Origin of the sequence: Halobacillus sp. A5, assembly GCF_024189315.1 — a bacterium.
Lineage (GTDB): Bacteria > Bacillota > Bacilli > Bacillales > Halobacillaceae > Halobacillus_A.
The window spans coordinates 56,983-172,325 of record NZ_JAIZEO010000005.1 but is presented as its reverse complement, the minus strand read 5'-3'; the positions used below and the strand labels follow the sequence as shown (position 1 = coordinate 172,325).

Below are 115,343 nucleotides of genomic sequence, written 5' to 3'. Positions count from 1 at the left end.
CGGAAGGCCGGAAAGACGGTATCGCTTAATCGATTGATATCTCCATGAACAATATGAACAAAATCGACTTTATACAGATAATCTCTTTTATGATTATAACGCTGACATGTGAGAATATTCGTACTAATATGACAATTAAGCAATGAAAGCACTTACAAATTGAAGGGGATGAGATTATTTTGAAAAAGTTATTAGGTATTTTATCTTTATTGTTCGTTATGTTCATCATGGGTTGTTCATCCGACGGTTCTACCGAAGGTTCGGAAGATGAAAGCAACTTCCCGGAGAAAGACATTGAATTTGTAGCTCCTGCCTCACCAGGTGGTGGATGGGATGGAACAGCCCGGGCGATGCAGAAAATCTTAACAGATGAGGAAGTTGTGGATGAAAACATCAATGTAGTTAATAAACCAGGTGGAAGTGGAGAAGTTGGCTGGCAGTACTTAACTAGTAAAGACGCTCATAATATTACAATTAATTCTAGTCTTGTTATTACAAATAATCTACTTGGCCAAAGTGAACTCACTTACAAAGATTTTACTCCATTAGGAGTGCTGACAACTGAGTGGATCTCTATCGCAGTACCACCTGAATCGGAGTATGAAGAAGGTTCTGAAGTGATGGAGCAACTGAAAAAAGACCCTACATCCATGAAGATTGGCGTTGCGCCAGGTTTGGGAAATAATGACCACTTATCATTTATACAAGCTGCTAAAGAATATGGGGTAGATGTCCCTAAGTTGGAATTTCAAATTTATGAAAGTGGCGGTGACGTTGTTTCTGCGCTTTTAGGTGGGCATATCGATGTTGCAAGCATGTCTGTTTCTGAAGCGAAAGAGCAGCACTTAGCTGGTAAATTCAAAATGATTGCTGTTTCATCTGAAGAGCGTATTGAAGGGTTGGAAGAAGTTCCAACTTGGGAGGAGCAGGGCGTCGATATGGTATTTCCTCACTGGAGAGGTATCATGGGGCCACCAGATATGACGGAAGAAGAAATTGCTTATTGGGATGAAAAAATTGAAGAGATGGTTGAGACTGATGCTTGGAAGACCCTGTTAAAAAATAATGAATGGCAGTCATATTATAAGGACAGCCAGGAATCAAAAGAGTTCTTACAACAGCAAACAGAGAACTATGAAGATCTTTTGAATGAGTCAGGATTAACAGAATAGCTTATTCTGGATGGGCTGCTTCTCACTGTTCTCCTACATGATGATGCAGCCTTCTTTTAGCTAAAAACGGGGGGTGGAACAGGTGGTTCGATTATTCACACCTTTATTCTTAAATATTTTATCGATCGTTTATTTGATTCTAGTAAGCCAGGTTCCCGAATCAAGAACCGGAAATCCGAATGGACCGATTTACTTTCCTATGGCCATTGGAATATTTATGCTTCTGTGCAGCATTGTTTATTTCATCCAGGAGTGGAAACACAGGAAGGAAGAAGTGGCGGAATTTAAAAAACTTATGGCTGGACGTACGCCATTTCTCATTGGCTCTACCATTGTTTTAATTTTGATCTACTCCTTTTTATTTGAACGTATCGGGTTTCTATACTCTACGATTTTATTTCTGGGTGGCCTGCTTTTCACCGTCAATGGGAAAAAGCACTGGCTGCAAAATATACTGATTGCAGTCATATTTTCATTCATTTCATGGTATTCGTTTGCTGAACTGCTTCAAGTAAGCTTACCGTAGAGAGGGGGGGACGAACATGGGAGTTGATTTTCAGAACGTTATAGAAGGTTTATTAGTATCGATTCAGCCTATAAATTTACTCTGGGTATTAATCGGTGGTTTTTTAGGGACAGTCGTCGGGATGCTGCCAGGTTTGGGTCCTGCAACAGCCGTAGCAGTCCTGATTCCCATTACGTTCGGAATGGATCCGACCAGTGCGCTGATCCTAATGGCAGCCATCTATTATGGGGCCATGTACGGGGGTTCACGAAGTTCGATTCTATTAAATACACCCGGAGATGGTTCTGCGATTGCAGCAACTTTCGACGGCTATCCAATGTCACAAAAAGGGCAGGCAGGACAGGCATTAACACTTTCTGCTATTGCGTCATTGATTGGTGGGATGTTTGCCATTATCGGGTTTATATTATTGGCGAAGCCACTGGCTACGTTTGCTTTACGATTTGGTCCGGCCGAATATTTTATGCTGATGATATTCACCCTATCAGCAATCGTTTCCTTGTCAAAAGGAAATATGGTTAAAGGTTTCATTTCAATGAGCGTGGGATTGATTCTTAGTACAGTAGGAATTGATTTACAGACGGGGGTCCATCGATTTACCTTTGATGTCCCGCAATTAAGTGAAGGGATTGATTTCCTAGTCGTCATTATCGGTATCTATGCCGTTGGGGAAGTCCTATATAATTATCTTGCAATCGATTCTTTGAAAGCAGAAAAGAAAAAAGTCGGTAATAAGTGGATTACGAAAGAACAATGGAAAGTCTCGAAATGGCCAATGATCCGAAGTGGTCCGCTAGGTTTCCTGATTGGGGTCCTTCCTGGTGCTGGAGGCTCGATTGCCTCCATGCTTAGCTATACTACAGAAAGACAGTTATCTAAAAATCCAGAAAACTTTGGTAAAGGGGCACCAGAAGGTCTGGCAGCGCCTGAATCTGCTAATAATGCTGCTTCTGTTGGTGCCTTCATTCCGTTACTTACGATGGGGATTCCAGGTTCCGGTACAACTGCAGTTATTTTAGGGGCGGTTATCATGCTTGGTCTTCGTCCAGGACCATTATTATTTGAAGATAACCCTGAAATGGTTTGGACGCTCGTGAACAGTATGTTCATCGGAAACATCATGCTCGTAATTCTGAACATTCTTTTGGTCGGGTTGTTAGTAAGAATTCTCGATACCCCTCCTAAGATTCTCTATCCGCTTATATTGGTGCTGGCTTTCATTGGTACCTATACACTAAGTTATAGTATGGTAGATTTCTATATACTGATTATCTTCGGTTTCATTGGGCTGTTTATGAAATTGCTTAAATTCCCTATTGCTCCATTGATACTTGCCGTAATAGTAGGTACCGATATGGAGCAGAATTTTCGGAAGAGCCTGGTTGCACATGATAACTATCTTAATATCTTTTTTGCGTCTTCCATTGCAACAACTTTAACAATCTTAACGATACTGTCTGTGATGTATCCATTCATTCTTGGTTGGATTCAAAAAAGAAGGCAAAAACAAGCCTAATATTAGTCCCCAATCCAAGCATGAAACTGGGGGATAAAAATGAATAAAACATGGGTGTTATTATCGTTGGCAGGGGCGATTTATGCAGTGTTCTTCTGGCCGTTTGCCAATTGGGGTGTGACCATTCAATCCGTAGCAGTGCTGGTCATCATCCAGCTGTTATGGATTGGGCGTGTTTTCAAGCTTGCGTATAGTTCCATCATTCTAATATTGTTACTGTCTTTTCATTTTTACACGTACGATGAAACGTTGAGCTATTTCGGTTCCGGTTTGGTTTGGCTGTTATTTTCCACATTTATCTTAGCGTATGCTTTCATCCAGACAGGGCTGGCTGCTAGGGTTTCCCTTTACGTCCTGAGTCTTGCCAAGGGATCGGGCAAACTTTTGATTCTCGTCTCTTTCTTATTAATGTTCGTCCTTACTGTGATGATTCCCTCGAATATTGGAAAAGGGAGCCTGGTCAGTTCGGTGCTTGATGATCTATCCAAAAGCCTGAAGAAGGTATATGAGGTGAACTATATCCCAAAAGCATTATTTATAGGGGTGGCTTATGTCAGTGCTATATCTGCAGCGTTTGTCCCAACCGGGGCAAGTTCGACGATCTATGCTTTTGGAATATTTTCTGAAGTTTCTTCAAGTATTACCTACATGAATTGGCTCTTGTATTTCAGTGTCCCTATGCTTTCATTCGTCATGGTATTGTGGGTGGTTTTTATTTTCTGGTATCCAGAAGAAAAGATCGAACCCATACATGTGAAACAACTGATTGATAGAAAGATGGAGGAAACTGGCCGATTAAACTCAAAAGAAATACGGATGATGGGGATCATGCTGGTGACGTTGGGATTATGGATGACACAACCCGTACATGGCTATTCGATACCTCTGGTCGGACTATTAGGTGCCAGCCTGGTAGTTTTCCCTGGGATAGGTGTAATGAAATGGGAAGAGGCAACCAAGGGAGTAAATTGGGATATGATGATCTTTTTTGCGGCGACGCTTATGCTTGCAAACATGCTGATTGATACAGGCACTGTTGAAGTTTTTGTTTCATTTCTTGTCAGCCATTCTAATGATCTGTCTTCCTGGATGTTTGCCGTTGGACTCCTCATCATTACATCACTGATTCGTGTGGTGTTTGTCAATGTACTGGGATTTATGACGATCATGCTCCCGACGGCTATCACACTAGGGGAAAAGCTTGATAGTATCACTCCGCTGACTCTTGCAATGGGAGTGTATTTGATGGGCATACCGGGATTTCTGTTAGTGACACAATCTCCCGTTCATTTAATTAGTTATTCTTACGGGTATTTTACCACTCGTGATTTATTCTTGGTTGGGTTAATAGCGATGCTCATCTGGATTGTCATTGTCTGTTTAACTATGATCTTTTATTGGAGCTGGATCATTTGAAAAGGAGGTAATTCGTGTTATGACTTGGTTGACATCAAAACAGAAATCACAAGCCGAACTGGCAAATGAATTTCGTGAGTTAATCCGTCAGCAGTCAGTTTTAAAAATCATGGGGGCCCATGATGGGATGTCCGGCTTGATGGCAAAAGAAGCTGGATTCCGTGCGCTTTATTTATCAGGGGCAGCTTATACTGCCAGCAAGGGCCTGCCAGACTTAGGGATTTTGCAGTCTACCGAAGTTGCCGAGCGGGCAAAAGAAATTACCAGAGCCACCAATCTGCCGCTGCTGGTAGATGTAGATACTGGTTTTGGCGGTCCATTAAATGTAGCAAGGACAGTCAAAGAGATGGCCGAAGCCAACGTGGCGGCTATCCAGATGGAAGATCAGAAGCTTTCTAAAAAATGTGGTCATTTAAATGGAAAGCAGCTGATTTCCTTGGAAGAAATGGTAGAGAAAATAGAAATGGTGAAAGAAACCGTACCAGAAGTCGTTCTCGTAGCAAGAACAGATGCCTTTGGAGTTGTGGGAAAAGAACAGGCTCTGGAGAGGGCAAAAGCTTATGAACAGGCAGGCGCAGACGCGATTTTTCCAGAGGCGCTAAGCAAGGTAACAGATTTCAAAGAGTTTTCTGAACAGCTCAATGCTCCTTTGTTAGCAAATATGACTGAATTCGGGATAACCCCATATTATACAGCAGATGAATTCGAATCTATGGGCTACTCTATGGTGATTTATCCAGTAACATCCATACGCCTTGCTGCCAAAGCTTACAAGGATGCTTTTAAGGAAATATTTAATCGAGGAACACAAAAACATCTGCTCGATCGTATGCAGACGCGAGAAGAATTATATGATGCCATTGGTTTAGCTAATTATGAACGTCTCGATCAGAAGATTGCTAGTACCGTTTTGCCGGAATACGGGGAAAGAGAGTGAGTTCATGAGTAACTATCATTTCGATGAAGTCATTGAGAAAATTGCAGACTATGTATGGAGGGAGGAGGTTGGGGATAAGGAATCACTGGAAACAGCCCAATATGTTCTGATGGATAGCTTGGGTTGCGCGATGCTTTCTTTAAATTACGAAGCCTGTAACAAATTGTTAGGCCCCATTGTCCCTGGGGGGACGATCGAAACTGGTGCAAAAATTCCAGGTAGAAAGGAGATGCTTGACCCTGTACAAGCTGCCTTCAATTTAGGAACTATGATTCGCTGGCTCGATTACAATGACTGCTGGCTGGCAAAAGAATGGGGACATCCTTCTGATAATCTAGGTGGAATACTCACGGTGAGTGATTATATCAGCAGGAAGAATGAAGCAAGTGGTAAGGATCCATTAACGGTAAAGGATGTATTAATAGCTACGATTAAAGCACACGAAATTCAAGGAGTGCTTGCGCTTGATAACAGCCTGAACCGTCAAGGACTCGACCATGTTTTATTTGTTAAAATAGCTACAGCTGCAGTAGCTACACAGATGCTTGGCGGGGACAAAACACAAATCATGAACTCAGTATCTAACGCCTGGATCGATAACTCTAGTCTGAGGACGTATCGTCATTACCCGAACGCGGGATCGAGAAAATCCTGGGCAGCAGGGGATGCGACCGGCCGTGGGGTATGGTTAGCTTTTCTTAGTATGAAAGGGGAAATGGGCTATACAACGGCCTTGACTTCTCATGACTGGGGGTTTGAAGAGGTGCTGATGGATGGCCACCCCATCACACTAAACCGCGAATTTGAAGACTATGTAATGAAAAATATCCTATTTAAAATCTCATTCCCTGCGGAATACCACGCCCAGACCGCTGCAGAGTGCGGCCTGGATTTATATGAACAAGTAAAAGGACGTTTTGAGGATATTGATACCATATCAATTCGAACCCATGAATCTGCAGTACGTATCATCGATAAAAAAGGGCCGTTAACTAACCCGGCCGACCGGGACCATTGCCTGCAATATATCACAGCCATTGCGTTGATATTTGGAGAGATAACAGCTGACCATTATGAGGATCACATTGCAGAAAATCCATTGATAGATGAGCTCCGCAGGAAAATGGAAGTAGTGGAACAACCAGAATTTAGTGAAGAGTATCTGGATCCGGAGAAACGCTCGATTACAAATGCCGTTAAAGTTTATTTCAAGGATGGAAGTGCTACCGAAGAGGTGGTTCGAAGGTATCCACTTGGTCATCGTATTCGTCGGGACGAAGCTTTGCCGGAGCTACATAAGAAGTTTCGTTATAATATTTCTACCCAGTTTTCTGAAGAAAAGCAAGCGGAGCTCAACCAGTTATTTGCGACACAGGATCTCATGAACGCTACAGTTCCTGATTTTATGGATGCCTGGGAATAGGAAATATTTGAAGTTACTGCCCTTGATATCAAGGGTTTAGCTTCCCCGCGAAAGTCAGATTGACATACTTTTGACATACCTGGCTAGAAAAACACTATAAATCTAAAGAGCCTCTCATGAGTTCACTGAACTTTTGAGAGGCTTTTTCTTCCATATTGTGATATGCGAATATATATTCATGGTAGTATTATATATCCGGCTGCATCAACGGCATTGCCGCCCTGTTCCAACACCTTCATACCTACTTCCGTCGCAATTTCACTATCCGATGTCACACCATATGAGCCATCTTCTTTCTCCGTTTTCGTATCATTTAATGAAAAGTTTTCTGACTGACGTTTGTCCATCTCATCACGATTCTGTAAAAACAGGATCAGGAATATGGATAGGACGACAATTAAGGTGCTGATGATAATGATACGGTTTCTTCTTAACATTACATTTTCCTATACCATACCGATTACAAAGAGAAGCACCGTAACCGTAAAACCGATCGTGGCATCTTTCGTGGTCCTTCTTTTATGTGTTTTGATCGTTTTCAACATCCATTGGCTAAATGTCAGTTTGAATTCTTTTTTTTCCGCTTTCTTTCTCTTTTTATAATTTAAAGTCGCTTCCATTTTTAAATTCCTCCTCCAATAAAGCTTGATAGAGTTACTACGCCAAAGGTGACAGCACTTAACATCATCGTACTAGCCGTCGTTGGCAGCACGCCCTGTTTCTGAATCGTATTTGCGATCAGACCTGGGATAATGACACCGATAGCCATCATGCCTTCCACAATCGCCGGTGTGGAATACATTGGAACGACCATGTCGAATATGATAGTCAGTGTAATACCGACCGTTAACATCGCGGTAAATTTTCTTCTCCCGTAGAGAATAGTAAACTTCGCAATGACTTTCATCACAATCAAATAAGTTAAGAAACTAATCATAAATACAACTGCAATACTAACCGGAAATGTAAACAGCATTGCGATATAACCCGGCACTACCAGCCCTGCCGGCAGAATGCCTGTTTTCTCTGTGTAAAGCAAGCTGAGAACGATTCCAGCCACCAATGCTAAATATACATCTGAAACTTCAAATATAAACATCGTGCACTCCTCTCTAAGCCGTAGCCTTTTCTATTTTTTTCTGTTCCAGTCGTGTAACAAGTTCTTCGGCTCCGCCGTGAATGTTTCCCATTCCATAAATTGTTTTTCCTGACATGTATGGCCCTAAGACTCGCACAACCTCCTCTGTTTCATATTCTTCTAAATCTAGAAGGTTTTTCACTGGCAAGGCTCCATTTTTATATGCATTGACAATTGGTTCAGTGGTCTCCCCTATTAAAATCAATGTCTCGGCCGGGAGATAAGGAAGGACCTGGCTAGCAAACTGTTCCGTGCGATCCACACGATCCGAGCGGCAGTTCATAATCACCACAGGTTCATCGGTCGGATAACTCAGCTGTTTGACACGTTCCCAAATGTTTAAGGTAGATGTGGGATCATTGGCAGAGAATCCATTGACCAGGAATGTCGGATCTTCCTCATCCCCAATCGGCAGGGTCTGCATCGCTCCTGGATCCGGCCAAGCTTCAAGCATTCCTTGACAAGCTGTTTCATGATCAATTCCCAATATATCGGCCACAGCCAGAGCAAGGGCAGCATTTTCTGGGAAAACCATGTACTCAAATTTCTTCAAAAAGTCTTCGGAGATAAGCGATGTATCGCAGACATGTACCTTTGTGTTGCGCTCGGCCGCAATCTCTCTAAAGTGAGGCACATAAGGACTTTCATTCACAATTAAATCTCCGTCATACGGAATCGCGTTTCCAAAGGATTCGGCTACTTCTTCAAGAGTCGGCCCAAGAACATCCATGTGATCCTCAAGGACGTTGACGATCAGTCCGATGTTCGCCTGTAACAGTTCTTCCTGGAAAATTACCTGGTAGTCCGGCTTAACGGCCATACATTCACTTACAAGCGCATCTGCATTCAGCTGTGCTGTTTTCTCAAGGACTTTCCGCTGTTCCCCGATGTTGGGTCCTTCCAGCCTTCGTTTGATCGGCTCTTCCTGTCCGTCAAACCAATACAGCATTCTTGCGTCGGTTCCTGTCGTTTTCCCCACGGTTTTATAACCTGCTTTCTGTAAAACTCCCGTGATCAAACGGGTCACCGTCGATTTTCCGCGGATGCCGTTGACGTTTACTCGGACGGGAATGCTTTCAACATTCCTCTTGTTCCTCACCTTTTCCCTGGCCCCAAGGAAAAAAGCTGAAAAACCTAGTAGTAATATTAAGGTCAGTACAATTCCCATGTTTCCCCTCCTGTAAGCTTTAGATATTTGTGACCTGTTGACAAATATAATAGAAAATTGGCGTTTATAGGTTACATAAGTGTAAAAAATTATATTCATTACATTAAAATATAAAACGGTACAGATTAGGACTTTAAAACTTTATTTATCGAAAATTCAGACAAGAAATCCCTTGTAAATTATTTGTTTTAGGTACAAAAAATCCTATAATCTGACGATAAACTAGTGATAGAGTATCAATAAATAATCTAATAGTATTACCAGTAAATGTTTGTGTTTCCTATTATTATGTAATATTTTTATAAAATTCTTATATCTGGCTTTACATAATCGATTAACTTTAAAAAAGGGGAACTGCAAAGAAGCTCCACTTTTTCTATTCTTCCGAAACCCAGCTTCCATTCCGACGTGGGTCGCTGGCTCCGTAAATTTTCGTTAGGTATAGGTCTACTCCAGTAAATCTCGAAATCAAGTCTTCCAATATTGGGGAGCATTTGTTCTTTCACTAATGAGCAGTTTAGACTAAAAAAGGAATCTAAATAAATTTTGAAAAATAGGGGCGATTATAAGGTTCTGGAAGCAGTAATCTTGCAAGTGAAGCAAGGTATGGAAGAGGAATTAGAGGAAGCATTTTTAGAGGCATCTAAAATCATATCATCAATGAGAGGTTACATATCTCACGAATTACAACGATGTATGGAGGTTAAGGGGAAATATTTATTGTTGGTGAAATGGGAAGCTTTAGAAGACCATACAGTTGGGTTTAGACAATCGAAAGAGTATCAAGAATGGAAAAGCAAATTACATCATTTCTATGACCCATTTCCAAAAGTTGAACACTTTGAGAAGGTTCCACTTTAATAGGTTATTCAAGTAACGGGGAGCGATTTTGTGACTAGTAGCTTCTGTCGAATGGCCTCAAAACAAAACACAGACCAAAGAAAATTTTTGGTCTGTGTTTTCGCGTTAAGTTTCATCTTTAGAAGTGATATAAGTCTTTACTTTTGGCGGTTCATAGGAATAAAATTGGTCTAATAAACGAGATGGATTCGGGTCTGATAAAGCTATAGACAGATACTTTTCGTTTAGAAATTGCTCTTTTGTCATGTATTTAAATAAAGCTAAAAGTGGATCAAAATAACGATTAACATTCAAAAGGCCGCATGGCTTTTGATGAAGTCCTAATTGCGCCCAAGTAAAAATTTCAAAGTACTCCTCCATAGTTCCTGGACCACCTGGTAAAGCAATAAATCCATCAGCTAGTTCTGACATTTTGGTTTTTCTTTCATGCATAGATCCAACGACAATTAGTTCAGTTAGGTGTTTATGGGCGATTTCCCTCTTTTCTAGAAAATCTGGCATAACACCAATCACGTGTCCGCCTTCCTCTAAAATCGTATCTGCAAGAGCTCCCATCATTCCTACACTTGCCCCGCCATAGACGAGAGTAATCTCTCTTTGAACCATTTCTTTCCCGAGTTTTTTTGCTCCCTCTATGTAAGCTTCAGATGCTCCAGGGCTTGAACCGCAGAATACAGCTATTTTTTTCATTTTATCCCTCCTAAATTCACCATGAGTATTATACAAAACTTAGACTCCTTTGTTAAACTATTGCTAAAGTGAGGAGGGGTAAAAATGGATGTTACCGAATTTCAACAATGGATCAAAGAATATTATGAAACCAGAGGGTGGTCTGAGTTAGATAGCTTTATACGGATTGGCTTTTTAGCTGAGGAAACGGGCGAGGTAGCCCGGTCCATAAGATCCCTTGAGATAGGGAGAGACCGTCCGGATGAAAAGGATGAGTCTTATGAAGAAAATAAACAAGAGTTAACGGAAGAGTTGGGGGACGTATTAGGGAATATCATTATAATTGCTAATAAATATGATATTCCCTTAGAACAAGTGTTCCAAGCCCATAAAGAAAAACTTTCACAACGATATGCTGGTTAATTTAGAAGAACCTCTCATCTAATGGGGGATTAATCAATGGTAGATTTGAATCCTGATTGTTAAGAGGTGCATAAAAGTGGATATAACAGTGGTTTTATCTTATTTAGGAGTTGTAGTTTTTCTTACATTGATGCCAGGTCCGGATATTTTATTTGTTATAGCTCAAAGTATCTCTCAAAACAAAAAGGCTGGAATTGCTACTGCATTGGGACTCTGTTCTGGTTTAATTGTCCACATAAGTGCGGCCGCTTTGGGAATATCTGCGATTATATATCAATCTGCAATTGCTTTTGCCATTGTAAAATACGCTGGAGCTATTTATTTATTATTCCTATCTTTTCAATCATTTAGAGAAAAAGATACGAATCTCAATGGAACTAATAATAAACGATTGTTCAACTATAAGGCATTGTACAAGAAAGGGATTCTGATGAATATTTTGAATCCTAAGGTTTCCCTTTTATTTTTAGCGTTGTTACCGCAATTTGTAAATGAATCCATAGGGAATGTAACAGGGCAAGTATTTATTTTGGGCATGATTACAATGCTTCAGGCACTAGTTATTTTTGTAGGGATTAGTATTTTATCTGACAAAATACGCTATTTATTAGACCACAACTCTTTTATTGCAAAAAGAATAAACGTAATAAAAGGATCAATATTGGGGGCTATAGGGTTACAGATAGCATTTAGTGAGAAATAAACCAAAAGTTATATAGGACTCAGGAAAGACTTTGGTCTAAATATGAGGTAAACCCGAGTAGTTATGTAGAGAGGTTATCTCGAAATCGATTTTTAAACAATCGTAGATCTGATTTGTAATGGCGATATCCATCACGATCTGTGGTGGTATACGTCAGTTCTTCCTCTCGTGGGCAGACGTAAATATCGCGATCTTTATCATATTTGTATTTCCACTTAGCTAGAAACCCTTTTCTCGTTTGAAATCGACGGTGGGCAATAACTCCAAATACATCTCTTTGAGCGAGGCCGTGACAAATGGGGTTGGTCAAGTCTTCCTGCCACCATACGGTGGTCCATAGCCTGAAGCACGATTTCATCGAAGACTTCCTGAAAGATGTCGGTATCTTTAAAACGTGTTCGACGATTCCAACTGATCGTCAAGTGATGAGGCACTGCGTCCGTTAGGTTCAACCCCAAGAACCATCGGTAAGCCACATTGGTTTGGATCTGACGTTCTAACTCACGTTCGGAACGGATGCCATAAAAATAACCGATGAACATCATTTTGAATAATACAAGTGGATCCAGAGATGGGTGTCCATTATCTTCAGAATAGTAGGGACGTACTTTTTCGGGGATAAAGGAGAAATCTATGTATTGGTCAATCTTACGAAGTAAGTGATTTTCCGGCACAAGCTCTTCAATCGTTACGATTTCCATTTCATTTTGTCGTTCTTTTCAGACTGAAACAAAAGATCACCGCCTAAACAGATTTTTATCTATAGGATAACAAATGAAAGCGGTGAAAAACTAAAAGAAATCAGAAAAAAACAGGCTGTCGAGACTTTCTCGACAGCCTGAGACTTATTATTTATTAAATAATAAGTCTTTTTGTTTTGCTGGTTACTTTGCCTTCTCATTAATAAGTTAAGGGTTTGCGAAGAGAAGGTAAGAAAATCAAGTTGACCAGATAATAGGGAAAGTTTCTTTGAGGAAAATCTTTTGATCTGCCCTCACTTTTGCTGAGTAATAAAGCATACCATCAACTTCTATGCGCTTTCCGTTTTGTATAGAGAAATGGCGTTGCCCCGGTCTCACTGTAAAAATCACATCTGCACGCTTATTTCCGTTCTCGTCAAGAATTAACCAAGTTAACGTATGAGAGTTGTCAGTTAGGTTGACCGGCTTAGCTATAAGTTTCGGATCATCATTAAACTTAATCCCTTCAGCTAATATTTTAAAATGCTGTTGAATGTCCTCTCTCCAGTCTATAAAAACTCCAAAGGTTTCTTCGTATGCCATCAATTCATCCCTCTTTCTTCACGTATTTTTTCAAGTGAAAGTATTTTAGCGTAATTATCCAGTTGTATTAATTATTAGCAACAGACTCTTCATTACCCCGTATGTAAGCTTTAACTTCATGTACAGACAGACCTAATCTCTTTGCTTCTTTCATGAGCTCGATCCACTCTGGGTCTAATGACGAAAGTTGTATATCAATCGTAGTACTCACAGACTCCTCTCCCTATTTGGAAAATTATAGTCTGATAATAGCATAGGTAAACAATCATAATTTGTTGCTTTTTGTAATCGATTTAAATTTCCTGTATATATGAAACGGTTATATTACACTTGTTATGATACCAAATATAAAGGAATTAGGATAAGAGCTTTAACTTTAATAGGATAAGCTCTTTTTCTATGCTCTAAGTTAATAGTGTAAAGGTAACTAGAAAATTTGTTATTTTTTTAATAGAGTTAGTTTGGACTTTCTCATTTTCTGTAATAAGGAGAAGAGAGACTATTTATATTGGATTAAGAAGAGGAAGTGATGACTGTGTAGCAATGATACTTATGAGACAATGAAAGGGATGCACGGCGATTCATTTTTTTCACGTTGCTCATCTGTATAGGGTTTTATTTTTGTTGGAATTATAATAATAAATACCTCTCGGGAGGGAATAACATTGAAAATATGGCTCATTTTCTTGTTAAACCTTGTTTTAGCTACAGGCATCACCTATATCATGGATTATTTACAAGGGATACCGGTCAGAAATGCGGTCTTTCAAATTTATAACCCTGTTTACACACTTTTATTTTCACTTGTTCTTCCTATTTTGTTTTTATTGATTTTGTCTTTAATAAAAGCAATAAGAAAATAAAGTACAGGAAACCCCACAGCAAAGAGGGGAAAAATAGAGGTAAGAGCAAATTTTCCTTCATCTAAATGGGCAGGGAAATTATCTGCAATAATAATGGATGTATATAAAATAACGATAGCTGTTGGTATAATCAACCTTTCTTTGTTTTCTACTTTGAATAAATCTGACATTGCAACAATAGCGGCATAATAAAAAACAGCAATTTTAAAAAATGCCCCAATAATTAATGCTAGGACCGCTAATACATCTAGATGTTCAATAAAATCCATGATTTCTACACCTTGAATCGCACTCAACAAAGGAAATTGCGCCGTAGTCATGACATCTACCCCAAGGACAGCTAAATTTATAAAAGTAGAATAGGTAATCAGAACACCGCTTATCAGAATACCGGCAACACCTGTTTTTAAAACTTTTTTTCTGTTATTGATATAAGGAAGCAAGAAAGTAAAAGCCACCATTTCACCAAAGGGAAACATAATGGTGTTGGTGTAAACTGCTTCGACGACAGGATTCCACCCAAACTCTAATATAGGGGAGACTTGCTCCATTTTTACCAATCCAGATAAAAAAAAGGATAAACTTCCAAAGAAACCTAAAATTATGACTAGTTATAGAGGATATAGGCGATTGAAAAGATCATTAACCCACTAATAAACAAGTGGGGGGTTTTATCTAAAACGGAAGTACCAAGAAGTCCTCCTACATCACGCAAGTCCCTTGATGCTGCATAAACAAGGAAAGGGATATAGAGTAACCCTATAAACCCTCCGATATACTTGCCTAATAACTTTTGGGAGTAACCAATTAGAGATAGATTGGGATAGCGAGTATAGAGATAATAGTAAATAAGAAATAGCATGAGCCCTCCAAAAATTCCGATGAATATGGCAAGCCAGGCATCTTTTTTGGCATCTAAACCGCTTCCCACAACCAAATTTGTCCCAAACACAAATAAATTAAGTAAAGCAAAGAATTGAAGCAAGCTTATTTTTTCCTTTACCATTTTCCGCACCTCCCAACTTTCGACTAGTTTATAACGCCTACTGAATTTTCTACTCTTGATTGTATGATTTAGTTTTCATTCCTGTCTTCATTACATAAGCGTCTACTTTAATTTTGACTTCCATTTCAGGAAAGATATCATTATAATCTTTTTTGATTTCTCTCCACAGTTTTGGATTTCCACGATTGATAACCTGTCCAAAGCCAAAAACGTCACTATTCTCCTCTTTAGCTATTTGGATTGCGCGTTCGATCTCCTGTTTTGTATTATCTTCTATTTGTTTTTCAAGTTGTTCTAATTTATCTCGATTAGATATATCCATTTTGCAAAGAACTTCTTCAATTTCCCCTTCTTGCTTCACATGGATATCAATCGATGGGGTCCCATTTGCTTCAGTGGCTCTAAGAGAAGTGCGTGTATCTGTCACATTAAATGAAATAGCATTAGTTTTTTGTTCACAACTTAAGTTAACGATTGTGCTGTCAATTTTGTTGATGACCCATAGAATTCCGCGTGCCTCTTCCCTATCTATCCAGCGCATCAACTTCCCTTTTTTAAAGATAGCTAATCCCTCTGATTTAATTAGAGAATTTGGGGTGGTTTGTTCAATATTTGTCGTACTTTCCCCGTCTTCTGATTGCCCTAAAATACTAACCCCGCTTGCAAGAGGTTCGATTCCATCACTGGTCATTTTCTTGACGAATTCCATAATTTTTACTGGGAGTGTTTCCCCTAACGACTGTCCTGATACTTTACTCGTCTTCACAAGCTTTTGGGCAGGGATCTTTTCTAATGGAGAAAGGATACTTAATATATTTTTGGCGGAATTGTCTTTTGCGATAAGGACTCTTGGAGTAGATCTAAACTCCTGGTTTCTTTCCAATAAATCAAAGATATCTTCAATTCCACTTCTCGCTAATTCTTCACCGAAAATCACCGTTTGGGTATAAGGGAAAAAGATTTCCCTCGGAGTTTGTTGAGATACCCTCCTTATGGCTGATATTAACGTATCTCCTTTAGCTGAATAAATAGTTGTGGTAGAAGCCCGACCAGAAGTAGATTGCTCTCCACCAACGACCTCCGCTGGATTTACAAGTTCAATGGTCACTTCATACCTCCCCTCTTCTTCCGCCTTATCTATGCCTAAAGCCGTGACAATTGAAAAATCATCCATTTCCCTACTATTCCAGCATCCTGAAAGAAGAGATGTAACCACAAGTAACATGATGATAATCAACCCTCGTCTGCTAGCCATTGGTATCACCATCTTTGTTCAATTGGTTAGCTTTTTTTACAGTATTATCCCGTTTCATTATAATCTTTTGTTCTAACTTTTTTGGAAGCCTTATGAATGTATCTGCCTGAGCCGTAAGATTAAAAGGAGATAAGGGTTCTAAATATGGGACTCCAAAAGAGCGTAAACTATTCATATGACCTATAATCAATATGACAAGCAAAGTCATTCCGTAGAAACCCGCCGTTGCCGCTGAAATCATTAGAATAAAACGGAGAATCCGTGCTGGTATACCAATGCTAAATGATGGAACAGCGAAACTAGAAATAGCTGTAATCCCTACCACAATAACCATTGCTGGGGAAATGATTCCTGCTTGGACAGCGGCTTCTCCAATAACAATGGCCCCCACAATAGAGACCGCTTGCCCAACGGCTCTCGGCATACGCACCCCTGCTTCTCGTAATATTTCAAAGGTGATTTCCATAATTAAAGCTTCAAAGAACGCTGGAAAAGGTACCCCTTCTCTCTGAGCAGCAAGGTTAATAAGTAAAGGAAAAGGCAGCATTTCCTGATGAAAGGTCGTCAACGAGATATAAATCGAAGGGGCAAACAACGAAATAAAGAACACAAAGAACCTTAATAATCGTAAAAGACTAGCAATATCTGCTCTTTGGTAGTAATCTTCCGGAGATTGAAAAAACTGAAAAAATGTCGCAGGAGCAATCAGTACAAATGGTGTTCCATCGATTAAAATAACCACTCTTCCTTCAAGAAGATTTCCTACTGCAGCATCTGGACGTTCTGAATTGATTAGCTGTGGAAAGGGGGTGCTCGTCTGATCTTGGATAAACTCTTCAATATTTCCTGACTCAATGATAGAATCTGTCTCTATTTTCTCTAATCTATTTCTAACTTCTTTCACTAATTCATCTGTAGCTATACCCTGGATGTACATAAAGGCAACATTTGTTCTGGAGACTTTTCCTATTTCAATATTTTCAAGCCTTAAATTAGCATTTTTAATTCTCTTTCTTATCAACGTTACGTTTACTCTCAAAGACTCAGTGAACGAATCCTTAGGACCTCGGATAACTGTTTGGGACGTCGGCTCTTGAATCGAGCGTTCTTCCCATCCTTGGGTTTCCCCGTTGAAGACCTCGTTCCAGCCATCAATCATAATCACGGTATTTCCTGAAAGAATGGCTAAAACTAGACTATCCCAGTCATTAATCACCTTTATATTAGATAATGTTAAAGCATTCATTCTTAGATCGTTAAAGACGTCCTCTTTTGGTGTATATTTATCAAACTCAGATTTATTAAGCATTAAAGATTCCATTATGAATTCGTTTACCAAGGTTTGATCAACAAGCCCATCCATATAAATAGAAACGATTCTGATGTCTTTGTTTATCCCCGTGTTCAATTCTCTTATGACTATTTCAGAGCTGTCTTCAAACTCTTCTAGTAGTTTTTTTAAGTTTTGAGAAATATCCTTAGAGATATGGGATACCTTTTGCTTGTCACTTACATGATTCTCTTGCTTCTTTTTATGAAATGGATTCCAATTAAAACTCATGATTTCTGCCCCTAACGATTAATCTGACTCTTTCTACATCCTTTCCATAATAGGGTAACTTTTATACTTTATCTTTAAAGGGTTAGTTTCATCTTCTATCAGATCATAATTGTGTGATTGGAGAGGCTGCACTGAGTTGGACAGTTTCGTTAAGGTCAGATACACTTTACTAAATATCACAGTCGAGGAGAGCGGAACCTTACCAAAAGAAATCGTCGTACGTTTACTGAGGTTTTTAAAAAACAGACGTTCAGCTTTGATAGCTTCATAAAGGTGGACACTTTTTATTATGAGCCAAAGGATATTCAGCCTTCTGTGTGGTTGAAAAATATAAAGATTATTAAAGATCACAACTCGATCATCTCCACCGTTCAAGAACAATCCTTGGAAATGACTTATGAACCCTCGCTTGATGAATTTGAAGCTTGGAGAACTAAATTCTTCGCGAGTTTACATGAGGCATATAGGCGGTTAATGAGAGGAGAGTATTATTACGCTCTTAAATGTATAGATCGTTTAAGAGTTTCTATAAGGTTAATAATATAAGTTTTTAAAAAGTTAAGTTAGAAAATCATATACAATATCTTATACATTGCTGAGTTGGCGGGGTTTTTAGGTGAAGTGTTCGTCTATGACTCGCCTTTTTTTTTGTGAAGTTTTGGAAATGGTAACGGTAAACGATAAGTATTAAAAGGTACACCATCCACCTTCATTATATCTCTCAATTGAGTAACCGGAAAAATCATAATACAATATTTCAATACAGGACTTCCATAATTGGAAGTCCTGTTATTTTTATAAATATCAACACCAAACTTTAATAGAGCCTTTTTATAAGAGAGAAAGAAAAGAAGGAAATATTATTAATGTTTCTTCAGGACCAATGTGAAAGGTTAACCTTTTGCGGCTTAAGGTAAGCGACTCATGTAAGTCTTGTGTTTCCACGTCTTGACCGTCTTCGACCGATTGAAAAGCTAAAACCTCCTTTTAAGCTATCTCCCTTTTATAAGAAAAAATTTAGCTTAGGGACGAAAACGATTTACAGCAATATGTGGCTGATCTGTTCCCTATAGGCAATGTGAAAACATTCCATACGATGAACTTCAGTTCAAAGCTTTCACTATTTACAAATAAAGGAAGAAAACAGATGTACAAAAGTTTCCCTCCAGATATACAGAAAACGTTCAGTTTCCAACTTGCGTATTCTTCACAAAGATGAAAGGTATAGGTACCATAAAGTTTTATCTTAAAAAGGATACCACAGAATCGATTGATTCTAGGTAAAGTCAATCAGCACCGAAAGGTATGTAGAGTGGAAGGGATCGACGCATCCAGCTTTTTATTTACATTCCCCAATTCGATATTGTCCTAATAGCACTTTTAACTTCCCCCAGAGAGAATTCTTTTTTGATTTAAAATATAACCAGCCCTAAAAGCTGTTTCTAAGACATTTACTTATAATATTTAATCTTTTCGAGCAAAATAGTTTAAAGACCATTTAATATCTATTTGATACATAGAACATAATAGCAGTCATAAAAGGGTGAGATTACAATGTGGGAGAAAATTTCTTTTTACCTTCCAGAGTGGGAGGTTTTTTTACAAGCTTTTTCCTTATTTTTCATTCTATATTTAATCTCAAAAATTTCTAGTTGGATGCGTGATTCAAATGAAGATGGAGATGGGTGATAATGAGACGTTGGAAATTAAATAGGAAACGTAGTCTAGAAAAAAACGAAAACCAAAAAACGGAAGAAATTTCAGAATATTTCACTGGAGAGTTTAGCAAAGATTTAGAAGCTATCAAACAAGAAATCGGTCATAACTATGACGTGCGATTTCATGAGTTCAATTTAGGAAGCACAGATACTCGTGCCGCTATCATTTTCATTGAAGGCCTTTCAGACAGACAGTTAATTGATAGGCATATTTTAAAAACATTAATTCAACCCTTTTCAGAAAACACAAAACGATCATCTGCTAGAAATAAAGACTATTTTTCCCAAGATTACATCAAAAACCATATCCTTTCCATTAGTGAAGTAAAAGAAATCGAAACTCTGCAAGAGCTTGTGACAAATGTTTTAATGGGGCAGGTGGCCCTTTTAGTGGATAGGGCTTCAACTGTATTAATTCTTGGTACTACAAAAGGAAAAACACGGAAGCTAACGGAGCCTCCTTCCGAAGAATCGATCAGAGGACCTCGAATTGGTTTCACCGAAAAATTAAGCGATAATAGCGCGTTATTAAGGAGCAGTGGAAAAAATGAAAAATTAACATTAGAAAAATACGAAGTGGGAGAGCGATCAAGGAAAGACCTCGTGGTTGCCTATATCGAGGATATAGTGGATCCTCAATTAGTGAAAGAAGTAGATAAAAGAATTCAAAAAATAGATATTGATAATGTAGTGGAATCAGGGTTTGTCGAGCAGTTAATTGAAGATGATTATCTTAGCCCTTTTCCACAAGTTCAAAACACGGAACGGCCTGATCGAGTTATGAGCGCATTAATGGAAGGACGCGTAGCTATTCTATTGGACGGGACTCCATTTGCCTTAATTGTTCCAGTGACCTTCAGCATGATGTTCCAAGCTCCAGAAGATTATTATGAACGCTGGATACCAGGATCTCTCGTTCGCCTATTACGTTTTTTTGCAGCATTTATTTCTCTTTTTGGTCCATCTTTATATATTGCCTTTATATCCTTCCATCAGGGGTTAATTCCAACCGACCTTGCAATTACTGTGCTAGCGTCCAGGGATGGAGTTCCATTCCCTTCTATTATTGAAGCTTTAATAATGGAAATAGCCATTGAAATTCTACGGGAAGCCGGACTTCGTTTGCCAAGCCCTATTGGACAAACGATCGGGATTGTAGGTGCCTTAATAGTGGGAGAAGCTGCTGTACAAGCAGGAATTGTCAGTCCAATGATGGTCATTGTCGTGGCTATCACAGCCATTTCGTCTTTTACTATCCCCCAATACAGTGTAGGGATTTCTTTACGATTCCTTCGGTTTGGATCTATGATATTCGCCGCAATACTAGGATTATACGGTGTCATCTTATTTTTCCTTTTCCTTTGCAGCCATTTCGTTAAATTGCAAAGTTTCGGTGTGCCTTTTGCCAGTCCCTTTGTCCCTTACCGGATAAGTGATTGGAAGGATTTATTTATTCGCATGCCCCTCAAAATGATGAAACGACGTCCGAAAATGCTGCATCCTAAAGACCAGGTTCGTAAAAAATAAACGTGATAGAAGGATGGTATCCATGATAAGTCTGCAGGCAAAAAATCAATTAACAGCCTCTCAAACAGCAGTTATTTTAACTAATTATACCCTTGCAGTCGGCATTCTGACTCTTCCCAGAGCTGCAGCACAGGAAGTGCAGACACCGGATATCTGGATAACTGTTCTTCTGGGTGGATGCGTCTCATTGGTTGCAGGGGTTATCCATGTGAAATTGAGCCAACAGTATCCTGGAAAGAATTTTTACGAATATAGCCAAAACCTTGTAGGAAAGGTGTTGGGTTCATTACTAAGTATATTTGTGATTGTCTACTTTTTAACTCTTTCTGCATTTGAAGCTCGAACGGTTGCAGAAGTGGCAGGGTTTTTTTTGCTAGATGGAACTCCAACCTGGGCTATTCTTATGCCTTTTATGGCGATAGGTCTTTATCTAATCAACAGTGGGATTAACCCCATTGCTCGTTTATTTGAAATAATTTTCCCTTTGACGATAATATTATTTTTACTGGTCATTTTCATGAGTGTGGGAATATTTGAGTTAAATAATCTGCGCCCTGTTTTAGGATCGGGGATCATGCCTGTATTAAAAGGAATAAAAACCACAGCTCTAGCATTCACAGCAGCAGAAATAATGGTAGTCCTTGTGGCGTTTATGGAAAAGCCTGAAAAAGCAATAAAGGTGGTTCTAGTTGGGGTTGGAATCCCCACGCTCTTTTACTTGATAACGGTAGTTATGGTAGTAGGAGGATTATCCATCGAAGTAGCGCAAACATACACATGGCCAACAATTAGTCTCATTCAAAGTTTTGAAATCACTGGTTTAATTTTTGAAAGGTTTGAGTCCTTTCTATTAATTATATGGATTATGCAAATTTTCGCTACCTTTACGATATCATTCTATGCTGCTTCGCTGGGACTGTCCCATCTGTTTAAAAGAGAAACCAAACCAATGATCTATCTACTAATACCTTTTATTTACATCGTGGCCATGATGCCTAAAAATATTAATGAATTATTTAAGCTTGGAGATATTCTTGGGTATTTTGCATATATATTGTTTGGATTATTTCCATTACTACTCCTTATAGGTTCATGGGTGAAGGAGGGAAGACATGAAACTAAGCAATAATTATAAACGGTTTGTTTTTATTCCTTCTATTCTTTCGCTTCTATTTCTAACCTCTTGTTGGAGTACAAATGAAATTGAGGATTTGGGGCTTATTTTGGGGGTTGCCGTAGATTTAGAAGAAGAGAAAGGACAAGAAGGAGAGAACGTCATCACTCTAACCAACCAGTTGGCCACGTCAAATAGTTCGAATGCTGGTATAGAAGGACAGGGCACCCAACAAAACGCATATAAAAATGTTTCTGAAACTGGCAGTTCGCTGATGGAGGCTACGCGTAATTCATTATTGGAAATTGAGGAAATCCTTCTTGCTCATCATGTAAAGGTCTTAGTTATAGGAGAGGAACTTGCAAGTACAACAAGCTTACAACAAACCCTTGATTATTTCATAAGAGAACATGAAATAAGACAAAGTTGTCAAATATTTATTGCCAAAGAGAGAGCTAGTCATATTCTTGAGACGAGTGAACCATCTGTTGTCCCATCAATGAAACTTGCCCAAATGACCAAAGCACACGATAGAAACTCCAAAATACTAATGCCTATTCATCTTTCTAAATTGAATAGGAAAATACAATCTGATGCTAGCTTTCTTTTGCAAAATGTAATTTCGGATCAGGGTGAAATGAAGTTTGATGGAGCTTCAGTGTTTGATGGGAAAACAAAAAAACTACAGGGTCTTTTAAATAAAGAAGAGGTAGAGGGAGTGAATTGGATAACAGGAGAAGGAAAAGGTGGTTTAGTGAAGAGCTATGTTGAAAAGAAAAGCACCCCCATTATATACGAAATATTGTCAATGAATTCTAATATACAACCACGCGTGAACGGAAACGATATCTCTTTTGATGTAGAAATAGAGTCTGAGGGACGTATTGGGGAACAAAAAGAAGCTACTTCAATAGATCCCTCTTCAAATGAAACTCTAATAAAAGTAGAAGAAAACATTGAAGAAGAAGTACAAAAATTGGTGAAAAGTGTATCAGAAAAGACACAACAGGAATACCAGGTGGATGTTTTAGGATTTGGAGAAAGTTTAAGAATTGAATACCCTAAAGTTTGGGAAAAAGTCAAAAAAGACTGGGATAAAACTTTTAGTGAAGTACCGATCCAGTTCAATGTAAATGTTACTATCAAAGATTATGGAACATTAGGGAATAAATAAAATATTTCAACGCAATGGAATATAAAATTACCAAGCCCTCGAAAGAAAATCATAATTTTACACTTTGGGATAGAGCCTTTCATAGCTTTTGCTCACTATTATTGGTGAGCTATCTTATTTACAAGCTAATGGAATAATACATTAGATACCTCACACCTAAATGTTGAAACCGATTCTTTATTCATTCGTTATATTTACTAGCAGTTCCCGAGTGAAATTATTGATATTACAGATTCTAAAAAAACCTAACGGATAGAAGGACTAAGCAAGCTTTTCTGTCAATACATTCCATTTTGGCTTAATAGCTAACTTTGCAGACGGAAAATATTGCCTCGAGGGGGATCATAGTCAGCAATTCATTATCTTTACTTATGGGGCTGAAAGACTCCCGCTTTATTATATTCGTTGAAAGTTCTGGGGCATCTGGCTCCATCCTACAAATAAGGTCGCTTTTCTTCCTTGAAAGTTTAGCTATAATCGGTCCGCCATTTAACCCGTATGCTCCTCTATGCATAAAATGCTTACGGCTATTTATAAGAGAGTAACTTTTACATTTCAATTGATCTTTTAATTTTTCATATGATGATAATAATTGGAGCTCTCTTTCGGAAATCCAATGCCACCCGCATATAGAGTCTAAGGAAGCAAAGGTTGGAACTACAATAGTAGAAGGGTGGAGGGGATGAACAGGGGTAAGAGTGATATACCTCTGTTCTTTAAGGTGCTTTTCAAATTTAAAAATAATTGTCTCAAAAGTTTGTTTTCTTTTATCGACTCCCACTCCTCGAAAAGGAATCCCGTTTTTAAGTAATAGAATAACATAGGGTTCAGGAGGGACTTGAAATTGTTTATTTAGATGTGTATTCTTCACTATCCAACTTTCCTCCTTCAAGTCATTTTGTTCAAAGTACCATTTTCTTCACTTGTCATTATCGATTCCACCATCGTTTACTTCGTTATGGTCATTGAACAAGACATTCTTATTTTTTACAAGTATTTCTACAAAATTCTCTCCTACAGAACGGACTTCTCCACGTAATTTTTCATTATTTTTTAATGAAAATTCAACTTCCCATCCGATCAACTGTTGTAGCTTGTATTTTAAATCTTGCAAGAGGATAAGTTCATCTTCAGAAGATATGGCACATATTTTTTTTGGATGTTGCACAGGGCAAGGGTTTACACATTCTTTGGAGAAACAGGTAAAACATCCGATCTGACAACCACACATTGGACAAAAACCTTCACTCACACCAGGATCCTCCTCAAGTCACCCTTGTGGGCAATCTAAACGTGTATTGCTGCCTTTTATGCATGATCTACTTTATGTGTTTTAGACTATTTTGAATGGGCGTCTTTACTTAGGCTGTATGCATAGGATCAGTGTCGGAAAAAAATCTTTAAACCTTTTAAATTTGTCCAACTTATGTACATGGGAACCTTTCTATATAGGGCAGTAACCTCTTTTAATTCAATAAATGAACATTAATTTTGTATTCGCATTTAATAGAAATATAATATTTATGCTCATATTGTATGGTGATAAATGATATAGAAAGGAACCAAAGATTCATGCAGACCATGGTTTTTATAGGAACAAATAAATCGGGTTCAAGTCGTGAAGCTATTAAAGCTGCTGAACGATTGGGCTATTTAACTGTACTTTTAACCAATCAAAATAAATTTTTACGTAAACGAACAGATTTTCCGGATGTTCACGTCATGATGCTTAGTGATCTCACTAAGGAACATGTCATTCAGTGTATTTTGGAGCTCCAGCATCAAGGTAAGCAAATTGTAGGTATTTTAAGTTTTATTGAAACTTATGTTCGAATCGCGGCGGAATTATCGGATGAATGGAAGTTGTCTTCCTTTTCGGCAGAAGCTATTAAGAAAATGGAAGATAAGATTGAAACTCACTGTGTTCTTCAAGGAGTTGCTACACCAACATTTGATGTTTTTCATCCTGAAAATTCACTCCCAGCGTTTTTAAACAGGCATAAAGAAGGAAAATGGATTGTTAAACCCCCAAAATCTACGGGGTCTAATGATGTAATGTTAGCCAATAATCAAATGGAGTTAGAAAAAGCTATCAATGAATTATTAAAGAAACGTCGCGGTCGATCTATATTGATAGAGGAATACTTGGAGGGACCTCAATACTTAGTGGAAACGTTAATCCACGAAGGAAAGGTTCTTATTGTCGCTATCATAAAGCAAGAGTTCTCGGAGTATAACCCTTTTGTTATTACAGGTTATTCCGTTCAACCACATTTTTTAGAGTGTTTATATAGACGTTTATATGAAGATATAACATCCATTATCCAACTTTTTAATATCAAAGAGGGGGCGTGTCACTTAGAGTTGAGGCTGGTTAAAGGAAAATGGAAGCTAATCGAAGTCAACCCACGGATCTCCGGAGGAGCGATGAACGAAATGATAAAGAAGGCATATGGTATCGACTTAGTTGAGCAAACTATACGTCTGTATTTAGGACAAACACCTGATTTAACAAGGCAATGGGAAGAACATATTTACACTCATTACGTAACCGTTGAATCGTCAGGAAAATTATTAAAGATAACAGGCCGTAACCGTGCTTCAAGGTGTCCAGGAGTGGAAAAAGTCCATACTAAACCCAGGAAGGGGACCTTTTTGCAGCCCCCCAGTTCAATGGGGAAGAGATATGCTTATGTTATGGCAAAAGGCGATACTACAAAACAAGCTAAAGTGAACGCTCTTAAGGCTGCTAAAGAACTATATTTTCATTTAGAGAAAAAGGAAGAATGATAATGACTAGCATTGGAATGCTCTCCCATCGTGATGATCCAAGAACTGCATTTAAATCATATGCTTATGCAGCATCTGCCAAAATGGAAGGAGCTGACTTTTTCTTTTTTTCCCCCGGGAGGGTAAACTTTAAGGAAGAAACCATCCTTGGATGGGTTTACGAAAGAGGGGAGTGGAAAGAAGTTATGGTCCCTTTTCCAGACGTGATTTACAATTCAAGCTCACCGGTGACCCCAAAACAAGAAGTCATCGTGGAGGAGCTGCGACAACGTATTCCGTTTACAAGTAATCCTATCGGCAACAAAATGAGTGTATACAATCGAATTAAAAAAGATCAAACTTTTTCAAACTATTTGATACCCTCTACACGCCTTACTACATTTAGTGAGATCACAAACCTTTTCAAGGAGTACTCTGATATTATTATTAAACCTTGTGCGGGTTTCCAGGGGAATGATATTTCGTATGTACAAAAAGATAATAAACAATATACGGTTTATCGAAACCAGTTAAAGCAAGTTATGTCAAAAAAAGAATTCAAAGAGTTTATCAATGGATTAATCGAAAACGGAGATTTTTTAATTCAACCCTTTATTAAGTGTAAATTGAAAAACGGATTATCCTACGATTTTAGATTACACACTCAAAAGGACGGAGAAGGCAAATGGAAAGTGACCACCATTTTTCCAAGGATTGCCTCAAAGGGAGTGGTAGCTAATTTAGCGCAAGGAGGTTACTCTACTAAATTTGAAAGTTTACTACACAAAGAATTTGATGAAAAATATTACGATATCAAAAGAACTTTAGAACAATTTTCTCTGCAATTCTCCCATCATTTTGATGGATTGTATGAGGAACCTCTTGATGAATTGGGGATTGATATAGGAATAGATTCAAACCAGAAAATTTGGATTTTCGAAGTTAACTGGCGGCCAGGTGTCCCTGCCTTATTTAGTTTGGAAATGGATGTGGCTAAGAACCTGATCCAGTATGCATGCTATTTGCACAGACAAAATAAAAAGAAGTAGTACACCGGGAGTCGCTAGCCTATATTTAAAGGTCACCCCACTGCCCTTTCGTATGTAAAGTCAAGGAGGTCAGGTTTCTCGGCGAAGACGTAGCTATCTTAAGTATAAGTTACCTATATAATGAAGAAACTGTTTTTATAAAAATTTGGGGCAGAATTATATTATTCCTGTCCCATTTTATTTAACCTATATTCGATGCAATTCCTGAAAATGTTGATTTAACAGGGTTTTGAGCATTTAGGTCCTACCTAATTAGGGTGCCTACAATAGGCTTCTAAGATTTTGAGCATAAACTATTTAGTTAGTGGACAGAAGTGGACCATTTGTGGACCAAACTCATTAAATTACTTATAAAATGGACCGATTCACTCCTATTCATAAAAGTTGATATAACATTAATTATTATCAGAACCAAAAAAAGTAACCTTGAAAACTAAGTTCTCAAGGTTACTTTTTTGGTTTATTCAGGAATGATCAACTCTTGTCCTATCCATAAAGGATCCCGTGAATCCATACCATTAGCTTCTGCAATTACTTCAGAAGTCGTGTCATATTCGTTTGCTATCCCCCATAAATAATCGCCTTCTTTTACTGTATGGACTTGTGTTTCTTCTCTAGTTTGACTCAAGCCGATTTCAGACCATTTAAATAATGATCCAGGGTCCGTTTTAAGGTCGGGTGCATATTCATCATGGCCGACAATGTGATCCCTGTCTCGTTGAATGGCGGGATGGCGCTGTTCAATATCTTCTAACAACTTATCTAATGCTTTGTACTGATCTTCTGTGTATCCAATGTCCGCTGAATCTATTGATTGGTACGTTTCCGGAGACATCATGGAGGACATTTCCTCCTCTGTGCCGAGGGCTAATAATTCAATTCCAATTGAACGTTGGTTCATGTCGTTGTCATACTCGGGAAACCCTGAAAGGCTTCCGTCCCCGGCGTGAAAAGCGGCACGGTCTTCATCGACCAGTTGATAGATCTCTCCATCTCTTCCAATCATGTAATGAGCGGATACGCCATAATCAACAAAATTGTCATATATATCATTCGCACTGTATGGATTCTGTGGTGTCAAAGCCGCGTTTGAAGTGAAGTGCGTCATCACATGAGTGACTTCCTTTGTGCGTTCCTCCGAATTTTCTAATGGAAGAGAAAGATCCAAGATCTCTTCTTCCACAGGGATCACCAGTTCTTGCCCGGCATAAAGATAATCGGTGGTCTCCATATCATTAGCTTCTGCGATTTCCTCCATGGTTACATCGTACTCTAGCGCGATGACCGATAAGTATTCGCCTTCCTCTACCATATGTATGGTCGTCTGTAGATCTTTTTCCTCTGCTGAAACTGATAATGGCACCGTAATTGCTGCTGTTATGAATAATGAGCAAAAAATGATCCAAAAGCTGTTTTTCTTCATCCACTATTCTCCCTTCTAGTACCTTTTCCCTGTTCACAAAAAAAAGCGAACGGGGTCGTGTTATTAAAACGGTGATATCAAGCAAAAAAAGAGCGCCTTTATTAAAAGCGCTGCAATTTTCTCAGTAATTACATCCATGTTTTGGTTAAAAAGTAAAACAAATAGATTAGTCACCAATAGTTCGGTGGAAGTATTGAATCAAAACAGTTAATTCTTATTCAAATCTTCAACTGTTTCTCCTTTAACTAATACAGGTTGATAATAGGTTTGGTTTAATAAATCCCTGGACCCTTTTAGTTTTTTTATGACCCAGTCAGCTGCTTCCCGTCCCATTTGTTCCTGGGGGTGCGTTAGTGTTGTTAGTTTGATATTAGCATTTCTAGCGATATATGAGTTGTCCTGGCCGATTATTGATAACTCATCAGGGATCGAAATTCCTAGTTGTCTGCATACGTTTACTACTTCTAACCCAACTTCGTCATTGTAGCAGACAATTGCCGTTAACTCGTCTCTGTTCTCGGTTAAAAACTTTTTTAAGTTCGCATATAAGTCCAGTTTTGTTTCTGTATCAAAAGAGAGTACATGCTCTGGTTGAAACCGTAATTTTGCTTCTCCGAGCGCTTTGATATAGCCCTTCATTCGATACTTCCCTTGTAAATCATCTTTTTTTGAAATAAGTCCAATTTGTGTGTGCCCTTTGGAAATCAATTCTTTTGTTGCAATATAGCTGGATTTTACGTCATCAAGACAAAAGAAGGGCACTTCTAATTCTTCATAATAAGCATTAATCATTGTGAAAGGCACATCTTGTTCCTTAAACGATAGATAGTAAGCAATATTTGGATTGTATAGATTGCTTTTCGTAGGTTCAACAATTAACCCATCCACTCCGAATGACAACATCATCTCCAGAGCCTTTCTTTCTTGTTCTACGTCATTATTTGTACTGGCTAACAGTAACGAATAATTTTCCTCGTTCAATCTTCCTTCAATCCCGCGAATGATAGAGGGGAATATGTAATCCGAAATATAAGTTGTGATTACTCCTATTGTTTTATTATTGGATTTCCCGCTGGATTTTGACTGATATTGATTACTTACATAAGTCCCGGATCCTTTTTCGCTTTTTAAAAATCCTTCATTTGATAGTTCTAAAATAGCTTTACGAACGGTTTGTCTACTAACACTGTAAATTTCCCGGAGAGCGGATTCCGTTGGGATTCTTTCTCCTATGTCATATTCTCCTGAAAGAATCTTACTTTTTATATCATCAATGAGGACCATATATTTTGGTTTCACTACAATCACCTTTTTCCTAGTTGTTCGCCATTGAATTTGTATAACTCCAATTATTTGTACGTACATATTATATCATGTTTTTAAAAAGATTTATACGTTGCCTTCTGTTGTAACAAATGCTGGTGTTTGCTGTTTTAAAGAATATAAATTAAAAATTCTATACTGCCGTAATGGAAGTAGTAAGAGAAATATAGCGTGTATTTGTAAGTACATATTTTTTAATTATTGACATATGTACGTACAGAAATTATACTGAATTTGTAATTAACCTTAACCAAATACAGAAGGCGTCTTTTTACTATTTAAAAAATTGAAACCGCTGCCAGAAAGGAGATTACCTTGGAAAATAAAGAAAAAATTGCTAAAGGCGAGACATCACTCGGAATCGAATTAGGGTCGACACGTATTAAAACAGTGTTGGTCGATAAAAATTTTAAAACAATTGCATCGGGTAGTTATGGTTGGGAAAACCGGTTGGAAAACGGAATTTGGACGTACAACTTATTGGATTTAATCACTGGATTGCAAACCGCTTATAGTGAAATGAAACGAGAAGTTGAACAAAATTACGGAATTACTATTCGGAAAATCGGTTCGATTGGAATCTCGGCGATGATGCATGGTTATATGGCGTTTGACAACACCGGAGAGCTGCTTGTGCCATTTCGGACCTGGCGGAACGCAACAACCAGTGTTGCAGCAGGTCAATTAACCGATACATTTAAATTCAATATTCCGGAACGGTGGAGTATCGCCCACCTCTATCAAGCGATTCTAGATGAAGAGAGGCATTTACCACGTGTTGATTACATCACTACATTATCTGGATTTATTCACTGGTTACTTACCGGGGAAAAAGTCATTGGCATTGGAGATGCTTCGGGGATGTTCCCAATTGATGAATCGACACAGAACTACAATGAAACGATGGTTAAGCAGTTTGATGCGTTAATCGCGGACAAAGGGTACTCCTGGAAGCTGGAAAATATTCTGCCTGAGGTTTATCTGTCGGGCGAGGGAGCCGGTGAATTGACGGATATCGGCGCAAAAATTCTGGATCGATCAGAAAATTTACAACCAGATATCCCGTTCTGTCCGCCCGAAGGGGACGCAGGGACAGGAATGGTTGCTACAAACAGTGTGAGCAAACGGACAGGAAACGTTTCAGTAGGGACTTCAATTTTTGCCATGACGGTGTTAGAGAAAAAACTTTCAAAAGTGTATCCCGAAATCGATTTGGTAACTACACCAAACGGTAGTCCGGTAGCAATGGTTCACGCGAATAACTGTTCAAGTGATATCAACGCCTGGATCGAATTATTCCGAGAATTTTATGAAGCGATGGGACAAAAGGTTGACACGAATGAATTATTCACAGTGATGTTCAATCAAGCGTTGAAGGCTGATCCGGATGGCGGTGGATTACTTAGCTACGGTTATTACTCAGGTGAGAATATTACGGGATTAGAGGAAGGCCGTCCACTATTTGTTCGTTCGCCTGAGAGCAACTTTAACTTAGCCAACTTTATGCGTACCCACCTTTTTACGGCTTTTGGTGCTTTGAAAATTGGGATGGATATTCTGATGAAGGAAGAAAATGTATCTGTGGACAGCATCCTGGGGCATGGTGGTTTATTTATCACCCCTGTAGTCGGACAGAAAATTGTGGCAGCTGCGATGAATACTCCGATTTCTGTAATGGAAACAGCAGGAGAAGGCGGGGCCTGGGGAATGGCTGTTTTAGCTTCTTACATGACGAACAAAGGTCAAGATGAGAGTTTAGAAGATTTCCTTGATCGAAAAGTTTTTTCCGAGGTTGAGGTAAAAGAAATTCACCCGGATCGATTTGATGTGGAAGGGTTTGAAACTTTTATTAATCGATACAAAGAAGGATTAGTGATTGAGCGGACCGCTGTAGATAATCTAGTGGAGAACTGGAGGGGTTGACGTGTTAGAACAACTAAAAGAAGAAGTGTTTTACGCGAACTTAGAATTACCTAAGCAGGGACTGGTGAAATACACGTGGGGAAACGCAAGTGCGATTGATCGTGAAAGCGGCCTATTCGTGATTAAACCAAGTGGTGTCGATTATGAAACTATGAAAGCCAGTGATATGGTGATAGTCGATTTAAAAGGCAATGTAGTGGAAGGAGAACTAAATCCTTCATCAGATACCCCGACCCATGCCGTACTTTATAAACATTATCCAGAAATCGGCGGTATCGCACACACTCACTCAACCTGGGCGACGATCTGGGCTCAAGCAGGGCTTGATGTCCCAGCCATGGGAACCACTCATGCTGATACATTCTATGGCTCCGTCCCATGTGCACGATTTTTAACACAGGAAGAGATTGATCGTAGTTATGAAACCGAAACCGGCAACGTGATCATCGAAACTTTTGAAGAACGCGGCCTGGATGTTTTAGCTGTTCCGGGTGTCTTACTTCATGGTCATGCACCGTTTACCTGGGGGAAAGATGTAAATTCAGCGGTACTAAACAGTGTGGTGCTGGAGGAAATTTCGAAGATGAATTTATTTGCACGCGAATTAAATCATTTTGCTCAAGAGCTGCCACAGCGCATTTTAGATAAACACTATTTACGAAAACATGGAGAAAATGCCTATTACGGGCAGAAGTAGTCCAAATTTTAAATAAAGAATAGAGGATAACTATGTCAGCAATAGAAAACAAAGAATTTTGGCTTGTCGTAGGATCACAGCATCTTTATGGGGAAGAAGCATTAGCAGAAGTTAAAGCACACGCGCAAACAATGACAGATGCTTTAAATGAAAGCGGTGTTTTACCTTACCCTGTTGTATTGCAGGATTTAGCTGTGAGTGCAGATAAGATTACAAATGTAATGAAGGCAGTCAATTATCGTGACGAGGTGGCGGGTGTTATTACGTGGATGCATACCTTCTCCCCTGCGAAAATGTGGATTCGCGGTACAAAACTATTACAAAAACCACTGCTCCATCTAGCCACCCAATTTAACGAAAGTATTCCATGGGAAACGATAGATATGGATTTCATGAACCTGAACCAATCTGCTCATGGTGATCGTGAATATGGGTTTATCAATGCCCGTTTGAATAAAAATAATAAAGTTGTCGTCGGGTATTGGGAACGTCCGGAAGTCCAAAAGCAAATTGCTGAGTGGATGGACGCAGCCGTTGCTTTTAACGAGAGCTTTAACATTAAAGTTGCTCGCTTCGGTGACAACATGCGTCACGTGGGAGTCACTGAAGGGGACAAAGTGGAAGCGCAGATCCAATTTGGATGGACCGTTGACTACTACGGCATCGGCGATCTTGTTCAATACGTGGATGCGGTTAAAGACGAGGAAGTTGATGCCCTATTCGACGAATATGCAGAACTTTATGAGTTTGATTATGGAACGTATAGTCAAGAAGACTGGGAAGCAAGTGTAAAAGTCCAGGCAAGCTATGAAATTGCGATTAAACGTTTCCTTAATGAAGGCGGTTACAACGCATTCACCACTAACTTTGAAGATTTACATGGGATGAAACAGCTTCCCGGCCTTGCCGTTCAACGTTTAATGGCGCAGGGATATGGATTTGCTGCTGAAGGAGACTGGAAGACGGCAGCGCTCGATCGTTTACTAAAAGTGATGAGCCATAACCAATCCACCGGCTTTATGGAGGATTACACTTATGAGTTAGCAGCTGGTCAAGAATCCATTCTTCAATCCCATATGCTTGAAGTGGATCCAACGCTTGCAAGGAGCAAACCAAAAATCATCGTATCTCCTCTAGGTATCGGTGATAAAGAAGATCCAGCTCGTTTAGTCTTTGACGGCAAAGCAGGTGACGGCGTCGTTGTTTCAATGGCCGATTTTGGTACTCATTACAAACTATTAATCAACGAGGTTTCTGCATTTGAGCCCACTGTTGAAGCTCCAAAGCTTCCGGTAGCCCGCGTGCTCTGGGACGTTAAGCCCAATTTCCAGGACGGGGTGAAAGCCTGGATAGAAAATGGGGGCGGCCATCATACAGTGGTTTCATTAAATCTGACAACAGATCAAATTATTGCTTATGCAAAAATGGTTGACCTGGAGTACGTAACAATCAAGTAAAACTTCTAACCTTCAAGGGGGGTGCTGCACCTTCCCTGGAGGTGAAGAAGCAATCAAAGAATTCATATATCGAAATGAAATCGATCGGAAAACATATAGGTCTTATTTTTTTCAGGAGAATTGAAAACGCTTTATAACTAGATGTGAATCTATGATTTAGTTTTTGCACGGATAATTAATACTATAAGGGTTGAGGAGGAAATCATATTGCTTAATGAGAAGAAAGTTTCAAGTCGCTTCATATATTTTTTCGGTGCTTTCGCAGGCATTCTCTTCGGTTATGATATCGGCGTTATGACAGGTGCTTTACCCTTTTTGCAAAATGACTGGAACCTTGAAAACAGCGCGGGTGCCATTGGCTGGATTACCTCTTCAGTGATGTTGGGAGCAATTTTTGGAGGTTTCCTGGCCGGAAAGCTTTCTGACCGTTTAGGACGACGCAAGATGATTTTAATATCTGCTGTTATTTTTGTTGTTGGGTCTATTTTGTCAGGGATAGCTCCTCATAATGGGATAATTTTTTTAGTTGTTGCACGTGTTTTATTAGGATTGGCCGTTGGGGCTGCTTCTGCATTGGTACCAGCCTATATGTCAGAAATGGCACCAGCCCGTTTACGGGGACGATTGTCAGGAATTAATCAAACCATGATTGTTTCTGGAATGTTACTTTCATATATTGTTGATTATTTATTGAAAGATCTGCCGGTAACAATGGCATGGCGGATGATGCTTGGTATGGCTGCCGTACCTGCTTTGATCTTATACTTTGGTATGTTGAGGTTACCTGAATCACCCCGTTTCTTAATCAAGAACAATAAACTCGATGAAGCCCGTAAAGTGTTGGGCTATCTTCGCTCTAATAAGAAAGAAATTGATTCTGAAATTGTACAAATTCAAAAAACTGCCCGTGAAGAACAAAAGCATAACCAAAAAGTGTCATGGGGTACACTTTTAAGCAATAAATACCGTTATTTAGTCATTGCCGGTCTAGGCGTTGCTGCTTTTCAACAATTCCAGGGTGCAAATGCAATCTTTTATTACATTCCATTGATTGTAGAAAATGCAACAGGGAATGAAGCTAGTTCAGCGTTAATGTGGCCGATTATTCAAGGAGTAATTCTTGTACTTGGTTCCTTACTCTTCCTAGTGATTGCTGATAAGTTTAATCGTCGTACCTTACTAACAGTTGGTGGAACGATTATGGGGCTGTCCTTTATTTTTCCGGCAGTATTGAATTTACTCCTTCCTAATGCCAGTCCTATGATGGTGGTTGTGTTTTTAAGTATCTATGTAGCCCTTTATTCATTTACGTGGGCTCCTTTAACCTGGGTGATCGTTGGAGAAATTTTCCCGCTGGTCATTCGAGGGAGCGCGTCGGGATTAGCTTCATCATTTAACTGGATTGGTTCTTTCTTGGTTGGATTACTATTTCCAATCATGACTGCATCAATGGCTCAAGAAGCCGTTTTTGCAATCTTCGGTGTTATTTGTTTACTTGGCGTATTATTTATTCGGACATGTGTTCCTGAAACTCGCGGTCGTAGTTTAGAGGAAATTGAACAAATTGGGGAAGATAGACAAGTTAATGGAAAGAGGGCTGAAATAGGACTGTAAGGTTTATAATTCGAAGAAATTAACTAAAGAAGATGGAAAGCTCGAATTAAATGATACTTGTTGACTGAGATCGTCAACAAGTATCATTTTTAAGTTCAATCCTTATAGAGTTTTAAAACAATGATTTTCTGCGAGGAGGACTATTTTGTAAGCATTTCCAACTGGGTCTTGTTCCGTATAGACATCTTCCAAAAAAGTGGTAGAATTTAAATAGAGCAGTTGTAAGGGAGTCTTATTCTATGAAACTATGGTTTAGAAAGATATTTGTTGTATTCGTCGCGATCATGACGCTGGGCATGTACATCCCGCCTACAGATATAGAGATGGATGCTTCGGAGAAGAAAGAGGTTTCTTCTAAAGAAGATACCGGCTTGAATTTTGCAGATGAAGAAGCAGCAGAACCCGGGGAACCTGAGGGGCTTTCATCCGAAGATTATATACATAGTTTGACAGCACAGGCTAAAGACCGGATGATTTCTAAAATGGGGCCGAGAATTATTGATAAAGTTGAAGCTGACTTTGAACATGATATTCTTCCAAAGATGGAAGAGGTTATAGACGATATTGTTAGTGATTCAGGAACTGAGGAAGTTTCCTATTATGAGATTACCGAGCAGGTGACATCGGGTTATGGGGAAAAGGTATTTACCATTATTGATGCACGCACAAAGGAAGAAGTTGCAAGATTTGATGTCAGACGTGACAATCGCCCGGGCGATGGATACTGGTTCAATTTTCATTATCATTTAAGTGAAGATCAGTTTGAGGAGCATCACCCGCTTGGTGAAATTTATTGGGATAAAAATACACCGCCTAAATGGATGTCTTAGCAGAAATCACCTTTCTATAGGAAAAGGTGATTTTTATTTTGAATTTTCTGATATAAATAAAGATTTACCATTGACATTTTGGGTTGAACTACATAAACTTATAAATAACAACGTTGTTACATTTCCTTCTTTCCCCCTGTAACTATTTTTTTGATTAAAAATAACAACGTTGTTATTTTTTGTTTATAAGGAGTGTGATGATTTTCATGCCTTCATTAAATAAAGTAACTGCACGAAAATTGACAACCAATACTGATAAATCCTTACTACAGAAAGAGCTTCCTGAAAAAGTTATTCAATTCGGAGAAGGAAATTTTCTAAGAGCTTATATGAACTGGATGCTGCAGCAGATGAACAAGCAGCAGCTGTTCAACGGAAGAGCGGTGGCGATTCAGCCTACGCCTCATGGTAAAGTCGTTCCTAAGCTGAACAAACAGGACGGGCTCTTTACTACGATTCTTCAAGGAATTGAAGATGGTGAAGAGAAGCAGGAGATTGAAGTGAATTCTACAATTTCCAGAAGTATTAACCCTTATGACGACTGGGAGGGGCTGTTGAAGTTAGCTGAGTCTGATTCCATTGAATTTATTTTTTCCAATACAACAGAAGCCGGGCTGGCTTATAAGGAAGAGCCTTATCCTGAGAAGGAATCACCCCTCTCTTTTCCAGGGAAATTAACGGCTTTATTGTATCGTCGCTATACTTACACAAATGGAGGGACGGGATTCACGATAATCCCTTGTGAATTGGTGGAGGAGAACGGAAATCTTCTTAAATCGATTGTGCTTCGTCTGGCAGAAGAATGGGAGCTTCCGGAAGCTTTCACAGAATGGGTGGAGAACCGCAACACTTTTTGTAACACGCTGGTCGACCGTATTGTCCCCGGCTATCCAAAGGACACGGTGAAAGAGTGGGAGAGCAGATTAGGATATGAGGATACGCTGATGGCGGTAGGAGAGCCTTTTCACCTTTTCGTCATTGAAGCCGATCCTTCACTGGAGGAGAAACTCCCTTTTCAAAAAGCCGGTCTCAATGTGAAATGGGATAAGGTGAAACCGTACCGTGACCTGAAAGTCAGCTTATTGAATGCTCCTCATACCCTGCTTTTCAGTGCTGGATTCTTATCAGGACTCAATACGGTAAGGGAAGTGATGGAGGATCAGACGATTTCTTCATATGTCCGCCGGGTTGTTTTCGAGGATATTCTGCCTCATCTTTCCTTTGATTCCCAGGAAAAAGAGGCATTTGCTGAATCCGTCATTGAACGTTTTCAGAATCCGTTTGTGAAGCATCAACTGGCAGATTTAGGATTAAATGCGGTCCAGAAATTAAAAAGCCGTGTGTTCCCTTTATTAAAACAACAGGAATATGTCCCTGCGGCGATCAGCTATTCTCTAGCAGCTTTATTTCATTACTACAAGCCTTATACGATTCATGACGGTCACTTTATGGGACTTCAGAAAGGCAGACAATATAAAGTTCGCGATGATGAAGTTGTGCTGCAGACATTCATTGATTTCTGGAAATACAAACAGCAGACGAAAGACGATATTGCTGATTTGTTAAGTAATCAAAGCCTGTGGGAACAGGACCTGTCGCATCTTACGGAAGATGTGTTTTACTACTTTGAAAGTATTGACCTAAACGGGGCAAAGGGAGCAGCTGAGCTATTGCTGCAAACGGCAGCGCCTATAGAAAATCATAAGTGAAAAGGAAGGGATACAATGAAGAATTTTATGGATGAAACGTTCTTGCTAAACAGTGAAACAGCTGAACGATTGTATAACAATTATGCCAAGGACATGCCGATTATCGATTATCACTGTCACTTAAGTCCGAAAGAAATTTATGAAAACAAGGCGTATAAAACCATAACAGACATTTGGCTGGACGGGGACCACTACAAGTGGCGTTTGATGCGGGCGAATGGCATGGATGAGAACTTAATTACAGGGGATGCCGATCCTTATGATAAATTTCTTGCCTGGGCTCGTACCGTGCCTAAGTCAATTGGAAATCCAGTGTATACGTGGACACACCTTGAGCTCCAGCGATATTTTAATATTTACAATGCGTTAAACGAAGATTCAGCTCCGGAGATTTGGAAGCGGGTTAACGAGCAGTTAAATAAAGAAGATTTCGGTGTACGGGACTTAATTAAAGCCTCAAATGTGAAAGTGATTTGTACGACGGATGACCCTGTGGATACGCTGCAATACCATAAGCAGCTTAAGAATAGTGAGTTTGAAACGACCGTTTTACCAAGCTATCGTCCGGATAAAGGGCTTGAGATTAACCGTGAGGGTTACCTGAGCTGGGTCGAGAAGCTGGAACAGGCCTCAGGGGTTTCGATTAACAGCTACGAGGATTTCCTGGCTGCCCTTGAAGCTCGTGCCCGTTATTTCCATGAAGTCGGAGGAAGAGTGTCTGATCACGCCCTAGATGAAGTTGTTTATGAAGAAGCAACGATGGAGGAAGTTTCGAAGATCTTTAAAAAGGCGAAGAAAGGCGAGAAAGTCAGCAAGGTGGAGGAAGCAAAGTATAAGTCGTTTACGCTTACCTTCTTAGGAAACGCATACGCTGAACTCGGCTGGGTGATGCAGTATCACATTAGTGCCCAGCGTAACAACAATACAAAGATGTTTCATAGATTAGGGCCTGATACAGGTTATGACAGTATGAATGACGGACAGATTGCCAAGCCGCTTTGTAAGTTGCTGGATGCACTTGAGCGAGAGGATGCTCTGCCGAAAACGGTGCTGTATTCTTTAAATCCTAAAGACAATCCAGTGCTTGCTACCATTGCAGGCAGCTTCCAGGAAGGCGGAGTGCCAGGGAAAATGCAGTTCGGTACAGCCTGGTGGTTTAACGATACGAAGGAAGGTATGCTTTCACAAATGAAAACGCTTGCTGATATGGGGCTGCTCAGTCAGTTTATCGGCATGCTGACAGATTCACGCAGCTTTCTGTCGTATACGCGCCATGAGTACTTTAGAAGAATATTGTGTGAGTTACTGGCGACCTGGGTGAACAATGGCGAAGTTCCAAATGATGATGAGCTGCTTGAACCAATAATTCGAGGGATTTCCTATGAAAATGCTGAACAGTTCTTAGGATTGCAGCCTCAGTCTCAGCAGCTAAACGCGTAAGTATTCTGCGAGGAGGATAAACCGTGGAAGATATATTGAAAATTAATGAACAAGATAATGTCGCTGTAGCTTTAAAGGATCTGCCCCGCGGCACAAAAGTGCAGGTGGAAGCTGAAGAAATCGAATTGATTTCTGATGTTCCAAGAGGTCATAAGATTGCATTAAAACCAATGGATAAAGGGACAGATATTTTGAAATACGGTTTCCCAATCGGCCACCTTGAAAAGGCGGTGCAGCCTGGGGACTGGGTGCATACGGATAATACGAAGACCAACCTTGAAGGCGTTCAGGATTATCAATATGAACCGAAGTTTGCAGATAACCCTTTTACGAAGGAAAACTTAACGTTTAATGGCTATAAGCGCGGAGATGGCCGTGTCGGCATCCGTAACGAGCTGTGGATCGTTCCTACAGTAGGGTGTGTTAATGGAATAGCAGAACAGATTATTAAGATATTTCAATCTGAGGTTGGCGACATAGCCCCCTTCGATAATATTCAAGTATTAAAGCATAACTACGGCTGTTCCCAGCTGGGTGATGATCATATGAATACGAGGACGATTCTAGGTAATGCTGTAAAGCACCCAAACGCAGGAGGGGTCCTCGTACTGGGACTGGGCTGTGAAAATAACAGTGTGAATGAATTTGAGCAGTCTCTCGGTGATTATGACCGAAGCAGAATCAAGTTTCTTACCTCTCAGGACGTCATGAATGAAATGGAGGAAGGGGTTAAGCTTCTGCATGAAATCTATCAGGCAGCTAAAGACGATCATCGGGAAGAGGTGCCTCTCTCAGAGCTGAAAGTCGGCCTTAAGTGCGGCGGATCAGACGGGTTCTCTGGCATCACAGCAAACCCGCTGCTTGGCAGACTTTCTGATTACCTCGTTGCTCAAAACGGGACTACTGTACTAACGGAAGTACCAGAAATGTTCGGAGCTGAAAAGCTGTTGATGGAACGAGCAATTAACGAAAAAGTCTTCCACAAGACAGTCGACCTTATTAATGATTTTAAACAATATTTTATTAAGCACGATCAGCCGATCTATGAGAATCCATCTCCAGGGAATAAGGATGGGGGCATTACGACCCTTGAGGATAAATCGCTCGGCTGCACGCAGAAAGCGGGTACGTCTGTCGTTACCGATGTACTGAAATATGGCGAAAGGCTTGAAACGAAAGGTTTAAACCTGCTCAGCTCGCCGGGAAATGATTTAGTCGCATCCACGGCGCTTGCAGCGGCTGGCTGCCAGATTGTTCTTTTTACAACAGGCAGAGGGACCCCGTTTGGATCCTTTGTCCCGACGATGAAAATATCAACGAACACACAAATCTATGAAAATAAAAAACACTGGATCGATTTTAATGCGGGCAGTTTGCTGGAAGGGAATGCTCCCGATGATGTTCTTCAGGATTTTATCACCTACATCGTCAGTGTGGCTAGTGGAGAGCTTGTCAACAACGAGAAAAATGACTTTCGTGAGATTGCCATCTTTAAATCGGGAGTCACGCTCTAATAAAGGAGGAACTTAGTATGGATCAGCTTTTAGACGAGAAAAAAATTATTGCGATTATTCGGGGGATTCCGGCGGGTACAGGGCAGGCGACAGCACAGGCCCTGTATGACGGCGGAGTACGTTTCCTTGAGATTACGTTAAATACAGATGGGGCGCTTGCGATGATTTCGGAATTGAAGGAATCGTTTCAAGGAAGGATGAAAATTGGAGCAGGGACGGTTTTAAGTGTGGAGGATGCTAAAGCTTCCATCGAAGCAGGGGCTGAATATATCGTTTCCCCTCATTTTGATGAAGAAGTGGTCACCTACTGTCTTTCTAAAGGTGTTACGGTGTGGCCGGGAACGATGACGCCGACAGAAATAGTACGCGCCACAAACCTTGGTGCCCCTGCAGTTAAAGTGTTTCCAGTCGGGGCTCTGGGCGTGAAATATATTAAAGACGTACGTGGTCCGCTTAATCATATTAAAATGATCGCTACGGGCGGCGTGAATCTGGATAATATTCAAGACGTGATTCAATACGGTGTCACAGCTGTTGGATTAGGAGGAAATCTAGTAAACAATCAGCTGATAGCGGAAGGAAAATACAGTGAAATTACGAAACTGGCAGAGCAGTACACCGCTAAAGTAGAGGAGGCTGCTGTTCATGGGTAGTTATGCGGATGTCGTAACGATTGGGGAAAGCATGGTCCTTTTTCAACCCTACAATGGCGGAGGGATTAAATACGCTCCGTTATTATCCAAGTCGGTAGGAGGAGCAGAATCTAACCTGTCATTCGGTTTATCCCGACTGGGGAAAAAAGTGAGATGGATCAGCCGGGTAGGCAGTGATCCTTTTGGAGAACTTATTTTATCTACACTTGCCGGTGAAGGAATTGATGTGAGTTACACTGAAAAAGATCCACATGAACCGACGGCCCTGTATTTTAAAGAAGCTACAACACCGGGAGATCCAAGCGTGTATTATTACCGCAGGAACTCTGCTGCCAGTCAATTTTCCAGGCAGAATATTAAGCCGGAATGGTTTGAACAGGCCGGTCATTTGCATGTAACCGGGATTACTCCTGCTTTGGGAGAACATACGGTGGAATTTATGAAGGAAGCGATGCGGCAGGCAAAAGAGCAGGGTCTGACCATTTCCTTTGATCCTAATCTGCGTAGAAAGCTGTGGGATGATCACACTGCCAGAGAAGTGCTTCTTGAATTGATTCCTCTTTGTGATATATTCCTGCCGGGGATGGAGGAGGCTGAATTTCTGTTAGGAGAACAGTCTCCTGCTGCCCACGGTGAGGCTTTTCTTGAAATGGGTCCTTCGATAGTAGCCATGAAGCTCGGTGAAGAGGGGTCTATAGGCTTTACGAAAAATGGTTCCTATGAGGAAAAACCTTATAAAGTGAAACAAGTGGTCGATACGGTAGGTGCGGGAGATGCATACGCTGCTGGCTTTCTGTCAGCATTATTAGAGGAGAAGAATTTTTTAAATGAAGAGAAGTTAGCGGAAATACTTCCAAAAGCATTAAAGCGTGCCAATGTGACAGGAGCATTAGCGACACAGTTCCACGGGGACTGGGAGGGAGCTCCGACACTTCAGGAAGTGAACCAGCTGATGAATGATCAGCAGGCCGTTACGCGATGACAATGGGGAAGCCTTACTCAGCTGAATAACTGATGAGGCTTTTTATACATCAATAAAATTTTAAGGAGGTTTTTGGAATGAGTATAGGGGTGCTGGCCCATTTATTTGGGAGGATGTCGTATAAGGAGCTTGCTTCCAAGGTGGGGGCAAAAGGGTTTCCTCATGTGCAGCTCGCCCTTTGGAAGGCGTTTAATGATTATGATTTTAATAAGCCGGGATTACTAAGTCCGGGGCTGGCGGAAGACATTGCGGAAGAGTTCGACAAGCATGATGTTTCCATTTCTGTATTAGCTTGTTATCTTCACTTCTTTCATGAAGATGTACAGCTGAGAAGGGAGAACATGGAACGCTATAAAGAATTAATTCGTCACGCGAAGTTCTTTGGCGCACCAATGGTCGCCTGTGAAGTAGGAAAACTGCAGTCGAAGGAGCTTACGGGTGATGAGTGGTTAATTTTAAAGACGAATATTGAAGAGCTGGTGGAGGAGGCCGAGAAATGGGGCGTCTATATCGGCATTGAGCCAGCGAATGATCATTTAATCGGCACAGCAGAACAGCTGCGTCATATGCTTGAGGAAGTACCGTCTTCTAACATTGGAGTTGTATTGGATCCAGGGAACTTAGTGCATAATGGGAACTTTCATAAGCAGGATGAAGTAATTAGAGAAGCCTTTGATTTATTAGGAACACGTATTATTGCCGGTCATGCCAAAGATCGTATCATTGGTGCTGACGGTCAGATCAAAACCGTTGTTCCAGGAAAAGGTGACTTGAATTATGAATTGTATATGGAGCTGCTGGAGCAGTATAAGCCGCAGACGCGAATCATAATGGAAGCTGCGAAAGATTATCAAATGCTTGAAGCTAGAAGTTATATAGAGAAGATGCGTGAACAGGCTAAAGTCAAAGCGTCTGTTACACATCCACTAACCAATTAAGGAAGTCTTTTTTAATGGGGGGCATTAAAAAAGGAGAGATGTGAAGAATGAAGAGATGGACAAAACGATGGGCGGTCACAACGATTCTAATATTGTTGTTCACAAGTTTTAATGTAACCGCTTTCGCTGAGGAAGGTCCCGGCGAAAACTCTGAAGACTGGGAGTTTGGAGCTTTTGGTTCCAATACAAGCGAAGGAAGCAATCCACCCCCGTCATTTAACGAGGATGGATCTGTCACACTCGAAGCATCAGGAGGGAAAATAGCCAGCAGTGAAGAAGGGTTATCCTATTACTATACGAAGCTGCCGGCTGATTCTAACTTTGAAATAGAAACAACGGCTTACGCTGATTCCTACAGTCCTGACAGCCAGCGTTCATTCGGCTTGATGCTGAGGAATGGGGTAGGGGAAAACGGAGACAGCGGAAAGCAGGCCTCTGAATATGTGGCAGTCGGGGCATTAGATGATGCAATGAGAGGTTTCTACAGTCAGGGAGGTTTAAGCAAGCTGGATGTCTTCTCTGATAATACAGCTCCAGGTCCTGGCGAAACGTATGATTTATCCATTAAAAAGTCAGGGGACACATTTGTTGTTACCTCTAATGGACAAAGTGAGACAGTTACTTTAGATGAGGCCTTTTCTGAGGATATGTATTTAGGGTTTTATGTAGCACGTAATGGAACTGTGACATTTAGTGATACGAATGTCGAGCAGTCTGCAGAGGTTTCAGATTTAGAAGTAAATGCAGACAATATGAAGACGGAATACTTAATTGATGAACCTTTAGATTTAGAAGGACTTGAGGTTCAGGCTGTACAGGAAGATGGCAGCACGGAAACGTTAACGGAGGAAGAGTATATTGTTACAGGGTTTGACAGTAGTGAGCCTGGTACAAATACCATAACTATCAGTTATAACGGAATTGAAAAAGATATTGACTTAACCATCGCAGAACTGCAGTTAACGGATATGTACATCAATTATTACCCTGCAAAAACAGAGTATTACGTAGACGATCATTTTGACTCTGAGGGGCTGGAAGTGATCGGTGATTATGAAGATGGTTATCAGGAAGAAGTGTTATCAAGTGATCAATACTCCTTTTTCATCGACGGTGAAGAAATAGAAGATGGCGCGCAGTTAACGGAGCCTGGGACTAAATCAGTCACTATTGAATCTTCTCAAAACTCCGACGTGTCCGCTTCATTCGATATCGAAGTGAAGGACGAGGAGGTTTCAGCACTTGAGGTCATTCAGCCGCCTACAAAAACGCAGTATTTTATAGGAGACGAGCTTGACCTGGATGGTCTTTCGGTAGAAGCGGCTTATAGTGATGGAACGACAGAACGGTTAATAAAGGATCAGCTTGATGTTTCTGAACTTGATACAAGTACGGAAGGTGATAAGGAAGTATCCCTGTCCTATAAAGGGCAAGAGACAACTTTTACTGTAAATGTAAAAGAAAAAGAGTCAGAGGGGATAAAGGTTACAGAATTCCCTAAAACGACATATGACCTCGAAGAAGAATTTGACGCTGAAGGCATCGAAATTTCTAAAGTCTATGATAACCGGGATGAAGAACCATTAGAAGAAGATGACTACGAGCTTTCTGCTTCGGAATTTAATTCTTCCAAAGAGGGTGTCTATCCAATTACAGTCACTCCTGCGGATGATTCAATTGATCCCATTACGTTTGACGTAACGGTTAGGGACCAGGGAGAAGTGGGTTGGCAGACGATCCAATTCGGCCAGTCTACCGGAAGTGATACAAATTACATTACAGAAGAAGATGACTCAGTAAGGATTGTAGCCGAGCCCGGGGCTGGAAAAATCACCGGTGACCATGATGGAATTACGTACTATTATACAGAGGTCGATGCGGAAGAGGACAATTTTGAACTTTCCGCTGATATTAAAGTCAATGAATACGCGAAGAGTCCAAATCATGATGGACAGGAATCATTCGGTATTATGGCACGGGACGCAATAGGAGAAGAAGATAATTCCAGCGTCTTTGCGTCTAACATTGCTGCCCTTGGCGGATTTAGCGGCGGCACTCAGGAAGAAAATGGAACACAGCTTTTCATTCGTGATGGAGTAGAGTCTCCAGACGGAGCGGGCAGCCAGGGCATTCAAAAGACGATGCTTAATGATGAGAAACCTGAAGCGGGTAACACTCACCCTGAACAGGATTATCGTTTAACGTTATCCAAAACGAACAGTGGATATACTGGCAGGCTGAACGACGGGGAGGAGGAGATTTTCTTTGAACCGGACATTTTAAATGTACAGGATTCCAAAATCTATGTAGGATTCTATGCCGCTCGTCTTGCTGATATCGAAGTAAGCGATATCGATTATTCAGTCACATCTCAAGATACAGATCCTCCAAAGGAAGAAGCTCCTGAAGAGCCTGTTGAGCCTGAATTCAGTATAGAGTCCAGAAATAAAACGTCAGAATCTGAGTATGACCTGCTGCTTGACTCCAATGTAGATGGCGTTGTCAGCGTTAAGCAGGGGAATGAAGAAATTGTTAGTAATGAAGCAGTTGAGCAGGGAGAATTGACGAGTGTTCCAGCTGAATTAGCAGCGAATGATGATACGAACTTCAGCATTACTTTCCTTCCCGATGATACACAGAACTTGACTTCATATGGGAAGCAAGTGAAGAACTTTACCGTTTCGATGAAAACGTTAAATGAAGAAGGGGATATCCATGTCACCCCTTCAGCAGCAAGTGACGGAGACGGGACAGATGAGAATGCGGTTGATCTCGATACTGCTGTAGAGTATGTACTGCCTGGTCAAAAAATCGTACTGAGCGATGGCGATTATGTCCGGGACTCTGCATTGGAAATCGCAAAGTACAACGATGGAGCAAAAGACAATCTGAAATATTTAACAGCAGAGGATGGAGCACGTCCTGTGATTGATTTTGACAAAAAGTCTGAAGGTGTTGTATTAAGCGGTGATTACTGGCACGTTAAAGGAATCGACTTTGCTCGTTCTGCCGGTAACACAAAAGGATTTACCGTAGGTGGTAGTGATAACATTGTAGAGGACAGCCGTTTCTATGAACATGGTGATACGGGACTGCAGATCAGCCGTACCGACACAGATGCTCCGAAAGAAGAATGGCCGTCAAACAACTTAATTTTAAACAGTGAGTCGTTTGATAACCGTGATCCTTCTGATAACAATGCCGATGGTTTTGCTGCCAAGCTGACATCGGGTGAAAACAATGCTTTCCTTGGCTGTATTGCCCACCATAACATTGATGATGGATGGGATTTATACACCAAAGCCGGAACGGGAGCTATCGGTCCGGTATTAATAGAAGACAGCATTGCTTATGAAAATGGTGCTCTTACAGATGGAACAGTCGGAGACGGTGACAAAAATGGCTTCAAGCTGGGTGGAGAAGGAATCCACGTCCCTCATATTCTGCGCGACAGTATAGCATTTAATAATGGCGCAGATGGTGTCACCAGCAACAGTAATCCGGGCGTTATTACAGAGGATACCATCTCTTATAACAACGCTGGGCGTAACTTAGCATTTACCACGTATTCCAACATCGAAGAAGATTTTACAGTGGATAAGTTTATTTCGTATCAAAGCGATCATTCAGGTGAAGATCAATATCCTGAGGAAGCCGTATCTGATGATAACTTTTTCTTTGATGGCAGTGTAAGTCAAAATGAATCAGGAACGGAGCTTTCAGATGACAATTTTGTCAGCCTGACACCTGATCTGCCATACGAAAGAGATGAGAATGGTAACATTATAAAAGGAGATTTCCTTAAATTCCAGGTTTCTGCAGATGCAGAATGGGAGCCTCCAGTTATTAAGAAAAAGGAAAAAGGGAAAAAGAATGAGGGCCATAAAGGACCGAAAGCCAAGGCGTATCTTAGTCTCCAGGATGGATTTGAACTAGAGGACATTAATATGGAAACCATTCGCGTAAATGGGGAACTTGAACCAATATCGAAACAGAAGAAAAAACAGATAGGTGACTTTGACAAAGATGGATCGAACGAATACGAGGTCCAATTGTCCCGTGATCAGTTAGCTTCTATTCTCGAGAAAGGAGAACAGGAAGTGGTACTCACAGGCGAGTTAGACTCAGGAATTCCATTTAAAGCAGCTTCAGTAATTACAGTGAAATAATAAAGAAGAGGGGATCCCCCTCTTCTTTATCAGACTGTCGAAAAAGTTTTGGTGTATGTGCACATGGTATCTTATTGTTCCTCTAATAGAACCTGAAGAAAAAGGAACATGAAAAAGCGCCACTTTTAAGCGGGGCAGGCGGAAAGACTCCTCGGTCTGCGACCTGTGGGGCCTTTCCAGTCTTCTTATCCCGCAGGAGTCGTCACTTTTTCTGTTCCTTTTAATCAAAAGAGTCTCTCGGAACTATTAGAGCATGAAGACTTGTGGAAATGGACCTCATAAATGCCAGTGGGTCTAGTGATCATTTATCGAAAAAGGGTTTTAGGAAACGGTGAGACTCCTAAGGAGAGACGAATCAGGTGTGACCCCGGAAGGCTGATAAGCCTGAGGAGGCACACCGTTCGCCCTTGGAAAGGGAGCCGTTTCTTAAAACACTTTCCTCTTGATCACGCAAGAAATGTTTACACTTTAGACTGAATTATGTTTTCTCAACAAGCTGGATAAAGAAGAGGGGATCCCCCTCTTCTTATTTTTCATGAAGGTATGAAAATTATTAGAAAGAAGGAAGAATCGTGAATGCTGGAAAAGGTCGTTTAACATACAAGCAGCTTTGTGCATTTTTTATTCCGCTAGGTTTTTCGGCCAGTTTAACGTCCATTACACATGTAATTATTAACGGGACGCTGAGCCGGGGAGAAAACGCTGCCTTTATCATAGCCTGTTATGCTGTAGCCTTTGCCTTGTTTGGCATTATTGAAAGACCAATTATAGTGTTCAGGCAGACATGTTCAGCGCTTGTAAAAGACATGCAGTCCTTTAAAGTGCTATCTGTCTTTATGGTCATTCCTATGGCTGTCATTCTAAGCTTTTGTCTATTAATGGTATATACATCGTTTGGCGGCTGGGTATACATGAACTTATTTAATGCCGATCCGAATATGGTCGAAACAATCTCAGATGCCTTTGCCATTATTTTGTTTGTTATTATTTTTTCAGGGATCAGAGGAATCTACCAGGGGGTAATTATCAATCACCTGGAAACAAAATGGCTGACTATTATGGTTGTCGTCCGTTTATTGATCATGTTTGCTGCTGCCTATTTATTTGTCTATTTTGACTATATTACCAGTGCCACTGGATCGGTTCTATTTTTACTCGGCATGCTGATTGAATGTGTGATCAGCGTGTGGAAAGGACAAACTATCCTGAAGGCTGACTATCAAGAGCAGGTAACAAAATTACGTAAACGGGAAATCGCAAATTTTTATCTGCCGTTAGCCTTTTATTTTGTCATTCAAACCGTACTTATTCCTGTGATTTATGTATTTTTATCAAAAACACATAATATTGAAATGGGCATTGCGTCGTTTGCTTTAGCCTTCAGTATCACACAAATGCTTTTAAGCTTCTTTATGTACACCCACCAGCTCGTCCTTCAGCTTTATGAAGTAAATAAGGAAAAAGTCGTCCGTTTTATTGTCTTTCTCAGCTTGATACCTACACTCGCGCTGGCTGTTCTGTGCTATACCCCTGCAGGGCTTTGGTTTATGGGAGAGGTTATGGGGGCGGATGAAGAGCTGGCCATGACGACAATCGCTGTTCTTAAATTTTTTATGATCAAAACACTCGTGTTTCCATGGGTTGATTTCTTAAATGGCTTTCTAATGCTTCACCGTAAAACGAAACGAATGGCCGCTGCTCAAATTGTGAATCTAATTACAGTCATTGTGACAGTCTCTCTGCTCGTTACCTATTTCCCAGGCTTAAACGGGATTAATGGTTCCATCGCCGCTTCCCTTGGAGAGCTGGCAGGACTTGTCACCGTTCTTATTATTGTTTATAAAATGACTGCAAAGAAAAAAAGAAAACTTTCTCAAACCGCATAATGAAAATTCTTGGAACAAAAGTAAACATTTATAATTTTTCTAATTGTGATATAATTCGATTAAAAACGGCAGGGGGGAGGGAGACATGAAGCTTAAACCTTTTTACAGCAACTTTAAAATTAAAGATAAAATATTTTCTGTTTCTCTCCTTTTATTAATGATATTTGGTTTATTGGGCTTAATTACGTATCATTATTTTACTTCTCTCTATGAGGAAAGAATTTACGAGGAATCAGCGGATATGCTGCAGCTGTCTTCCTCTGTTGTAGATAAAGAATTAAATGTGATTGAAGATTTATCCTTTCAGATAAGCACAGATGCCGTGATACAGAATTATATAGACACCATCAACAGAAATAAGTACACCTTTGAAGGTTACCAAACTGAATCAAGATTGCTGGAACGATTGCTCACCTATGCGTCGACGAGAAAATACATTTCTTCGGTGCAGGTGATTGACCAGATGGGGGAGAAGCATACGACGGGATACAATACACAAATTGAAAATGATTCCCGTAAAATAAGAAGACTTCTTGCCGATACACAGGGTGCTAATATTTGGACGACAATAGACGGGGAGAATGGAATTTCCTCTGCACGGCTTATCCGGAAAAAGGAAAATTTAAGTTTAGAGGACATAGGGACCTTAATTATTTCTATCGATATGAACAATTTCGTGGAAGAAACCCTTAACTTTTCACCAGATAATAAAGACTTTGTTATTACCAGCAATAATGATATTTTCTATCAGAGTAGCGAAGGGGAATGGGAAAGGGACGATTTTTCTCACAAGAAAACTGGAAGCGGTTACAACACAACTGAAATTGATGGGAAAGAATACCTAATTTCCTATTCACACTCCCAATTTTCCCAGCTTACGTACCATCATTTGCTGCCTTACGACAATATAACGAAACAAACCGACGCTATTAAAATAATTATGATTGTCTGTTTTCTGTTAATGCTGACTTTAACCATTTTATTAAGCAGAAGAGCAGCTAAACAAATATCCAAACCATTGGAGTCGTTATCAGCGCGTATGAAGAAGGTGCAGGATGGTGACTTCGAAGAGTCTATTCCTGAGGATTACTACAATGATGAAATTGGCGAGCTGCATGAGAATTTCAGGCTGATGCTTAATCGAATCAATGAGCTGATTAAAGAAAACTATACTAAACAGCTCATGATAAAAGAAACTGAGTATAAGGCACTTCAGGCTCAAATTAACCCTCACTTTTTATACAATACGCTGGATTCAATTAACTGGCTGGCGAAAATTAATAAGCAGGAGAAGATTTCCGTAATGGCCGACGCCCTTGGCAATATGATGAGAAATATCATTAGTAAAAAGGCTCCCATGATTACCATTAAAGAAGAATTGGATATTGTCCGTAATTATATAACGATCCAAAAATACCGTTATGATAAGCGGCTGGACTTTTCCCTGGATATTCCTGAACAATACCACAACAGTCAGATTCCTAAACTGTCCATCCAGCCGATTGTAGAAAATGCGATTCAGCATGGCCTTGAAGAAATGATTGATGAATGCCGGGTCACTGTAAATATTTCTGAAAAAGAGGAAGGGCTTGAAATTTCAGTTTCCGATAATGGTCCGGGGATTGAGGAGGACAAGCTGGAGGGGATCTATCGCGGGGAGATTCGATCGAAGAGCTCGGGAATTGGTCTTAATAATATTAACGAACGTATCAAAATGATGTTTGGCGATGCTTACGGAATAACGATTGAAAGTGAAGCGGGCAAAGGAACAAAGGTTAAGATTCTACTACCTTATATGACGGAGTGAGGCAAGTGTATAAAGTATTACTAGTCGACGACGAAATCAATATTTTAGAAGGTATAGCGGCAATTGTAGATTGGAAGTCCTGCGGAACGGAATTGACGGCCAAAGCTAATCACGGTCAAATGGCGTTAGAGATGATTACTGAAGATCAGCCGGATATTGTAATTACTGATATTAAAATGCCCGGTCTCAATGGAGTGCAGCTTATCCAAAAGGTACACAGCCTTTACCCTGAGATACGGTTTATTGTGTTATCCGGACATGATGAATTTGAATTTGCTAAAACAGCGATGGAATGCAATGTGAAGCATTACCTGCTGAAGCCAAGCAATGAGCAGAAGATTGAAACCGCCCTGAAGCAAGTGGTTGAGGATTTAGATGAAGAGGTGGATAAAGCCCAGTTTCTTGAAAATATGCGTGACCACCTCCAACAGGTGATGCCTAAAGCGAAGGAGCAATTTTTAAAGGATTATATTACAAATAAAAAATACGGTGTACAAGACTGGGAGCATTATCGGGAGTTGTTTGAAATTGATACAAACTCTAAAGAATTCAGGCTTGTTGTAATTAAAATAGACGATCCATACGAGTATGAACACTTATTAGCGCTTAAAAAAATTGTCGTGGAAAAGCTTGGGGAGGAGCAAGTTCCTTTAGAAACGACCATTGGGGATAAGATTGTCGTGCTAGCTGAGATGAGCTCATTAAATGCAATTATTGAAAAAGCTAAAGAAGCAAAGCAGGATTTTACAAGTTTTTATCCGATAGATTATACAGCGGCCATTAGTGATCTTGGAAGTATTAATGACTTAAGAGCTTTATATAATGAAACGTTAAATTGCTTAACTCAGCGGTTTTACGTTTCTGGCGGAAGCATTATTACAATGCAGGATTTAAAAAAAGTTGAGACGAGCATGGAAGAATTGCAATATGATCATGAAGATCTGATTTATGCGATTAGAAGCGGTAACACCGAAGCGGTCCTCCAATATTTGAATGACTTTTTTGAAGAGGTTAAACAGAAAAATTATGAAGTCAGTCTCGTCCAGTCCCACTGCCTTGAGTTGTTTATGTCGATCATCAGACAAGCGGGTAAGGAAGGGATGGATAATTATTTTAAACAGATCTTCATCTTTCAGGAGTACGATAAATTTCATGAAATCAGGCAGTTTATCGAAAAAGCAGCGACTGAAATTTCCGAGCATCACTATGAACGGACGAAGCAGACTCAAAGCAATATTATCAACCGCGTAGTAGAGTTTGTTGAGAGAAATCTGGACGACCCCGAGCTTTCATTATCCAGAATTGCATCCGAAGTCCTCTACATGAATTCAGATTATTTAGGAAAGCTGTTTAAAAAGGAAAAAGGCGAACGGTTTTCTAATTTTCTTATCAACCGGCGAATTGAAAAAGCAATCGAAATGATTGAGCAATCGGAAGAAGTAAAGATTTTTGAGGTTGCTGAAACGGTTGGATTTGGTAATAATCCCCGCTACTTTGGACAGGTTTTCAAAAAATATACAGGAGTAACTCCTACACAATTTATAAATAATAAAATGAGCGAGTAGCTTATAGAAGCTCTCGGAACCATTGGATCACAAAGTGGATAAAGGATCTCTTTGACACCGCTTGGTTTAGTTCTCTTTTATCAAAAAGGGTTTTAGGAAAGGGAGTCGTTTCCTAAAACCTTTCCTCATGTTTAAGCAAGGAATGGTTACATTTACGAGAAAAAGAAGAAAACGATGGTTTTTCAACAAGTTGAGCAGCTTATAGTAAACTCTATAAGCTTTTTTTGATATAAATCTTCCTTATTCGATCGTAATTTCACTAATGTCTGTTTTTTATACATCGATATCTGAAAATTTTATTTATTATAAAAACGAATAACTTTATGATAGATTCATGAAACAGAAAGCGCTTTCAAAATTCATGAGGGAGGTCTTTGAAAAGTGAAGAAAAAGTTCTGGGCTATTAGCTTAGCCGCAATTATGTTGATTAGTATTCTTACAGCTTGTTCAGATTCAGATGGAGCATCAGGAGACAGTGAAGAAGAGGATGGTGTAACCACTCTAAACATGTCATGGTGGGGATCTCAAAGCCGCCACGACCAGACACAGGAAATTATTAAGAAATTTGAAGAAGAAAATCCGGATATCAAAATCGAATCAGAATTCACAGGGTTTGACGGTTACTTTGAAAAAATGGCTGCATCCGCTTCAGGGAACAACCTGCCGGATATCATGCAGCAGAACTTTGGAGAGTACTTAAATCAATACGCGGATAAGGAGCTGCTTGCAGACCTTACAGAGTTTGTTGATGATGGAACAATTGATGTAGAAGGCGTTGACGACACCATCATGGAATCAGGTGTGAAAAACGATAAGCTTCTTGGTATTCCAACCGGAACTAACGCTTTAACCGCTTTTTATAACAAAGACATGACGGATGAAGCCGGGGTAGATATCTCTGATGGAGAGTGGAGCTGGGAAGATTACGAAGAATATACCACTGAGATCAGTGAAGCAACTGGCGAATATGGCGCAAGACTTATGGAACCGCAGAACCTATTTGAATACTACTTGAGAGAAAAAGGTGAAAAGCTGTTTAACGAAGATGGAACAGCTCTAGGATACGATGACGATCAGCTTTTAGTAGATTATTTTGAAAGAAACTTAGAGCTGAAAGAAAGTGAAGCTGTACCTGGTTATGACACTATTCAACAGATCAAAGGCGTTGAAGACGAGTTGATTGCACGTGGTGAAGCAGCATTTGACTTCAGATGGTCCAACCAGGCCACTGCTCTTGATAGTGCAGCAGATGGTAAGCCGCTGGAAATGACTATGCTTCCAGGCTCCAACAATGATCAGGGTATGTACTTAAAACCTGCCATGCTGTGGTCTGTAGCTGAAAATTCTGAGCATAAAGAAGAAGCAGCGAAATTTATTGACTTCTTTGTAAATAACGTTGAGGTTTACGAAATTGGCGGTTCTGACCGTGGTGTTCCAATTAAAGAAGATATTCGTGATGAACTGTCTGCTGACTTAAGTGAAACTGACCAAAAAGTATTTGATTATATTGAAATGGTAACGGAGAATAGCTCTCCAATCGATTCCAACTTCCCTCCTCAGTCTTCTGAAGTATTAGGAGAACTGCAGAAAATTGACGAACGTGTCATGTATGGAGAGCTTTCTGCAGAAGAAGGGGCTGAACAGTTTAGATCGACAGTTGAATCAATTCTTGCTAGATAAATGTAATTTAAGGGAGGGTGGCCCTGGGGATAGCATTCAGGGCCACTTTCTTATAATAAAAGATCGCGAAAGAGGTGAGTGCGATGATACCAAAAAAAGATGGACATGAAAAAGTGGAACCACAGCATCCAGCGAAAAAGCCTAAAGATAAGAAGCAAATTAAAGCAGTGCCGCCTAACAAGAAGATCAAATCAGATAATAAAAATGTAACAGGCTATTTATTCATATCGCCCTTTATAATTGGATTCTTATCTTTGACTCTTTTTCCTATCTTATATTCTTTGTATTTGTCGTTTACTGATTTTGATTTAATGGGTACGCCGAATTGGATAGGTTTTGAGAACTATGAGCGAATGTTTACAAATGACCCAACCTTCTGGCAGGCGATGAAAGTAACATTTTTCTATGCAGGTATTGCCGTACCTGTGCGTCTGGTATTTGCCTTGCTTGTAGCTTTAGCACTTAATAAAGTAGTCGAAATGGTTGGACTATATCGTACGCTGCTCTATCTTCCATCTGTAGTAGGAGGAAGTATCGCCGTTTCCATTATGTGGCGTCAATTGTTCGGGGACGATGGAGCATTTAACTCCATACTTGCGACTCTTGGGCTGCCGACTCATTCCTGGTTAGGGGATCCGGATACAGCGATTTGGACATTGATTGTTTTATACGGCTGGCAGTTCGGATCATCCATGCTGATCTTCTTAGCTGGTCTTCGTAATATTCCGAAGACATTCTATGAAGCGTCAAGTGTAGATGGAGCCGGTCCGCTGCGTCAGTTTTTCATCATTACGATTCCACTGCTGACGCCAGTTATACTGTTCAACACGATTATGCAGGTTATTCAAGGGTTTATGGCCTTTACTCCAAGCTTTGTTGTTACAAACGGCGGTCCTGTCGACAGCACCCTGTTGTACGTTCTTTACATGTATAGACGAGCATTTGAATACTTTGATATGGGATATGCTTCCGCGATGGCGTGGGTCATGCTTATTATCATTGCGATCTTCACGGCTCTAATCTTTAAGAGCTCGGAACACTGGGTGCATTACGAATCAGATGCCAAATAAAGAAAGGAGAAGGCGATATGAAGAACAAAGCAACAAAAAAAATTATTCAACACGTGTTAATGGCAACTTTTGCTTTAATCATGATCTACCCGCTCATTTGGATGATAAGCAGTTCTTTAAAAGAAAGCTCGAGTGTCTTCGTTGATTCGCACTCTCTTATTCCTAAGGGATGGCACTTTGATAACTATATTGAGGGATGGAATGGGTTTGCCGGCATTACTTTCAGCACCTTCTTTTGGAACTCTACAGTAATTACTGTGATTGCAACAGTCGGAAGTATTGCTTCCTCAACACTGATTGCCTTTGGATTTGCCCGTATTAAATTCGCCGGCAAAAAGATCTGGTTCGTGTCGATGATGCTTACCATGATGCTGCCTTTTGAGATGGTTATGATTCCGCAGTACATTATGTTTAACGGATTTGGCTGGATTGACACCTATTTACCGTTAATTTTACCAACTTTCTTTGGGATACCATTTTTCATCTTTCTCATTATGCAGTTTATCCGCACAATTCCTATGGAGCTCGATGAAGCGGCTAAAATCGATGGGTGTAATACGTTTGATATCTTTTTCCGTATTATCGTTCCGTTGATCGTCCCGGCCATGATGACTTCAGCGATTTTCTCTTTCTACTGGAGATGGGATGACTTTATGGGGCCGCTGATTTATCTTTCTACACCTGAGAAATACCCTGTTTCACTAGCATTGAAATTATTCTCCGACCCTAACTCTGTTACAAACTGGGGTGCAATGTTTGCGATGTCCACATTAAGTATACTGCCGATTTTCATCATTTTCTTTGTTTTCCAACGGTATATTGTGGACGGCATCAGTTCAACAGGTATGAAAGCCTAAATCAATTTATAAGGGGAAGAAGCGTATGAGTATAAATCAACAAACGAATGTAAAAGAAAATTTAAAAACACCTCTTGATTGGGGTAAAGCAGCCTGTGATTCACTAATGGCTTTCTTTGAGCCTTCTGAACTGCCTCCTGATGGAAGATGGCACTATCACCAGGGGGTCTTCCTCGAAAGTATGCGTCAATTAAGAGAGATTGTCGGGGGAGAAGACTATTTAAACTACATTAAAGCTTACGTTGACCATAACATCGATGAACATGGTAACTTCCTGTGGAACCGTAAAGAACTTGATGCGATTCAAGCAGGCCTGCTTCTGTTTGAGCTCGATGATAAGTTCGAAGATACACGTTATCGTAAAGCAGCAAAAAAACTTAGGAATATGTTTCCTACGTTAAACACGACTTCAGATGGAGGGTTCTGGCATAAAGACGGCTACCCCTATCAAATGTGGCTGGATGGTTTATATATGGGCGGAGTCTTTTCGATGAACTATGCGAAAGCTTACAACGAGCCGGAACTGATTGAGATGGTTCTGGAGCAGGAACGTTTGATGCGAAAGCACACGCTGGATGAAGAAACTGGTTTGTATCATCACGCCTGGGATGAAAGCCGTGTCCAGGGGTGGGCAGATTCAGAAACAGGAAAATCCCCTGAATTTTGGGGGAGAGCAATTGGATGGTATGGCATTACGTATAATGAAATATTAGACTTTCTTCCTGACAATCATGAATCACGGGAAGAAATAGCCGAAGCACTTAGAAACCTTGCTGAGAGTCTCGTCAAGTATCAGGATCCAGAGAATGGAATGTGGTATCAGGTGGTTGATAAACGTGAAAGAAGTGACAACTGGGTTGAAACCTCTTGTTCTGCATTGTTCATTTATACTATCGCCAGAGCGATCCGCGGCGGCGTCCTGGATGAAAGTTACAAGGAACATGCCATTAAAGGTTACCGCGGTCTGTTAGACAGGATGCAGTTTGATGAAGAGGGTCATTTCATTATGCCGGAAATTTGTATTGGAACTGGAGTGGGCGATTATGAACATTATATTAATCGACCGAAAACAGCTAACGATTTACACGGAGTAGGCTCTTTTGTCTTAGCAAGCATGGAAATGCAGCACCTCCTGCCTGAACTCTAAATATTAAATAACTATTAGAAACTGGAGTTGGAATCATGAGGAAATTTGCGGTTTGTGGAGTAAGTAAGCGTGCCAATGACATGTTTATTCGTCCAATGGTTGATACATTTCGGGCTACAAGCAAGCTTGTCGGGCTTCTCGATCATGATTCAAAGCGTTTTGCAGTGTGTAAATCTGCTTTCCCAGAGATCGAGCATGTACCTGAATTTAGTGCAGCTGAATTTGAAAAAATGGTAAATGAAACAAACCCTGATGTTATTATTGTCGCCAGCCGGGATGACACTCATGTGGAATACATTATTAAGGCACTTGAACATGATCTTGACGTTATTACAGAGAAGCCGATGACAACAACAGCATACGACAGCCGGCGGGTGATGGAAGCAGAGCAGAACAGCAGAGGAAAAGTAACCGTAACATTTAACTATCGTTATAGTCCTTATCACATGAAAATTAAAGAGCTTGTGGCCTCTGGAAAAGTTGGCCGGGTCACGTCGGTGGATTTGAACTGGTATATCGACACTTATCACGGTTCCAGTTACTTTCAGCGCTGGAATCGAATGAGAGAATTCTCAGGCGGTCTATCCATTCATAAATCCTCCCACCATTTTGATTTAATTAATTGGTGGTTAGATCAGAAGCCAGTGCAGGTATTTGCCTTTGGAGCTTTGAACTATTACGGCTCTGAAAGCGAGCTTAACCCTGCGAAGGTTGATGGACGCCATTGTAAGACTTGTCATGTTAAGCATAACTGTTCGTACTATACGAGGTGGAATTCGAGAAGCAACAGTGCAGTTGTTAAAGATGATCATATTGATTCTGACGAAGCAAGGAAAGATGGATATACAAACTATCGTCCTGATCAATGTGTATTTGACTCTGAAATTGAGATTGAAGATACGTACACGGCAACAATTCAATACAATAAAGGGGCTTTGTTAAGTTATTCGATTAATTTCTCGCTCCCTTACGAAGGTTACAGGCTGGCGATTAATGGTACAAAAGGAAGAATAGAAACAACCGAATTTCATGCCCCTTCACGGGTTCCATTTCCAGTACCTGAACAGACCGTTGAATACTTTCCTTTATTTGGTTCAAAGGAAACCATTCACGTGTTGAAGCAGGAAGGAGGACACGGAGGCGGAGACCCGATTATACAGGAGGATCTCTTTATGGGGGAAGATCCTTCAAGGCCGTACCGTGTGCTATCCGGTAGTGAAGATGGAGCTTATGCAGTTACAACTGGAGAAGCCGTCTGGAGGTCCGTGAAAGAAAAGCAGCCGATTAATATTGAACAATTACTGCATGAGCCGTCATACAGCAGCTGATTTTGCCGGCTTTGCCTAGGAGGTATTATGATGAACGCAGGACGTTTACTAACAGGGGTTCTCGCCTTATGTAACTGGATCACACACTTTGCTCTGCTTAATTTAATGTGGATCGGATGTACATTACTGGGAGGAGTGGTTTTTGGAATTGCTCCAAGTACGATCGCTTTATACACGGTGTCAAGAAAAGCAGCCAGAGGTGAATCAGAGTTCCCTTTAGTCAAAACATTTTTCAAAACGTTCAAAAAAGAATTCTTCCGAGCTAATGGTCTGGTACTCATCTTAACTCTGATCGGTGTAGTGTGCTTTTATGATCTGCATTTCTTTAGACAATTTGAAGGTGGATTCTATGACTTTATGTCTACCGTGGCGTTAGTTTGCTGTTTAACGTTTCTAATTGTCCTTACGTATATCCTTCCCGTATATGTTCATTATGATTTGAAGGTCACACAAGCGATCAAGCAAGCCTTATTTATCGGATTCTTAAAGCCCAGCAGTCTGCTTCTTATGATCATTACGAGCGTTTCCACGTATTACTTCTTTATCTCGTTTCCCGGGTTTATTCCGATCTTTGGATTTACGATCTTTGCGCACTTAAATATGTGGATGGCCTTAAAGTGTTTTGAGAACATCGAAGAAGTGAATGTGACGGCTGAAGCAGCTTAATGCAGAACACAAGGTCCATTAAACGTAAGGACCATCAGCTTGCGGAGAAACTCCTCGTTTCTCGGCAAGCATTTTTTATACGTTCTGTCTGGATATTATTGTTCATTTTACAATAATGGGAGGCGTACTGCGGGAGGTGCAGAGAGGTCGAGGATGATTGTCGTTTAAAATAATGCAGAAAAAGGAGTAAGCTACTATTAATATCTATTATAATAGATGAAGAGACTTTCCCAACAGACTGAGGGTCCTCGAAATTTGAGGACCTTGTTTATTTAATTAGAAGCTACTATTGCGGGGTGAACGAATATGGAAATTCTATTTATTTTTCTTAACATTATAATACCTGTCTTCATTTTAATAGGGATTGGCGCCCTTATGCATAAAGCGTTTAAACTTGATTTGTTTACTCTTGCGAAGCTGAATATTTATTTTCTCAGCCCTGGTTTCGTGCTGGTTAACTTGTACGAGTCTTCCTTTTCTATTGATCTGCTCGGGCAGGTCATTTTATTTTTTGCCATATTTATCTCTTTTTTATATGTCGTTGTTCAGCTTGTTGCAAGAGCAGGCAGGTATAAAAAAAGTATTAGAGGGGTATTTGCGAATAGTGTATTGCTATATAACTCGGGGAACTACGGCATCCCTGTTAACGATTTAGCATTTAAACAGGATCCTTTCGCCGCTACCATTCAAGTCATAGTGATGACATTGCAGAATGTATTTTCCTACACTTTCGGAGTGTTTTCTTTAAGAGCAGTGGAAGAAGGGAAGCTGCGTGCACTGATAGGGCTGTTAAAAATGCCGGCTATTTATGCGATGGCTGCAGGTATTCTTCTAAATGTGAGTAACGCTCAAGTCCCGGAGTTTATTATTAAGCCTGGAGAGTATATTGCTGATGCGATGGTGGGGATTGCACTCATTACACTGGGCGCCCAGGTGGCCCAGCTTACGTTTAAGTTTAAGCTGCTTATTGTATATTTAAGCATTATAATCAGGCTGATTCTCGGACCAGCCTTAGCGGTGCTGATTATTTGGATGCTGCAATATGACGGGATGCTTGCCCAGGCGCTGCTTATTTCATCAGGCATGCCGAGCTCCGTTAACAGTGCGATCATCTCACAGGAATATCGAAATGAACCGGAACTAGCGGCACAGATTGTTTTAGCCTCTACGATCTTTAGTATGTTTACGGTTACTCTTACTATCTATTTCTCTCAATTGCTCTTTTGATGGGGAAGTCTCACATGATCGGCTAAACGGATGGGCAGTCTTGCAACAGCCCCGACTACTATTTCCGCTACTTCTTTTGCTCCATCTTTGTTGAGGTGAGTATCATCCCGGACTCCGTCTGGGTAATGAGGGGAGGAATTTTTATCAAGCCACATAAACAGCTGTTTTGCTTTTTCTGGACCGAGGTTAAGGAGCAGCTTCGTGGATTGTTCTGTTAAATCGATCAGATGAACCCCTTGTTCGCTGGCAAGCTGTCTCGCAGCCTCTGGATAGTCTTCATACGTTTCATAAAGACAGCCGTCAGGAGTAAACTTACGTCGTTGAAGAGGTGTGATAAGAACAGGTACAGCATCATTAGCTCTAGCGGTCTCAATATATTTTAGAAGATAGTGCCGGTAAGAAGAAAAAGGCTCTGTATGGCGTGCTTCATCAGGCTTACTGTCATTATGACCAAATTGAAAAAAAAGGTAATCTCCGCTGCTCAGCTGTTCAGAGATGGCTGAAAGACGTCCTTCGTGAATGAAGCTTTTTGAGCTTCTGCCGTTGACTGCTTTGTTACATATAGAAACCTCATTCGTAAAAAATTGAGGGAGAAGCTGTCCCCACCCAGCTTGGGGAGAGCTGGCTGGTTCATGGTCGGCTACAGTAGAGTCCCCTGCTAAATAAATTTCTATTTTATCCATGAATTAACCTCCATTGATTGGTTGACATGATTCAGTAATTTTTAACTCTGGTTCAAGAAATATTCTTTTTTCCGTTTCTTCCCCGTTAATTACATCCATTAACACTTCAGCAAGTTTTTCGGTAATAAGCTGAAGTGGGACACCCACGGTAGATAATGGAACTTCAAAGTTTTCGGTAGCTGGGATATTATCGTAGCTGATGATCGAAATATCATGAGGAATTGAGAGGTCACTTTCATAAACAGCCCGTAAAATCCCTTTAGATAAATCGTGACTTCCGCTAATAACAGCTGTCGGCGGCTCCCGGTCTTTAAGCAGCTTTTTCGTAGCTTCATAGCCATCATATTGCTCGAGATCTGAAACAGATACGACACGCGAATAATATGGATCTAAACCAAAAGACTTGACCGCCTGCTTAAATCCATTAACTTTCTCCTCCTGCAGACGATCTTCCTGCAGAAGATCACCTACATAGCAGATCCTCTTATGACCGATTGACATAAAGTATTGCACCGCTGAACGAATGGCTTGTCTGCGGTTTACGTCCACGGTTGGGAAGGGGGATTGGTCATGTGCAATACCATACGTAACAATTGGAACTGTAGAATTAGCCGGTTCTTTAGAATTACGATCATCGAATGCAACAATTGCATCCACCTGATAACGGTTAAATGTATTAATGGCAAACTCCATCTCATTAATGGAAATGAGAGTAGTATAGGAAAGCTGTTCTAATTGTTTATTCAGGCCGGTAATTAACGCAGAATGAGTGACCCTTTCAATCGTAGGCCAGACAACACCAATTGTATTGGATTTCTTTGATACTAAACTGCGTGCAGCAACATTAGGCTGATAGCCCAGCTGCTTTGCAATCTCAATAATTCTTGTTTTCGTTGGTTCTTTTACAAGCGGACTGTCTCTTAACGCTTTAGATACTGTAGAGTAGCTGACTCCTGCAGATTTAGCGATATCCTTTATAGTTACCCCCATAGTCGACCTCCATCTTTTTTCTCAATTATAGTAAATCAATGAAATAAAAACAACGTTGTTTTTATTTGTTATTCATTAGATAATTTAATATTTAACAGGTTCTGCGTTGACAAAGAAAGCCTTTACATTTACAATAATAACAACGTTGTTATTCAGAAGCAAATCCATACATGACAAAGTGTAATAAAAGTAGTGGAGGAGGCGTTTAAACAAATGAATTCATTATTTTCTTTAGAAGGTAAAACGGCACTCGTTACCGGAGCAAGCCGGGGTCTGGGTCAGGGTATTGCGGTAGGACTTGCCAAAGCAGGAGCTGACATCATCGGAGTAGGAACGAGAAGTCTTGAAAATACCAGAAAAGAAGTCGAAGCCGCCGGCGGGACTTTTTACGAACTTATTTCTGACTTAAGCAAAGAAGATGCAGCTGAGAAACTTGCTGCTGATGCAATTGCTGTTAAAGGCAGGGTAGATGTCCTCGTAAATAATGCAGGTATTATCCGCCGTTCTGAGGCAGAAAATTTTTCAAACGATGATTGGTTCGACGTCATTAACGTTAATCAGCACGCTGTTTTTCAATTAAGTCGTGAAATTGGAAAGCATATGCTTGAAAATCAGTCCGGTAAGATCATAAACATAGCTTCTATGCTCTCCTATCAGGGAGGATTGAAGGTTCCAGCTTATACAGCCAGTAAACATGCCGTTGCAGGACTGACTAAATCATTAGCGAATGAATGGTCCAGCAAAGGAGTTAACGTAAATGCTATTGCACCAGGGTATATGGCAACAGACAACACAGCACCTATAAGAGAAGACGAATCCCGCAATGCCTACATCACGTCGCGTATTCCACAAGGCAGGTGGGGGACGCCTGAAGACCTTCAGGGGGCTGCCGTTTTCTTAGCCTCCGATGCTTCTGATTATGTGAACGGACATGTGTTAAATGTTGACGGAGGATGGATGAGCTCTTAGGTACATGGGACTGATAATCTAAAATAAAGTAAAAGGTCATTTTTATAAAGTTAAAAAACGAGAGGAGAATGAACATGGAAGTAAGATATGCAACAAATCCAACAGATTTTAAAAATTATGATGGGGAACGATTACGAAGCGAGTTTCTGGTAGAATCACTGTTTGTGGAAGGCGAGCTGAACATGGTGTACTCCCACTATGACCGTGTCATTACAGGAGGCGCAGTGCCTACAGTGAAACCATTAAAACTTGAAGATCAGGAAACCTTGAAAACAGAATTCTTTTTAGAGAGAAGAGAAGTAGGAATTATTAACATCTCTGACGGAAAAGGAAGAGTAACGGTGGATGGGGAAAGTTATGACTTAAATAAGCGCGACTGTTTATACGTTGGGCTGGGAAATAAAGAAGTAACATTAGAAAGCGTCGATGCTTCAAAGCCGGCAAGGTTTTATTTAGCCTCTGCGACGGCACATAAACAATATCCGACTAAAAAACTCCCTATTGAGGATGCGACGCCGACGAAGCTCGGTTCTGATGCAGAATCCAACAACCGTACGATTTACAAGTACATCCATGAAGACGGTCTGCAAAGCTGTCAGCTGATGATGGGAATGACGCTGCTGGCTCCAAACAACATGTGGAACACGATGCCGCCTCACGTGCACGACCGCCGTATGGAAGCCTATCTTTATTTTGATATGGATGACGATTCTCGTGTCTTCCACTTCATGGGCAAACCAGACGATACACGCCACATGGTCGTTAAAAATGAGCAGGTCATTTTATCACCTCCTTGGTCGATCCATTCAGGTGTAGGAACGAATAACTATACCTTCATTTGGGCGATGGCGGGTGAGAATTACACTTTTACTGATATGGACCATGTGAAAATGGAAAACCTTAAATAAAGTCAGCCGGTTCAACAGCAGAATACTGTTTGTTGAACCGGTTTTTTGTATCTGCAGACAGAAGGCGGGGGAAGGAATGCCCATAAAAGCGTGTTATTGGCCCATATATTACTAGATTCGCCCATAAAATTCACGTTTCGCCATAAATTTTCATTATCGCCCATAAATTATAAAATACCGCCCATAAGAGGAGGGGAATAGTGGAAAGCGTTGATCGGTATCTAAATAGACTGTATGAAGAAACGCTGAAACGTAAAACTTTTAATAAAAGGGAAATGCTTAGAGATTTAAAGAATGCGTTAGGTTCTTTTGATAAAACTAAAAACGCAATAAAACAACTCGAACACGTGACATTCGATAAATATGAACGAGAGCTGGTGCAGATTCCGACAGTTGATGGGTTAGATACGGTGATATATGTTCTGACACCTAAAGCTCCAGCTTCATGTAATCGAAAATATCCGGCAGTATTAGCTTTACATGGCCATGGCAAAGGATTTTCAGAAATGGTAGGAAACTTAGAAGAGCCCACCCCTCACCGCAATTTTGCTTTAAGTTTAGTGAATAAGGGATTTAAAGTTTTTGTGCCGGAAGTGATTGGGTTTGGTGAGCGCAGGCTTACTGGGGATAAAAACAGCGGAGAAGCTAATTCCTGTTATACACTGGCTGTAAACTTACTAATGAATGGAAAAACGTTAGCGGGAATACGGGTAAGTGAAGCGGAATGTGTTCTCGATTATATTAAAGAGCAGGCAGATGTGGAAAAAAAACATATTGGGGCAGTGGGATTTTCTGGGGGAGGTTTAATAGCTGCGCTTACTTCGATTCTGGATGAAAGGGTGAAAGCTACAGTTTTAAGCGGGTTTGTTAATACATTTAAAGGGAGCATCCTGCATACGAGGCATTGTATAGATAATTACATTCCTGGTTTATTGCGAGTAGGGGAAATGCCGGAGTTAATTGGCTTAATTGCTCCGAGACCTCTTTTTATTGAAGCTGGTATGAAGGATAAAGTTTTTCCATTGGAGCCCGCAGGAGAAGCGGTTTACAGGTTAGAAATGATCTATGAAGAACTTGATGTCAAAGAGAATTTTTCAAAGGATTTCTTTCATGGCGGGCATGAAGTAAGTGGGCGTGAAGCGTTTGAGTGGTTAAGGTGCCAGTTGAAATAGAAACACCGGCCTTCTGCTATGCAAGGGCCGGTGTTGTTCTTTAATTCGATATTAAATTAGGTTGATTTTTTATGGGTGTTTTATCTTTTATCTCCTCATTGTACAGATGACAGGCTACATAATGCTCTTCTTCTACTTCCTGCCATAACGGCTTAATCTCAGCACATGCTTCCATGGCAAGTGGACACCGTGTTCGAAATACACACCCACTCGGCGGGTCGATAGGACTTGGAATTTCGCCTTCAATAATAACCTGTTCCCGGCTGTCTTCAATATCAGGATCGGGTATTGGGATCGCTGATAAGAGAGCCTGTGTGTAAGGGTGAAGCGGCTTATCGTACAGCTGTGCACTGCTTGTAAGCTCCATCATATGGCCTAAATACATAACCCCGATGCGGTCGGAAATATGCTGAACCATTGAGAGGTCGTGAGCAATAAACAGGTAGGTGAGACCTTTGTCTTCCTGCAGACGTTCAAGCAGATTGACGACCTGAGCCTGAACGGATACATCAAGAGCAGATATGGGTTCGTCCGCAATGATTAAATCAGGGTCTAATGCGAGTGCACGGGCAATGCCAATACGCTGTCGCTGCCCGCCGCTGAATTCATGAGGGTAACGGTTCGCGTGGTCACGATTCAGTCCTACTTCCTCCAGTAACTCGTAAACTCGAGCCATACGCTCTTTTTCTGTTTTATAGAGCTGGTGAATAATCATCGGCTCAGAGATGATGTCAGCTACTGTGGAGCGTGGATTCAAAGAAGCGTAAGGGTCCTGGAAAATCATCTGCATTTGTTTCTTTAACTGAAAATCTTCACTAACTGACAGCTCATGAACGTTTTTATTATTAAATAAAACTTCCCCATCTGTGCGTTTATAAAGATTCATAATGGTGCGGCCGGCTGTTGATTTGCCACAACCTGATTCACCTACAAGGCCAAAGGTTTCCCCTTTATAAATATCAAAGCTGACTCCATCCACTGCTTTAAGAGTCCTGTCTTTTCCTAAATTAAAATGCTTTTTTAAATTACGGACCTGCAACGCTTTTTCTTCTTTCATCTTTGATCCTCCGCTTCTTTCCAATACCTCCTGGCCGAGCATAACTCACTTTCATAAATCGTTCCTTTTAAGTCGATAATTTCTACATTTTTTCCTGTTTTAGGAGAGTGGATCATTTTCCCATCTCCATAGTAAATGCCGACGTGATGGATATTGCCGCTGCCGTGATTATGAGCGAAGAATAACAGATCGCCCGGCTCTATTTGGTTTAATTCTATCTTTTCTCCAGAGACAGCCTGATCCGTGGCATCTCTCGGAATTTGATACCCATTTGCTTTATGCATGTTGTAAGCAAAGCCTGAACAGTCATATCCATAAGAGCTCATACCGCCCCAGAAATAAGGGAGGTCCACAAAGGTTTCTCCCGCTTTCAGAATTGCAGCCCCATCTCCTCTAGGGATGTCTTCTTTGGAAGGATAAACGGAAACATCCTGTTCGGGGACAAATCCGGTGCCGTGAGGAGTACGTACCTTAATAAATTTATCTTCGTGGGCAAGAGCAGGCAGGGAGGTAAGATAACTGATATCAAACATCGGCTCGCCTTGATCATCAATAAGAAGCGTCGTATTCTTGTTTACTACGGCAACGCCCTGTCCGATCCATTCATGTTCCGGGACTTCGATAAGCTGATCAATTGGAACATATCCTGGGTAACCGCGCTCATCTTTTAGGGAAGGCTGGGTAGGGATGACGACGCTGGCCCATTTCCCTTGAATATGATCAACAATCACTTCTTCACCATATAAAAGCTGGGATTGGACTAAATTTTTATCGCTTAAAGCTAAACTTGTTTCATAGGTCAAGCTGTCTAACCATTCTTTAATTTTCGTAGGGTTAGATACACCTGGTAAATCTATATTGCGAGGAGAGTCCTGTGAGGTCCAGACAGTCGCGACTGGGACTTGGACTACCCATGTGGTACGTGTTGCTTCAGCTTGTGACATTATGTGTGCCTCCTCATGTTTGTTTTGAAAGAATACTATCTAATTGAATATTTTCAATCCCTAACCCGTGATTTGAAGAAAAAGTGATATGACGCCCTTTATAGTCGATTCCACCTTGTAAGGGATCCGCTCCAAGCATAAGTGGAGCGTCGAAATCAAACCTGGTAATGTTTCTCTGGCTCGCTGCAAGATGAGCTGCGGCTGAGATTCCTAATTTGGTTTCAATCATACTCCCGACCATACAAGGGATTCCGTATGCTTCTGCAAGCTGGTTAATTTTTAATGCTTGATAGATTCCGCCTGCTTTCATTAACTTAATATTAATAAGATCTGCACTTTCCGTTTGTAAAACACGTCTTGCATCTTGTACTGAAAAGACACTTTCGTCAGCCATGATGGGAGTGAACGTGTGATTCTTAACTTGTTTAAGGCCCTCAATGTCATATGCTTTTACCGGCTGTTCAACGAGTTCGATGTTGTAATTCAAATCCTCCATCTTTTGTATTGCAAAGATCGATTCCTTTACGCTCCATCCCTGGTTGGCATCGAGACGTATTAAAGGTTCCGCACCTATCCGCTCACGTATAGCACCAATTCGTTTAATGTCCTTGTCAATTTCATCTTTACCAACCTTAATCTTTAATACATCGAAACCATTTGAAACAAATTGTGCAGCATCTGAAGCCATTTGTTCCGGCTCATTTATGCTCACTGTATAGTCCGTTTCAATTGATTCATGATACCCGCCGAGGAATAGGTGGAGAGGGAGGCCGCAATACTGTGACAGGCAGTCATATAATGCCATGTCTACAGCGGCTTTTGCACTCGTATTCCCTACGACTGCATGATGAAGCATTTCAAACAATCTCTCTGTCTCTACCAGTCTTTTCCCCAAAATCACAGGTTTTAAAATACTTTCTATCGTATATTGAATACTTGCTAAACTTTCACCTGTAATGACATGAGTAGGCGGTGCTTCTCCCCAGCCGGTTGTTCCGTCTGTACATGTAACTTTTACATAAATTGACTCAGCGACGGTTACCGTCCTTAGTGCTGTTTTAAAGGGAGTATGAAGTGGAACGGCTATAGAGTAAGTATCTACGGTTTGAATTTCCATGGAATTCTTCCTTTCTTCAGTCAGGAGACGCCGGGCTGAATGGTCAGTGATTTGGTCAAGCTTGATATAGACGCAGTGCTTCCCAATGGAACGGCATAATGGGGCAGACAATGTCCGATTTTAAATCCTGAGATGACAGGGGAATCCAGCTGCGAAAAATAGTGGCCAAGTACTTCATCTAAGAGCAGGGATTCCTCTCTCTTCTTCGGATCTGCATCTTTAAAATCTCCAATGATAATTCCTGAAGCATCTTCAAGCTTGCCGGCAAGCTTGAGTTGACTGAGAAAAGAATCAATCCTGTAAGGTTCTTCTCCAACATCTTCTATAAGAAGCAGTCGTTTCTTTGTATCAATTTCATAGTCGGACCCTATTGAATTAACAAGCAGAGACAAATTCCCTCCCACAAGTCTGCCCGTTGCTTCTCCGGGTGATAGAATCTCGAGAGAAGAGATGGATTCTGTATATTGAAGGAGTGTAGGCTGAAATAATTGAGCGAACATTGATTTTGAAAGCGGATCAAAGTCATCTTTCCCTATATCTGAGCTCAGCATGGGACCGTGGAAAGTGACAAGCCCTGTTTTCTGCCTGATCGCTGTATGTAAAAAAGTGATATCGCTATAGCCCCAAAAAATCTTAGGGTGTTTTCTTATGAGTGAATAATCAATTGAATCAACGATTCTGCTCGTTCCAAAGCCTCCGCCTGCACAGAAAACAGCATCGACATCCGGATCAGCAAACATCAAATGTAAATCGTGAAGCCGCTGCTCATCTCTGCCGGCTAAATAACCGTATGTGCTTGATACGTGGGGAGCGATTTTTACGTGAAGCCCTAACTCATTAAAAAAAGGAATTGCTTTATGTAAGTTAGATAAATCCGGAGGACTGGCGGGCGCAATAACTCCGACTGTATTGCCGGGTGTTAATCGTCTAGGATAAATCATGAATGGTTCCTCCCGTTTAATAAAAAGAAGGGAAACCCATACAATACGTATGGGTCCGCCTTTGTTCTTATATTATTCTTTCGTTGCCCACTTCAACTCAAGATATCCTACAGGATGACGGACAATGCCGTCTACGTTATCTTTTTGAAGGAATACTTGGTTGTAGAAGTGAACAGGGAAAATCGGCATTTCATCAAATAGAATCTTCTCTGCTTCATACATATGTTCAAAGCGCTGTTCATCATCAGTTTCTTCCTTCGCCTGAGCAATCAGATCATCATACTCTTCATTAGACCAGCCTGTACGGTTCATCGAAGAATCCGAAGTAAAGCTCTCTAAGAAGTTGATCGGATCCGCATAGTCAGCTAGGAATGAACTTCTGGACAGCTGATGCTCTAATGCTTTCTGATCTTCAAGGAAGACGTTCCATTCAGTATTCTCCAAGCTGACATCCACGTCTAAATTTTCGCTGTACATCTCTTGAATGGCTTCAGCGATGCTCTTATTAGTATCATCCGTGTTGTATGAGAGAGTGACTTCAGGGAGCTCGTCATATCCTTCTTCTTCCATACCTTCCTCCAGCAGCTGTTTCGCTTCTTCAGCGTCAAATTCTACCAGGTTTCCATTCTCTTCACGGAAGTCATTTCCATTCGCATCATTGAACCCTGGAGACACAAATCCATAAGCCGGCTCTTCACCCATTCTCGTTACATATTCAACGATGTCTTCCTGGTTAACAGCCATAGCAAAGGCTTTGCGGATTTTTTCATTTTGAAAAGGTTCTTCCTCTACATTAAAGCGGTAGAAGCTGTTACCTGCTTGTTCATCAATCGTTACTTCCTCACTATCCAACAGTTCATCAGCCATATCAGAAGGAATTTCAGAGTTGTCGAGCTCTCCACTGTCATACATCTGATATTCGGTGTTGGAATCATCAACCATAGCAAAATGTACTTCTTCTAATTCTACGGTATCCGCATCCCAATATTCCTCATTTTTCTCTAGAACCATATTATTGTCATGCTCCCATTCGGCAAGTGCAAATGGCCCATTTCCTACAAAGCTGTCTGCTTCGGAATACCACTCTTCGTCTTCACCGGCAACATCCTGGTTGATCGGGAAAAACGCAGGATTAGAGATTATGTTTAAGAAATAGTTCGTCGGAGATGTAAGAGTCACTTGAAGCTCTTTTTCGTCTACGGCTTCAACCATGACATCATCTTCGGAGCCATCACCATTGTTGAATTCTTCTCCGCCTTCAATAAAGTAGCCAAGAAAAGCAGCAGAGGAAGCAGTCTCAGGGTTTAGAAGTCGTTTCCAGGCAAATTCAAAGTTTTCTGCTGTGACGTCATCACCGTTTGACCATTTGGCATCGTCACGAATTGTAAATGTATATTCCGTGCCATCTTCTGATACTTCTATGTTTTCAGCCGTGGCTTCTTCAGGCTCGTGTTCTTCGTTTAGACGAGTCATTCCTTCCATTAGATTATTTAATACGTTCCATGAAGCAGCGTCAAAACCAATGGGAGGATCAAGGGATGTCGGCTCGACCCCGTTATTTAAACGAAGTGTGCTCGTATCATCACCGGAGGATTCTTCGCTGTCGTTACCACCATCTTCCTCACCCGCATTTTCATCAGCCGTACAAGCTGCTAAGACAACAACAAGTAAAACGCCAAGCAAAACGGTTAACCATTTTTTCATTGTTTCTCTTCCCCTTTCAAGTTTTAAATGGTGTTCGCTTTCTTACGTTGAAGCTATATATTTTTTAGCCCTTTCATCCTGAAGCCAGCAGTCCACTGCATGGGTTTCACTGAGCTCTGTCTGAAAAGGATAAACACGTGAGCATACCTCCATGGCTTTTGGACACCTGGCGGTAAAAGGGCACCCCTGCGGAGGGGAAAATAAATCAGGAGGTGTACCAACAATAGGAATTAATTTTTCTCCTTTTTGGTCCAGCCGCGGAACAGAATTCAGTAAGCCCTGGGTATAAGGGTGATTGGGCCGGTAAAAAATTTCCTGCCTTGTTCCCGTCTCAATTACCTTGCCTGCATACATGACCGCGATTCGGCTGGCGATTTTGGCTACTACCCCTAAATCGTGTGTAATCAATATAATCGAAACCCCGGTTTCCCGCTGGATTTTTTGAAAGAGCTGCAGGATCTGCGCTTGAATGGTCACGTCCAAAGCTGTGGTAGGTTCATCTGCAATTAAAAGCTCTGGCTCACAAATTAATGCCATTGCAATAACAATCCGCTGTCTCATCCCACCGCTGAATTGGTGGGGGTATTGTTTCATTCGCTCATCAGGGTTAGGGATTCCTACAAGATTCAGCATGTCAATCGCTTGATCATTGGCTTGTTTTGAAGAGATTTTTCGGTGCTGCTTTAAGCCTTCGGTCAGCTGATTACCTATGGTTAATGTAGGATTCAGTGCTGTCATTGGATCTTGAAAAATCATCGATATATCTACACCGCGGATTTTTCTTACTTGCTTGTTGGACAGCTTCGTCATGTCTTCTCCTTTAAAATGAATCGAGCCTTTTTTGATTCTGCCGGGAGGGGAAGGGATCAGCCGCATGATGCTGTTAGCTGTTACGCTTTTTCCACAGCCTGATTCGCCTACAATGGCGAGTGTTTCCCCTTTGTATAGTTCTAAATTGACTCCACGCACAGCCTGGACTTCGCCTCCGTATGTAACGAAGGAAACGTGGAGGTCTTTAATATCAAGTATTTTTTCCATTGAGGTTACCTCCTTAACTTCGGATCCAGGGCATCCTGCAGACCGTCGCCCAATACATTAAAGGCGAACATCGTCGCAGATATGAAAAAAGCAGGGAAGAACAGTCTCCACCAGTGGCCGGACAAAATAGTACCCAGGGCATCATCAGCCATCACACCCCAGCTGGCAAAAGGGGATTGAATTCCTAACCCTAAGAAGCTAAGGAAAGCTTCAGCAAAAATGGCTGTAGGTACGGTTAATGTCATCTGCACGATAATGGGACCCATTGTGTTTGGTAAAAGGTTCTTTCGTATTATTCTTTTTGTCTTTGCTCCAAAAGACTGGGAAGCGAGCACAAATTCATTATGCTTAATTTGAAGAACCTGACCACGGACGATTCGTGCCATGCCGACCCACCCTGTAACCGTTAAGGCGACTATAATGGTTAACAAGCTTGGTCCCAGAACAACGAGAAGCAAAATAACTACGAGTAAATATGGAAGTCCATATAATACTTCAATAACACGCATCATCAGGCTGTCAGTCCGCCCGCCTTTATAGCCGGAAATTCCGCCGTATGTAACGCCAATAAAGAAGTCGATCAAGGCAGCCATCAAGCCAACGAACAAGGAGATACGCGCTCCGTACCATGTACGGGTGAATACATCCCGGCCAAGATCATCTGTGCCGAACCAGTGGGTGGCGGAAGGAGCCTGGTTTTGATTGGACAACACCTGTTCAGATAAAGAGTGCGGAGATAAGATTGGTCCTAAAATGGACATCAGACTTAAAAAGATGAGGAAAATAAGACCAGACATTGCCAGCTTGTTTTTTCTAAGTCTCCTCCATGCGTCCTGCCAGTAAGAAAGCGAGGGGCGCACTACCGTCTCTGCCTGGCTTGAATCCTTTTCCAAAGGCTTAAACCAATCATCCGGAATTTCGTCTTGTGCTGATTTCTTTTGTTTAGCAGTCTGGATCATATCACCCATCTCCTTTCTCATGAAGTTTGATTCTTGGATCCAATAGTCCATAAGCGATATCGACTAAAAACAGCATAAAGACGAGAAATACACTGTAGAATACGGTTGTCCCCATAATGACGGGATAGTCGCGCTGATTAATGCTTTGTACGAAATATTTACCCATACCTGGAATTGCGAATATTTTTTCTATCACAAACGTTCCGGTTAAAATGCCGGCCATAAGAGTACCTAAGATTGTTACGACTGGCATAAGGGCATTTTTTAGTGCGTGCTTGACGATAACTTTAACAGGGGAGAGGCCTTTCGCCCGGGCAGTTTTTATATAATCCTGCGTAAGTGTCTCAAGCATGCTCGAGCGGGTCAGCCTTGCAATAATTGCCATCGGACCTGTGGCCAGTGCGAGAATAGGGAGGACCATATGGGCTGGTGAATTCCATGTGGCCGCTGGAAAAATCCCTCTATTGACGGCAAGTTCCTGGATAAGCATCGTTGCAAGTACAAAGTTCGGCACAGATATGCCGAGCACAGCGATAGTCATAGCGATATAATCAATGATTCCGTTATGCCTGAGAGCAGCAAAGACACCTAACGTGATTCCAGATACGACAGCTGTTAATATGGTCCAGATTCCTAATTCAGCTGATATTGGGAAACCGCGGCCGAGTAAAGAATTTACGGTTTCTGTCGGCTGCTTAATAGATGGACCGAAGTCAAAGGTGGCTATTGATTTTAAATAAAGTACATATTGCACAATCAAAGGCTCGTCTAAATTAAAGTGAGCTTCAAGATTCTGCTGTACAGATTCATTGGTCGTCCGCTCTTCGTTCAAAGGCGAGCCTGGGAGCAGATTCATTAGAAAAAAGGTTAAAGTTGCAATGATTAACACGGTAACAACCATTAAAACAAAGCGCTTCATTATGTATGCGGCCATTTATGCTCCCCCCCTAATTAAATGTTGTCTTCATGGCAAGTTCAGTCATCACGAGCATGGCCTGGTAGGCTTCTAATATGTCTTTCGCCTGAAACGAAACTGTAGTTGAATCAGGCTCTATCTTTGTCCCCGGCATTAAACCGGCCCATTCGGCTTGTCCGTAGTTTGTAAATTCTATTCGCAGGGTCGGTGTCGAGGGTGGGGTTAACGGTCTGATCTTCTTTCGGTTATGTATAGCCTCGGATGTTTTAGCTTGAAGAAGTTCCCCGGCCTTTTTTGGTGATAATGTTTTTACTGATGACCTAGAAATGCTCTCTTTTACAGGTGTTGTAACCACGTTAGGAATAAGCTGACGTGCTTCCTTCCCTACACGATCATCCCCCGCCACCATAATGAGAGGCACGTCATAATAACCAGCGACGTATGCATTCAATCCCAGTTCACCTACAGCTGTCTCATTTATGTAAAAGTTACGAACTCCAAACGTCATGGAGTGAGACATTACGCCAGGCTTACTGGCACGGGCATGATAGCCGAGAAAAACAGCCCCGTCAAAGGTAGCATCAAGTCCTTGGACCATGGAGTACGGTTTAACATCTCCCGTTATGAGTAACGCCTCCGGGTGAAGATCCTCTGACAGCAGGTTATTCATTTTCGAATGACTGTCATTGACAAGAACTTCACTGGCATTAAGGTCAAATGCAGATTGAATGACCGCATTGGCTTCGTTAGTCATTATTTTTCTAGCCCGTTCATAGTTATGTTTGTTTGAATCTACAAAGGTCGCGTCAGGAAGCCCGGTTATGCCTTCCATGTCGACGGATAGATAAAGCTTCACATCGATGCTCTCCAATCTGTATAAAAAATTAGTAATTTTCTAATAATTTTATCAACATTTTACAAAAAAGGCAATGAGGATTGAAAAAATATGACAAGAAAACCCTTTTAATAGTGAAAAAGATTTTTACGCAGTGAAGTGATCGGGTTTCCAGTTTTTTCATATTAACCGACAGAGGTACTCAGAGGATGTTTTTCTGTTTTAGAGATAATTTTTTGGGGAATAGATTTTTAGTGGGCGGCTTAAGCTATAAATAGTCGCGTTCACTGCTTAATTCAAGGTTGAGGAGGACCGGATGTGCTATTTTCAGGAACTAAAGTTTCGGACCTCTCTAAAACATCGATTATTATAATCGTCATTGGATTGTTAATAGTAGGCAGCGGCGCCTATCTTTTTATGGAAATTGGAGATGAAGTTTTAGAACAGGAGAAATTTGCAGTAGACTCTGCAGCATCAAATGCTGTTAATGCCAGCCAGACTTCGTGGCTGTCAACTTCAATGGGATGGATTACAGAAGCAGGTTCAGTTACTGTAATTACAATCATGTCGATCATTTTGTTTGCCTGTTTGCTATTTGTTCTCCCTTACAGTAAGTGGGTTGCTATTTACTTTGCGGTCAGCATGATTGGCATAAGTCTTTTGACTAAAGGCTTGAAAGCAGCCTTTGGCAGAGAAAGACCGGATTTATTGGAGCAATATGACGGCACAGGGTTTAGTTTTCCAAGTGGACATACGACTGGATCGGCTGTGTTCTATGGCTTCTTAATTTACCTTATATTAATAAGCCCATTAACCAAGCCGGCAAAGTGGCTGATTAACCTTGGACTGATCGTAATCATTTTATTAATCTCGCTCAGCCGAGTATATTTAAGCGTCCATTACTTAACGGATATATTAGGAGGACTGGCGTTAGGGTTTTCCTGGCTGCTTATCTGTATTGCCGCTTTGGAGATTATGCTCTGGCGGGGACGAAGAAAAAGCCTGACGAACTAATAGAAAGGAAGTTGTACAATATGCTTTATATTTTAGCTATATTTTTACCACCAGTAGCTGTATTATTGACAGGACAAATTGGAAAAGCCTTATTAAACCTGCTGCTCACAATGATCTTCTTTGTTCCTGGAGCTATTCATGCGGCAGTCGTAGTAAAAGACCATTATGATAAAAAGAAAGCACATTAGGCTTAATGCCCAATGTGCTTTCTCAGACTGTCGGGAAAGTTCTCGACAGTCTTTTTCATGTCTAAAATCTTTAAAATCTTGTTGAAAAACCCTGATGTTCTATCAGCCATGCTTGAGGGTACTGACATTTATTTTTATCCGCGAAAGTTAGAATTTATCCGCGTTTTTTACATTTTTAAATATATCAGCGAAAATCAAGTTATACCCGCGATCCAACTTATCATCCATGCTTATCCTACACGCCTCGTTTATTGCCCCATAATAAAGCATGAACCTGAGGCAGAACACGAACGTGGTTCAACGCTGCTGAGTCCATCACCTTATCAATTAACCACTCGTATTTGGTCAGAAGTTCCGAGGCGAGCTGCTCTGGCTGTTCCTCTTCTAAATCGTCATTCCCTACTTGAAGAAAAAAAGATATGTGAGGGTATCGCATATGCACCTCTTCAGCGTAATGAAGATCGTCATCGTTAAAAATGACTACCTTTAAGCTAGTGTGTAAGAGCCGGTTGTGCTCTGCCAGCTTTTGCATAATTTCGTCGAGGACAGTCCAATTTGTTTTCATCAGAGAACTCGGGGGCTTCGGAGAGATGGTTAAATCATCAATGGATGCAAACCAATCCTGCCAACGACTTCCCTGTGTTTCGAGAGCCACTTCAACATGTTGGTCATGAAGCATATTAATGAGCTCGGATAAATTTTTTAATAAAGCCGGATTCCCGCCTGAAATTGTCACATGATCAAACTTGTCTCCTCCTGTTTCATGGAGCTCCTGAATGATTTCCTCTGCGGACATCCGGCGTACTTCTTCTTTCGCACTGCCGTCCCATGTAAAAGCGGAATCACACCATGCACAGCTGTAATCACAGCCAGCCGTTCGAACGAACATAGTTTTTCGGCCCACCACCATGCCTTCGCCCTGGATTGTAGGACCGAAAATTTCGAGTACCGGGAATCTATTCATTTTTCATCCACTCCCTGCGTACTTCAGCATAGCTGGTCGGCGTTTCATAGAGCTTCACAAACTCTACTTGATAATCTTCCCGCTCCTGCACCAATGCTTTATCCATTTTCTCGTAAATCCAGACCACCATATTTTCAGCTGTAGTATTCATCTTAGGAAGAGTGTCATTTAAATAGCGGTGATCCAAATAAACCTCTATTTGCTCTTTCCAGATCTTCTTAATATCGCCAAAATCAATAACAAGTCCGATGTCATCCGTGTAGCCGCTGATACCAAACACAGCTTTATACGTATGGCCGTGCAGGTTTTTGCATTTACCTTCATAGCAATGAAGGTGATGCGCCGCATCAAACGTAAATTCTTTACTTACAAGTACGCGTTTGTTGTGATACTTCAGCTCGTGCTTTTGAATGTCTTCATGAATCTTTTGTAAGTTCTCTACAATCGTAAAGCCAAACATTACTCAGCCACCTCAGCTTTCTGCTTAAGATAGGCATCTAAACCGTTCCTGCGCAGTTTACAAGCAGGGCATTCCCCACAGCCATCCCCTCGCACGCCATTGTAGCAGGTGAGTGTATATTCACGTACGTAATCAAAGGCATTTAATTCGTCTGCTAATTCCCAGGTCTGCGCTTTATCAAGCCACATAAGCGGAGTATGAACAACGAACTCATCATCCATAGAAAGGTTTAACGTAACATTAAGTGACTTAATAAAAACGTCACGACAGTCAGGGTAGCCGCTGAAATCCGTTTCACATACTCCTGTGATTACATGTTTTGCTCCAATTTGTTTAGCTAAGATTGCCGCAAAGGAAAGGAAAAGAAGGTTTCTCCCAGGGACGAACGTAGATGGAAGCTCACCGTCTTCTCCGTCTTTTACATCTATATCATGCCGTGTCAATGCGTTTGGCGCCAATTGGCTGAGCAGTGACATATCGAGCACATGATGTTTTATATTTAAATCGTTTGCAATCTCTTTAGCTGCTTCAATCTCTTCATTATGACGCTGGTTATAATCAAAGGTGACCGCTTCGACTTCATCATATTTATTTAGAGCCCAGAACAGGCAGGTCGTACTGTCCTGACCACCGCTGAACACAACTACTGCTTTATTTTTCTTCATACAAAAAATTCCCCTTTCAATCGTGAAAAAGAGAATTCCAGTAACCCAAAAACCATAAAAAAACCGCACCTAAGGCAAGGTACAGTTCCATCCTTAGTTTTTTATAGAGGGTGTAGCTAGAACCTCTCCTGCTTAAAAACAGACTTATATTTAATTTCTTAGCACATTATAACATATTGTCAGATCAGTGAAAGCTATTCTAATTGAAAAATCAAATACATATATAAGTCTGTAGTCTTAGAAAAGTTAGGTCTGCAGATCAGTGTCTAATTCAACGGAGGAAGGTATGATTAGATTATGAAATATATGTAACAAAAAAATTTATTTACAGGCTATAATTGGATTGTGATGTAAAAAATAACAAAATTATCATTCATTTGATTTATGAGGAGGACGAAGTATGAAGTGGCTGGAATTTATTGTTGAAAGAAAGATTTTGGTGGGGTTAATGGTTGTTTTAACTTTATTTATTGGCGGCTATTCCTTACTAAAGCTTGATCAGGAACTAATGCCGGACGTCACTATGGATGGAGCTTACATAGAAATTTATGCAGGTGAAACGGCAGCAATTGAAGTAGAACGGTCGATTACTACACCATTAGAGCAGCAGCTGGAGGGTGTAGAAGGTGTAGAAGACATCAGTTCCACTACAAATATGGGAAGGAGTTCCTTTCAGTTGACTTTCTCACAGGGGGAAGGGGATGAAGTTTATAAAGAAGTTGAATCACTTGTGAACCAGACAGCATCAGAGAACGATGTGATTGACGATATTGAAGCGGGTCAATATGCGACAACACAGGGCTACGAATTTTATATGGACATTTCCGGCGGAGAAGCGGAAGAAATGAATGCCTTCGCTGAAGACGTTTTAGAGCCCCGCCTGGAGAGTCTCCCGGAAGTAAGAGACGCGGCTGTCTCCGGGCAGTCTGAACATGAAGTGGCTATTGAGTTTGATCCGGAAGAGCTTGCAGATCGGAATCTGGATATTAATCAGGTTGTGGGGATCATTGAGCAGGCAAATAATGAAGCAACCCTTGGGGAACTGAGTGAGGAAAGTGACTCTCCTTCACTACGATGGACGGATCAGCTTAACAGCGTAGAAGAAGTAAGTCATATTGAAATTCCTGCTGAAGAAGGATTTATAGAGCTGGACGAACTGGCAGAGGTGAGCCTACAGCCAACAGATTCCTCCTCTTATGTCTGGAAGAATGGAACGAGTGATTTTCTTTTTGTAGAAGTTGGGCGTGTATCAGAAGCCACTCAAATTGAGATGGCGGATGCAGTAAGAGCTGAAGTTCAGGATATTCGAGATGAAGGTCTGATCGACGGTTTTGAGCTTAACGAAATGGTGGCTCAGGCTGATTATGTGGAAGAGTCTCTTGACGGGGTGACTTCAAACATAATAATCGGTGGTATTTTGGCCATAGTTATTCTGCTTTTATTTCTGAGAAGCGTAAGGGCGACGTTCATTATAGGAGTTTCCATCCCGACATCTATTTTATTAACGTTTGCTTCGATGTGGCTTTTTGATTACAGTTTTAACATTTTAACTTTGATCGGGCTCGGATTGGGTATAGGGATGATGGTGGATTCTTCTATCGTAATACTCGAATCTATTTACCGTAAGAAAGAGGCAGGGCTGGCTGACATGAAAGCAGTAATGGAAGGAACGAAAGAGGTAGCTACTGCAGTAATAGCCTCCATGCTTACGACGATTGTCGTGTTCCTGCCTATCGGTCTGCTCGGCGGAGAAACGGGACAGTTTATGATTATGCTGTCTGTCGTGGTGGCCATTACATTAATAAGTTCGGTTATAGTTTCGTTCACAGTTATTCCATCATTATCGGAGAAATTCCTTAAACTGCGTAAGCCGGCTGCATCGAAGAAAGAAAGCCGGATCATAAATAAATACAGCAGGCTTGTGGACTGGACAGTGAGAAAGAAACGTCACAGTCTTGCAGTGATCTCCGTATTTGCTTTAATGTTTATCGGTTCTTTATTTTTAATAACCAAGGTGCCTATGACAATAATGCCGGATATGTTTAATCGGTATTCAGAATTGATGGTAGACTTAGACACGGGTTTGACAAATGACGACAGGGAAAATATTGCCCGGGAAATGAATGAGACGTTATCCGACATTCAGGATGTAGAGTCAAACTATGTTATTGATATGGGCGGAATGTTCTATACTATGATCAATATGACGAAAGACGAGGAAATCACTCGAGAACAAGACGAAATAAATGAAGAAATTCTTAAATCATTAAGAGAACTGGAAGAAGACCAGCCGATTCGATCTGTAGAGAGTATGATGTCCGCAGGGGGAGGCGGTTCTCCGGTACAGGTAAATATTGAGGGAGAAAGATTTGAGGAACTGCAGGAGATCTCTGACGAATTCAAGAAAGAGCTTGAAGGAATAGAAGGGATTGTTGGTGTAACAAGCTCGAATGAACGAACATCTACTGAACAAGAAATTTCTGTAAATGAAGATGCGATAGATGAGGCAGGTATATCAGAAAGTCAGGTTAGACAGACCATTGAGCAAGCCTTTCTGGAAATGCCAATTGGAGAGATCAATGTAGACGATGAAAATGTTCCTCTTACAGTTAAATGGGAGAACCCAGCCTCTTCAGAGTCTGCGCTGCTCGATTTAGAAGTAATAACAGTTGAGGGAGAAGAAAAACTTTCTAATTTTATAGAATTGGTCGAGGTTGAAACCCCAAACGAAATTACTCACTCTAATGGGGAGCGGTTTATGTCACTGACCGCTGATATTGAAGATACTGATTTAGGAACCATTAACCGGGAAGTTCAAAGCGTCATTGATGATTTTGAGACCCCGGCTGGATACAATCTCTCGGTTGCTGGAGATCTTGAACAGCAGCAGGAGCTCGTCCAGGAAATGCTGATCATACTAGGTATTGCTATCTTCCTCGTGTATTTAGTAATGGCTGTACAATTTAACCATTTAGCTCATCCGCTTATTGTTATGTCTGTCATACCAATGACAATTGTAGGTGTTACATTAGGACTGTTCCTCACCCAGCGCGAACTGAGTATTATGTCAGGAATGGGGATCATAATGCTGATAGGAATTGTACTGAATAACGCTATTCTCTATATTGACCGTACTAATCAGTTAAGAAAACAGGGCTATGGAGTTGAGAGTTCTTTAGTAGAGGCCGGAAAAAACCGCATTCGCCCAATCTTTATGACAAGTTTAACGACAGCTGCAGGCATGCTTCCACTGGCTTTAGCTTCGGGCTCTTCAGGGAATTATCAAGCCCCTATGGCTACTGTAATTATTTCAGGGCTGCTATTTGCCACGGTGATTACACTGTTTTTAATACCAGCTGTATATCGACTCTTTACCTATATGCCCCTTCGATTTTGGAAATCAAAGAAAAAGTCTGGAGAGAGCGTTGAAGAAAGAGAATCGGCAAGTTAATCGTACAAAAACCGAACCTTGAAACTTTCAGGGTTTGGTTTTTTAAATCTTAATAAGGTTGACATAAATGAAACGGTGAACTCAATTGAAGCGTCTTATATTATATAATGAATTAACAGTATGAGGGAGGAGCGTGAAAGATTTGGACGTGTGGAATTTTTGGCAGGGTAAAAGGGTCAGGCTAAGGGGTGTAGAACCTGAAGATGCCGATGTTATGTTTAATTGGGATGGCGACAGCGAGGCAATCCAATCAGTCGGATCCATTCCTTTTCCTCATTCCTATAAGAGGTTAAAGGAGCATGTAGAGGCATTGTCTAAGAAAGAGCCCGAAAGCGACCACTATTCATTAATAATTGAAAGCGAGGAGAAGGAAGCAATTGGTATGATCAATACATTTGATTGTGACCGAAGAAATGGAACATTCAAGTATGCCATCCTAATTGCCAGACCTTATCGGGGCCGGGGTTATGCTAAAGAAGCCGTTCACTTGATCATGACTTATTTCTTTAATGAACTAAGTTATCAAAAACTAACGAGCATTGTCTATTCATTTAATAAGTCATCTATTCAGATGCATGAGAACATGGGATTTCAAAAAGAGGGACAACTAAGAAACATGATTTTTACCGGAGGCCATTATTATGACTTTCTTTACTTTGGAATCACTAGAGATGAGTTTAGTGAAAAGGAGTGGGTTTGAATCGATTACGTGAGGGGATTAAGAGAGTTGGTTGGGAGAAGTCCTCTAATTTTAACGGGAAGTGTCGTTATTGTCGTTGATGAGGAAAGAAATATTCTGCTTCAGCACAGGAACGATGGAACGTGGGGGCTCCCGGGAGGCCTTCAGGAATTAGGTGAGAGTATGGAAGAGACGGGGAAAAGGGAAGTAAAGGAAGAAACAGGGCTGGAGGTAAGTGACTGTACATTCTTAGATATTTTTTCCGGGGATAATTACTTTTTTAAACTGGCTAACGGAGATCAATTTTACTCCGTCACAGCTGTATTTGTCACTAACACATTTAGAGGAGAGTTAAAAAACGAGCAAAAAGAAGGAAAAGAAGTGAGGTTCTTCAGTGCAGACTCCCTCCCCGATAACATAAAGAATGAATATAAAGACTATCTCAATAGCTGGAGAAAATTTTATTAGACAGGAGTTGCTTTATATGAATAAACAATGGCTGGATTGGGCTAAACAAATACAATCTACTGCTCAAGCGGGACTGGCTTTTTCTAAAGATAAGTATGACATAGAACGCTACAGACAACTCATGGAGTTAAGCGCGGAAATTATGTCCACTTATTCAAACACTACGATGGATTACATATTGAATTTATTTGAACAGGAAGAAGGGTATTTAACACCCAAAATAGATGTTAGGGCCGTGGTTTTTAGAGAAAATAAAATATTGCTCGTGAAGGAAAAAGTGGATGAAAAGTGGGCGCTTCCTGGAGGTTTCGCAGATGTAGGTGCTTCGTTAACGGAAAATGTTGTAAGGGAAGTAGAAGAGGAAACGGGGTACCAGGCCGTTTTTAAGAGACTGCTGGCGGTTCTAGATTATCATAAGCATGCCCATCCTCCTCAGCCATACCATTACTATAAATTCTTCCTGGAGTGTGATATTTCAGGGACAGCAGCTGAAGATACCCTGGAGACGAGTAATGTAAGCTTTTTTAGTCGTGACCATCTTCCTGAACTCTCAATCAGTCGTAATACAGAATCGCAAATGGAACTTTTTTTCGAGTATTTAGACAATCCGGTCAAGCAGCCTCTAGTAGATTAATTTGGAATTTTTTATAAAAAAAGTAATAAAAATGTTTTATTGTGATGGAAACAGGTTATCGAATAATGCGGGATGAATAGGAAAATTTTTACGTTGCAAGGATGGTGCACAAGGTTACATAAACGTAGAAGTACTATTTCAGCTTGCTAAATTATGATGAGGGGTGTTTCCATATTGAAAAAATTGTTCTCTCTTTCGGCAGCTGCTGTGCTGGCTGTCATACTTCCAACTCAAGTTCTAGCTGATGATAGTGCTTCAGAAATTTTACAGAAATCAAATGAAGCGATGACTGAGCTCGAAAGCTATTCCAGTGAGACGAGCATGGAGCAGACGATGATGATTGCTGGTGAGACGGTTACCACAAATTCTGTGGCAGAACAGGATATTACTCTTGACCCGTTTGCCATGTATCAAGTTACTACAGCCTCAACACCTGAAGAAGATGAAATGCAGCTTGAATCCTATTGGACTGAGGACGGATTTTTTCAAGAAGATCCCGAGGAAGGGTGGATCGAACTTCCTTCAGAGGGTTTGGACGAGCTGAGGAGTTTAGCTATGGCAGAAGACCAGGTTGAGCAGGCAGAAGAGCTGGCGGAAAATATGAATGTAGAGGATCAGGGTGATACTTACCTATTAACTTATGAAGGTGATGGAGAAGCTCTAATGGAAGAGTCACAGGAAATGTTTAGTCAGGGTATGGGTGAAGAAGATTCAGCAATGATGGAAGATATGCTGGGTGAAATGACGATCAATGAAATGAGTTATGAAGTAACCATTGATAAGGAAAATCATTATATGACTCATTTGATGATGGATATCGATATGGATATGGAGATGGAAGGTGAAACTACAACTTCTGAACAGTCTATCGAGATGACTTTAGATAATTTCAATGGAGTAGATGAAATTACGGTGCCTCAAGAGGTGATGGATGAAGCCGTTCCATTGGAAGACGAGATGGACGAAGAGTCGGCTGAAGCGGGGGGAGAACTGCCGGATACAGCTACTAATCTACCTATGCTCATTCTAGCAGGTGCTGCCGCAGCGGGGCTGGGCGGACTGTTGTTGTTTAGGAGACGTCAAGAAACAATTGAATAGTAGTTATTGTTTAATAAGAGGCAGGCCTATTAAATAAAAGGACCTGCCTTACTTTAGTTTTTATGTAGAACAAACAGAGATGCTTGATCTAATAATTCAGGCAAATCCTCCGGCATAAGGTGGCCCTGGTTCTTTTTCACAATTAACTGACATTCGAGACCCTGCCTCTTCATAAGTGAATGAATTCTTTGGACATTTTCGTAAAAAGGATCCTGATCTCCTGTGATAATGACTCCTCGTATATCTTTACTCTCATGTGCCTGAAGGAGTTTCTCTATTTTTGCGGTATCCTGGAAAGAAGGGATAAGAAGAACAAATTTATTAAATTCTTTATTGGCTAAACAGTGTGTCAAAGCTGCATCTGCTCCTTGAGAAGCTCCTGCTACAATGATTTGTTTATTCAGCGTAGAATATATACGTGCAAATTCATTATAAGCCTGACTGATTTCGTCATGAGCTTTATCCTGTTCGTCCCATGTGTAGCAATTCCAGCTGAATAATTGGGAGGATTGAGGAAAAGCCATAAAGTAATTTTGCTTTAAAACAGGGTCCTGCCAATGGCTTATATAATCTTCTGCGTTTGATCCCCGCATGTGAAGCGAGAAAATACAAATATCTGCCTTTGGATTTCCTAAAATATTAAGTTCTGGTTTGGCTGCCTGTTTTTCCTGCTGAAACAGCCGGTCACATTTTTTTATAACGTTTTGATAATCTGGAAGACTTTTTAATGAAGCTAACTCAGGATCATTCTCTAAAATTTCAGGATTCCACCACAATCCTTTTGATAGTACTTCATTGAGTTCGTTAAGTGCTTTTTCTTCTTCTCCTAAGAGACAATATACATCCGCTTTCCATTGGCCGATTCGATCGATTTTCCATGGGAATCGGGATTTACCACTTTCTAATTGAATGATCGCTTCAATGTAATTCTTCTCCTCGGCAAGTTGAATGATTTGTTGTTGAAACGAAACAAAGCTGTTCTCCATTTACACACCTCACCAGCATTTTAAAATCCTATTTTAATAATATCTTATTTGGAAGATTAAGTATATTGTTAGGAGATTCCTTTGTATAGTCCTGGTATACCAGCATATATTCACTATAAAGGAAGGGAGTGTGTGTTGTGGTCTATATGTTTGATCGTGGACAATTCATTGAAGATACAACTCTCAGCGTGAGTGTGAAGAACAAGGGTTTAAATTATGGGTTAGGTGCGATCGATGGCATACGAGCCTTTTGGAATGAAGAGCATAAACAGCTGTATGTGTTCCGCTTAGAAGATCACATCAATAGATTTCATAGTTCTTGCGATAGTTTGTTCATTCCCGTTCCTTACACAAAAGGTGAGCAGTTTCATTTGATCAGAGAGCTGCTATTGTTGAATGAAGTCACTCAAGATGTCTATATACGTCCGATTTGCTTTAAAGGAGAGAGAGAATTAAGACCTAGATTAAGTGATCCTTACAACCGCCTTTCTATCTATGTAGACTTCTCTGAATATGAAGCGAAACCATCTTTAAAGGTGTGCATCTCTTCCTGGACTAGAATAGCCAGCAATGCTATTCCCCCGCAGACTAAATCAAGTGCGGGCTACTTGAACTCCGGGCTTGCGATTCAGGAAGCTGAAATAAATGGATACGATGAAGCTGTTTTTTTAACCGCAGACGGACATGTAAGTGAAGGAGCTACGGAAAATATATTCATTGTTGAAGGCTCGACCTTGATAACTCCTCCGGTTGCTGATGATATTTTTCCGGGAATTACACGGAGCACAGTATTTGAAATAGCTGTGAAGGAGCTGGGATTATCAATAGTGGAACAAAGCTTTACAAGAATTGAGTTGTATGAGGCTGAGGAAGTGTTTTTTACAGGAACAGCTATAGGTATTAAACCCGTAGTAGAAGTAGACCGCCGCGTGATAGGAAGCGGTCAGATCGGCCCCGTCACTCGGAGAATTGAGAGGTTATATGAACAGATGATAAGAGGGAATGTGGCAGCTTATTTAAATTACTGTACCGCTGTTTATTAAATGCAGCAGGGGTTTACAATGTAGGGAAAAGTAAGGAAATATTTTTTGAAGAGGGATCTGAGACGGTCATGAGGTTTAAAAGTCTTCCAAAAAAGAAATAGACCTGTATGTAACTTTAGGAGAATAAGTCTAATGGAGGAGGACATTATGAGGTACCTTGTCGTGTCGGATATTCACGGAGATATTGAAAAGTTTGAGCGTGTCCTGAAAAAAGCGGAGTATCAGCCCGATAAGGATCAGTTGATTTTGTTAGGTGATTATGTTGATCGAGGTCCTGACTCCAGAGAAGTAGTTAAGAAGGTGAAGCGGCTTGTTGAAGAGGATGGAGCTATCGCGCTTAAAGGCAATCACGATGACTTGTTTATTCGCGCAAAGCATGAATCAAAGGCTATGGAGCTGTGGAAGCTGAATGGAGCTTCGACCACTTTTCAATCGTACAAGCACCATATGGAAGAAGTTTACCACGATCAGGAATGGATGAGAGATCATCTGGACATGTATTATGAAACAGAACATTATATTTTTGTCCATGCTGGTTTAAAACCGCATATTCCTCTTGAAAAGCAGGAAGAGCATACTATGCTGTGGACAAGGCATACGGACGAAATTGGTCTTGGGAAAACCGTAGTGCACGGACATACCCCCGTTGAAGATGTTGCTTACTATAGAGATCACATTGATATTGACACAGGAGCTGTATATGGAGGCAAACTAAGTTTATTAGAGCTTCCTTCTCATCAAGTGTATACAGCCTAAAGACGCGGATCGGCAGAACGCGTCTTTTTTTGATAGATTCTGTATAACTAACTACTGCTGATGGTTCCTATCTTAACAATGAACTTATGATTTTCCCCTTTCCTTTGGGAAATAACGGAAATATAAGTTTATTATATGGCTTTTCAGTATATTAACCTTTTAGGTGAAACCATCGAAGGACTTAAAGTAGAGTCAGTGCCCTCATTTACTAGTCCCTGTGTAAGGACAATTAAGCTGGAAAAGTTATGTTGACGCTGAACAAAGGAATTTGTATAATTAAATTACAGAATAGTTTGACAATTATTCGTTCCTCTTTCAGAAAGCGTCAGGTCAGCTTTTTTCATAAAAAAGCAAAAGGAGGAAACAGCAAAGTGGAGCACGATCCGAAGAACCCACTGCCTCCAACAGACGGAGGAACCCCGCAAGTAAAAAAATCTTCAACGGGTCTTGAGGAAAATGTAGGTGGACTGCTTGCTTATTTATTAGGTTTTATTACGGGGATTGTCTTTCTCCTAATTGAGAAAGAGAACAATTTTATCCGCTTTCATGCCATGCAGTCTCTTATTGTATTTGGCGGAATCTTTGTCTTAGGTTTAGTGGTTAATTTTATCCCTATTATAGGAATATTAGTAAGCCTGCTCATTGCTCCTCTATCTCTTGTTCTATGGATTCTATTAATGGTTAAGGCGTATCAGGGTAAAAGGTATCATTTAATGATTACTGGAGATGCAGCTGAAGACTTATTAGAAAAAATGAAATAATAATCATTAGATCTATACAACTATGTACAGTCCATGGACTGTGCTTTTTATTAGAAAGAAATCTACATAGTAGTTAATAAAAAGAAAATTAAGGGAAGGGTAAGAAAAAAGCTTCCAAAAGGTGGAGGATTTCATAATGGCTGCTAAATTTATGAGGCAATTGGATAAGATGGGCAGAGTTGTTATTCCAAAGGATATTCGTGATGAATTACAGTTAAAGGATCAGCACCTGAATGTTTATGAGCTCGAAAGCGGGCGCGGGATTAAAGTAGTGAAGGAAAAAGGTAAAGAAGAAGGAAAGACGCTTGATCGTTATGGACGAGTTGTAATCCCTGTTGAAATAAGGCAGCAGCTAAACTGGGAAGAAGGCAAGCAGGTTGAGATCAGGGTTCTCAATAATGAAGTGGTACTTAATGATCATTCGCAGTATTGTATAGTCTGTCAGAGTGATCAGTCTCTCACGCAGGTGAAAGGCAAGTATTTATGCGAGGAATGCTTAGAGCAGGCAAACAGAAGTATGGGCGGACGCTGGTCTTCTGTATTTAGCGGATTGCTTCATGAATACAGGGAGCACTGCAGAAGTTCACTTACTTTTGAAGATCCAGAGGACATTCATCAAGCAAGAGTGAAGGGAAGACGTTTGGAGGCACTGCTCCAATCTTTAAAAGTTCCTAAAGATCATGAAATATTCGACCCTTTAAAAGAAGCTCATAAGCTTCTAGGCAAAGTGAGAGAGAGTGACGTGGCAATAGAAGCTTTCATCCGCAGGGAAGAAAAGGAAGAGAACCAAAAGCTGGCTCAAATTTATAGACTGCTTCATCAAAGTATAGACGAAAAGAGGAGAAAGCATAGGGATGAGCTGAAAAAATTATTACCTGAGGTAATAAGTGACGATTTCTATGATAGCTGGGAGGCTTTTCTGAAGGATGAATTACACAATTACGTAATGATTTTCAAAATAAACCGCAGGCTTGAACAGTACGAACATTCCTTTAATGAAGCAGTAGATGAGTTTAATAAGGCATGTAAAAAGAAAGGACGAACCTCCAAGCCATCACTTAATGCATTACACAATGTACGTATTGAATCGAAATATCTCCGTTATATCTACAGGTATCTCAACGAAATGTATGAAGAAAACTATAAAAAGCAGGCAGATTATTATGAGGATATTCAAGATCATTTCGGAGAAATAAACGATTTGAAGGATTGGCTGAAAGCATTTAAGAAGCACGAGGATCAAATAGCTGCAAAGAAGAAGCACATAAAAGCGGTCAAGCAGCAGTTACAGGAGGATCTCGCAAAACGAATGGATGAAGTGAAAATAGAAAAATTAGAAGAAGGCAGCTCCGAGTAATTGGAGCTGCTTTTATTATGGGCAGGCACTCACCTCATAAAATCGCCTTCCCGCCGTACCGTGTCTGCCACAGGGCATAAGTCTTTATTCTGAATTGACTACTTTTCACACTTCTGGGCATTTACACATATGATGATTTGCATAAAGAGGTGGTGAAGGATGAAGGAGAAAATGAAGAGACATAATCACGACCCCTTTGCGGTCGAACAGGAAGAGTGGAGGAAAAGGCAAATTAAAGGCCGTCTTAAACAAATACTTACGATATCTTCGCCTATATTCATTTTGCTGCTTTGGGAGTTTTTATCACGTACGGAAATAGTGGATCCAAGATTTTTTCCTCCTCCGACTGAAATTGTTGGAACTTTTTTAGTAATGGGAACAAGTGGAGAGTTATTTGATCACATTGGTATTTCTTTATTTCGAATCTTTGCAGGTTTTTTGCTTGGTGTTATACCCGCGGTTATTTTGGGGCTGATTATGGGGCTCTACTCACCAGTCCGTCATTTCTTCTCTCCGTTAATTATGGCACTTATGCCAATTCCAACCCTTGCGCTCCTTCCCATTATATTAATTATTTTTGGGGTCGGCGAAGTTTCAAAGATTGTGACGATTGCGGGAAGTGTGTTTTTCCCGGTAATTATAAACACAGTGGCAGGGGTTGTTAACATAGATCGAATTTACTTGGATGTGGCAAAGAACTATGGTGCGGATTCAAAGAATTACTTCTTTAAAATCGCACTGCCGGGGTCCCTTCCTGTCATGCTTGAAGGCATCCAAATGGGGCAGGCCATTGCCCTGCTTACGATTGTAGCAGCCGAAATGATGGGGGCTAATTCAGGGATAGGGTATTTGATCTGGACTTCTTATAAAGCCTTTTTGTTAAAAGAAATGTATGTAGGGCTAGTGCTCATTTCATTTTTTGGTTATTTGTTTTCACTGATTTTACGAGGCTTCCAAAATAAACTACTGCCATGGAGGTGAATGAAAAGTTGGTTAATTCAAAGATCTCCATTCGCCATTTAACAAAAGTGTTTTACAAAAAAGGAAATAGTGTGACCGCCCTTAAGGATATCTCAATGGACGTCAAGGACGGTGAATTTATTTGTTTAATAGGACCAAGCGGCTGCGGAAAAACCACGCTGCTCCGCATCCTTGCTGATTTAGAAAAGCCAAGTATTGGTGATTTTACAATTGATCAACGCAAAGAAGGTCGTCCTCTGCAGTCTATGGTTTTTCAGGAACGCGGAGTAATACCATGGTTAACGGTAGAAGAGAATGTGGCATTCGGACTGAAAATGCGGCATCTGCCAAAATCCGTTATAAAGGAAAGAACAGCTTATTATTTAGAAAAAGTCGGGCTGGACCGATTTGCGAAATTATACCCTAAAGAATTATCAGGGGGAATGAAGCAGCGGGTAAGTATCGCAAGGGCATTCGCAAATGATCCTGAAATTCTGTTAATGGATGAACCATTTGCTGCGTTAGATGAACAGAATAAGTTTATTCTACAGGAAGAACTGCTGAGCATATGGGCAGAAACGAAGAAGACTGTATTGTTTATAACACATAGTATTGACGAAGCGCTTCTGCTCAGTGACAGGATTCTGCTCATGAGCACTCAGCCTGGTCAGATTATTGATGAAAAGGTAATTGATCTGCCGCGGCCCCGTAATATGGAGCAGGTAAGAGCCGATCCTGTTATGGCAAAGCATTTTGTAGATATATGGAATCATCTGCATGATGAGGTGCAGAGTTCACGAGTGAAGGGGTAAGAAGGGTGATTTTAATGAAAAAGTGTCAATTTCTATTATTCATACCACTGCTGTTATTAGTTGTATTGATAAGCGGCTGCTCTTCCAATCAGGCAAGTGATGAAATAGAGGAGGATATTAGTGACGGCAATGCTTCAGGTGACTTAGCACCATTAGATGAGAAAGCATCAGTTTTTATTGCTGAAGATGGTGCTGCTTCCGGCGCAGGCTTCTACATCGCGAAGGAAAAAGGATATTTTGAAGAATACAATATCGATGTTGAATTTACACAGTTTGCTAACAGTGATGATATGCTTCCTGCTTTAGCAGCCGGGGAAGTAGATATTGCCGGAGGCGTATCCACATCATCCTTTTTTAATGCCATTGCCCAGGGAATAGATGTAAAGATTATAGCTGACAAAGGTCACTACATTGATGGAAACTCTTACTTCTCGTTTGTTATTCGAGAAGATCTTCAAGATGAGATTAAAGACTATTCAGATCTCAAAGGAAAACGGATTGCCGTTTCATCAAGAAATGCAGTAGACGATTACATCTTTCAGGAAATGCTTAAGCACGCGGGGTTAACGGAAGATGATGTCGAATTCGTGCTTATGTCTGATTTCGGAAATATGCTGGCCGCAATGGGGAATGGATCGATTGACGCCGCTCTGCAGATTGAACCTTTGATTACGCAGGGAATCGAACAAGGCCTGCATGTTCGTTTAGGTGATGCAACTGATTTTGCTCCAAATGCCCAAATTGCAATGGTGCTGGGATCGCCTAAATTCATTCTTGAAGAAGAGGATGTTTCCCTGAGATTTATGGCGGCCTATTTAAAAGGTGTACGCGACTACAATGATGCCTTCCAAAATGGGGAAGGTAAGGATGAAGTTATTGATATTATGACAAAGCATACCGCTTTAAAGGATCCAGAAATATGGGAGAAGGTTTCGATCACAGGCTTGGACCCGAATGGTGAAATGTTTATTGACGACATTAAGAAGCAGTATGATATGTATGAGCAGAATGGGGCTACCCGCGGTGAATTTGATTTCGATACATCCATTGATACATCAGTGACCGAGAAAGCCGTCGAGATTATCGGTGAGTACGAAGCAGAATAAAGAGAGGGTACAATGAAAAATGATCAAAAGTACATTAAAGCGAGTACTTTTGATCATTTTTTTGAAAAAGATAGACAACCTATATTAATGAAGACATTTGAGAAGGGAGGGTGAGCGATGGGCAAGAAGGCTAAAAATAAAAGCAAAGAGGATTTAAATGCTTTAAGACGCGAAAAAGGTGATAAGAAGCAGCATGATGCAAACACACCGACAAAGTGATCAAAATAATCAGTTAGTGAACTCGAGTATAAAATGATAAGTTTTATACTCGAGTTTCCATTATGAAGAATTAGAAAAGGAAACTATCCATATTCGGATAGTTTCCTCAACAAGCAAGCTTAATATGTGATTGGCGAGACTGGTCCGAGATCGATGCCCAAAAGCATCCAGATAATTAAGAAGTTTGACCAGGAGATAAGGAAAATTAATGAACATGGGAACATAACAGAAATCAACGTACCAATCCCCATTTTTTTATCGTATTTCTGTGCAAATGCAATAATGATAGCGAAGTAAGTCATCAACGGAGTAATAATGTTTGTTGCTGAATCGGCCACACGATAAGCCATTTGAGTGAGCTCAGGTGAATAGCCGAGCTGCATCATAATCGGTACAAACACAGGTGCCATCATGGCCCATTTAGCAGACGCGCTTCCGATAAACAAATTAATAAAACCTGCTACTAAAATAAACATGATGATTAATGGAATTCCCGACAAGTTAACAGAATCTAAAAACTGAGCCCCAAAGACACCCAGGACGAGTCCCATATTGAATTCTGTGAAGTAGGCGACGAATTGACCTGCTGTAAAAGCCAGTACAATAAACATACCCATCGATGCCATTGTATCGGAAAGCTGATCAGCTACATCCTTATCGTTACGAATGGTTTTCGTCACTTTTCCGTAAACAAGACCTGGGATGAAGAACAAGAGGGCAATGATCGGAACGAGAGAAGTCATAAACGGTGATTGTACAATGGACCCTTCTTCTCCGCGCATAATGCCATTTTCAGGAACGATCAGCAGAGCAGTACCAATAAGACCAATGAGCAATGCAATACCTGCAGCGATAAGTCCTTTTTTCTTAATAGCGTCTAAACCTTTAAGGTCTTCCGTAAACTCTCCTGTATATTTACCTAAACGAGGCTCAACGATTTTTTCTGTTACCCATGCTCCAACAAGTGTAAGTAAAATTGTAGACGCGATAATGAAGTAATAGTTCATCGCAATATTCATGCCTTCAGCGTATTCCGGATCAATAACTGCTGCAGCATCAATTGTTAATTCGCCGAGCATGGGATCTGTAGCTGATAAGAAAAGGTTTGCACTAAAGCCGGCGGAAACTCCGGCAAAGGCAGCCGCTAAACCAGCAAGCGGGTGTCTTCCTAAAGCAGCAAAAATGACAGCACCCAGCGGAGGCAGCACAACATAACCTGCATCTGAAGCCACACTGGACATAATTCTTGCAAATACTAGTCCCAGGGTTACGAGTTGTTTAGGAACAGACAAAACAAAGCCGCGTAAACAAGCGCTGATGAGTCCTGATCTTTCGGCAATTCCTATACCAAGCATAGTGACCAGTACCACACCAAGCGGAGCAAATTCAATGAAGTTATCTACCATGCTTTCAAAGATATATTGAATTCCTTCACCATTCAGCAGATTTGTAACCTCTACTGTTTCTCCTTCTTCACCAGGATGTTCCACACTCACACCCGTGGCAGAGATGATGGCAGATAAAGCTAAAACAGCTAACGCTAAAACAGAGAATAATGTAACAGGATGAGGAAGTTTATTTCCTAAATGCTCTGACCCCGTCCAGAAAACGTTGGAATAATCCTTTACGGCTTTTTTCCATGTTTCATTCTCCCTCTCTAATTCGGAAAAAGATTAAAAGTTATATAATTTTCCGAAAATTGTTTGTAAAATTATTTAATAAAAAACGTAAATATTATTATATTAGATGTTGTGAAAATTGAAATAGATTTAAAAAAAGCTTAAAAAATGAAAAGATTTTGTCATTTTTGCATGAAATTTGCAATCTCGAATGAAGAGAGTTACTTTTTAATGATTTAATTTGATAAAATGAGTAATTTGTTCGATAAGAAGAATTAGTTTATAAGAAATTTATGGAATAAACAGAGATTTAAAATAAGTTATGATATATTTCTTATATGAGAAGAGGAAAAAGGAGGGATGGTATGGGAGTTTTAATCTACTTGGCAGGGACTGCGGTGTCTTTACTGATACTGTACTATATTATTGAATCAGCAGTGAAAAACGGGATTGATAAATCCAGGTTAGGCGGGATAATCGCGAAGAATAATGGAGTAGATCTACATAAGCAGTCGAACACACGTGAGTCATGGCTTGACGATGATTTGGATAACCAATAAAAAGGTATAGGAGTTTTTATATGGATCAAATTCTAATGGATTTTCCTCATGAGTTTGAAACACAAAGATTACATATTCGTCTGCCGCTACCGGGTGATGGGAAGAAAGTCTATCAAGCCATACAGGCCTCACTTCACGAGATCAAGCCCTGGCTTCCATTTGCACAGCACGATCAGACGGAAGAAGAGACAGAAGTTAATATTAGGCATGCCCATATCAATTTCTTGAAAAGAGAAGATCTTCGAATGCTTGGCTTTCATAAAGAGACCGGCGAGCTGGTTTGTTCCACGGGGCTGCATCGTATGAACTGGGATGTACCTAAATTCGAGATTGGCTATTGGGTAGATTCACGCTACAGTGGAAAAGGCTATACAACTGAAGCTGTAGACGGATTAACAAGATTTGCATTCCGCGAACTTCATGCGAAGCGCGTGGAAATACGGTGTGATGCGATAAATCATAGAAGCCGTGCTATACCGGCGAAGCTGAATTTTCAATTAGAAGGCATACTTAGGAACGAGGACGTATCCGTCGACGGCCTCGAGGTAAGAGATACATGTATTTACGCAAAGGTAAAAACGTAATGAGAATCGTACTTGAATTGTTAAGAATTATATTGGTTTTCGGTCTGTTGGGCGGTTTTCTATGGGTTCTGGTAAAGGATATGTATACGTGGAATATAGTCACTATTCAATATCAATGGCTGGCAGGTATAGGGATCTACATCATTCTCTTTATTCTTTATCGGAACGTCTGGCAATTCAGAGGCTGGTACACCAAATTTAGACGCTTCTTTTTTAATGGATGACGGTCATTATAAACAGGGGCGTCTTTTGTATGTATAGTGTTTTTTAGATACACTGTGTGTACAAGAAGCAGCAGGAGGTAGAAAGAAGTGAGAACTCCTTTTAAAGCGGCATCAATTCAGTTTAACCCAAAATTAAATCGTCGTAATGCGAATATAAGAGAGTTGAAATCCCGTGTAAAGCAGGCTGCAGAACAAGGGGCAAAGCTTATCGTCACTCCTGAAATGGCGACGACAGGATATCATTATTTAGACCGCTCTGCCATTAGTACGTATGTAGATACGATTCCCGGCCTGACGACGGATCAGTTCTCTGAAATCGCTGAAGAGTATAATGTGTATATTGTCATTGGAATGGCGGAGGAGGATCTGGAAACAGGTCTTTATTATAATTCAGCCGCTCTTGTTGGGCCGGAAGGTTTTATAGGGAAATACCGAAAAATCCACCAGTGGGTAGTCGAGAATTATTGGTCCTGCTGGGGCGACACCGGCTGTCCAGTATATGAAACACAGATAGGTAAAATTGCAATGATTATATGTCAGGACTCTACTTATTTGGAATCAGCCCGGCTGGCAGCTGTGAACGGTGCGGATATTTTATGCTTTCCTACGAATTCTTCCAGTGCTTCTATTTCAATGCTGCAGCATTGGGCAGAGATGAACGGACTCTATGTAGTGAGTGCAAACCGTTCAGATAAAGAAGAGGATTTTCAAATGATTGGTGCGAGTGCCATCTGGTCTCCATATGGGCACAAAGTGGTTGAAGCACCAATTTCAAGAGTCGAAGAAGGGAGTGGTCCCGACAGGGTGATGGGGAAAATTAACCCTGCTCACTATCAAAACCCTGCCAAAGATCGACTGCTTGAGCGGAGAATGGATTCCTACAAGGATTTGATGTTATTTCTCGGTCCCTGGGATTATACAAAGAATACACAGTCACGGCACATTAAGGCAGCTGCTGTTCAATATGAACCTGTTATTGGCAATAAGGAAATTAATTTGAATAAAGTAATACAACTCATTGAGGAAAAAGTTGAAGAGGACGTCCAATTAATTGTTCTCCCAGAGGTTTCGGTCATCGGACCTGTGAAGACGAAAAAGAAACAGGATATTCATGATTATGCAGAAACGGATGATGGCCCCACCATCCGGGAAATGAAGAGGCTTGCCAAAGAGAAAAAAGTTCACATTGTTTTTGGGTTTGCTGAAAAAGAACTCCCGCACTATTATAATTCAGCTGTATTAATAAGCCCCGTGGGGGAAGTGATCGGCAAGCATAGAAAAATCCACTTAGATGACTGGGATGAACATTGGGCCACACCTGGCAACCAGATTTTTATAACCCCGGTAAATGGTTTTGGCCGGGTTGGCATGATGATAGGATATGATGCAGTCTTTCCCGAAGTGGCAAGTGTGCTGGCTGTAAAAAGGGCGGATATGATTTGTGTGCCGACGAGCTGGAATGGACAATATGGTGTGGAGCTGGCGATGAATGAGAAGATGTTTGCGAAGCCTTATCCTGATGGGACGGTGTCTACATGGGACGCCGTAGCGAAAGGGGCTCAGTCTTTTACAATTGTGGCTAACTTTGTAGGCACGGAGCATGATTTCAAAGGGAGAAGCGCTATCTACAATTTGGATCAAAACTATACAGAAGATGAGACAGTGATCACATCGGGGAAAGAGCAGGAAGTTCTCGTTAACAGTTTTCATACGATGAAGACGGACTGGTGGCTTGATCAGGAGAAGTTAATATTAACGAGAAGAACGGCATTCTATAAGCCGCTTGTTACGCGTGAGCCGCCGTTTTTTTAACTATTAAAAGCAGTCCTCGGTTATCCAGGGACTGCTCCTCTTATTGGGCAGAATTCTTTTCCGTTTTGTTAATAACTGATGTCCCTACAAGGTCACCGGTTACATTTAATGCTGTAGCTCCCATCCCTATGAGAACGTCTACAGAAGCCAGTAGGGCAACTGCTTCCATTGGCAGGCCGACCTGTGTAAATACAGTGGCAATCATAACAATGCCCGCGCCGGGAACTCCAGCTGTCCCAACAGAAGCAAGGGTGCCAACGAGAACCACTTGTAGAATCTCGGCAAAGCTTAATGGATCGTTAATAACATTGGCTGCAAATACGGCAGAAACGGCGATTCGAATCGCCGCTCCGTCCATATTTATTGTCGCCCCGAGCGGTAAACTGAATCCATATAAGCTTTTATTTAGATTTAAGCTGCGGGCAGCATTTAATGTCAGCGGCAGTGTGCCCGTACTGCTCTGCGTCACAAAAGCAGTAACCAGCGGGGTCCGGGCCTCTCTGAAAAAGGAACCCAGGCGGATTCTGCTGATTAACAATATACCTGCATAGATAGCAAGTTGAACTATAATGGCAATATACAAGACCCCGACAAATTTACCAAGCTCTGTTAAAGTATTTACGCCCTGACTGCCTACTACATCTGCAATAATAGCAAAGATGCCAATGGGTATAAATTGCAGGATCCCTTTCATAACAGTGAGCGTGGCTTCATTCAATGCATCTATCCCTCGATAAAGTTTCTCACCTGCTTGATGGTAGTCAGAGGTTGACCGCAAATAGGAGATGGCAATACCAAAAACGAGAGCAGTAAAAATAATGCCTAATAAGTTCAGTTCCGTGAAGGCTGTTACAATGTTGTCCGGGACAATATTTAGTAGTACTTCTATAACCCCCGGGTTATCAGGTGTGTCAAAACTCTCATCTCCTCTTAGCGATGTTCCTGTTCCAGTGTTGAATAAACCAGCCACTGCTATTCCAATAAATATGGCTAAAGCAGAAGTAGCCAGGTAATAAGTGAACACCTTTCCTCCCATTCTCCCCAGACTGCCGATGTTTGTTTGATTCACCCCGACAATTAAAGTGAAGAGAATAAGCGGAAGAATGATGAATTGCAGTAAGCGGAGCAGTAAGTCCCCTAACGGTTCTAACACACTGGCATTTTCACCGAATATGAGTCCAGCGGCAGCTCCAAGTATAAGGGCAATTGTAATTTTTTTAATAAGTGAGATGCGGGTATAAGCACTTAGAAATCCCTTCATTAGAGGTCCTCCTTTTTAAAAATATAATTCTGATCGATTTACTTAGCATTGATTTAAACACAATACCTGATGATGGATGGGATGTCAATTGCTGTGCACTTCTATAAAGTATTCCCCAGATAAGGAGTCTCTGTGCATATGGAGTACTTTTTCATATGACTTTTCATAAAAGATTGTAGTAGGATGAAAATATAAAGAAAGGGGTTGCACGCCATGTATGAAGGGTTACATCATGTATCGATTATTGTAACTGATATCGACCGGGCAAAGCATTTTTATGGAGAAATTCTAGGTTTTGAAAAAAGTGAAGAACGGCCTGATTTTGGATTTCCGGGCGCATGGTATCAGGTTGGTATGACGCAGATCCACTTGATCGTCCATGAAAAAGGAAACACATTGAGAGGGACTACAGAAATCGACAGCCGTGACGGTCACTTTGCGATTAGAGCGAAGAACATGGACCAAGTTATTAATAATTTAGAGAAGCACAATGTTGATTTTGTAAACAAACCTGATAATAAAACGGACTGGCACCAGGTTTTTATAAGTGATCCAGATGGTAATTTGATTGAGTTTAATAAATAGATAATCACTCCCCAAAAGGAGGAATTACTTTGAACTCGTTCATTCGCAGCGATCAGTTTAATTTTATTAAAAATCAAACGGTCCATTTAATCAATGGCCATTCTACCGTTAATGATACAGGGGTTATTCAAGCACTTAAATCCATCTCTGAAGAAAAAGTGTTCAATAAGTTTGAAGGACTGACAGGACCGCAGGCCGATTTGGTTAAGAAAGTAACAATCATTGAAGATCAGGCAGATGCCGTCCTCGTGTTGTCCCAGCTGAAGCATTATGTTATCCCTTTCCCTGAAATACCAGAGGAAAAGCTTAAGAAATTGTTTCCCCAAGAGAAGAAATTTAAAGTCCCGCTGCTGCGGAATGTTGATCGTCGTGAACTTTCTTATTTAGGTTGGAATGATCCTGCTGCTCACAGGAAATTCATCGTATTTCTTGAAGGATCTGGATTGAAGGGGATCACTGGCGATTTTATTAAATCTCTTTCCAAAGGAATTTGTTCGATTTGTAACGAGTACGAAAAAGTGGGGATGTTTACGACTACTATTAAGGAGTCCGAACACCATACTGTTAAAAGAGGGAACTACATTTGTCAGGATAGTATGACGTGCAATCAAAAAATTACTTCGCTGCAGCCCCTGCACGAATTTTTGGAGCGTTTAGAGGTGCAGGGGGAGAATTAGACAGGTCATTTCTTTGTCACTCCTTCCCGGCAGGCATAATATATAAGAGCACCTAAAAAGAAGGGGATCGCATGAGTACGATTTTTGACAATGATCAGTTTGAAGAAGAGAACAGCGGTGATTTCTACGAAAACAACTTTGCTGATCTGCTTCAATTATTCGGGCAGTGGCTGGTTACTGCAGGGGATGCAATTACTCTTGCGGGCCAGTCGATTGCGTTAGCTCAAGCCAAACAAGACGAACTTGAAGAGCAGCAGGAAGAAAAAAAAGAAAGACAGGAACAGAAGAACATGCAGCGGCAAATTGAGGAATTGCAGAAGCAGCTTAAGGAGCTGCAGGACCAGAATGCACGTGGCTATTCGCGTGCCCGGTACTAGTTTGCAAGTTTTATGGAGGCTTTTCTTATGGGAAAAGCCTTTTTTCGTTAGTGTCTGCCGTAAGTTTTACGGAAATGCAGATGATTCATGATTCCGTCATTGTTATTACTTTAATACTAACTAGAGCATTCAACAGAGTAATTCTTAAAGAGAATCATTAAGAAACTTTTCGATTTTACTAAACAATATCTCTCTAGTTTCAGCATTTCCATTAATTAATTCGTGCTGTCCTTCATCCAGGAGTATGATCGTTGCATTCCCAAACCTTTTATTAAGAAAGGAAAGGTTATAAGGCCATTCAACGGTATCATCTTTATTCCCCTGGATAATGAGCATTTCTGTGCTCAGCGGAGGATAATGATGAATCGTTTTATTCCATTCCATTAAAGCCCTTAACCAGCTCAGAGGAATTGCTTTTGGCTGAAGGGGATCACTTTTTAAAAAAGCCACGTATTCTTTACTCATCGTTCTTTTTTTAATTTGCCTTCTTACCCTTTTAATAAAGGGAATGACCTGAATTAAGCCGTAAGCGGCCTTTGTTAAGTACCAGTGGTTTGAACGGACAAGGGGTGCAAGTAAAATGACTTTATCGAAAGGGTGGAATCGGTTTTTTAATAGATAATCTATAATTATGGCTCCTCCCGTACTGTGACCAATAACGTAAAAAGGGTCTGGCATTTCTATTTTTACTTTTTCCATTAATCCCTCAAGTGTAGTTACATAATCAGTGAAGCTTGTAACAGTAGCTCGTTCTCCGTTGGACAAACCATGACCTTGCAGGTCGTAGCTGATCACACGGTAGTTTAATTGGGTTAAATGTTTAATCATTTTATTTAAATGTCCTACGTGGTTTAAGTAACCATGTAAAAGGAAAACAGTCGCTTTACTTTTTTTCGGACTGAAGATTTGAACAGAAATCTCGGTACCATCCACGACCAGCTTACCTAAGTTAAATTCTACATGAGGAAAATCCAAACCGTAAAATTTTAAATAGGCGGCTATTTCATCATTTATTTCTATAGGGTGGTGAAAGTCAAGCTTGTGCTCAAGATTGGTCAGCTGGGCTATAATTTTTTCTATACTCATGAAGCTTTCCTCCTAGGTGATGTATTTCTATTATGAACGAAGATTATAGAACTATTTCTTTAAATAGTAAATTGCAGGGAAGAGGGAAACGTAAGAAAAATAATTTGAAATGAGGCGTCTGTATATGAGGTATGACTGTATTATTATAGGTGGGGGAATAGCTGGTCTGCAGGCTTCTATTCAATTAGGAAGATATATGAGGAGTGTAGCGGTGATTGATAGTGGCGAAGGACGCTCCACTTTGTGTCAAAAATATAATAACATTTTAGGTTTTCCTCACGGCGTTAGCGGTAGAACATTACGTCAGGCAGGACGCGAGCATGCGGAGCGGCTGGGTGTACATTTTTACAACGATGAGGTGCGAGATTTACATAAAAACAGCAGGGAGTTTGAGGCATGCGGGCAACTGAGTTTTAAAGGCAGGACCGTTTTATTGGCAGCAGGTGTTAAAGATCATATTCCCGCGATTGAAGGGATCGAACCTTGTCTCGGTCTATCCGTCTATGTTTGTCCAGATTGTGACGGCTATGAAGTGAAAAACAAAAAAACCGTAGTGCTGGGGTCAGGTGATACGGGTGCTTCACTTGCCAACACTCTAACTTATTGGAGTTCAGATATCACCTTCATCAATCATGACCAGAAGCCTGTATCTGCTCAATTGAAGCGGACATTAGAAGCTCGTAAAGTTATAATAGTAGAAACAGGAGTCCGTAAGATAACGCAGAAACACGGAGAAATTAGTTCTGTCGAAACTATGGAAGGCCGTATCATTAAAGCGGAAAAAGGATTCGCTGCATTTGGAGGAAATATTGTACGGTCGGATCTCGCTGCACAACTGGGTGCTGAGACAAAGGAAAATAAACATTTAGTATTAGATCCGCAGACTAAAATGACTTCGGTTAACGGGCTCTGGGCAGCAGGGGACGCGGCAGCTCACTCAGAATTAGTGACAGCAGCTATGGGAGAAGCGTCGATTGCAGCTTTATGGATTCATAAAACTTTGTTAAAAGAACAGAAAAACAAGGATTGATCAATAGAGGAGGGAGATGGAAAAATGAACGAACAACTGGTTCGTGTCGGGACTACATACCTGCCGGTGAGTAACGTGGAGAAATCTCTTCAATGGTATGTTGAAAAATTAGGAGCAGCGTTAAGCTATAAAGATGAGGAGAAAGCTATTGTAAATATGGCAGGGCAAAGCTTCTTTCTCGTTAGTGCTAAATATGGGGAAACTTCTAATTTCACAGATGCAAAAGGACGATGCCGCTTTGCCTTCACATTTGAAGTGGACGGGGAGGAGGCGTTACAAAATATTCGTAACCAATTTATTGAAAATAGGGTGCAGGTTGGTGAAATAGAAGATCGGGGTCATAAAGGCAGGAATTTTGTCTTCTATGATTTAAATGGGAATCAATTTGATGTCTGGAGTGTATTAAGTAAAGATGTCTAAAAATCAGAGGAAATTGCCACTCTACGTCCAGGTGAAAAATAAAATGATCAGAAATATAAGTGAGGGCGTGTGGTCAGAAGAAGAAGCGATTCCGTCTGAAAGTCAGCTTATGGAGCAGTACAATGTCAGCCGGACCACCATTAGACAAGCTGTTCGTGACTTAGTCCAGACGGGGATCTTAGAAACACGCAGAGGAGCACCGACAAAAGTACGCCGCAGTCCTCGTGAAAATATGAATACCTCCGGGGTGGTGCATCACGAATTAGGGGAAAGGATGACTGTTAAAGTTCTATCAGAAGGGTTTCGTCCCTATCACTATTTTGCCGCAGCTCAGCTGATTTGCTCGGAGGAAGAAGAGATTTATGAATTGGAAAGGCTTCGATTATCAGACGGGAGACCGATTGCGATTCAGCATATGTTCATGCCGAAAAAGGTTGGTGAAAGGGTGGCTGATCAATCGAATGTCATTTTTGATCTCTTTCCTCAGCTCGGACGCCACAATATTCATTATGCAGCGATTAAAGAGAATGTTACAGCCAGCAATGCTACCCGTTATGAAGCTGATCTGCTCGGAATTACCCCGGGGGAAGCATTGATAGATATCGAACGCATCACGTTAGGGCTTGATCAGGAACCAATAGAATATAGTCGTACTAAATACATTCCTTCTTACTTCCATTACAAAATTGAGATAAGTAACTAAATTCATCTTGTTGTAATATGTATTATCTTATTATAACATGTAAGTAATAACAGAAGGAAGGCGGTAAAACTATATGGGAAAGCTTCACAGTATTCGGCATGACAAGACACAGATTGACCTTGTGAGAATGCGTCAATACCGATTAGGCAGAGTACGCGACCAGCTAAAAAAACTCGGCTGCGGGGGCATTGTGATTTTTGATCCGGTGAATTTGCGCTACGCAACAGGAAGCAGGAACATGCAAGTGTTTATGCTGAGAAACCCGGCGCGATATGCTTTTATTCCTGTAGAAGGTCCGGTGACACTATTTGACTTTCCAAACTGCGAGCATTTATCAGAAGGATTAGAAACGATTGATGAAGTACGTCCTGCGATTACATTATCGTATGTCGCATCTGGAGAGAATTTATATGACAACGCTAAACAGTGGGCTAAAGAAATAGAAGACCTTGTGAGGCAGCATGCAGGAGAGAATAAGAAGCTTGCTGTTGATTATATTCCGTCTGTAGGAGCCATCGAATTAGCTAAACGGGGTATCGAAGTAATGGACGGTCAGGAGCCAGTTGAACATGCGCGCAGTATTAAAAATAAACAAGAAATAGAAGCGATGAAAATTTCAGTCCGCACTGCGGAAGAGGGTATGATTCGAATGCAGGAGGCACTGAAACCCGGCATAACGGAAAATGAATTATGGTCTTACCTTCATCAAACGAATATTGCTCAAGGCGGTGATTATGTAGAAACGCGGCTGTTAAGCTCAGGACACCGTACCAATCCCTGGTTTCAAGAATGCAGTGATAAAGTGATTAATGAAGGGGAATTGGTCGCTTTTGATACCGACATGAATGGTCCGTTTGGCTACTTTACTGATATCAGCCGTACATTTTATTGCGGAGACAGCGAGCCGGGTGAGGAGCAAAAGCGGTTGTATCAAACAGCCTATGAACAAGTTCAATACAACCTCAACCTGTTAAAGCCGGGAATGTCATTTAGAGAATATGCCGAGAAAAGCTGGAAGATACCGGAAGAGTTCTTCCCTAACCGTTACTTTACTGTGGCCCATGGAACGGGACTTAGTGGTGAATATCCTTATATTGTTTACCCGCAGGACTTTGAGGAGAAAGGGTATGACGGTGAGATTGAGGAGAATATGGTACTTTCCGTAGAAAGCTATATAGGTTCTCCTCTAGGAAAAGAAGGGGTTAAGTTAGAGGAACAGCTTCTTGTTACGAAAGATGGCGTAGAAAATTTCTCGGATTTCCCTTTTGAACAAAAGCTATTAAAATAACTCTGAACTGCATCCAGTTACTTACGTCCTGTAAGCTTTTTTATAATTTGTGCCCCCTTCAGGTTGGATAAGTGTCCAACCTGAAGGGGGCACTACACTGAAAGCCTGATGAGGCATTAAAATAGGAAGATCGATTAAGTACGGTACGTTGGGTGGGGCCTTGGAAAGGGAGTCGTTTCCTAAAAACCTTCCTGATCATGCAAGAAATATTTACCCATTGGAGCTTGAGGGTGACAGGAAAGCATATCATCCTTTTTTTATAACTGACCGTTATACCAGGTGAAATAATTAAAAACTATTGATAGAGTGATTAATACACCAAGTGCTGTAAACATGAGAAGAGGAAACAGCCAGTCTTTTTTTGTTACATACAGGTTATGGTAGTAGGTACGATTCCTCTCGCCGGTAAATCCTTTTGATTCCATAGCAATCGCTGTCCGTTCGGCTTTGCGGATCGCCCCAGCAAGCAGAGGGATGACAAAGCGCTTATACTGCTTTACTTTTTCTTTGAACGTAGAGGCATGATTCATCCCTCGTATTCGATGGGCGGCTCTTATTTGCTGGAATTCAGTTTTCATCAATGGCAGGGACCGGTATCCGGCCAAAATGCCATAAGCCAGCTTAGGAGGCAGTTTTAACTGCTGGATTAAGCTTAAAATAAACTGTACCATATTCGTTGTGAAAATGAAGAGTAAGGAGAGTGAAGCAAATGCTATGATCCGCAGCGATAAGGAAAGTGCTGTAAGCAAATCTTCTCTAGGTACTCCTATGCCCAATAATGAAATTTGATCTGCCGGACTTCCGGGGGCGTCAGCAAAAGCGATGGAAGACCAAAGCATCCCAAAAGCGAAAATGAAAAAAGTGAATAAATAAATGAAATAATATTTTTTGCGAAATGAACCAAACAGCATCGTAATAAGAACCGTCCACACCACATATAGGAGAGGTGTAATCGGGTCAAAAAGAAAAGCTAGAACAAAGACCAGTCCCAGAATAGTTAATGCTTTTACACTTGGATTTACGTTATGAAGGTACATAAGAAGCCTCCTTCTTCTCAAACAGTTCAGCAAGCTTCATGCGTGAAGGGGATTCTATATGATATTGACTTAGATGAGACTGCTTCCAGAGCTCGCCTGGATGAACATCTGCAATTACCGCACCCTCATTCATAACGATTACCCGTGTAGCCAACTGATCAACAAGATCCATATCGTGCGTTATCATGAGGATGGTCGTTCCCATTTTGTGTTTTTGCTGCAATAAGCTCATAAGTTTCTCTGTAGATCCAGCATCCTGGCCAAACGTTGGCTCGTCAAGTAAGAGTAGTGATTGTTCACTTGTAATCATAGCAGCTACACTCAACCTTCTTTTCTGCCCCTGACTTAGAGTGAAAGGATTTTTATTCTTAACGTGGTCCAGCTGGCAAATCGATAGAATCTCCTCACATTTTTTTGCAATTTCCTTACCGGACTTATCCGTAAGCCGAAGAGAAAAAGCGATTTCCTCGAAAACAGAATCGGTAATAAACTGATGCTCTGGATTTTGGAACACATATCCAATTTGCTGGTATAACTCCCGATCCTTCCATTGGGGCAGTCTTTTCCCTTTAAATGTGACGGAACCGTTTGTCGGTAGTGTGATTCCTGCTAGTAAACGGGTGATTGAAGTTTTTCCACTCCCATTAGCTCCGACTATCGCGATGAATTCATTTTCAATAATACTTATGTCTGTTGATTGGATGATTGTTTTTCCTGCGGACTTCCATGTTAACGCATTCGTTTCTATTAGTTTTTCTCCTAAGTGATTAGGGAGGTCAGCTTGGCTTAAATTGATCTGCTCAGCATTCGCCTCTGCGGCCAGTTCTCTTATCGTTAACGGAAATTGATGATAGGGTATTTTATGAGCAAGGGTTAACTGGGAGGCAAGAGGCATCCAGATACCCTGCTTCTGTAACTCGGAAGCATGCTTTTCGATCCCCTCCCGAAGCGGCCCGTCATAAAGTGGTTCACCATTTCTTTGTAAAATAAAAACACGTTCAAGCAGCGGTATCCAGTCGTTCAGCCGATGTTCAATTACTATAAGTGTCAGGCCGTGCTTTACTTTTAAATTGGTGAGAGTACCTATAAATTCTTGTGCAGCAATCGGATCTAAGTTGGCAGTCGGCTCATCTAACACTAGAATTTCTGGGTCCATAGCAAGGACACAGGCTAAGGCTAATTTCTGTTTTTGTCCCCCTGATAATTCTGCAATATAGGTTTCCTTTTCCTCTAGTAAACCTACCAAATTCAACACTTCATCTATTTTTGTGCCCATTTGAATTGGAGATGTACGTAAGTTTTCAAAACCAAAGGCTACTTCATCTTCAACAGTCAGCATACAAAACTGGGTTTCGGGATCCTGAAAGACCACCCCGACGTGCCGGCTGATTTCTCCTGGCTGATAGTGACGTGTATCTTTCCCGTGAATAGATACTATACCGTCCATACGGCCATCAAGTTCCCTCGGGAAAAGACCATTTAAACACTGAATGAGCGAGCTTTTTCCAGATCCGCTCGCTCCAAGCACCAGGAGCATATCTCCTTCATTTATTGTAAATTGCAGGTTTTGAAAGACGGGAGCTTCCTCCTCCTCATAGGTAAGGGTAAGGTTTTCGACTTGAATCAATTCCTTAGTCATGCGGCATTCTTCCTTCGCTGTTCTTTTCCCAAAGCGAAACTTGAGAGGACCCCGGTTTTTGCTAACGCATCACTCAATGCTTTACCTAATAGTCCAGCGATCAGAGCTCCGCTGATCATCCGGATAATCAACATAGCCAGTACATAGGAGGAGCTTAGTGCAGCGTAGCCGGAAGTGAAATAACTCCAAACAAAGCTGAAGGCAGCCGACATAATTCCTGCCAGCATTAATGTTTGAACGTTATAGAATTTATAACGTGTCAGGGCAAATGCGGATTCCGCTCCCAGCCCCTGAATAATACCTGTTAGAATCAGGATTGGTCCGACCGCATTCCCGAGCAGGACTTCCACCGCAGCCGCAATCGTTTCGGATAAGAAAGCCGCCCCAGGCTTGCGGATAATGTAGGCAGCGATAATTGAAACAATAAACCAAATACCAAAAATAAAATCATAGCCAATTGGACCGAAGAATCCGGTGAGAATTTTTCCTACAGGTAAAAATGCCAGGTAGACGACTGCGAAGACCACGGATAAGGCAGACATTACAACAATTTCTTTCAGTCTCCAATTCTTCATGATCCCTCCTCCTTTGCAGAAGGACTGTTTGCTGAAACAGTCACGGTCATTACTGTATGAGAGGAGCCGCTTTGTTCCGTTTTGCGAAATACGCTTTCGAGTCCGTTGAAAATTTGATGTGTATCCCCGTCAAGCCTGGTGGAGTAATGAGCAGGTGAAACGTTTACTCCATTTTCCTTCATATGGTCTATTTGATGATAAATCGTATCCATATAATGGCCTCCGCCCATTGGATAGAGGGAGAATTTAGCTGCGATCGGCTGTTGAATCGAGTGAATTGATGGTTCATTTACACGTTCACTTGTTTCCGCTATATATGCGTCTCCAGAAGAATCACCTGGACAGCCAATCGAATATGTTCCCTGGAAAGCAGCATGAACGCCGCTTTTCGCAATGGTAAGCAGAATCGCTTTCGTCACATCAAAGACGTGTTCTATTCTTCCTCGAATTGTTGTTGTTACATCATCTGTATGAAGCCAGACCTTCGTTGTATCCACTTCTTGAAGGCTGTCCAGAATATGGTCAATAAAGTGATCAGACATCGGGTGTACTGAAAAAGAGCACCCTGCAATACGTGAATTTCCACATTGTTCGTTCATCATTTTTCCTCCTTTGATTTTTGAAGCACAAAAAGACTGCATCCCATGGGAATGCAGTCTACGATCGATAAAGGGGAAACAATTTTAAGATTTACGAAAGTCGACTGCACTTCCCCACGCTAGTATTATCTAGATCGGGTAATAAGGGTCGGAGTCTTCTCCTCTCAGCCGCCTGACGCAGCTCCCCTAGTGCTTGACGAAATGTTATGCAGTTTAAGTGACTTCATTTTTATGGTAGCGGAAGAATTGATTTTTGTAAACTGTAAAGCCTGCGCAATGCATAAGTAGTAAGAAAGAAACGATTTCAGTTGAAAGTGTATTGTAATATTCCGATTATTACGTATAATTCTATTCAACAGTTGATAATAAAGGAGAATTACATATGAATAGAGTTGAAAGTTTATTGGAAGAACTGAAGAATTCGCTTAGAGACAATCAAGTCTCTCAAAATGGAACATTATTAGAACAGCATAGTCATGATGAGTCTTATCACAAACCAAGTCCTCCTGATATTGTAACTTTCCCTGAAAGTACAAAAGATGTAGAAACCATTGTGAAAATTGCAAACGCTTACGATTGTCCTGTCGTACCTTATGGATTAGGGACGAGTCTGGAGGGTCACGTCATACCTTATGATCAAGGAATTACAGTTGATTTTTCAGAAATGAATCAAGTGCTTGATGTGCGTGAAAGTGACTTTCTCGTCAAAGTGCAGCCCGGGGTAACAAGGTCCCAGCTTAATAAGGAACTTAAAAAATATGGCTTATTCTTTTCTGTCGACCCTGGTGCAGATGCTACATTAGGCGGGATGGCTGCAACGAATGCAAGCGGTACTACATCGGTTAGGTATGGAGTGATGAGGGATCAAGTGCGTGATCTCGAAGTGGTACTGGCTGATGGAGAAGTTATCCATACAGGAAATCTTGCGCAAAAATCTGCCTCTGGCTACAACTTGAACAGTTTATTTGTTGGTTCAGAAGGAACATTAGGATGCATTACCGAACTAACGTTAAAGGTTTATGGTATTCCTGAACATATCGTAGCCGCACGCGCTTCCTTTCTTTCGGTAGATGATGCCGTGGAAGCAGTGGTATCGACTCTGCAGGCTGGAGTCCCAATTGCAAGAGTCGAGCTGGTAGACGAACCGTCCATGAAGCAGGCAAATCTTTTTAGTGAAACAAACTATAAAGAAGAGCCGACATTGTTCCTTGAGTTCCACGGGAATGAACCTGGACTTAAACATGACGTAGAGTTCACACAGGAAATTGTGAAGGATCATAATTGTGAGGAGATCTATTTTGAAGATGACAATGCGGCCAGAAATCGTTTGTGGGAAGCCAGACATAATCTCGCTTATGCCTATATACACGGAAACCCTGGCAAAAAGCTGATGGTCACAGATGTTTGTGTACCTATATCTGAATTGGCAGGAGCGATTAGGCACGCACGTGAATCGATTGACAGTTTAGCATTAAATGGGGGAATTCTTGGACATGTGGGCGATGGAAATTATCATATTTTGCTTATGATGGACCTCGATGATCCTGACGAAGTGAAAAAAGCAGAACAGTTGAATGAACAAATCGTGGAGTACGCGTTAGAAAAAGGCGGGACTTGTACAGGAGAGCATGGGGTAGGCGTTGGGAAAATGAAATACCAGGAGAAGGAACACGGCCCGGCACTAAAAGTTATGGAAAAGATTAAACACGCTCTGGATCCGGCAGGAAGGCTTAATCCTCATAAACTTGTTCATAACAGGGAGGAAACGTTATGAAACTCTTAGAAGCACTCAGTGCAACAGCTGGAAAATATTTTGCATTTTGGGTAGTAGGCATCGCTGTTACAGCTTATTTAATGCCAGATCCATTTCTTTTCCTAAACAATTACATCACCATCCTGCTTGGAGTTGTAATGTTTGGGATGGGGTTAACGCTAAAGCCTGTAGATTTTAAATTGGTGGTAAGTAAGCCTGTCCCTGTTGTTATAGGTGTACTTGCCCAATTTTTGATTATGCCTTTAGCGGCTCTGGCAATTGCCTTTGCCTTTCAGCTGCCAAGTGAATTAGCAGCAGGTTTAGTATTACTAGGAGCCGTGCCAGGAGGCACAGCTTCCAATGTGATGGTTTATTTAGCCCGGGGCAACCTTGCTTTGTCAATTGCTATGACGTCACTTTCAACGTTACTGGCCCCGATTGCTACACCATTTATATTACTGACATTAGCGGGGCAGTGGCTGCCCGTTGATCCAATCGCTATGTTTATGTCTATAGTTCAGGTAATTATAATTCCAATTACCCTCGGGCTGATCATTCGAAGAGTTTTCCCTAAAGCTGTGCATAAGAGCAGTACCGTCGTTCCGCTAATTTCGGTGCTTGCCATAATTATTATTGTTTCGGCTGTAGTGGCTGCCAATGTAGAAAGCATTGCGACTTCAGGTTTAACCGTTTTCTCTGCGGTAATGCTGCATAATTTAATGGGGCTGCTTCTTGGTTATTTAGCTGCTATGTTTATGAGACTTGATGAAAGTAAAAGACGTGCGATTTCTATTGAAGTAGGGATGCAGAATTCCGGGCTTGGAGTAGCCCTGGCTACAGCACACTTTGGACCTCTGGCAGCACTCCCCAGTGTTATTGCAGCGGTATGGCATAATATCTCGGGTCCGATTATCGCCACAATATGGTCAAAAAAGCCGGTCGAATCCAGTGGAGACGGGGTAGTGAACCCTATAAAGGAAAGAGTTCAGCAGACAGGGAGTAAATAGAGAATCGTAAGGTTCAAAAAATAAGTATGGGAAAGGGGCCAACTGTTAGAGGAGGGTGATTTAAAATAGATTGGCAATTTTCTATATAGGCTGAGCAAACTCTGTGCTTTAGAGTTTGCTTTTTTGTATAATTCTAAAAATATGGTGAAATATGTAGTGTGTTGTATTTAAAGCACAAAAAAAGACGGTCGCCCGTCAGTGATTTTTACATATTTAGTAACTAATAACCAATACTAATTTATCAATTTTTAGAAAAATGGAAATAATTTCACATACTATAACGAACGTATGTTATACTCAAATCGCAGGACCTGTATCAGAATGAGTAATACCTCTATGAGGGAGGTGATGGCTTGTGACTCCGTTTGAAGCAATAAGCGTAATGCTCAGCTTTGGGATGCTGATAGCGGTTCTGATACACAATAAACAATAAAGAATTTATCACTCATTCTGACTTTAATCCAAGGTGTTGGGGCACCTTGGATTTTTATTTTCACTACAATTATATGCTAATTTCTACATGATATCAAGTAGGTGTAGTCCTATATCTAAAATACATTGACTTATCCTGACGTTAAACTAACGGGTTTGGTTGGTCAAAATTAATATATGACGCCTCTTTTCGGTATAGAACCTGGAGTGTAATAATTCGAAAAAAAGTTATTTATTTTTTGAAAAGGCGTTGTTAAACAAGAGTGATGATATTTCCCTGAATTAATTGAATTTCAAGTATTTGTAAATTGAATAGGAATTCATGCTTCAACTTGCTAAGTCTTAATTGAATTTCAAGCCCTAAGGAATTATATTTAAAAAATACATGTAACATAACTTGTGTTAATAGAACTGAAGGAGGCAGAAAAGAAGGCATGAAAGAATTGGTCGTCTCATGGAGCGGAGGGAAAGACAGTGCCTTTGCGCTGTATCAACTGATTAATAATAATGAATATAAAGTAAGAGGCTTGCTATCCTCCACTTCATTGGAAAGCGCACGTCTGCCGATTCATGAAGTAACAAGAGAGCTTATTCATTCTCAAGCCGAGGCTTTAGGCTGTCAGTTATATGAAGTGCAGCTTCCGGCTGCAGCCGGTAACGAGAAGTATGAACTTGAAATGGGGAGGCAGTTTAAGGAATTAAAAGGCGCCGGGATAAACGCCGTGGCTTATGCAGACTTATTTCTTGAAGATATTAAAGAATATCGTGAGGGTCTTCTGCAGCGGTTAGGTATGAGTGGGGTTTACCCGTTATGGAAAAAAGACACGGCGGTGGCAGCAAATCAGTTTATAGATGCAGGTTTTGAAGCAGTTGTGACGACTGTGGATACGGATAAGCTGTCTGAAGAATTTGTGGGAAGGAATTTTACTAAGGAATTTCTCAGCTCGCTTCCCGGTAATGTGGATCCCTGCGGAGAGAACGGTGAATTTCATACTTTCGTCTTTAATGGACCCATCTTTAAGAAGAAGGTGGAGTTTACTACAGGTGAAATCTTTCACACATTTGCAGGAAGGTTTGCCCATTATGATTTGAATAAATAAAATGTTGGTGCCAGGTATGCTGCTGATTTAATTGTGTACCTGGTACCGACCAAGGGATCAGAGTATTGTGATATCTTCACTGTTATGGTAATGTTTAGTGAACGAGGTGTCGATTATGATAAAACGAATTGAGACACAAGTGCATCATCATATCAGCTAGCTTTGCTATTTCGATTTAAATAATCGTACATAGGAAGGCTGTTTATCATGAACCGTATGAATTAAGTTTATCTCTTAATTCATGCGGTTTTTTGTATTTTAAAGGAGGAAGAATATTGAAAAAGATGGATTATCAAAATGTTAAAGGCACAGAAGATTTTTTGCCAGACGCGGAGGTAGTGAGGAGAAAGGTGAGAAGAACGTTAGAAGATGTTTTTATTCAGTATAACTGCCTTCCTCTGGAAACACCGATCTTAAACTATAAAGATTTACTGGCTTCTAAATATGCAGGGGGAGCTGAAATCTTAAAAGAAATGTATCAACTTAGTGATCAAGGTAAAAGAGAACTGGCTCTTCGTTATGATTTAACGATTCCTTTCGCCAAAGCGGTTGCATTGAACCCTGACGTTCGCATGCCTTTTAAGCGTTATGAGATAGGCAAGGTGTTTCGTGATGGTCCTGTTAAACCAGGCAGACTTAGAGAGTTCACCCAATGTGATGTTGATATTGTTGGCGTAGAATCTCAAATGGGAGAAGCTGAATTAATTATGATGGCTTTGGATGCGTTTGAAGAATTGAAAATGGACGTCGTCGTGGAATTTAATAATAGAAAGCTGTTAAATGGAGTTTTGGAGGTTTTTGGAGTAAATGATACTGAGAAGAGCTCTATCATTTTAACGTTGGATAAGCTTGAAAAAATAGGAGGGCAGGGTGTTGTTGAAGAGTTAAAGGTTAAAGGGGTATCAACGCTGGCGATTGATCAAATTAAATCACTGATTGATCGCAAATCGATCGAAATTGATTCATTCCTTCCGTATGCTGTGGAGAATGAGAAAGTGAAGAGAGGGCTGGATGAAATCCGGCAGCTCTTAGAGATGTTGGAGTATTTAGGAGCGGGGGATAAGTGCATTTTTAACCCATTCCTGGCTAGAGGGCTTGAGATTTATTCAGGAACAGTTTATGAAATATTCGTTCCTGGATCTAATTTCACGTCGAGTATTGGTGGCGGAGGGAGATATGATAATTCTATAGGAGGATTAATAGGTACAGAGGAGGTATATTCAACCATTGGTATTTCTTTTGGTCTTGATGCGGTGTGTGCAGCACTTAAAGAAAACGATACGTCATCAGCGGAGTCGGATGCTGAATGTGATTATTACGTTATACCGTTAAATACTGAGAAGGAGTCACTGCTGGCAGCGAAAAAATTGAGAAGGCAGGGGGAGAAAGTCGAAGTCGATTTAGCGGGGAAGTCGTTGAAAAAATCGCTGAATCGGGCGAACAGCCGAAAAGCGAAAAAAACCGTAATCGTAGGAGAAGAAGAAGTTCAAAACCAACAAATACGAATTAAAAATATGAAAACAGGAAAAGAAACCATCGAAAAATTCAATTTTTAACCTTTATTGTGTACCGGGTACACAATAAAGAGTGAGTGGTACCGGGTACATAGAAAAAAAGAATTAAACTTGTGGTTTTTCTTCATACTACGTTTGATATGGAGGAAGGGAGGAAGAGGTCTATGGGTAAAGATCGGCAGGAGAAGAAGTTGAAGAATTCTAAAAAAGTAGAATCTGATCGTGATCAGAGTTTGGGTTATCCTGGGGCAGCGAAGATGGAAGGTCCGGAAGAAGCTCGTAAGCGCAGGTAAAAGGAAGGCGTGCCGCCAAAGTTTTGTTGGGGCACGCTTTTTTATGAATGGCTGTGTATAGGACAAACTTGGAACAGGAAAAGCTAAGTTCTAAGGAGGGATTTCTGATGATGGATACGTTTGAGGCCATATCGTTAA

108 protein-coding genes, 3 pseudogenes and 2 riboswitches (2 of these 113 only partly in view) are annotated in these 115,343 nt (G+C 40.9%); of the genes and pseudogenes, 73 read left to right on the top strand and 38 right to left on the bottom strand.

From position 1 onward, the window contains the following. The 7 genes from LF822_RS18815 to LF822_RS18785 all read left to right on the top strand — a co-directional run. Nucleotides 1–37: the 3' portion of a response regulator gene (locus LF822_RS18815; RefSeq protein ID WP_253925642.1), read on the top strand. It extends 641 nt beyond the left edge of the window; 37 of the gene's 678 nt are visible here — the last part of the coding sequence; its start codon lies off the left edge, out of view; its stop codon occupies nt 35–37. A 142-nt stretch (nt 38–179) separates the two neighbouring features. After that, a complete protein-coding gene (locus LF822_RS18810; protein ID WP_253925641.1) occupies nt 180–1,172 on the top strand; it encodes a tripartite tricarboxylate transporter substrate binding protein in 993 nt (330 codons plus the stop codon). An 82-nt stretch (nt 1,173–1,254) separates the two neighbouring features. Continuing rightward, a complete protein-coding gene (locus LF822_RS18805) occupies nt 1,255–1,698 on the top strand; it encodes a tripartite tricarboxylate transporter TctB family protein (protein ID WP_253925640.1) in 444 nt (147 codons plus the stop codon). A 16-nt stretch (nt 1,699–1,714) separates the two neighbouring features. Next, nucleotides 1,715–3,214 carry a tripartite tricarboxylate transporter permease gene (locus LF822_RS18800; protein WP_253925639.1) on the top strand — a complete coding sequence of 500 codons (1,500 nt, stop codon included), beginning with the start codon at nt 1,715–1,717 and terminating at the stop codon, nt 3,212–3,214. Nucleotides 3,215–3,253: 39 nt separating this feature from the next. Beyond that, complete coding sequence (locus LF822_RS18795; RefSeq protein ID WP_253925638.1) at nt 3,254–4,630, top strand: SLC13 family permease; 1,377 nt, start codon at nt 3,254–3,256, stop codon at nt 4,628–4,630. Nucleotides 4,631–4,649: 19 nt separating this feature from the next. Next, nucleotides 4,650–5,567, top strand: coding sequence for a methylisocitrate lyase (gene prpB, locus LF822_RS18790; protein ID WP_253925637.1), 918 nt, complete (start codon nt 4,650–4,652; stop codon nt 5,565–5,567). Nucleotides 5,568–5,571: 4 nt separating this feature from the next. Further along, nucleotides 5,572–6,990: a bifunctional 2-methylcitrate dehydratase/aconitate hydratase gene (locus tag LF822_RS18785; protein WP_253925636.1), complete on the top strand. Its 1,419-nt coding sequence runs from the start codon at nt 5,572–5,574 to the stop codon at nt 6,988–6,990. A 176-nt stretch (nt 6,991–7,166) separates the two neighbouring features. Here the strand turns inward: LF822_RS18785 and LF822_RS18780 are convergent, their stop codons facing one another. From LF822_RS18780 to pgsB, 4 genes are read right to left on the bottom strand one after another with little or no spacing between them, the layout of a single operon-like run. Next, the gene (locus LF822_RS18780; RefSeq protein WP_253925635.1) at nt 7,167–7,427 is read right to left on the bottom strand and encodes a hypothetical protein; all 261 of its coding nucleotides are present in this window, start codon (nt 7,425–7,427) and stop codon (nt 7,167–7,169) included. 9 nt (nt 7,428–7,436) lie between these two features. Further along, entirely contained in the window at nt 7,437–7,610 is a 174-nt protein-coding gene (locus LF822_RS18775) for a hypothetical protein (protein WP_253925634.1), read from the bottom strand. A 2-nt stretch (nt 7,611–7,612) separates the two neighbouring features. Further along, nucleotides 7,613–8,089 (bottom strand): poly-gamma-glutamate biosynthesis protein PgsC, encoded by a 477-nt coding sequence (gene pgsC / locus LF822_RS18770; protein WP_253925633.1) that lies wholly within the window; start codon nt 8,087–8,089, stop codon nt 7,613–7,615. 13 nt (nt 8,090–8,102) lie between these two features. Next, nucleotides 8,103–9,284 (bottom strand): poly-gamma-glutamate synthase PgsB, encoded by a 1,182-nt coding sequence (gene pgsB / locus LF822_RS18765; protein ID WP_371925975.1) that lies wholly within the window; start codon nt 9,282–9,284, stop codon nt 8,103–8,105. Between the two features lie 597 nt (nt 9,285–9,881). Between pgsB and LF822_RS18760 the strand changes: the two genes are divergently transcribed. After that, the gene (locus LF822_RS18760; protein ID WP_371925974.1) at nt 9,882–10,157 is read left to right on the top strand and encodes an antibiotic biosynthesis monooxygenase family protein; all 276 of its coding nucleotides are present in this window, start codon (nt 9,882–9,884) and stop codon (nt 10,155–10,157) included. Between the two features lie 105 nt (nt 10,158–10,262). Here LF822_RS18760 and LF822_RS18755 read toward each other — a convergent pair whose 3' ends face one another. Further along, a complete protein-coding gene (locus tag LF822_RS18755) occupies nt 10,263–10,847 on the bottom strand; it encodes an LOG family protein (RefSeq protein WP_253925631.1) in 585 nt (194 codons plus the stop codon). Between the two features lie 84 nt (nt 10,848–10,931). Between LF822_RS18755 and LF822_RS18750 the strand changes: the two genes are divergently transcribed. Further along, nucleotides 10,932–11,249: a MazG nucleotide pyrophosphohydrolase domain-containing protein gene (locus LF822_RS18750; protein ID WP_253925630.1), complete on the top strand. Its 318-nt coding sequence runs from the start codon at nt 10,932–10,934 to the stop codon at nt 11,247–11,249. A gap of 76 nt (nt 11,250–11,325) precedes the next feature. Then, nucleotides 11,326–11,952 carry a LysE family translocator gene (locus tag LF822_RS18745; protein ID WP_253925629.1) on the top strand — a complete coding sequence of 209 codons (627 nt, stop codon included), beginning with the start codon at nt 11,326–11,328 and terminating at the stop codon, nt 11,950–11,952. A gap of 106 nt (nt 11,953–12,058) precedes the next feature. On the opposite strand, the pseudogene LF822_RS18740 reads toward LF822_RS18745, so the two are convergent. The 3 genes and pseudogenes from LF822_RS18740 to LF822_RS18730 form a co-directional block, all read right to left on the bottom strand. Next, nucleotides 12,059–12,653 (bottom strand): annotated as a pseudogene (locus tag LF822_RS18740) (transposase); the annotation flags it as partial. 237 nt (nt 12,654–12,890) lie between these two features. Next, a complete protein-coding gene (locus LF822_RS18735) occupies nt 12,891–13,235 on the bottom strand; it encodes a hypothetical protein (RefSeq protein WP_253925628.1) in 345 nt (114 codons plus the stop codon). A gap of 67 nt (nt 13,236–13,302) precedes the next feature. Then, the gene (locus LF822_RS18730) at nt 13,303–13,446 is read right to left on the bottom strand and encodes an anti-repressor SinI family protein (protein WP_253925627.1); all 144 of its coding nucleotides are present in this window, start codon (nt 13,444–13,446) and stop codon (nt 13,303–13,305) included. Between the two features lie 514 nt (nt 13,447–13,960). Between LF822_RS18730 and LF822_RS23260 the strand changes: the two are divergent. Then, a pseudogene (locus tag LF822_RS23260) lies at nt 13,961–14,032 on the top strand (hypothetical protein); the annotation flags it as partial. Here the strand turns inward: LF822_RS23260 and LF822_RS18725 are convergent. Genes LF822_RS18725 through LF822_RS18710 form a run of 4 tightly spaced genes read right to left on the bottom strand, consistent with a single transcriptional unit; the run spans nt 14,020 to nt 17,920 of the window. Next, on the bottom strand, nt 14,020–14,700 hold the full coding sequence (locus LF822_RS18725) for a GerAB/ArcD/ProY family transporter (protein WP_371925973.1): 681 nt from the start codon (nt 14,698–14,700) through the stop codon (nt 14,020–14,022). The pseudogene LF822_RS23260 and the gene LF822_RS18725 sit on opposite strands and share 13 nt — an antisense overlap. A gap of 5 nt (nt 14,701–14,705) precedes the next feature. Continuing rightward, entirely contained in the window at nt 14,706–15,104 is a 399-nt protein-coding gene (locus LF822_RS18720; protein WP_253925625.1) for a GerAB/ArcD/ProY family transporter, read from the bottom strand. 49 nt (nt 15,105–15,153) lie between these two features. After that, nucleotides 15,154–16,359, bottom strand: a complete 1,206-nt coding sequence (locus LF822_RS18715; protein WP_253925624.1) for a Ger(x)C family spore germination protein — start codon at nt 16,357–16,359, stop codon at nt 15,154–15,156. Beyond that, on the bottom strand, nt 16,352–17,920 hold the full coding sequence (locus tag LF822_RS18710) for a spore germination protein (protein ID WP_253925623.1): 1,569 nt from the start codon (nt 17,918–17,920) through the stop codon (nt 16,352–16,354). The genes LF822_RS18715 and LF822_RS18710 overlap by 8 nt, the downstream gene beginning before the upstream one ends. 1,691 nt (nt 17,921–19,611) lie before the next feature. On the opposite strand from LF822_RS18710, the gene LF822_RS18705 reads away from it, so the two are divergent. From LF822_RS18705 to LF822_RS18695, 3 genes are read left to right on the top strand one after another with little or no spacing between them, the layout of a single operon-like run. Then, the gene (locus tag LF822_RS18705; protein WP_253925622.1) at nt 19,612–21,165 is read left to right on the top strand and encodes a spore germination protein; all 1,554 of its coding nucleotides are present in this window, start codon (nt 19,612–19,614) and stop codon (nt 21,163–21,165) included. A 22-nt stretch (nt 21,166–21,187) separates the two neighbouring features. After that, a complete protein-coding gene (locus LF822_RS18700; protein WP_253925621.1) occupies nt 21,188–22,294 on the top strand; it encodes a spore germination protein in 1,107 nt (368 codons plus the stop codon). Then, on the top strand, nt 22,278–23,453 hold the full coding sequence (locus tag LF822_RS18695; RefSeq protein ID WP_253925620.1) for a Ger(x)C family spore germination protein: 1,176 nt from the start codon (nt 22,278–22,280) through the stop codon (nt 23,451–23,453). Before LF822_RS18700 ends, LF822_RS18695 begins: the two co-directional genes overlap by 17 nt. Nucleotides 23,454–23,751: 298 nt before the next feature. Here LF822_RS18695 and LF822_RS18690 read toward each other — a convergent pair whose 3' ends face one another. Both LF822_RS18690 and LF822_RS18685 read right to left on the bottom strand, forming a co-directional pair. Then, a complete protein-coding gene (locus tag LF822_RS18690) occupies nt 23,752–24,234 on the bottom strand; it encodes a hypothetical protein (protein ID WP_253925619.1) in 483 nt (160 codons plus the stop codon). A gap of 138 nt (nt 24,235–24,372) precedes the next feature. Continuing rightward, entirely contained in the window at nt 24,373–24,705 is a 333-nt protein-coding gene (locus LF822_RS18685) for a hypothetical protein (RefSeq protein ID WP_253925618.1), read from the bottom strand. Between the two features lie 320 nt (nt 24,706–25,025). Here LF822_RS18685 and LF822_RS18680 point away from each other — a divergent pair, with 320 nt between their 5' ends. Both LF822_RS18680 and LF822_RS18675 read left to right on the top strand, forming a co-directional pair. Continuing rightward, nucleotides 25,026–26,243 (top strand): ATP-grasp domain-containing protein, encoded by a 1,218-nt coding sequence (locus LF822_RS18680; protein ID WP_253925617.1) that lies wholly within the window; start codon nt 25,026–25,028, stop codon nt 26,241–26,243. 2 nt (nt 26,244–26,245) lie between these two features. Then, nucleotides 26,246–27,271: a YheC/YheD family endospore coat-associated protein gene (locus LF822_RS18675; RefSeq protein WP_253925616.1), complete on the top strand. Its 1,026-nt coding sequence runs from the start codon at nt 26,246–26,248 to the stop codon at nt 27,269–27,271. Nucleotides 27,272–27,731: 460 nt separating this feature from the next. Here the strand turns inward: LF822_RS18675 and LF822_RS18670 are convergent, their stop codons facing one another. Continuing rightward, nucleotides 27,732–28,694, bottom strand: coding sequence for a LysM peptidoglycan-binding domain-containing protein (locus tag LF822_RS18670; RefSeq protein ID WP_253925615.1), 963 nt, complete (start codon nt 28,692–28,694; stop codon nt 27,732–27,734). A gap of 207 nt (nt 28,695–28,901) precedes the next feature. Further along, nucleotides 28,902–29,993, bottom strand: a complete 1,092-nt coding sequence (locus LF822_RS18665; protein ID WP_253925614.1) for a GntR family transcriptional regulator — start codon at nt 29,991–29,993, stop codon at nt 28,902–28,904. A 339-nt stretch (nt 29,994–30,332) separates the two neighbouring features. Between LF822_RS18665 and LF822_RS18660 the strand changes: the two genes are divergently transcribed. The 22 genes from LF822_RS18660 (at nt 30,333) to LF822_RS18555 (ending at nt 61,176) form a co-directional block, all read left to right on the top strand. Then, on the top strand, nt 30,333–31,940 hold the full coding sequence (locus tag LF822_RS18660; RefSeq protein ID WP_256522346.1) for a xylulokinase: 1,608 nt from the start codon (nt 30,333–30,335) through the stop codon (nt 31,938–31,940). 1 nt (nt 31,941) lies between these two features. Continuing rightward, entirely contained in the window at nt 31,942–32,637 is a 696-nt protein-coding gene (locus tag LF822_RS18655; RefSeq protein WP_253925613.1) for an L-ribulose-5-phosphate 4-epimerase, read from the top strand. A gap of 32 nt (nt 32,638–32,669) precedes the next feature. Then, the gene (araA, locus tag LF822_RS18650; RefSeq protein ID WP_253925612.1) at nt 32,670–34,094 is read left to right on the top strand and encodes an L-arabinose isomerase; all 1,425 of its coding nucleotides are present in this window, start codon (nt 32,670–32,672) and stop codon (nt 34,092–34,094) included. A 207-nt stretch (nt 34,095–34,301) separates the two neighbouring features. Then, a complete protein-coding gene (locus LF822_RS18645; RefSeq protein ID WP_253925611.1) occupies nt 34,302–35,708 on the top strand; it encodes a sugar porter family MFS transporter in 1,407 nt (468 codons plus the stop codon). Between the two features lie 239 nt (nt 35,709–35,947). After that, nucleotides 35,948–36,538 (top strand): YpjP family protein, encoded by a 591-nt coding sequence (locus LF822_RS18640; RefSeq protein ID WP_253925610.1) that lies wholly within the window; start codon nt 35,948–35,950, stop codon nt 36,536–36,538. Between the two features lie 206 nt (nt 36,539–36,744). Further along, on the top strand, nt 36,745–38,247 hold the full coding sequence (locus LF822_RS18635) for a tagaturonate reductase (RefSeq protein WP_253925609.1): 1,503 nt from the start codon (nt 36,745–36,747) through the stop codon (nt 38,245–38,247). 15 nt (nt 38,248–38,262) lie between these two features. Continuing rightward, entirely contained in the window at nt 38,263–39,687 is a 1,425-nt protein-coding gene (gene uxaC / locus LF822_RS18630) for a glucuronate isomerase (protein ID WP_253925608.1), read from the top strand. 23 nt (nt 39,688–39,710) lie between these two features. Then, nucleotides 39,711–41,201 (top strand): UxaA family hydrolase, encoded by a 1,491-nt coding sequence (locus tag LF822_RS18625; RefSeq protein WP_253925607.1) that lies wholly within the window; start codon nt 39,711–39,713, stop codon nt 41,199–41,201. Nucleotides 41,202–41,218: 17 nt separating this feature from the next. Continuing rightward, nucleotides 41,219–41,854 carry a bifunctional 4-hydroxy-2-oxoglutarate aldolase/2-dehydro-3-deoxy-phosphogluconate aldolase gene (locus tag LF822_RS18620; RefSeq protein WP_253925606.1) on the top strand — a complete coding sequence of 212 codons (636 nt, stop codon included), beginning with the start codon at nt 41,219–41,221 and terminating at the stop codon, nt 41,852–41,854. After that, a complete protein-coding gene (locus LF822_RS18615) occupies nt 41,847–42,836 on the top strand; it encodes a sugar kinase (RefSeq protein WP_253925605.1) in 990 nt (329 codons plus the stop codon). The genes LF822_RS18620 and LF822_RS18615 overlap by 8 nt, the downstream gene beginning before the upstream one ends. Before the next feature lie 77 nt (nt 42,837–42,913). After that, complete coding sequence (locus LF822_RS18610; protein ID WP_253925604.1) at nt 42,914–43,774, top strand: sugar phosphate isomerase/epimerase family protein; 861 nt, start codon at nt 42,914–42,916, stop codon at nt 43,772–43,774. A 47-nt stretch (nt 43,775–43,821) separates the two neighbouring features. Then, entirely contained in the window at nt 43,822–47,943 is a 4,122-nt protein-coding gene (locus tag LF822_RS18605; protein WP_253925603.1) for a bacterial Ig-like domain-containing protein, read from the top strand. Between the two features lie 572 nt (nt 47,944–48,515). Next, nucleotides 48,516–49,829 carry a multi antimicrobial extrusion protein MatE gene (locus LF822_RS18600; RefSeq protein WP_253925602.1) on the top strand — a complete coding sequence of 438 codons (1,314 nt, stop codon included), beginning with the start codon at nt 48,516–48,518 and terminating at the stop codon, nt 49,827–49,829. 85 nt (nt 49,830–49,914) lie between these two features. Beyond that, complete coding sequence (locus LF822_RS18595) at nt 49,915–51,636, top strand: cache domain-containing sensor histidine kinase (RefSeq protein WP_253925601.1); 1,722 nt, start codon at nt 49,915–49,917, stop codon at nt 51,634–51,636. A 5-nt stretch (nt 51,637–51,641) separates the two neighbouring features. Then, nucleotides 51,642–53,201, top strand: coding sequence for a response regulator transcription factor (locus LF822_RS23195; protein ID WP_253925600.1), 1,560 nt, complete (start codon nt 51,642–51,644; stop codon nt 53,199–53,201). Between the two features lie 381 nt (nt 53,202–53,582). Then, entirely contained in the window at nt 53,583–54,881 is a 1,299-nt protein-coding gene (locus tag LF822_RS18585; RefSeq protein WP_253925599.1) for an ABC transporter substrate-binding protein, read from the top strand. Nucleotides 54,882–54,964: 83 nt separating this feature from the next. Then, nucleotides 54,965–55,951 carry a carbohydrate ABC transporter permease gene (locus tag LF822_RS18580; protein WP_253925598.1) on the top strand — a complete coding sequence of 329 codons (987 nt, stop codon included), beginning with the start codon at nt 54,965–54,967 and terminating at the stop codon, nt 55,949–55,951. 17 nt (nt 55,952–55,968) lie between these two features. Then, on the top strand, nt 55,969–56,808 hold the full coding sequence (locus tag LF822_RS18575) for a carbohydrate ABC transporter permease (protein WP_253925597.1): 840 nt from the start codon (nt 55,969–55,971) through the stop codon (nt 56,806–56,808). Nucleotides 56,809–56,833: 25 nt separating this feature from the next. Next, nucleotides 56,834–57,955 carry a glycoside hydrolase family 88/105 protein gene (locus LF822_RS18570; RefSeq protein WP_253925596.1) on the top strand — a complete coding sequence of 374 codons (1,122 nt, stop codon included), beginning with the start codon at nt 56,834–56,836 and terminating at the stop codon, nt 57,953–57,955. 35 nt (nt 57,956–57,990) lie between these two features. Then, nucleotides 57,991–59,283: a Gfo/Idh/MocA family protein gene (locus LF822_RS18565; protein WP_253925595.1), complete on the top strand. Its 1,293-nt coding sequence runs from the start codon at nt 57,991–57,993 to the stop codon at nt 59,281–59,283. 30 nt (nt 59,284–59,313) lie between these two features. Next, nucleotides 59,314–59,949, top strand: coding sequence for a YesL family protein (locus LF822_RS18560; RefSeq protein WP_253925594.1), 636 nt, complete (start codon nt 59,314–59,316; stop codon nt 59,947–59,949). Between the two features lie 306 nt (nt 59,950–60,255). Continuing rightward, nucleotides 60,256–61,176: an AEC family transporter gene (locus tag LF822_RS18555; protein ID WP_253925593.1), complete on the top strand. Its 921-nt coding sequence runs from the start codon at nt 60,256–60,258 to the stop codon at nt 61,174–61,176. On the opposite strand, the gene LF822_RS18550 is transcribed toward LF822_RS18555, so the two are convergent. Both LF822_RS18550 and LF822_RS18545 read right to left on the bottom strand, forming a co-directional pair. Then, nucleotides 61,161–61,859, bottom strand: coding sequence for a rhamnogalacturonan acetylesterase (locus LF822_RS18550; RefSeq protein WP_253925592.1), 699 nt, complete (start codon nt 61,857–61,859; stop codon nt 61,161–61,163). The genes LF822_RS18555 and LF822_RS18550 overlap by 16 nt on opposite strands. 3 nt (nt 61,860–61,862) lie before the next feature. Further along, nucleotides 61,863–62,849, bottom strand: coding sequence for a LacI family DNA-binding transcriptional regulator (locus LF822_RS18545; protein WP_253925591.1), 987 nt, complete (start codon nt 62,847–62,849; stop codon nt 61,863–61,865). 213 nt (nt 62,850–63,062) lie between these two features. On the opposite strand from LF822_RS18545, the gene kduD reads away from it, so the two are divergent. The 3 genes from kduD to LF822_RS18530 all read left to right on the top strand — a co-directional run bounded on the left by kduD (nt 63,063) and on the right by LF822_RS18530 (nt 65,898). Further along, the gene (gene kduD / locus LF822_RS18540; RefSeq protein WP_253925590.1) at nt 63,063–63,818 is read left to right on the top strand and encodes a 2-dehydro-3-deoxy-D-gluconate 5-dehydrogenase KduD; all 756 of its coding nucleotides are present in this window, start codon (nt 63,063–63,065) and stop codon (nt 63,816–63,818) included. A gap of 74 nt (nt 63,819–63,892) precedes the next feature. Further along, a complete protein-coding gene (kduI, locus tag LF822_RS18535; RefSeq protein WP_253925589.1) occupies nt 63,893–64,726 on the top strand; it encodes a 5-dehydro-4-deoxy-D-glucuronate isomerase in 834 nt (277 codons plus the stop codon). 200 nt (nt 64,727–64,926) lie between these two features. Continuing rightward, complete coding sequence (locus tag LF822_RS18530; RefSeq protein WP_253925588.1) at nt 64,927–65,898, top strand: alpha/beta hydrolase family protein; 972 nt, start codon at nt 64,927–64,929, stop codon at nt 65,896–65,898. 40 nt (nt 65,899–65,938) lie between these two features. Here LF822_RS18530 and LF822_RS18525 read toward each other — a convergent pair whose 3' ends face one another. The 9 genes from LF822_RS18525 to LF822_RS18485 form a co-directional block, all read right to left on the bottom strand. Next, a complete protein-coding gene (locus LF822_RS18525) occupies nt 65,939–66,955 on the bottom strand; it encodes an ABC transporter ATP-binding protein (protein ID WP_253925587.1) in 1,017 nt (338 codons plus the stop codon). After that, nucleotides 66,952–67,899, bottom strand: coding sequence for a C40 family peptidase (locus tag LF822_RS18520; RefSeq protein WP_253925586.1), 948 nt, complete (start codon nt 67,897–67,899; stop codon nt 66,952–66,954). The genes LF822_RS18525 and LF822_RS18520 overlap by 4 nt, the downstream gene beginning before the upstream one ends. Nucleotides 67,900–67,912: 13 nt before the next feature. Further along, nucleotides 67,913–69,016 carry a dipeptide epimerase gene (locus tag LF822_RS18515; RefSeq protein WP_253925585.1) on the bottom strand — a complete coding sequence of 368 codons (1,104 nt, stop codon included), beginning with the start codon at nt 69,014–69,016 and terminating at the stop codon, nt 67,913–67,915. Nucleotides 69,017–69,036: 20 nt separating this feature from the next. Beyond that, nucleotides 69,037–69,957 carry a S66 peptidase family protein gene (locus LF822_RS18510; protein ID WP_253925584.1) on the bottom strand — a complete coding sequence of 307 codons (921 nt, stop codon included), beginning with the start codon at nt 69,955–69,957 and terminating at the stop codon, nt 69,037–69,039. A gap of 72 nt (nt 69,958–70,029) precedes the next feature. Further along, nucleotides 70,030–71,661 (bottom strand): peptide ABC transporter substrate-binding protein, encoded by a 1,632-nt coding sequence (locus LF822_RS18505; RefSeq protein WP_253925583.1) that lies wholly within the window; start codon nt 71,659–71,661, stop codon nt 70,030–70,032. Between the two features lie 42 nt (nt 71,662–71,703). Next, nucleotides 71,704–72,699: an ABC transporter ATP-binding protein gene (locus LF822_RS18500; protein WP_253925582.1), complete on the bottom strand. Its 996-nt coding sequence runs from the start codon at nt 72,697–72,699 to the stop codon at nt 71,704–71,706. A 5-nt stretch (nt 72,700–72,704) separates the two neighbouring features. Further along, on the bottom strand, nt 72,705–73,658 hold the full coding sequence (locus LF822_RS18495; protein ID WP_371925961.1) for an ABC transporter permease: 954 nt from the start codon (nt 73,656–73,658) through the stop codon (nt 72,705–72,707). A gap of 1 nt (nt 73,659) precedes the next feature. Next, nucleotides 73,660–74,592 (bottom strand): ABC transporter permease, encoded by a 933-nt coding sequence (locus LF822_RS18490; RefSeq protein ID WP_253925580.1) that lies wholly within the window; start codon nt 74,590–74,592, stop codon nt 73,660–73,662. Between the two features lie 13 nt (nt 74,593–74,605). Beyond that, complete coding sequence (locus LF822_RS18485) at nt 74,606–75,430, bottom strand: M55 family metallopeptidase (protein ID WP_253925579.1); 825 nt, start codon at nt 75,428–75,430, stop codon at nt 74,606–74,608. 297 nt (nt 75,431–75,727) lie between these two features. Between LF822_RS18485 and LF822_RS23190 the strand changes: the two genes are divergently transcribed. Next, nucleotides 75,728–76,423: a phosphatase PAP2 family protein gene (locus LF822_RS23190; protein WP_253925578.1), complete on the top strand. Its 696-nt coding sequence runs from the start codon at nt 75,728–75,730 to the stop codon at nt 76,421–76,423. Between the two features lie 20 nt (nt 76,424–76,443). Continuing rightward, entirely contained in the window at nt 76,444–76,611 is a 168-nt protein-coding gene (locus tag LF822_RS18475; protein ID WP_253925577.1) for a YqaE/Pmp3 family membrane protein, read from the top strand. Between the two features lie 235 nt (nt 76,612–76,846). Here the strand turns inward: LF822_RS18475 and queE are convergent, their stop codons facing one another. Genes queE through queC form a run of 3 tightly spaced genes read right to left on the bottom strand, consistent with a single transcriptional unit; the run spans nt 76,847 to nt 78,700 of the window. Then, nucleotides 76,847–77,575 carry a 7-carboxy-7-deazaguanine synthase QueE gene (gene queE / locus LF822_RS18470; RefSeq protein ID WP_253925576.1) on the bottom strand — a complete coding sequence of 243 codons (729 nt, stop codon included), beginning with the start codon at nt 77,573–77,575 and terminating at the stop codon, nt 76,847–76,849. Then, nucleotides 77,568–78,035 carry a 6-carboxytetrahydropterin synthase QueD gene (queD, locus tag LF822_RS18465; RefSeq protein ID WP_253925575.1) on the bottom strand — a complete coding sequence of 156 codons (468 nt, stop codon included), beginning with the start codon at nt 78,033–78,035 and terminating at the stop codon, nt 77,568–77,570. The genes queE and queD overlap by 8 nt, the downstream gene beginning before the upstream one ends. Then, nucleotides 78,035–78,700 carry a 7-cyano-7-deazaguanine synthase QueC gene (gene queC / locus LF822_RS18460; RefSeq protein WP_253925574.1) on the bottom strand — a complete coding sequence of 222 codons (666 nt, stop codon included), beginning with the start codon at nt 78,698–78,700 and terminating at the stop codon, nt 78,035–78,037. Before queC ends, queD begins: the two co-directional genes overlap by 1 nt. A gap of 87 nt (nt 78,701–78,787) precedes the next feature. Further along, nucleotides 78,788–78,832, bottom strand: a riboswitch (PreQ1 riboswitch). 268 nt (nt 78,833–79,100) lie between these two features. Here queC and LF822_RS18455 point away from each other — a divergent pair. The 5 genes from LF822_RS18455 to LF822_RS18435 all read left to right on the top strand — a co-directional run bounded on the left by LF822_RS18455 (nt 79,101) and on the right by LF822_RS18435 (nt 85,030). After that, nucleotides 79,101–82,151, top strand: a complete 3,051-nt coding sequence (locus LF822_RS18455; protein WP_253925573.1) for an efflux RND transporter permease subunit — start codon at nt 79,101–79,103, stop codon at nt 82,149–82,151. Nucleotides 82,152–82,284: 133 nt separating this feature from the next. Further along, nucleotides 82,285–82,851 (top strand): GNAT family N-acetyltransferase, encoded by a 567-nt coding sequence (locus LF822_RS18450; RefSeq protein ID WP_253925572.1) that lies wholly within the window; start codon nt 82,285–82,287, stop codon nt 82,849–82,851. A gap of 27 nt (nt 82,852–82,878) precedes the next feature. Next, nucleotides 82,879–83,298, top strand: coding sequence for an NUDIX hydrolase (locus tag LF822_RS18445; protein ID WP_253925571.1), 420 nt, complete (start codon nt 82,879–82,881; stop codon nt 83,296–83,298). Between the two features lie 16 nt (nt 83,299–83,314). Further along, nucleotides 83,315–83,932, top strand: coding sequence for an NUDIX hydrolase (locus LF822_RS18440; RefSeq protein WP_253925570.1), 618 nt, complete (start codon nt 83,315–83,317; stop codon nt 83,930–83,932). 174 nt (nt 83,933–84,106) lie between these two features. Then, nucleotides 84,107–85,030 carry a DUF6612 family protein gene (locus LF822_RS18435; protein WP_253925569.1) on the top strand — a complete coding sequence of 308 codons (924 nt, stop codon included), beginning with the start codon at nt 84,107–84,109 and terminating at the stop codon, nt 85,028–85,030. A gap of 53 nt (nt 85,031–85,083) precedes the next feature. Here LF822_RS18435 and LF822_RS18430 read toward each other — a convergent pair whose 3' ends face one another. Then, nucleotides 85,084–86,016, bottom strand: a complete 933-nt coding sequence (locus LF822_RS18430) for an alpha/beta hydrolase (protein WP_253925568.1) — start codon at nt 86,014–86,016, stop codon at nt 85,084–85,086. Nucleotides 86,017–86,162: 146 nt separating this feature from the next. Here LF822_RS18430 and LF822_RS18425 point away from each other — a divergent pair, with 146 nt between their 5' ends. From LF822_RS18425 to LF822_RS18395, 7 genes are all read left to right on the top strand, one after another. Beyond that, a complete protein-coding gene (locus LF822_RS18425) occupies nt 86,163–87,059 on the top strand; it encodes a branched-chain amino acid transaminase (RefSeq protein ID WP_253925870.1) in 897 nt (298 codons plus the stop codon). A 144-nt stretch (nt 87,060–87,203) separates the two neighbouring features. After that, complete coding sequence (locus tag LF822_RS18420; RefSeq protein ID WP_253925869.1) at nt 87,204–87,815, top strand: metallophosphoesterase family protein; 612 nt, start codon at nt 87,204–87,206, stop codon at nt 87,813–87,815. A 371-nt stretch (nt 87,816–88,186) separates the two neighbouring features. Further along, the gene (locus LF822_RS18415; RefSeq protein WP_253925567.1) at nt 88,187–88,576 is read left to right on the top strand and encodes a DUF4870 domain-containing protein; all 390 of its coding nucleotides are present in this window, start codon (nt 88,187–88,189) and stop codon (nt 88,574–88,576) included. Nucleotides 88,577–88,712: 136 nt separating this feature from the next. After that, a complete protein-coding gene (locus LF822_RS18410) occupies nt 88,713–89,933 on the top strand; it encodes a CHAD domain-containing protein (protein WP_253925566.1) in 1,221 nt (406 codons plus the stop codon). A 159-nt stretch (nt 89,934–90,092) separates the two neighbouring features. Continuing rightward, nucleotides 90,093–90,914: an ABC transporter permease gene (locus LF822_RS18405; RefSeq protein WP_253925565.1), complete on the top strand. Its 822-nt coding sequence runs from the start codon at nt 90,093–90,095 to the stop codon at nt 90,912–90,914. 8 nt (nt 90,915–90,922) lie between these two features. Next, nucleotides 90,923–91,705: an ABC transporter ATP-binding protein gene (locus tag LF822_RS18400; protein WP_253925564.1), complete on the top strand. Its 783-nt coding sequence runs from the start codon at nt 90,923–90,925 to the stop codon at nt 91,703–91,705. 14 nt (nt 91,706–91,719) lie between these two features. Next, nucleotides 91,720–92,811, top strand: a complete 1,092-nt coding sequence (locus tag LF822_RS18395) for an ABC transporter substrate-binding protein (RefSeq protein ID WP_253925563.1) — start codon at nt 91,720–91,722, stop codon at nt 92,809–92,811. A gap of 338 nt (nt 92,812–93,149) precedes the next feature. On the opposite strand, the pseudogene LF822_RS18390 reads toward LF822_RS18395, so the two are convergent. Then, a pseudogene (locus tag LF822_RS18390) lies at nt 93,150–94,671 on the bottom strand (AbgT family transporter). A 343-nt stretch (nt 94,672–95,014) separates the two neighbouring features. On the opposite strand from LF822_RS18390, the gene LF822_RS18385 reads away from it, so the two are divergent. The 4 genes from LF822_RS18385 to LF822_RS23185 all read left to right on the top strand — a co-directional run bounded on the left by LF822_RS18385 (nt 95,015) and on the right by LF822_RS23185 (nt 97,829). Then, entirely contained in the window at nt 95,015–95,209 is a 195-nt protein-coding gene (locus LF822_RS18385; RefSeq protein ID WP_253925562.1) for a DUF6019 family protein, read from the top strand. A 20-nt stretch (nt 95,210–95,229) separates the two neighbouring features. Then, on the top strand, nt 95,230–95,793 hold the full coding sequence (locus LF822_RS18380) for a GNAT family N-acetyltransferase (RefSeq protein WP_253925561.1): 564 nt from the start codon (nt 95,230–95,232) through the stop codon (nt 95,791–95,793). Continuing rightward, entirely contained in the window at nt 95,793–96,017 is a 225-nt protein-coding gene (locus LF822_RS18375) for a hypothetical protein (RefSeq protein ID WP_253925560.1), read from the top strand. Before LF822_RS18380 ends, LF822_RS18375 begins: the two co-directional genes overlap by 1 nt. A gap of 87 nt (nt 96,018–96,104) precedes the next feature. Continuing rightward, entirely contained in the window at nt 96,105–97,829 is a 1,725-nt protein-coding gene (locus LF822_RS23185; RefSeq protein WP_253925559.1) for a nitrilase-related carbon-nitrogen hydrolase, read from the top strand. Between the two features lie 40 nt (nt 97,830–97,869). Here LF822_RS23185 and LF822_RS18365 read toward each other — a convergent pair whose 3' ends face one another. Further along, nucleotides 97,870–99,090: a dicarboxylate/amino acid:cation symporter gene (locus tag LF822_RS18365; protein ID WP_253925558.1), complete on the bottom strand. Its 1,221-nt coding sequence runs from the start codon at nt 99,088–99,090 to the stop codon at nt 97,870–97,872. A 213-nt stretch (nt 99,091–99,303) separates the two neighbouring features. Here LF822_RS18365 and LF822_RS18360 point away from each other — a divergent pair, with 213 nt between their 5' ends. The 3 genes from LF822_RS18360 to LF822_RS18350 all read left to right on the top strand — a co-directional run bounded on the left by LF822_RS18360 (nt 99,304) and on the right by LF822_RS18350 (nt 100,729). Further along, the gene (locus LF822_RS18360; RefSeq protein ID WP_253925557.1) at nt 99,304–99,675 is read left to right on the top strand and encodes a VOC family protein; all 372 of its coding nucleotides are present in this window, start codon (nt 99,304–99,306) and stop codon (nt 99,673–99,675) included. A gap of 29 nt (nt 99,676–99,704) precedes the next feature. Then, on the top strand, nt 99,705–100,352 hold the full coding sequence (locus LF822_RS18355; RefSeq protein WP_253925556.1) for a FusB/FusC family EF-G-binding protein: 648 nt from the start codon (nt 99,705–99,707) through the stop codon (nt 100,350–100,352). A gap of 71 nt (nt 100,353–100,423) precedes the next feature. After that, nucleotides 100,424–100,729 (top strand): hypothetical protein, encoded by a 306-nt coding sequence (locus tag LF822_RS18350; RefSeq protein ID WP_253925555.1) that lies wholly within the window; start codon nt 100,424–100,426, stop codon nt 100,727–100,729. A gap of 144 nt (nt 100,730–100,873) precedes the next feature. On the opposite strand, the gene LF822_RS18345 is transcribed toward LF822_RS18350, so the two are convergent. Continuing rightward, nucleotides 100,874–101,815 (bottom strand): alpha/beta hydrolase, encoded by a 942-nt coding sequence (locus tag LF822_RS18345; protein WP_253925554.1) that lies wholly within the window; start codon nt 101,813–101,815, stop codon nt 100,874–100,876. A gap of 124 nt (nt 101,816–101,939) precedes the next feature. Between LF822_RS18345 and LF822_RS18340 the strand changes: the two genes are divergently transcribed. From LF822_RS18340 to LF822_RS18325, 4 genes are all read left to right on the top strand, one after another. Continuing rightward, nucleotides 101,940–102,845: an NAD(P)/FAD-dependent oxidoreductase gene (locus LF822_RS18340; RefSeq protein ID WP_253925553.1), complete on the top strand. Its 906-nt coding sequence runs from the start codon at nt 101,940–101,942 to the stop codon at nt 102,843–102,845. A gap of 24 nt (nt 102,846–102,869) precedes the next feature. After that, nucleotides 102,870–103,265, top strand: coding sequence for a VOC family protein (locus LF822_RS18335; protein WP_253925552.1), 396 nt, complete (start codon nt 102,870–102,872; stop codon nt 103,263–103,265). Beyond that, nucleotides 103,258–103,968, top strand: coding sequence for a GntR family transcriptional regulator (locus LF822_RS18330; protein ID WP_256522335.1), 711 nt, complete (start codon nt 103,258–103,260; stop codon nt 103,966–103,968). The genes LF822_RS18335 and LF822_RS18330 overlap by 8 nt, the downstream gene beginning before the upstream one ends. Before the next feature lie 73 nt (nt 103,969–104,041). Continuing rightward, on the top strand, nt 104,042–105,256 hold the full coding sequence (locus tag LF822_RS18325) for a M24 family metallopeptidase (RefSeq protein ID WP_253925550.1): 1,215 nt from the start codon (nt 104,042–104,044) through the stop codon (nt 105,254–105,256). Nucleotides 105,257–105,513: 257 nt separating this feature from the next. Here the strand turns inward: LF822_RS18325 and LF822_RS18320 are convergent, their stop codons facing one another. From LF822_RS18320 to LF822_RS18305, 4 genes are read right to left on the bottom strand one after another with little or no spacing between them, the layout of a single operon-like run. After that, complete coding sequence (locus LF822_RS18320) at nt 105,514–106,293, bottom strand: energy-coupling factor transporter transmembrane component T family protein (protein ID WP_253925549.1); 780 nt, start codon at nt 106,291–106,293, stop codon at nt 105,514–105,516. Further along, complete coding sequence (locus LF822_RS18315) at nt 106,280–107,932, bottom strand: ABC transporter ATP-binding protein (RefSeq protein WP_253925548.1); 1,653 nt, start codon at nt 107,930–107,932, stop codon at nt 106,280–106,282. Before LF822_RS18315 ends, LF822_RS18320 begins: the two co-directional genes overlap by 14 nt. Next, nucleotides 107,929–108,507, bottom strand: coding sequence for an ECF transporter S component (locus LF822_RS18310; protein ID WP_253925547.1), 579 nt, complete (start codon nt 108,505–108,507; stop codon nt 107,929–107,931). Before LF822_RS18310 ends, LF822_RS18315 begins: the two co-directional genes overlap by 4 nt. After that, a complete protein-coding gene (locus tag LF822_RS18305) occupies nt 108,504–109,106 on the bottom strand; it encodes a Ykof family thiamine-binding protein (RefSeq protein WP_253925546.1) in 603 nt (200 codons plus the stop codon). The genes LF822_RS18310 and LF822_RS18305 overlap by 4 nt, the downstream gene beginning before the upstream one ends. 94 nt (nt 109,107–109,200) lie before the next feature. Further along, nucleotides 109,201–109,304, bottom strand: a riboswitch (TPP riboswitch). A gap of 184 nt (nt 109,305–109,488) precedes the next feature. Between LF822_RS18305 and LF822_RS18300 the strand changes: the two genes are divergently transcribed. From LF822_RS18300 to LF822_RS18275, 7 genes are all read left to right on the top strand, one after another. Continuing rightward, nucleotides 109,489–110,880, top strand: coding sequence for an FAD-binding oxidoreductase (locus tag LF822_RS18300; protein WP_253925545.1), 1,392 nt, complete (start codon nt 109,489–109,491; stop codon nt 110,878–110,880). Next, the gene (locus LF822_RS18295; protein WP_253925544.1) at nt 110,877–111,866 is read left to right on the top strand and encodes a bile acid:sodium symporter family protein; all 990 of its coding nucleotides are present in this window, start codon (nt 110,877–110,879) and stop codon (nt 111,864–111,866) included. The genes LF822_RS18300 and LF822_RS18295 overlap by 4 nt, the downstream gene beginning before the upstream one ends. Before the next feature lie 355 nt (nt 111,867–112,221). Beyond that, complete coding sequence (locus LF822_RS23180; RefSeq protein WP_371925972.1) at nt 112,222–112,299, top strand: putative holin-like toxin; 78 nt, start codon at nt 112,222–112,224, stop codon at nt 112,297–112,299. A gap of 433 nt (nt 112,300–112,732) precedes the next feature. Then, nucleotides 112,733–113,398 carry a Dph6-related ATP pyrophosphatase gene (locus LF822_RS18290; protein ID WP_253925543.1) on the top strand — a complete coding sequence of 222 codons (666 nt, stop codon included), beginning with the start codon at nt 112,733–112,735 and terminating at the stop codon, nt 113,396–113,398. Between the two features lie 284 nt (nt 113,399–113,682). Next, a complete protein-coding gene (locus tag LF822_RS18285; RefSeq protein ID WP_253925868.1) occupies nt 113,683–114,954 on the top strand; it encodes a histidine--tRNA ligase in 1,272 nt (423 codons plus the stop codon). Between the two features lie 122 nt (nt 114,955–115,076). Next, the gene (locus LF822_RS18280) at nt 115,077–115,205 is read left to right on the top strand and encodes a YpzI family protein (protein ID WP_253925542.1); all 129 of its coding nucleotides are present in this window, start codon (nt 115,077–115,079) and stop codon (nt 115,203–115,205) included. A gap of 107 nt (nt 115,206–115,312) precedes the next feature. Beyond that, a protein-coding gene (locus LF822_RS18275; protein WP_253925541.1) for a putative holin-like toxin crosses the window boundary here: on the top strand, nt 115,313–115,343 show its start. Its footprint extends 62 nt past the window's final position; the window shows 31 of its 93 coding nt (coding positions 1–31); the start codon lies at nt 115,313–115,315; its stop codon lies beyond the right edge, outside the window.

Excerpts from the sequence above, each read along its gene's own strand:
- LF822_RS18430 (WP_253925568.1), bottom strand. The coding sequence starts at position 86,016 with ATGGAGAACAGCTTTGTTTCGTTTCAACAACAAATCATTCAACTTGCC.
- LF822_RS18615 (WP_253925605.1), top strand. The coding sequence starts at position 41,847 with ATGGGTAGTTATGCGGATGTCGTAACGATTGGGGAAAGCATGGTCCTT.
- kduD (WP_253925590.1), top strand. The coding sequence starts at position 63,063 with ATGAATTCATTATTTTCTTTAGAAGGTAAAACGGCACTCGTTACCGGA.
- LF822_RS18775 (WP_253925634.1), bottom strand. The coding sequence starts at position 7,610 with ATGGAAGCGACTTTAAATTATAAAAAGAGAAAGAAAGCGGAAAAAAAA.
- pgsC (WP_253925633.1), bottom strand. The coding sequence starts at position 8,089 with ATGTTTATATTTGAAGTTTCAGATGTATATTTAGCATTGGTGGCTGGA.
- LF822_RS18425 (WP_253925870.1), top strand. The coding sequence starts at position 86,163 with ATGTTTGATCGTGGACAATTCATTGAAGATACAACTCTCAGCGTGAGT.
- araA (WP_253925612.1), top strand. The coding sequence starts at position 32,670 with ATGTCAGCAATAGAAAACAAAGAATTTTGGCTTGTCGTAGGATCACAG.
- LF822_RS18285 (WP_253925868.1), top strand. The coding sequence starts at position 113,683 with ATGGATTATCAAAATGTTAAAGGCACAGAAGATTTTTTGCCAGACGCG.
- LF822_RS18295 (WP_253925544.1), top strand. The coding sequence starts at position 110,877 with ATGAAACTCTTAGAAGCACTCAGTGCAACAGCTGGAAAATATTTTGCA.
- LF822_RS18735 (WP_253925628.1), bottom strand. The coding sequence starts at position 13,235 with ATGGCATACGAAGAAACCTTTGGAGTTTTTATAGACTGGAGAGAGGAC.
- LF822_RS18700 (WP_253925621.1), top strand. The coding sequence starts at position 21,188 with ATGATAAGTCTGCAGGCAAAAAATCAATTAACAGCCTCTCAAACAGCA.
- LF822_RS18410 (WP_253925566.1), top strand. The coding sequence starts at position 88,713 with ATGGCTGCTAAATTTATGAGGCAATTGGATAAGATGGGCAGAGTTGTT.
- queC (WP_253925574.1), bottom strand. The coding sequence starts at position 78,700 with ATGAAGAAAAATAAAGCAGTAGTTGTGTTCAGCGGTGGTCAGGACAGT.
- LF822_RS18715 (WP_253925624.1), bottom strand. The coding sequence starts at position 16,359 with ATGGCTAGCAGACGAGGGTTGATTATCATCATGTTACTTGTGGTTACA.
- LF822_RS18710 (WP_253925623.1), bottom strand. The coding sequence starts at position 17,920 with ATGAGTTTTAATTGGAATCCATTTCATAAAAAGAAGCAAGAGAATCAT.
- LF822_RS18440 (WP_253925570.1), top strand. The coding sequence starts at position 83,315 with ATGAATAAACAATGGCTGGATTGGGCTAAACAAATACAATCTACTGCT.
- LF822_RS18525 (WP_253925587.1), bottom strand. The coding sequence starts at position 66,955 with ATGAAAGAAGAAAAAGCGTTGCAGGTCCGTAATTTAAAAAAGCATTTT.
- LF822_RS18720 (WP_253925625.1), bottom strand. The coding sequence starts at position 15,104 with ATGGTAAAGGAAAAAATAAGCTTGCTTCAATTCTTTGCTTTACTTAAT.
- LF822_RS18290 (WP_253925543.1), top strand. The coding sequence starts at position 112,733 with ATGAAAGAATTGGTCGTCTCATGGAGCGGAGGGAAAGACAGTGCCTTT.
- LF822_RS18545 (WP_253925591.1), bottom strand. The coding sequence starts at position 62,849 with ATGGGGGTAACTATAAAGGATATCGCTAAATCTGCAGGAGTCAGCTAC.
- LF822_RS18380 (WP_253925561.1), top strand. The coding sequence starts at position 95,230 with ATGGATCAAATTCTAATGGATTTTCCTCATGAGTTTGAAACACAAAGA.
- LF822_RS18780 (WP_253925635.1), bottom strand. The coding sequence starts at position 7,427 with ATGTTAAGAAGAAACCGTATCATTATCATCAGCACCTTAATTGTCGTC.
- LF822_RS18510 (WP_253925584.1), bottom strand. The coding sequence starts at position 69,957 with ATGATTTATCCTAGACGATTAACACCCGGCAATACAGTCGGAGTTATT.
- queD (WP_253925575.1), bottom strand. The coding sequence starts at position 78,035 with ATGTTTGGCTTTACGATTGTAGAGAACTTACAAAAGATTCATGAAGAC.
- LF822_RS18340 (WP_253925553.1), top strand. The coding sequence starts at position 101,940 with ATGAGGTATGACTGTATTATTATAGGTGGGGGAATAGCTGGTCTGCAG.
- LF822_RS18520 (WP_253925586.1), bottom strand. The coding sequence starts at position 67,899 with ATGTCACAAGCTGAAGCAACACGTACCACATGGGTAGTCCAAGTCCCA.
- LF822_RS18300 (WP_253925545.1), top strand. The coding sequence starts at position 109,489 with ATGAATAGAGTTGAAAGTTTATTGGAAGAACTGAAGAATTCGCTTAGA.
- LF822_RS18635 (WP_253925609.1), top strand. The coding sequence starts at position 36,745 with ATGCCTTCATTAAATAAAGTAACTGCACGAAAATTGACAACCAATACT.
- LF822_RS18385 (WP_253925562.1), top strand. The coding sequence starts at position 95,015 with ATGGGAGTTTTAATCTACTTGGCAGGGACTGCGGTGTCTTTACTGATA.
- LF822_RS18680 (WP_253925617.1), top strand. The coding sequence starts at position 25,026 with ATGCAGACCATGGTTTTTATAGGAACAAATAAATCGGGTTCAAGTCGT.
- LF822_RS18310 (WP_253925547.1), bottom strand. The coding sequence starts at position 108,507 with ATGAAGAATTGGAGACTGAAAGAAATTGTTGTAATGTCTGCCTTATCC.
- LF822_RS18800 (WP_253925639.1), top strand. The coding sequence starts at position 1,715 with ATGGGAGTTGATTTTCAGAACGTTATAGAAGGTTTATTAGTATCGATT.
- LF822_RS18705 (WP_253925622.1), top strand. The coding sequence starts at position 19,612 with ATGAGACGTTGGAAATTAAATAGGAAACGTAGTCTAGAAAAAAACGAA.
- LF822_RS18350 (WP_253925555.1), top strand. The coding sequence starts at position 100,424 with ATGAGTACGATTTTTGACAATGATCAGTTTGAAGAAGAGAACAGCGGT.
- LF822_RS18505 (WP_253925583.1), bottom strand. The coding sequence starts at position 71,661 with ATGAAAAAATGGTTAACCGTTTTGCTTGGCGTTTTACTTGTTGTTGTC.
- LF822_RS18515 (WP_253925585.1), bottom strand. The coding sequence starts at position 69,016 with ATGGAAATTCAAACCGTAGATACTTACTCTATAGCCGTTCCACTTCAT.
- LF822_RS18365 (WP_253925558.1), bottom strand. The coding sequence starts at position 99,090 with ATGAAGGGATTTCTAAGTGCTTATACCCGCATCTCACTTATTAAAAAA.
- LF822_RS18335 (WP_253925552.1), top strand. The coding sequence starts at position 102,870 with ATGAACGAACAACTGGTTCGTGTCGGGACTACATACCTGCCGGTGAGT.
- LF822_RS18580 (WP_253925598.1), top strand. The coding sequence starts at position 54,965 with ATGATACCAAAAAAAGATGGACATGAAAAAGTGGAACCACAGCATCCA.
- LF822_RS18755 (WP_253925631.1), bottom strand. The coding sequence starts at position 10,847 with ATGAAAAAAATAGCTGTATTCTGCGGTTCAAGCCCTGGAGCATCTGAA.
- LF822_RS18320 (WP_253925549.1), bottom strand. The coding sequence starts at position 106,293 with ATGTACCTTCATAACGTAAATCCAAGTGTAAAAGCATTAACTATTCTG.
- LF822_RS18325 (WP_253925550.1), top strand. The coding sequence starts at position 104,042 with ATGGGAAAGCTTCACAGTATTCGGCATGACAAGACACAGATTGACCTT.
- LF822_RS18475 (WP_253925577.1), top strand. The coding sequence starts at position 76,444 with ATGCTTTATATTTTAGCTATATTTTTACCACCAGTAGCTGTATTATTG.
- LF822_RS18675 (WP_253925616.1), top strand. The coding sequence starts at position 26,246 with ATGACTAGCATTGGAATGCTCTCCCATCGTGATGATCCAAGAACTGCA.
- LF822_RS18500 (WP_253925582.1), bottom strand. The coding sequence starts at position 72,699 with ATGGAAAAAATACTTGATATTAAAGACCTCCACGTTTCCTTCGTTACA.
- LF822_RS18620 (WP_253925606.1), top strand. The coding sequence starts at position 41,219 with ATGGATCAGCTTTTAGACGAGAAAAAAATTATTGCGATTATTCGGGGG.
- LF822_RS18395 (WP_253925563.1), top strand. The coding sequence starts at position 91,720 with ATGAAAAAGTGTCAATTTCTATTATTCATACCACTGCTGTTATTAGTT.
- LF822_RS18750 (WP_253925630.1), top strand. The coding sequence starts at position 10,932 with ATGGATGTTACCGAATTTCAACAATGGATCAAAGAATATTATGAAACC.
- LF822_RS18315 (WP_253925548.1), bottom strand. The coding sequence starts at position 107,932 with ATGACTAAGGAATTGATTCAAGTCGAAAACCTTACCCTTACCTATGAG.
- LF822_RS18330 (WP_256522335.1), top strand. The coding sequence starts at position 103,258 with ATGTCTAAAAATCAGAGGAAATTGCCACTCTACGTCCAGGTGAAAAAT.
- LF822_RS18670 (WP_253925615.1), bottom strand. The coding sequence starts at position 28,694 with ATGAAGAAAAACAGCTTTTGGATCATTTTTTGCTCATTATTCATAACA.
- LF822_RS18785 (WP_253925636.1), top strand. The coding sequence starts at position 5,572 with ATGAGTAACTATCATTTCGATGAAGTCATTGAGAAAATTGCAGACTAT.
- LF822_RS18605 (WP_253925603.1), top strand. The coding sequence starts at position 43,822 with ATGAAGAGATGGACAAAACGATGGGCGGTCACAACGATTCTAATATTG.
- LF822_RS18795 (WP_253925638.1), top strand. The coding sequence starts at position 3,254 with ATGAATAAAACATGGGTGTTATTATCGTTGGCAGGGGCGATTTATGCA.
- LF822_RS18455 (WP_253925573.1), top strand. The coding sequence starts at position 79,101 with ATGAAGTGGCTGGAATTTATTGTTGAAAGAAAGATTTTGGTGGGGTTA.
- queE (WP_253925576.1), bottom strand. The coding sequence starts at position 77,575 with ATGAATAGATTCCCGGTACTCGAAATTTTCGGTCCTACAATCCAGGGC.
- kduI (WP_253925589.1), top strand. The coding sequence starts at position 63,893 with ATGGAAGTAAGATATGCAACAAATCCAACAGATTTTAAAAATTATGAT.
- LF822_RS18360 (WP_253925557.1), top strand. The coding sequence starts at position 99,304 with ATGTATGAAGGGTTACATCATGTATCGATTATTGTAACTGATATCGAC.
- LF822_RS18555 (WP_253925593.1), top strand. The coding sequence starts at position 60,256 with ATGGAAATTCTATTTATTTTTCTTAACATTATAATACCTGTCTTCATT.
- LF822_RS18305 (WP_253925546.1), bottom strand. The coding sequence starts at position 109,106 with ATGAACGAACAATGTGGAAATTCACGTATTGCAGGGTGCTCTTTTTCA.
- LF822_RS18495 (WP_371925961.1), bottom strand. The coding sequence starts at position 73,658 with ATGATCCAGACTGCTAAACAAAAGAAATCAGCACAAGACGAAATTCCG.
- LF822_RS18595 (WP_253925601.1), top strand. The coding sequence starts at position 49,915 with ATGAAGCTTAAACCTTTTTACAGCAACTTTAAAATTAAAGATAAAATA.
- uxaC (WP_253925608.1), top strand. The coding sequence starts at position 38,263 with ATGAAGAATTTTATGGATGAAACGTTCTTGCTAAACAGTGAAACAGCT.
- LF822_RS18570 (WP_253925596.1), top strand. The coding sequence starts at position 56,834 with ATGAGTATAAATCAACAAACGAATGTAAAAGAAAATTTAAAAACACCT.
- LF822_RS18565 (WP_253925595.1), top strand. The coding sequence starts at position 57,991 with ATGAGGAAATTTGCGGTTTGTGGAGTAAGTAAGCGTGCCAATGACATG.
- LF822_RS18640 (WP_253925610.1), top strand. The coding sequence starts at position 35,948 with ATGAAACTATGGTTTAGAAAGATATTTGTTGTATTCGTCGCGATCATG.
- LF822_RS18550 (WP_253925592.1), bottom strand. The coding sequence starts at position 61,859 with ATGGATAAAATAGAAATTTATTTAGCAGGGGACTCTACTGTAGCCGAC.
- LF822_RS18695 (WP_253925620.1), top strand. The coding sequence starts at position 22,278 with ATGAAACTAAGCAATAATTATAAACGGTTTGTTTTTATTCCTTCTATT.
- LF822_RS18560 (WP_253925594.1), top strand. The coding sequence starts at position 59,314 with ATGAACGCAGGACGTTTACTAACAGGGGTTCTCGCCTTATGTAACTGG.
- LF822_RS18375 (WP_253925560.1), top strand. The coding sequence starts at position 95,793 with ATGAGAATCGTACTTGAATTGTTAAGAATTATATTGGTTTTCGGTCTG.
- prpB (WP_253925637.1), top strand. The coding sequence starts at position 4,650 with ATGACTTGGTTGACATCAAAACAGAAATCACAAGCCGAACTGGCAAAT.
- LF822_RS18610 (WP_253925604.1), top strand. The coding sequence starts at position 42,914 with ATGAGTATAGGGGTGCTGGCCCATTTATTTGGGAGGATGTCGTATAAG.
- LF822_RS18575 (WP_253925597.1), top strand. The coding sequence starts at position 55,969 with ATGAAGAACAAAGCAACAAAAAAAATTATTCAACACGTGTTAATGGCA.
- LF822_RS18490 (WP_253925580.1), bottom strand. The coding sequence starts at position 74,592 with ATGGCCGCATACATAATGAAGCGCTTTGTTTTAATGGTTGTTACCGTG.
- LF822_RS18405 (WP_253925565.1), top strand. The coding sequence starts at position 90,093 with ATGAAGGAGAAAATGAAGAGACATAATCACGACCCCTTTGCGGTCGAA.
- LF822_RS18345 (WP_253925554.1), bottom strand. The coding sequence starts at position 101,815 with ATGAGTATAGAAAAAATTATAGCCCAGCTGACCAATCTTGAGCACAAG.
- LF822_RS18280 (WP_253925542.1), top strand. The coding sequence starts at position 115,077 with ATGGGTAAAGATCGGCAGGAGAAGAAGTTGAAGAATTCTAAAAAAGTA.